This window comes from Cupriavidus sp. HMR-1 (assembly GCF_000319775.1).
Classification (GTDB): Bacteria; Pseudomonadota; Gammaproteobacteria; order Burkholderiales; family Burkholderiaceae; genus Cupriavidus; species Cupriavidus metallidurans.
This window is the reverse complement of sequence record NZ_ANKP01000042.1, coordinates 1-105633: the sequence shown is the minus strand read 5'-3', so window position 1 is coordinate 105633 and position 105633 is coordinate 1. Positions and strand designations below refer to the sequence as shown.

The 105633-nt window shown below is 63.2% G+C and carries 116 protein-coding genes and 1 tRNA gene; 19 read left to right on the top strand and 98 right to left on the bottom strand.

What is annotated here, in order from left to right:
- Positions 1–162: 162 nt before the first annotated feature.
- A complete protein-coding gene (locus D769_RS06185; RefSeq protein WP_008643129.1) occupies positions 163–1356 on the bottom strand; it encodes a saccharopine dehydrogenase C-terminal domain-containing protein in 1194 nt (397 codons plus the stop codon).
- 148 nt (positions 1357–1504) lie between these two features.
- Here D769_RS06185 and D769_RS06180 point away from each other — a divergent pair, with 148 nt between their 5' ends.
- Together D769_RS06180 and dapB are read left to right on the top strand one after the other, a co-directional pair.
- Complete coding sequence (locus tag D769_RS06180; RefSeq protein WP_008643127.1) at positions 1505–1954, top strand: Lrp/AsnC family transcriptional regulator; 450 nt, start codon at positions 1505–1507, stop codon at positions 1952–1954.
- A gap of 80 nt (positions 1955–2034) precedes the next feature.
- A complete protein-coding gene (gene dapB / locus D769_RS06175) occupies positions 2035–2844 on the top strand; it encodes a 4-hydroxy-tetrahydrodipicolinate reductase (protein WP_008643126.1) in 810 nt (269 codons plus the stop codon).
- A 23-nt stretch (positions 2845–2867) separates the two neighbouring features.
- Here the strand turns inward: dapB and D769_RS06170 are convergent, their stop codons facing one another.
- The 5 genes from D769_RS06170 to D769_RS06150 form a co-directional block, all read right to left on the bottom strand.
- A complete protein-coding gene (locus tag D769_RS06170) occupies positions 2868–3620 on the bottom strand; it encodes a hypothetical protein (protein ID WP_040010904.1) in 753 nt (250 codons plus the stop codon).
- Positions 3621–3721: 101 nt separating this feature from the next.
- Complete coding sequence (locus tag D769_RS06165) at positions 3722–4051, bottom strand: hypothetical protein (RefSeq protein ID WP_008643121.1); 330 nt, start codon at positions 4049–4051, stop codon at positions 3722–3724.
- 170 nt (positions 4052–4221) lie between these two features.
- Positions 4222–5790, bottom strand: a complete 1569-nt coding sequence (locus D769_RS06160) for a chloride channel protein (RefSeq protein WP_008643113.1) — start codon at positions 5788–5790, stop codon at positions 4222–4224.
- 70 nt (positions 5791–5860) lie between these two features.
- Positions 5861–6832: a tripartite tricarboxylate transporter substrate binding protein gene (locus D769_RS06155; RefSeq protein ID WP_008643111.1), complete on the bottom strand. Its 972-nt coding sequence runs from the start codon at positions 6830–6832 to the stop codon at positions 5861–5863.
- Positions 6833–6941: 109 nt separating this feature from the next.
- A complete protein-coding gene (locus D769_RS06150) occupies positions 6942–8450 on the bottom strand; it encodes an acyl-CoA synthetase (RefSeq protein ID WP_008643109.1) in 1509 nt (502 codons plus the stop codon).
- A gap of 124 nt (positions 8451–8574) precedes the next feature.
- On the opposite strand from D769_RS06150, the gene D769_RS06145 reads away from it, so the two are divergent.
- From D769_RS06145 to D769_RS06135, 3 genes are all read left to right on the top strand, one after another.
- A complete protein-coding gene (locus tag D769_RS06145) occupies positions 8575–9495 on the top strand; it encodes a LysR family transcriptional regulator (protein ID WP_008643108.1) in 921 nt (306 codons plus the stop codon).
- 113 nt (positions 9496–9608) lie between these two features.
- A complete protein-coding gene (locus D769_RS06140) occupies positions 9609–10121 on the top strand; it encodes a helix-turn-helix domain-containing protein (protein ID WP_008643106.1) in 513 nt (170 codons plus the stop codon).
- Positions 10108–11475: an MATE family efflux transporter gene (locus D769_RS06135; RefSeq protein WP_008643105.1), complete on the top strand. Its 1368-nt coding sequence runs from the start codon at positions 10108–10110 to the stop codon at positions 11473–11475. Before D769_RS06140 ends, D769_RS06135 begins: the two co-directional genes overlap by 14 nt.
- 53 nt (positions 11476–11528) lie before the next feature.
- Here the strand turns inward: D769_RS06135 and D769_RS06130 are convergent, their stop codons facing one another.
- Positions 11529–13967, bottom strand: a complete 2439-nt coding sequence (locus tag D769_RS06130; protein WP_008643103.1) for a carbohydrate-binding protein — start codon at positions 13965–13967, stop codon at positions 11529–11531.
- 268 nt (positions 13968–14235) lie between these two features.
- On the opposite strand from D769_RS06130, the gene D769_RS06125 reads away from it, so the two are divergent.
- Positions 14236–15378 carry a metallophosphoesterase gene (locus D769_RS06125; protein ID WP_035881112.1) on the top strand — a complete coding sequence of 381 codons (1143 nt, stop codon included), beginning with the start codon at positions 14236–14238 and terminating at the stop codon, positions 15376–15378.
- A gap of 83 nt (positions 15379–15461) precedes the next feature.
- Here the strand turns inward: D769_RS06125 and ettA are convergent, their stop codons facing one another.
- Positions 15462–17129 (bottom strand): energy-dependent translational throttle protein EttA, encoded by a 1668-nt coding sequence (gene ettA / locus D769_RS06120; protein WP_008643099.1) that lies wholly within the window; start codon positions 17127–17129, stop codon positions 15462–15464.
- Positions 17130–17269: 140 nt separating this feature from the next.
- Here ettA and D769_RS06115 point away from each other — a divergent pair, with 140 nt between their 5' ends.
- Together D769_RS06115 and D769_RS06110 are read left to right on the top strand one after the other, a co-directional pair.
- Positions 17270–17494, top strand: a complete 225-nt coding sequence (locus D769_RS06115) for a hypothetical protein (protein ID WP_008643097.1) — start codon at positions 17270–17272, stop codon at positions 17492–17494.
- A 41-nt stretch (positions 17495–17535) separates the two neighbouring features.
- Positions 17536–18033, top strand: coding sequence for a M48 family metallopeptidase (locus tag D769_RS06110; RefSeq protein ID WP_008643095.1), 498 nt, complete (start codon positions 17536–17538; stop codon positions 18031–18033).
- A gap of 13 nt (positions 18034–18046) precedes the next feature.
- Here the strand turns inward: D769_RS06110 and D769_RS06105 are convergent, their stop codons facing one another.
- Complete coding sequence (locus D769_RS06105; RefSeq protein WP_008643093.1) at positions 18047–18946, bottom strand: endo alpha-1,4 polygalactosaminidase; 900 nt, start codon at positions 18944–18946, stop codon at positions 18047–18049.
- Positions 18947–19414: 468 nt separating this feature from the next.
- Between D769_RS06105 and D769_RS06100 the strand changes: the two genes are divergently transcribed.
- On the top strand, positions 19415–21106 hold the full coding sequence (locus D769_RS06100) for a GGDEF domain-containing protein (protein WP_008643091.1): 1692 nt from the start codon (positions 19415–19417) through the stop codon (positions 21104–21106).
- Positions 21107–21279: 173 nt separating this feature from the next.
- On the opposite strand, the gene D769_RS06095 is transcribed toward D769_RS06100, so the two are convergent.
- From D769_RS06095 to petA, 6 genes are all read right to left on the bottom strand, one after another.
- Positions 21280–21355, bottom strand: a tRNA-Thr gene (locus D769_RS06095).
- Positions 21356–21407: 52 nt separating this feature from the next.
- Positions 21408–21905 (bottom strand): ClpXP protease specificity-enhancing factor, encoded by a 498-nt coding sequence (locus D769_RS06090; RefSeq protein WP_008643088.1) that lies wholly within the window; start codon positions 21903–21905, stop codon positions 21408–21410.
- Between the two features lie 31 nt (positions 21906–21936).
- Positions 21937–22548, bottom strand: a complete 612-nt coding sequence (locus tag D769_RS06085) for a glutathione S-transferase N-terminal domain-containing protein (protein ID WP_008643086.1) — start codon at positions 22546–22548, stop codon at positions 21937–21939.
- A 278-nt stretch (positions 22549–22826) separates the two neighbouring features.
- Positions 22827–23570 carry a cytochrome c1 gene (locus D769_RS06080; RefSeq protein ID WP_008643082.1) on the bottom strand — a complete coding sequence of 248 codons (744 nt, stop codon included), beginning with the start codon at positions 23568–23570 and terminating at the stop codon, positions 22827–22829.
- A 37-nt stretch (positions 23571–23607) separates the two neighbouring features.
- Entirely contained in the window at positions 23608–25011 is a 1404-nt protein-coding gene (locus tag D769_RS06075) for a cytochrome bc complex cytochrome b subunit (protein ID WP_008643080.1), read from the bottom strand.
- Between the two features lie 2 nt (positions 25012–25013).
- Positions 25014–25631, bottom strand: a complete 618-nt coding sequence (gene petA, locus D769_RS06070) for a ubiquinol-cytochrome c reductase iron-sulfur subunit (protein WP_008643078.1) — start codon at positions 25629–25631, stop codon at positions 25014–25016.
- Positions 25632–25850: 219 nt separating this feature from the next.
- Here petA and mscL point away from each other — a divergent pair, with 219 nt between their 5' ends.
- A complete protein-coding gene (mscL, locus tag D769_RS06065) occupies positions 25851–26285 on the top strand; it encodes a large conductance mechanosensitive channel protein MscL (RefSeq protein WP_008643077.1) in 435 nt (144 codons plus the stop codon).
- A 15-nt stretch (positions 26286–26300) separates the two neighbouring features.
- Here mscL and D769_RS06060 read toward each other — a convergent pair whose 3' ends face one another.
- Positions 26301–27047 carry a Nif3-like dinuclear metal center hexameric protein gene (locus D769_RS06060; RefSeq protein ID WP_008643075.1) on the bottom strand — a complete coding sequence of 249 codons (747 nt, stop codon included), beginning with the start codon at positions 27045–27047 and terminating at the stop codon, positions 26301–26303.
- Positions 27048–27067: 20 nt separating this feature from the next.
- Between D769_RS06060 and D769_RS06055 the strand changes: the two genes are divergently transcribed.
- Entirely contained in the window at positions 27068–28264 is a 1197-nt protein-coding gene (locus D769_RS06055) for a Do family serine endopeptidase (RefSeq protein ID WP_008643073.1), read from the top strand.
- A 478-nt stretch (positions 28265–28742) separates the two neighbouring features.
- Here the strand turns inward: D769_RS06055 and D769_RS06050 are convergent, their stop codons facing one another.
- The 27 genes from D769_RS06050 to D769_RS05920 form a co-directional block, all read right to left on the bottom strand.
- Complete coding sequence (locus D769_RS06050) at positions 28743–29885, bottom strand: porin (RefSeq protein ID WP_008643071.1); 1143 nt, start codon at positions 29883–29885, stop codon at positions 28743–28745.
- 254 nt (positions 29886–30139) lie between these two features.
- Positions 30140–30922 carry a twin-arginine translocase subunit TatC gene (gene tatC / locus D769_RS06045; protein WP_008643069.1) on the bottom strand — a complete coding sequence of 261 codons (783 nt, stop codon included), beginning with the start codon at positions 30920–30922 and terminating at the stop codon, positions 30140–30142.
- Positions 30923–30924: 2 nt separating this feature from the next.
- Positions 30925–31431 carry a Sec-independent protein translocase protein TatB gene (tatB, locus tag D769_RS06040; RefSeq protein WP_008643067.1) on the bottom strand — a complete coding sequence of 169 codons (507 nt, stop codon included), beginning with the start codon at positions 31429–31431 and terminating at the stop codon, positions 30925–30927.
- Positions 31432–31532: 101 nt separating this feature from the next.
- Positions 31533–31760: a Sec-independent protein translocase subunit TatA gene (gene tatA, locus D769_RS06035; protein WP_008643065.1), complete on the bottom strand. Its 228-nt coding sequence runs from the start codon at positions 31758–31760 to the stop codon at positions 31533–31535.
- 152 nt (positions 31761–31912) lie between these two features.
- Positions 31913–32269, bottom strand: coding sequence for a histidine triad nucleotide-binding protein (locus D769_RS06030; RefSeq protein ID WP_008643063.1), 357 nt, complete (start codon positions 32267–32269; stop codon positions 31913–31915).
- 72 nt (positions 32270–32341) lie between these two features.
- Positions 32342–32737: a hypothetical protein gene (locus D769_RS06025; protein ID WP_008643061.1), complete on the bottom strand. Its 396-nt coding sequence runs from the start codon at positions 32735–32737 to the stop codon at positions 32342–32344.
- A gap of 53 nt (positions 32738–32790) precedes the next feature.
- Entirely contained in the window at positions 32791–33159 is a 369-nt protein-coding gene (locus D769_RS06020) for a phosphoribosyl-ATP diphosphatase (RefSeq protein WP_008643059.1), read from the bottom strand.
- Entirely contained in the window at positions 33156–33563 is a 408-nt protein-coding gene (gene hisI / locus D769_RS06015) for a phosphoribosyl-AMP cyclohydrolase (protein ID WP_008643058.1), read from the bottom strand. Before hisI ends, D769_RS06020 begins: the two co-directional genes overlap by 4 nt.
- 2 nt (positions 33564–33565) lie before the next feature.
- A complete protein-coding gene (gene hisF / locus D769_RS06010; protein ID WP_008643056.1) occupies positions 33566–34336 on the bottom strand; it encodes an imidazole glycerol phosphate synthase subunit HisF in 771 nt (256 codons plus the stop codon).
- A gap of 61 nt (positions 34337–34397) precedes the next feature.
- Positions 34398–35141: a 1-(5-phosphoribosyl)-5-[(5-phosphoribosylamino)methylideneamino]imidazole-4-carboxamide isomerase gene (hisA, locus tag D769_RS06005; protein WP_008643054.1), complete on the bottom strand. Its 744-nt coding sequence runs from the start codon at positions 35139–35141 to the stop codon at positions 34398–34400.
- A gap of 179 nt (positions 35142–35320) precedes the next feature.
- On the bottom strand, positions 35321–35977 hold the full coding sequence (gene hisH, locus D769_RS06000; protein WP_085959056.1) for an imidazole glycerol phosphate synthase subunit HisH: 657 nt from the start codon (positions 35975–35977) through the stop codon (positions 35321–35323).
- A complete protein-coding gene (locus tag D769_RS05995; RefSeq protein WP_008643049.1) occupies positions 35971–36594 on the bottom strand; it encodes a YchE family NAAT transporter in 624 nt (207 codons plus the stop codon). The genes hisH and D769_RS05995 overlap by 7 nt, the downstream gene beginning before the upstream one ends.
- Before the next feature lie 81 nt (positions 36595–36675).
- The gene (gene hisB, locus D769_RS05990; RefSeq protein WP_008643048.1) at positions 36676–37263 is read right to left on the bottom strand and encodes an imidazoleglycerol-phosphate dehydratase HisB; all 588 of its coding nucleotides are present in this window, start codon (positions 37261–37263) and stop codon (positions 36676–36678) included.
- Positions 37264–37270: 7 nt separating this feature from the next.
- A complete protein-coding gene (hisC, locus tag D769_RS05985; protein WP_008643047.1) occupies positions 37271–38371 on the bottom strand; it encodes a histidinol-phosphate transaminase in 1101 nt (366 codons plus the stop codon).
- A 36-nt stretch (positions 38372–38407) separates the two neighbouring features.
- Positions 38408–39742 carry a histidinol dehydrogenase gene (hisD, locus tag D769_RS05980; protein ID WP_008643046.1) on the bottom strand — a complete coding sequence of 445 codons (1335 nt, stop codon included), beginning with the start codon at positions 39740–39742 and terminating at the stop codon, positions 38408–38410.
- Between the two features lie 37 nt (positions 39743–39779).
- Positions 39780–40454, bottom strand: coding sequence for an ATP phosphoribosyltransferase (hisG, locus tag D769_RS05975; RefSeq protein ID WP_008643045.1), 675 nt, complete (start codon positions 40452–40454; stop codon positions 39780–39782).
- 68 nt (positions 40455–40522) lie between these two features.
- Positions 40523–41773 (bottom strand): UDP-N-acetylglucosamine 1-carboxyvinyltransferase, encoded by a 1251-nt coding sequence (gene murA / locus D769_RS05970; RefSeq protein ID WP_008643044.1) that lies wholly within the window; start codon positions 41771–41773, stop codon positions 40523–40525.
- 68 nt (positions 41774–41841) lie between these two features.
- On the bottom strand, positions 41842–42087 hold the full coding sequence (locus D769_RS05965) for a BolA family protein (protein ID WP_008643043.1): 246 nt from the start codon (positions 42085–42087) through the stop codon (positions 41842–41844).
- Positions 42088–42121: 34 nt separating this feature from the next.
- Entirely contained in the window at positions 42122–42943 is an 822-nt protein-coding gene (locus tag D769_RS05960; protein ID WP_008643042.1) for an ABC transporter permease, read from the bottom strand.
- The gene (locus D769_RS05955; RefSeq protein ID WP_008643041.1) at positions 42940–43890 is read right to left on the bottom strand and encodes an ABC transporter ATP-binding protein; all 951 of its coding nucleotides are present in this window, start codon (positions 43888–43890) and stop codon (positions 42940–42942) included. Before D769_RS05955 ends, D769_RS05960 begins: the two co-directional genes overlap by 4 nt.
- A gap of 255 nt (positions 43891–44145) precedes the next feature.
- Positions 44146–44442: an STAS domain-containing protein gene (locus D769_RS05950; RefSeq protein WP_008643040.1), complete on the bottom strand. Its 297-nt coding sequence runs from the start codon at positions 44440–44442 to the stop codon at positions 44146–44148.
- A gap of 120 nt (positions 44443–44562) precedes the next feature.
- Complete coding sequence (locus D769_RS05945) at positions 44563–45189, bottom strand: ABC transporter substrate-binding protein (protein ID WP_008643038.1); 627 nt, start codon at positions 45187–45189, stop codon at positions 44563–44565.
- A 186-nt stretch (positions 45190–45375) separates the two neighbouring features.
- A complete protein-coding gene (locus D769_RS05940) occupies positions 45376–46176 on the bottom strand; it encodes a VacJ family lipoprotein (RefSeq protein WP_008643036.1) in 801 nt (266 codons plus the stop codon).
- Entirely contained in the window at positions 46173–46712 is a 540-nt protein-coding gene (gene mlaD, locus D769_RS05935) for an outer membrane lipid asymmetry maintenance protein MlaD (RefSeq protein WP_008643034.1), read from the bottom strand. The genes D769_RS05940 and mlaD overlap by 4 nt, the downstream gene beginning before the upstream one ends.
- Before the next feature lie 35 nt (positions 46713–46747).
- Positions 46748–47524, bottom strand: coding sequence for a lipid asymmetry maintenance ABC transporter permease subunit MlaE (mlaE, locus tag D769_RS05930; protein ID WP_008643032.1), 777 nt, complete (start codon positions 47522–47524; stop codon positions 46748–46750).
- Positions 47521–48372: an ABC transporter ATP-binding protein gene (locus D769_RS05925; RefSeq protein WP_040010903.1), complete on the bottom strand. Its 852-nt coding sequence runs from the start codon at positions 48370–48372 to the stop codon at positions 47521–47523. Before D769_RS05925 ends, mlaE begins: the two co-directional genes overlap by 4 nt.
- A 134-nt stretch (positions 48373–48506) precedes the next feature.
- Positions 48507–49625 carry a tripartite tricarboxylate transporter substrate binding protein gene (locus D769_RS05920; protein WP_035881105.1) on the bottom strand — a complete coding sequence of 373 codons (1119 nt, stop codon included), beginning with the start codon at positions 49623–49625 and terminating at the stop codon, positions 48507–48509.
- A gap of 172 nt (positions 49626–49797) precedes the next feature.
- On the opposite strand from D769_RS05920, the gene D769_RS05915 reads away from it, so the two are divergent.
- On the top strand, positions 49798–50307 hold the full coding sequence (locus D769_RS05915) for a GNAT family N-acetyltransferase (protein WP_008643026.1): 510 nt from the start codon (positions 49798–49800) through the stop codon (positions 50305–50307).
- 101 nt (positions 50308–50408) lie between these two features.
- Here the strand turns inward: D769_RS05915 and D769_RS05910 are convergent, their stop codons facing one another.
- The 11 genes from D769_RS05910 to pilM all read right to left on the bottom strand — a co-directional run bounded on the left by D769_RS05910 (position 50409) and on the right by pilM (position 66043).
- Positions 50409–51872: a glutamate synthase subunit beta gene (locus D769_RS05910; protein WP_008643022.1), complete on the bottom strand. Its 1464-nt coding sequence runs from the start codon at positions 51870–51872 to the stop codon at positions 50409–50411.
- 111 nt (positions 51873–51983) lie between these two features.
- Positions 51984–56651: a glutamate synthase-related protein gene (locus tag D769_RS05905; protein ID WP_224446166.1), complete on the bottom strand. Its 4668-nt coding sequence runs from the start codon at positions 56649–56651 to the stop codon at positions 51984–51986.
- A gap of 366 nt (positions 56652–57017) precedes the next feature.
- The gene (locus D769_RS05900; RefSeq protein ID WP_008643018.1) at positions 57018–57761 is read right to left on the bottom strand and encodes a transposase; all 744 of its coding nucleotides are present in this window, start codon (positions 57759–57761) and stop codon (positions 57018–57020) included.
- A gap of 86 nt (positions 57762–57847) precedes the next feature.
- Positions 57848–58996: a deoxyguanosinetriphosphate triphosphohydrolase gene (locus D769_RS05895; RefSeq protein ID WP_008643017.1), complete on the bottom strand. Its 1149-nt coding sequence runs from the start codon at positions 58994–58996 to the stop codon at positions 57848–57850.
- A gap of 53 nt (positions 58997–59049) precedes the next feature.
- On the bottom strand, positions 59050–60156 hold the full coding sequence (gene aroB, locus D769_RS05890) for a 3-dehydroquinate synthase (RefSeq protein ID WP_008643015.1): 1107 nt from the start codon (positions 60154–60156) through the stop codon (positions 59050–59052).
- Positions 60153–60713 carry a shikimate kinase gene (locus D769_RS05885; RefSeq protein ID WP_051068992.1) on the bottom strand — a complete coding sequence of 187 codons (561 nt, stop codon included), beginning with the start codon at positions 60711–60713 and terminating at the stop codon, positions 60153–60155. The genes aroB and D769_RS05885 overlap by 4 nt, the downstream gene beginning before the upstream one ends.
- Positions 60714–60971: 258 nt before the next feature.
- Positions 60972–63104: a type IV pilus secretin PilQ gene (locus D769_RS05880; RefSeq protein WP_008643013.1), complete on the bottom strand. Its 2133-nt coding sequence runs from the start codon at positions 63102–63104 to the stop codon at positions 60972–60974.
- On the bottom strand, positions 63101–63613 hold the full coding sequence (locus tag D769_RS05875; RefSeq protein WP_008643012.1) for a pilus assembly protein PilP: 513 nt from the start codon (positions 63611–63613) through the stop codon (positions 63101–63103). The genes D769_RS05880 and D769_RS05875 overlap by 4 nt, the downstream gene beginning before the upstream one ends.
- 23 nt (positions 63614–63636) lie before the next feature.
- Positions 63637–64308 (bottom strand): type 4a pilus biogenesis protein PilO, encoded by a 672-nt coding sequence (gene pilO, locus D769_RS05870; protein ID WP_008643011.1) that lies wholly within the window; start codon positions 64306–64308, stop codon positions 63637–63639.
- A gap of 2 nt (positions 64309–64310) precedes the next feature.
- Positions 64311–64955: a PilN domain-containing protein gene (locus tag D769_RS05865; RefSeq protein WP_008643010.1), complete on the bottom strand. Its 645-nt coding sequence runs from the start codon at positions 64953–64955 to the stop codon at positions 64311–64313.
- A gap of 17 nt (positions 64956–64972) precedes the next feature.
- Positions 64973–66043, bottom strand: a complete 1071-nt coding sequence (gene pilM, locus D769_RS05860; RefSeq protein WP_029308627.1) for a type IV pilus assembly protein PilM — start codon at positions 66041–66043, stop codon at positions 64973–64975.
- Between the two features lie 469 nt (positions 66044–66512).
- Here pilM and D769_RS05855 point away from each other — a divergent pair, with 469 nt between their 5' ends.
- Complete coding sequence (locus D769_RS05855; RefSeq protein ID WP_040010902.1) at positions 66513–68891, top strand: penicillin-binding protein 1A; 2379 nt, start codon at positions 66513–66515, stop codon at positions 68889–68891.
- Between the two features lie 71 nt (positions 68892–68962).
- Here the strand turns inward: D769_RS05855 and cyaY are convergent, their stop codons facing one another.
- Positions 68963–69298 (bottom strand): iron donor protein CyaY, encoded by a 336-nt coding sequence (gene cyaY, locus D769_RS05850; RefSeq protein WP_008643007.1) that lies wholly within the window; start codon positions 69296–69298, stop codon positions 68963–68965.
- A 194-nt stretch (positions 69299–69492) separates the two neighbouring features.
- On the opposite strand from cyaY, the gene D769_RS32615 reads away from it, so the two are divergent.
- The gene (locus tag D769_RS32615; protein WP_241227841.1) at positions 69493–69582 is read left to right on the top strand and encodes a hypothetical protein; all 90 of its coding nucleotides are present in this window, start codon (positions 69493–69495) and stop codon (positions 69580–69582) included.
- A 119-nt stretch (positions 69583–69701) separates the two neighbouring features.
- Positions 69702–70961, top strand: coding sequence for a diaminopimelate decarboxylase (lysA, locus tag D769_RS05840; RefSeq protein WP_008643005.1), 1260 nt, complete (start codon positions 69702–69704; stop codon positions 70959–70961).
- Between the two features lie 74 nt (positions 70962–71035).
- Here lysA and msrQ read toward each other — a convergent pair whose 3' ends face one another.
- The 8 genes from msrQ to D769_RS05800 form a co-directional block, all read right to left on the bottom strand.
- A complete protein-coding gene (gene msrQ / locus D769_RS05835) occupies positions 71036–71710 on the bottom strand; it encodes a protein-methionine-sulfoxide reductase heme-binding subunit MsrQ (RefSeq protein ID WP_008643003.1) in 675 nt (224 codons plus the stop codon).
- A complete protein-coding gene (msrP, locus tag D769_RS05830; protein WP_008643001.1) occupies positions 71710–72723 on the bottom strand; it encodes a protein-methionine-sulfoxide reductase catalytic subunit MsrP in 1014 nt (337 codons plus the stop codon). Before msrP ends, msrQ begins: the two co-directional genes overlap by 1 nt.
- Positions 72724–72797: 74 nt before the next feature.
- The gene (locus tag D769_RS05825; RefSeq protein WP_035881139.1) at positions 72798–73631 is read right to left on the bottom strand and encodes an anti-sigma factor; all 834 of its coding nucleotides are present in this window, start codon (positions 73629–73631) and stop codon (positions 72798–72800) included.
- The gene (locus D769_RS05820) at positions 73631–74164 is read right to left on the bottom strand and encodes an RNA polymerase sigma factor (RefSeq protein WP_008642998.1); all 534 of its coding nucleotides are present in this window, start codon (positions 74162–74164) and stop codon (positions 73631–73633) included. Before D769_RS05820 ends, D769_RS05825 begins: the two co-directional genes overlap by 1 nt.
- Positions 74165–74193: 29 nt before the next feature.
- Entirely contained in the window at positions 74194–74619 is a 426-nt protein-coding gene (locus D769_RS05815) for a lipoprotein (RefSeq protein WP_008642997.1), read from the bottom strand.
- Positions 74620–74915: 296 nt separating this feature from the next.
- The gene (gene ccsB, locus D769_RS05810; protein ID WP_008642995.1) at positions 74916–76139 is read right to left on the bottom strand and encodes a c-type cytochrome biogenesis protein CcsB; all 1224 of its coding nucleotides are present in this window, start codon (positions 76137–76139) and stop codon (positions 74916–74918) included.
- Positions 76140–76241: 102 nt separating this feature from the next.
- Positions 76242–78494: a cytochrome c biogenesis protein ResB gene (locus tag D769_RS05805; protein ID WP_008642994.1), complete on the bottom strand. Its 2253-nt coding sequence runs from the start codon at positions 78492–78494 to the stop codon at positions 76242–76244.
- Positions 78495–78663: 169 nt separating this feature from the next.
- Positions 78664–79323: a c-type cytochrome gene (locus tag D769_RS05800; protein ID WP_008642993.1), complete on the bottom strand. Its 660-nt coding sequence runs from the start codon at positions 79321–79323 to the stop codon at positions 78664–78666.
- 331 nt (positions 79324–79654) lie between these two features.
- Between D769_RS05800 and yihA the strand changes: the two genes are divergently transcribed.
- The 3 genes from yihA (at position 79655) to D769_RS05785 (ending at position 82790) form a co-directional block, all read left to right on the top strand.
- A complete protein-coding gene (gene yihA, locus D769_RS05795) occupies positions 79655–80338 on the top strand; it encodes a ribosome biogenesis GTP-binding protein YihA/YsxC (RefSeq protein WP_008642992.1) in 684 nt (227 codons plus the stop codon).
- 270 nt (positions 80339–80608) lie between these two features.
- A complete protein-coding gene (gene hemB, locus D769_RS05790) occupies positions 80609–81601 on the top strand; it encodes a porphobilinogen synthase (protein ID WP_008642991.1) in 993 nt (330 codons plus the stop codon).
- 7 nt (positions 81602–81608) lie between these two features.
- Positions 81609–82790, top strand: coding sequence for a magnesium transporter CorA family protein (locus D769_RS05785; protein WP_008642990.1), 1182 nt, complete (start codon positions 81609–81611; stop codon positions 82788–82790).
- A 33-nt stretch (positions 82791–82823) separates the two neighbouring features.
- Here the strand turns inward: D769_RS05785 and dsbD are convergent, their stop codons facing one another.
- From dsbD to D769_RS05615, 34 genes are all read right to left on the bottom strand, one after another.
- A complete protein-coding gene (gene dsbD, locus D769_RS05780) occupies positions 82824–84761 on the bottom strand; it encodes a protein-disulfide reductase DsbD (protein ID WP_008642989.1) in 1938 nt (645 codons plus the stop codon).
- A gap of 37 nt (positions 84762–84798) precedes the next feature.
- Entirely contained in the window at positions 84799–85179 is a 381-nt protein-coding gene (gene cutA, locus D769_RS05775) for a divalent-cation tolerance protein CutA (protein WP_008642988.1), read from the bottom strand.
- 113 nt (positions 85180–85292) lie between these two features.
- The gene (rplQ, locus tag D769_RS05770) at positions 85293–85688 is read right to left on the bottom strand and encodes a 50S ribosomal protein L17 (protein ID WP_008642987.1); all 396 of its coding nucleotides are present in this window, start codon (positions 85686–85688) and stop codon (positions 85293–85295) included.
- Positions 85689–85839: 151 nt separating this feature from the next.
- A complete protein-coding gene (gene rpoA / locus D769_RS05765) occupies positions 85840–86820 on the bottom strand; it encodes a DNA-directed RNA polymerase subunit alpha (protein ID WP_008642968.1) in 981 nt (326 codons plus the stop codon).
- A 175-nt stretch (positions 86821–86995) separates the two neighbouring features.
- Positions 86996–87619, bottom strand: a complete 624-nt coding sequence (gene rpsD, locus D769_RS05760) for a 30S ribosomal protein S4 (protein ID WP_008642965.1) — start codon at positions 87617–87619, stop codon at positions 86996–86998.
- Between the two features lie 291 nt (positions 87620–87910).
- A complete protein-coding gene (rpsK, locus tag D769_RS05755; protein ID WP_008642963.1) occupies positions 87911–88312 on the bottom strand; it encodes a 30S ribosomal protein S11 in 402 nt (133 codons plus the stop codon).
- 24 nt (positions 88313–88336) lie between these two features.
- Positions 88337–88702 (bottom strand): 30S ribosomal protein S13, encoded by a 366-nt coding sequence (gene rpsM / locus D769_RS05750; protein ID WP_008642961.1) that lies wholly within the window; start codon positions 88700–88702, stop codon positions 88337–88339.
- 19 nt (positions 88703–88721) lie between these two features.
- Positions 88722–88838, bottom strand: coding sequence for a 50S ribosomal protein L36 (gene rpmJ / locus D769_RS05745; RefSeq protein ID WP_008642959.1), 117 nt, complete (start codon positions 88836–88838; stop codon positions 88722–88724).
- Between the two features lie 31 nt (positions 88839–88869).
- On the bottom strand, positions 88870–89088 hold the full coding sequence (gene infA, locus D769_RS05740) for a translation initiation factor IF-1 (protein WP_008642956.1): 219 nt from the start codon (positions 89086–89088) through the stop codon (positions 88870–88872).
- Positions 89089–89112: 24 nt separating this feature from the next.
- On the bottom strand, positions 89113–90456 hold the full coding sequence (gene secY, locus D769_RS05735; RefSeq protein ID WP_008642955.1) for a preprotein translocase subunit SecY: 1344 nt from the start codon (positions 90454–90456) through the stop codon (positions 89113–89115).
- A gap of 49 nt (positions 90457–90505) precedes the next feature.
- Entirely contained in the window at positions 90506–90940 is a 435-nt protein-coding gene (rplO, locus tag D769_RS05730) for a 50S ribosomal protein L15 (protein ID WP_008642954.1), read from the bottom strand.
- A gap of 19 nt (positions 90941–90959) precedes the next feature.
- On the bottom strand, positions 90960–91142 hold the full coding sequence (rpmD, locus tag D769_RS05725) for a 50S ribosomal protein L30 (RefSeq protein WP_008642953.1): 183 nt from the start codon (positions 91140–91142) through the stop codon (positions 90960–90962).
- Positions 91143–91152: 10 nt separating this feature from the next.
- Entirely contained in the window at positions 91153–91671 is a 519-nt protein-coding gene (gene rpsE, locus D769_RS05720) for a 30S ribosomal protein S5 (RefSeq protein ID WP_008642951.1), read from the bottom strand.
- 21 nt (positions 91672–91692) lie between these two features.
- The gene (rplR, locus tag D769_RS05715; RefSeq protein WP_008642949.1) at positions 91693–92049 is read right to left on the bottom strand and encodes a 50S ribosomal protein L18; all 357 of its coding nucleotides are present in this window, start codon (positions 92047–92049) and stop codon (positions 91693–91695) included.
- An 11-nt stretch (positions 92050–92060) separates the two neighbouring features.
- Positions 92061–92594: a 50S ribosomal protein L6 gene (gene rplF, locus D769_RS05710; RefSeq protein ID WP_008642946.1), complete on the bottom strand. Its 534-nt coding sequence runs from the start codon at positions 92592–92594 to the stop codon at positions 92061–92063.
- A 9-nt stretch (positions 92595–92603) separates the two neighbouring features.
- A complete protein-coding gene (gene rpsH / locus D769_RS05705) occupies positions 92604–92999 on the bottom strand; it encodes a 30S ribosomal protein S8 (protein ID WP_008642944.1) in 396 nt (131 codons plus the stop codon).
- Positions 93000–93026: 27 nt separating this feature from the next.
- Positions 93027–93332, bottom strand: coding sequence for a 30S ribosomal protein S14 (gene rpsN / locus D769_RS05700; protein WP_008642942.1), 306 nt, complete (start codon positions 93330–93332; stop codon positions 93027–93029).
- 9 nt (positions 93333–93341) lie between these two features.
- Positions 93342–93884: a 50S ribosomal protein L5 gene (gene rplE / locus D769_RS05695; RefSeq protein ID WP_008642941.1), complete on the bottom strand. Its 543-nt coding sequence runs from the start codon at positions 93882–93884 to the stop codon at positions 93342–93344.
- Positions 93885–93909: 25 nt separating this feature from the next.
- A complete protein-coding gene (gene rplX / locus D769_RS05690) occupies positions 93910–94218 on the bottom strand; it encodes a 50S ribosomal protein L24 (RefSeq protein WP_008642940.1) in 309 nt (102 codons plus the stop codon).
- Positions 94219–94227: 9 nt separating this feature from the next.
- Complete coding sequence (gene rplN / locus D769_RS05685) at positions 94228–94596, bottom strand: 50S ribosomal protein L14 (RefSeq protein ID WP_006576237.1); 369 nt, start codon at positions 94594–94596, stop codon at positions 94228–94230.
- 277 nt (positions 94597–94873) lie between these two features.
- Positions 94874–95152, bottom strand: coding sequence for a 30S ribosomal protein S17 (gene rpsQ / locus D769_RS05680; protein ID WP_008642939.1), 279 nt, complete (start codon positions 95150–95152; stop codon positions 94874–94876).
- Positions 95149–95343: a 50S ribosomal protein L29 gene (gene rpmC, locus D769_RS05675; protein ID WP_008642937.1), complete on the bottom strand. Its 195-nt coding sequence runs from the start codon at positions 95341–95343 to the stop codon at positions 95149–95151. Before rpmC ends, rpsQ begins: the two co-directional genes overlap by 4 nt.
- A 12-nt stretch (positions 95344–95355) precedes the next feature.
- Positions 95356–95772, bottom strand: coding sequence for a 50S ribosomal protein L16 (rplP, locus tag D769_RS05670; protein ID WP_006576240.1), 417 nt, complete (start codon positions 95770–95772; stop codon positions 95356–95358).
- Between the two features lie 2 nt (positions 95773–95774).
- On the bottom strand, positions 95775–96572 hold the full coding sequence (gene rpsC / locus D769_RS05665; protein ID WP_008642932.1) for a 30S ribosomal protein S3: 798 nt from the start codon (positions 96570–96572) through the stop codon (positions 95775–95777).
- 9 nt (positions 96573–96581) lie between these two features.
- A complete protein-coding gene (rplV, locus tag D769_RS05660; protein WP_008642930.1) occupies positions 96582–96911 on the bottom strand; it encodes a 50S ribosomal protein L22 in 330 nt (109 codons plus the stop codon).
- A gap of 9 nt (positions 96912–96920) precedes the next feature.
- Positions 96921–97196: a 30S ribosomal protein S19 gene (gene rpsS / locus D769_RS05655; protein WP_008642928.1), complete on the bottom strand. Its 276-nt coding sequence runs from the start codon at positions 97194–97196 to the stop codon at positions 96921–96923.
- A gap of 22 nt (positions 97197–97218) precedes the next feature.
- A complete protein-coding gene (gene rplB, locus D769_RS05650; RefSeq protein WP_008642926.1) occupies positions 97219–98049 on the bottom strand; it encodes a 50S ribosomal protein L2 in 831 nt (276 codons plus the stop codon).
- 2 nt (positions 98050–98051) lie between these two features.
- On the bottom strand, positions 98052–98366 hold the full coding sequence (gene rplW / locus D769_RS05645) for a 50S ribosomal protein L23 (protein ID WP_006576245.1): 315 nt from the start codon (positions 98364–98366) through the stop codon (positions 98052–98054).
- The gene (gene rplD, locus D769_RS05640) at positions 98363–98983 is read right to left on the bottom strand and encodes a 50S ribosomal protein L4 (RefSeq protein ID WP_008642923.1); all 621 of its coding nucleotides are present in this window, start codon (positions 98981–98983) and stop codon (positions 98363–98365) included. The genes rplW and rplD overlap by 4 nt, the downstream gene beginning before the upstream one ends.
- A 12-nt stretch (positions 98984–98995) precedes the next feature.
- Positions 98996–99640 (bottom strand): 50S ribosomal protein L3, encoded by a 645-nt coding sequence (rplC, locus tag D769_RS05635; RefSeq protein ID WP_008642922.1) that lies wholly within the window; start codon positions 99638–99640, stop codon positions 98996–98998.
- A gap of 269 nt (positions 99641–99909) precedes the next feature.
- Positions 99910–100422, bottom strand: coding sequence for a flavin reductase family protein (locus tag D769_RS05630; RefSeq protein ID WP_035881091.1), 513 nt, complete (start codon positions 100420–100422; stop codon positions 99910–99912).
- 1 nt (position 100423) lies between these two features.
- A complete protein-coding gene (locus D769_RS05625) occupies positions 100424–101665 on the bottom strand; it encodes a styrene monooxygenase/indole monooxygenase family protein (protein WP_008642920.1) in 1242 nt (413 codons plus the stop codon).
- Positions 101666–101698: 33 nt separating this feature from the next.
- Positions 101699–102487: an SDR family oxidoreductase gene (locus D769_RS05620; protein WP_008642904.1), complete on the bottom strand. Its 789-nt coding sequence runs from the start codon at positions 102485–102487 to the stop codon at positions 101699–101701.
- Positions 102488–102573: 86 nt separating this feature from the next.
- Positions 102574–103803 carry a dienelactone hydrolase family protein gene (locus tag D769_RS05615; RefSeq protein ID WP_008642903.1) on the bottom strand — a complete coding sequence of 410 codons (1230 nt, stop codon included), beginning with the start codon at positions 103801–103803 and terminating at the stop codon, positions 102574–102576.
- Between the two features lie 319 nt (positions 103804–104122).
- Between D769_RS05615 and D769_RS05610 the strand changes: the two genes are divergently transcribed.
- Positions 104123–105136: an AraC family transcriptional regulator gene (locus D769_RS05610; RefSeq protein WP_008642902.1), complete on the top strand. Its 1014-nt coding sequence runs from the start codon at positions 104123–104125 to the stop codon at positions 105134–105136.
- 94 nt (positions 105137–105230) lie between these two features.
- Here the strand turns inward: D769_RS05610 and rpsJ are convergent, their stop codons facing one another.
- Positions 105231–105539 carry a 30S ribosomal protein S10 gene (rpsJ, locus tag D769_RS05605; protein ID WP_006160488.1) on the bottom strand — a complete coding sequence of 103 codons (309 nt, stop codon included), beginning with the start codon at positions 105537–105539 and terminating at the stop codon, positions 105231–105233.
- Positions 105540–105633 lie beyond the last annotated feature (94 nt).

The following is a 105633-nucleotide window of genomic DNA, read 5'->3' as shown; positions in this document are numbered from 1 at the left end:
TCCGCGCGTTGGCCTGCGCGGCATCACACATCGCAAGCTGGCCGAACACCTCGCCGTCGATCGGCGAACGCACGGCCAGCACGCCTGGCGCGGCGCCTTCGGCTGGCGTCCACGGTGGCGGCAGGTCCATGGCCTGCCAGCAGGCTGCGATCTCTTGCGCTTTCATGCGAGCGTCTCCTGTAGCGGATGATGCGAGTAGTGCTGGCCGAAGCGGTTGGCCAGGAACCGGTCGAGCGGCATGGCTTCCTGCGGCACGAACCCGGCCTGCGGCAGCACGCCCGTGGCCACAAGGTCGAGCGCCGTGCAGATGCCCGCCGCCGTGGTCAGCTGGATCGCGTTGACGTGGCCAATCCCGGCAAAGTCCGCCATGCCGCCGATGCGCGCGGAGAACGATGCCTGCGTGAGCGGTCCACGCTTGCCCTCGCCCCTCACGCCGGGCGGATGCCCGGTGGCGCTGGCGAAGACGATCACCACGTCCTGCTCGGTGACCGGAATCGCGTGCTCGAAGATCTCGCGCAGCCACTCGCGCCGTTCGCGCAGCCGCAGGTCGTTCAGCAGCAGTTTCATCTGCGCGCAGTGCCCGGGGTAGCGGATCGACTTGTAGTCGACTTGCCGCGCATGGCCTGCCAGGGTGTCTGGCAAGGTGCCCAGCCCTCCAGATGTATTAAAGGCCTCGTATTCGACGCCGTCCAGTGCGAAGGTCTCATGCCCTTCCAGCGCGGGCAGCTCCACGCGCCGACCGTCGACGATGGCTTCGCACGGGTTGCAGTACTCGTTGATCAGCCCTTCGGTGCTCCACGTCAGGTTGTACTTGAGCGCGTTGCTCGGATAGCGCGGCAGCGCGCCCACGCGCATCCGCAGATCCAGAAGTTCGCCGCCGCCGCGCAGGAAGCGCTGCGCAAGGTCGTGGCCAACCACGCCGATGAAACCCGGCGCGAGCCCACACTGGGGCATCAGCACGGCACGCGCGCTCCGCCCCAGTTCGCGAATCACCCGGGTGGCGGCCACATCCTCGGTCAGGTCGAAGTAGTGCACGCCAAGCCGCGCCGCCACTTTTGCCACGTTGATGGCGGCATGGAACGGCAACGCATTGAGCACCGCATCGGCGCCGGCCAGCAGCGCCGCGCAGGTGCCGGGTTCGGTTGGATCGCCCGCGCGCACGGCGATCTGGCGCGGCATGCCGTCGAGCCGGTGCGCGTCGTGATCGACCAGGCAGACACGGTAGTCGCCAGAGGCGGCCAGCATCGCGGCAATCACACGGCCGATCTTGCCGGCGCCGAGCACCACCACGGATAGCGGCCGTGGTGCCAGGGTCAGGTCGCGCACGGCGGCGGGACCAAGCGTTGAGGGTTGCATGGCGGGCTCCGTCAGAAGGTCATGAAAAGCATTCGTTGTGACTGAAGTATGGGCAGCAACGCGCACGTTTTGTAGCCACAAGATTGACGAAAGCCCGGCATAATCCGACGTATCGACGTCCAATACTGACGAATCGTCAGAGCGAGCCATGGCAGAACTCGACCAGACCGATCGGCACCTGCTGGCGCTGCTGCAGGCCAACGCACGCGAGAGCGCTGCAAACCTGGCGCGCGCGCTTGGCATCGCCCGTACCACCGTGGTGGCGCGTATCGCGCGCCTGGAGAAGATCGGCGTGATCGCCGGTTACGGCGTGCGGCTGGGTCGCCAGATGGAAGACAACGCGATCCTGGCGTTCTGCGGGCTCTCCGTGCAGCCCAAGGCGTCCCCTGCCGTGGTGCGCGCATTGCAACGCTTCCCGGAAATCGAGGAACTCAATTCGGTCAGCGGCCCGGTGGACTACATGGCGGTGATCCGCTGCGACTCGCATGCGCGGCTCGACAAACTGCTCGATGAAATCGGGATGCTCGATGGCGTCAATCACACGCAGACGTCGATCGTGCTGGCGCGGAAGATCGACCGGCGACGGGCAGCTGGCTAGGCGAAGCAGGTCAACCGGCCCTGCCAAGCGCCCACCGCGCGGCTGCACTATCCTCTACGTACTCAGGAGCGGAGACCAATATGAACAATGACATTCGCGTTGCCGTCGGTGGTGTCACTGGCTGGGCCGGTGGCGAGCTGGCACGCGGCGTGGCACATGCCGCCGACATGACACTGGTGGCAGGCCTGTCGCGCGGCGCGGCGGGACAGGCACTGGCGAAACTGACGGGGCACGCCGACACGCCGGGCATTGCCGTGGCCAGCATCGAGGAACTGAACCAGACGCCTTACGACGTCTATGTCGAATACACCGAGCCGGTCATCGGCAAGCACAACATCCTGCAGGCGCTGGCGCGCGGCGCGCACGTCGTGGTGGGCACCTCGGGGCTGACGGACGACGACTACGTGGAAATCGACGCCGCCGCGCGCAAGGCTGATCGTGGCGTGCTGGCTTGCGGCAATTTCGCGATCACGGTGGTGCTGCTGCAGAAGTTTGCCGAAATGGCCGCGCGCCATCTGGAGCACTGGGAAATCATCGACTACGCCAAGGCTGGCAAGGTCGACGTGCCGTCTGGCACGGTCCGCGAACTCGCATTCCGGCTCGGTCAGGTCAAGGCCGCCGCGCAGGTGGTGCCGATCGACGAGCTCAACGGCCCGAAGGAAACGCGCGGCGCGACGATGTCAGGCACGCAGGTGCACGCGGTGCGGCTGCCCGGCTACCAGCTCGGTGTAGAGGTGATCTTCGGCGCCGATGGCCAGCGCCTGCACCTGAAGCACGAAGCCGGCGACGGCTCGAAGCCGTACGTGTCCGGTGCGCTGCTCGCGATCCGCAAGGTCCACACCGTGCGCGGCGTGGTCCGCGGACTCGACAAGGTGATGGAAGGGCTCTGACGAGCCCGACGACTCCGGGCGCCTTACCAGCTGCCGGGGTTCACCGGTTTGACGGGCGCCTTCTTCTCCGCCTTCTCCTTCTCGGCTTTCTCGGTCCCCTTGCCGGACTTCGCCGCCGCGTCTGACGCCGGCGGCGCGAGCGACTTGGCCACCGCGGCATCGCGATTGGCCATCAGCGCGCGCGCCTGCGGCAGCAGCAGTTCGATCGTGCCTTCGGACGGGTCCTCTGGAATCGCGTACAGCTCGACCGTCAGCGGGCGATGCATCCAGCCCGCGTGAATGGTCTTCACCGCATTGCCGGCCTTGTCCTTCATGTCGACCATTTCCTTGCGGAACGGCTTGCCGTAGCGCGCGGAGAGCGACTGCTCGGCGGCATCCTGCGACTTGATGCCATCCGTCGGCACCATCACGCCCACCAGCGCATTGCCGTCGACGAACGCCAGCAGGTGCGGGCCATCCATGAAAACCGGACGCTTGTCGCGCGGCACGCCAATCTGGCGCATCGTGCCGTCGCCGCGCAGCTCGACGCATAGCGCTGTCACGTCCTTGCCATCCGGCGTGCGGTGGTCGGCACAATCGGCCAGCGCGGGCAGCGGGTTGCCGATCTCGAGCGTGCCGAGGATCTGGGCCAGCGCGTCAGTCCCGGTGGGGGCCGGCGCGGCAGCTACGGCAGCTACGGCAGGTGCGGCGGGTTTCGCGGGTGTTGCGGGTGCGGCATGGGCGACGGACGTCGCCAGCAGGCTGGCGAGCGCCAGCCCGGCAAGAGGCAATCTCAAAACTCACTCCTGAAAACGGCTCCGCGTTGGAGTCGGCCCCGCGCCGAGGGTTCAAACCCGTCCACCGGAGTGACGTCTGGTCGACAGATTGGCCGAGGCGGCTAGCGGAGCATGTGCTTCACGGCGTTGAAGCATACCAGCGCGAGGCCGATCAGCACCGCCCACAGGATCAGGCGCGGTATCGGGCTCGGTGGAAGCTGGCGCGACGGGGTACGCTGCATGACGGGCATGCGCATACGGGAGTTGGTCTGCAATCCGCGCGTGTGCCAGATGGTGGTGTCCGCGCCAAGGTCCGCCGCCTGGGGCGTTTCGCGCCGAGGCTGGCTGCCCGGCGCCCTGGCTTGCGTGCTGGTATTGGTGCTGGTACTGGTCGAAGCCTTGCTGGTGGAACTACTGGTCGAACGCGTGCCGACCGGTCGTTGCGTGGCCATCCCCTGCTCCCCGATTGCATCGATTGCCGACGTATCAGTGTGCCGCCGGTACACACGCGTGGCCGCCGGTCTGCAGCCCCCGGTCCACGCGCGGCACATGTTAAGACAAAGTCGCCGCGTCCGCCACCGTGCCTTTCCTCTGGCAGCGGTGGCACCGACGCGTCACGCCTTCACGCGGACGCGGACGCTGACTTCCGGCCGATCGACATTGCCTCGCGGCGGAAGGCGTGGCCCATGTGGTGATAGAACGGATGCGGGTTGAACTGGCGCGACAGGAACGACGCCAGCAGCGACGCCGCGAGCAGGTAGATCGTCAGATCCTGCGTGCGGGTCATCTCCATCACGATCACGCTGGCCGTGATCGGCGCCTGCGTGGCGGCGGCCAGGAATGCGGCCATCGACACCAGCGCCAGCACGCGCGGCTCGGTCGCGCCCGAGAGGAAATGGGACACGGTATCGCCGATGCCCGCACCGATGGCCAGCGAGGGGGTGAAGATGCCGCCCGGGATGCCCGCGAAATACGACACCACCGTGGCAACGAACTTCGCCAGCCCGAACCAGATCGTGCTGTGCGGCGTGCCGTTGATCAGGCCGGATGCCTGCTCATAGCCCGTGCCGAACGTCGCGCCCGCGGTTGCCCAGCCGAGCGCGGCCACGACGAGGCCGCAGAAGAACGCCACCATGACCGGATGCGCGTTCAGCCAGCCGCGCCACGATGTCGGTGTCAGGCCCGGCACCCCTGCGATCAGCAGCTTGGCGAACAGCCCGCCCATCACGCCGTTGACCACGGCGCAGAGCAGCACTGGCCCCCAGGCGTCGTGCAGCACCAGCATCGGCACCTTGACGCTGAAGTACGGATTGTTGCCGAGCACTGCCAGTGACAGGAAGCCTGCCGTCAGCACGCCGGATAGCACCAGCCTGTCCCAACGCACCGACGTGCCACGGCCCAGTTCCTCGATCGCGAACACCACCCCGGCGAGCGGCGTGTTGAAGGCCGCGGCAAGACCGCCGGCCGCACCGGCAGCGATCAGCGCGTTCGGATGAAAGCCGATGCGAAACTGGAGCTTCTCATGACACAAGCGGCCCCACGCCAGCATGGCTGCGGCGCCGACCTGGACCGATGGCCCTTCACGGCCCACCGAGGCACCGGCCAGCAATGCGCCGGTCGTCAGCAACACCTTCCACATGGATTGCCGGAACGAGACCAGCACGGTCTGCGCAACGCCCGCCGGCGGCAGCGTCACGGCGGCGATCACCTGCGGAATGCCACTGCCGCGCGCCTGCGGCGCCAGTCGAATGGTCAGCCAGCGCAATGCGGCCAGCCCGAACGGCAGGATCACGAACGCCAGCCATGGGGTGGCCGTCGTCAGCTTCGCGTTCCAGTTCAGCGCCACTTCGGCGATATATGCAAAGACGATCGAGAACAACGCCACGAAGCCCGCGCCGCACATGAACGCACCATAGCGAATGGTGGTGCGCGAGATTCGGCCAAACTGGCGCGTCTTGCGGAATGCGGTGCTGCGCGCGTGGAAGCGCAGCTTGCTCAGTCGATCGGGGCGGTCCGGGTGTGGCGTGGATTGGGAATCTGGGGGCTTGCCGGCACCAGAAGGTGGTGTGCCTTTGGCGGGATCGGAGGGACCGGAAGAGTTGGACGAATCAGGCGGCTCGGCGGAATCGGTCATGGCGTCGATGCGTGAGCGTTGGCAGCGGGGGATGATGACAGAGGCTGCCGGAGGCATCCAGCGCCTCCGGCAGCCCTCAACTATACGCCCGTCGCTCCCGCTGTCGCGCCAGCCTTCGGCCTAAATCTCAATCCAGCGTGATGTGGTTGGCACGAATCACCTTGCCCCAGTTGTCGCGATCGGCGGTCACATAGCGGTCGATCTCGGCCTGCGTGCGCGGCGGCTGCACCACGAACCCGAGCGCGTTGAACGTGTTGCGGAACTGCGTCTCCGTCAGCACGTGCGATGCTGCGGCTTGCAGCTTTGCGACGGCATCGGGCGGTGTATGCGCCGGCACCGCCAGACCGAACCATGTGGCGGCGCGGAAGTTCGGGTAGCCGCTCTCGGCGACGGTCGGCACGTTGGGCAGCACGTCGAGCCTCGAGCTTCCGGTCACGGCCAGCGCCTTGAGCTTGCCAGCCTTGATATGCGGCAGCGACGTGCTGACCACGTCGACCATAAGCTGGACGTTGTTACCCAGCAGCGCGGACAGCGCCGGCGCCGAGCCGTTGTACGGCACGTGCGTCATCTCGATGCCGAGTTCGGTCTTCAACATCTCGGTGGCGAGCTGCAGCGAATTGCCGAGCCCCACCGACGAATAATTGAGCTTGCCATTGGCAGCCTTGGCGTAAGCCGCGAACTCCTTAATGTTGTTGGACGGTACCTGGTTATTGACGACCACCACGAGTGGCGCTTCCACACCGACCGTGATGATCTTGAATTCCTGCGGCTCGTAGCCGGGCTTCTTGTAGAGCATCGGATTCAGCACCATGCTCGCGCTGGTGACCAGCAGCACCGTGTAGCCGTCCGGCTGCGCACGCGCCACGCTCTGCGTTCCGATCATCGTGTTCGCGCCGGGGCGGTTCTCCACGAGCACGGGCTGCTTCAGTTCCCGCGATACGCCTTCGGCAATCCCGCGGCCGAACTGGTCGGTCGAGCCGCCGGGCGCGTAGGGCACCACGAGCTTGATGGGCCGATCCGGCCATGCGGCGGACGCGGATGACAGGGTCGTGGCAAGGCCGAGCGCTGCCGCGGCCAGGATGGCGGTTCTGCGATGCATGTTGTCTCCTGCTGCTTTTTGTTTTATGTGTGTTGTCTCCCCGCCCCCGCAAAGCGGGAAAGCGGAGTCTGTCAGTGGCCGACGCCGACGCCGGCGCGGCCGGCTTCCGTCAAACCCTCCGCTGCCGCCCTGCCCAGTGCTGGTCGCGCAGCCGACGCTTTGCCAGCTTGCCCGTCTCGTCGCGCGGCAACTGCGCGACGATTTCGATCGTGCGCGGCACCTTGAAGCCGGACAGCCGGCCTCGCATCCAGTCGATCACGGCCGCCGGATCGAGCGTCGCGCCGGCCGTCGGCTGAATCACGCCGTGGAGCCGCTCGCCATACTCGTCGTCCGGCACGCCAAACACCACGCAATCGGCCACGCCGGGATAGCGCACGAGTTCATGCTCGATCTCGGCCGGATAGATGTTCACGCCACCCGAGATGACCATGTCCGACGCGCGGTCGCAGATGAACAGGTAGCCATCCGCATCGAGGTACCCCATGTCGCCAAGCGTGACGCGTCCGTCCACATCGATCGTCCGTCGTGCGGCATCGTTGTTCAGGTAGGTGAAATCGGGATAGGCGGGCTGGCGGACGTACACGAGCCCGACTTCGCCAGGCGCGCAGGGTCGTCCGGATTCGTCGATGATGCGCACGCTGGCCGCATCGACCGGACGCCCCGCCGTGCCCGGACGCGCGGCCGCGTCCTCGGGCGTGGCCACGGTGACCATGCCTGCCTCGCTCGACGCATAGGTTTCGTGGATTACCGGGCCGAACCAGTCGAGCATGGCGCGCTTGACCTCCGGCGCGCACGGCGAGCCCGTGGACGCGACAAAGCGGATCGACGACAGGTCGTAACGCGCGCGCACCTCGGGCGGCAGCTTGAGCAGGCGCACGTACATGATCGGCACGAGGTAGAGCACGTCGATGCGATGCTTCTCGACCAGCGCCAGCACCTGCTCCGCGTCGAAGCGCGGCGTCAGTACCAGGCGCTCGGCCATCTGCAACGCGTTCTGGATAAAGACACCGGGCGCGCTGTGATAGAGCGGCGCGGACATCAGCGCACGGCACCCGGGCACGATCCCGATGGCCTTGGCCACCACCGATCGCATGCGCGCGGTCTGGTCCTCGAGTTCGCCCAGCGGCACCGCGCTGCGCAGCACGCCCTTGGGACGGCCGGTGGTGCCCGACGTATAGGCCAGATGTCCACGCGGCGCAACGCGTGGGCCGTCGTACGGCGATTGCGTGGCGAGCCAGGGTTCGTAGGCGATGGTGCCGGTAGCGGTGGCATCGGCGTCGCTGCCGTTCACGGTCAGCACGGTCATGCCTGCGGGAATCACTTCGCGCATCGACGGGAACAGATCGGCCTCGATGATCAGCACGCGGGCGCTGCTGTCCTCCAGCAGGAAGCGGGCTTCCTCCGGCGTGAAATGCCAGTTGATCGGGCAGTAGTAGACGCCGGCCGTCCGGCACGCGAAGACGACGTCGGCAAACACCGGGTCATTGCGCAGCATCACGGCCACCACCGCGCCCTCCTCGAGCCCCAGCCGCCGCAGGCCACCCGCCAGCCGGTTACCGCGGTCGAGCACTTCGGTGCCGGTGCGGTGCAACGATTCGAACCAGAGGTCTGCGGCCATGCGGGGTCTCCTGTCTGCGCATTTTGTTGACCGAACACTGTAGCGGTGCCTACTGGCATCGACAATGCCTCCGACTGGAATCACAATGTTGCGTCAAACTTGACAATGCTCAATCAGGCGCTTTATGGATCTCCATCTCGTCCAGGCTTTCGTCGACATCGTGGAAGCCGGCAATCTGGCCGAAGCCGGCCGGCGGCGCGGTGTCACGCGCTCGCAGATCAGCCGCCAGCTTGGTCAATTGGAAGAACAGGCCGGCGCGATGCTGCTGCGGCGGACCACGCGCCGGCTAGAGATGACCGACGCAGGACAATCGCTCTACGAGCACGGCTTGCGCATCCTGCAGGAAGTGGCGGCCGCGCAGGCCGAGATCGACAGCCTGGGCAAGACGCTGCGCGGTCACGTGCGCGTGAGCGTGCCCACCGGCCTGGGCGATGCGTTCATCGCCCCGCTGCTGCTGCAGTTCGCCGAGAAGCACCCGGGCATCTCGCTGCGCGTGTTCTTTGCCAACCGTGTGACCGACCTGATCGCGGCGGAAATCGACGTGGCGCTCAAGGTAACGTCCGAGCCGCCGCTCGATACCGTGGCGCGCGACGTGTGTCCGATCCACTGGCAACTCTGCGCCTCGCCCGCCTATCTGGCCGGCATTGCGCCGATCCAGCAGCCCGCCGATCTGGCCGCCTGCCGCTTCCTCTGCCCGCCCTACACGTCCAGACGCTTCCTGCTGACTTTGGGCCGCGATACCTGCGACGGCCCGGAACGCGAGGATGTCGACATCACGCCGTACCTGCAGTCCGAACACTTTCCCTTCCTGATGAATGCCGTGCGCCAGGGGCACGGCATCAGCCTTCTGCCGCTCTACATGACCTGGGAAGATGTGCGGCGCGGCACGCTGGTACCCGTGCTGCCCGACTGGAAGCCCAAGGGACTGGGCAACCGGCTCTACATCTTCACCACCGCGAATCCGCATCTGTCGATGGCCACGCGGGCGCTGATCGGCTTCCTGCGCGAGACGGTGGCGGAGCTGGAGGTGTTCAAGGAGCGCTGAAGGCTCCACATCGCGCGCCATCGTCGATTTGCACTCGCTCTGCAAACTTTCAATTCGCAAGCTATGATTCATGCCAAAGCTTGCAAGCTGAAAGTAAAAGAGCGAGGAGACACATGGTACCGACCGATTTTTCCACCATGCCCTGCCCGATCGCGCGGTCGATGGCGATGCTGGGCGAGCGGTGGGCGATTCTGCTGATGCGCGAGGCCTACTACGGCAGTTCGCGTTTCGATGAGTTCGAGAAGAACCTGGGCATTGCCCCGAACATACTTAGCGCCCGACTCAAGACGATGGTCGAGCACGGGCTGCTCGACAAGGTGCCGGCCCCGGGCGGCGGCGCGCGCCACGTCTACGTGCTCACCGAGATGGGCCGCGACTTCTTTCCCGTATTCGTTACGCTGAAGGACTGGGCGGACCGGTGGCTGGCCGATCCGAAGGGTCCGCTCACCGTGCTCGAAGACAAGCGCGAGGGCAAGGAGATCCTCGCCGGCAAGCTGACGCGCGACGATGGCAGCGCGATCACCGTGGACGACCTGCGCGTGAAACCCGGCCCAGGCGCCGGACGGTATCTGCGCGCGCGTTTTGGCGAACCATCCTCGGAGGCGGCCGATCATGCAAAAGTCTGATGCGCTTGCGCTCGATGGTTCGGCGGCCCTTGCCGAGCCGGTGCCCGCCACCGAGATCGCGCGCGGCATTGCCGTGCTGGCCGCGCCGACCAGTCTGGTGGCATTCCTGCAGGCCGGCGCGCAACTGATCGAAACCTGGCTGGCCGCGCGCCAAGGTACGGCATCGCTGGCCGGATGGGCGGTGGTGTTGCCATTCGCGCTGCTGCTGCAACAGATGTCGACGGGGGCGATGGGCGGTGGCGTGGTATCGGCCATCGCGCGCGCGCTCGGTGGTGGCAAGCGCGAGGAGGCATCGTCGCTGGTGCTCCACGCGCTGATCATCGCGGTGACGGCCGGGCTGATTTTCGCAATCGTGCTGGCAGGCTTTCCGCGCAGTGTGTTCGGCGCAGTGGCCGGCGCGACAGCGGCCGAAGCCGCGGCGAGCTACGCGATCTGGTTGTTCGGCGCCGGTGCCGTGCCCGCGTGGCTGGCCAATACGCTGGCATCGGTGCTGCGCGGTGGCGGACGCCACGCGCTGGCGGCACGTGTGCTGGGCGGCATGTGGGTGGTGTTTCCGGTGCTGTCCTGGTGGTTGGCGGAGCGCGTCGGCATGGGGCTGGCAGGCATCGGGGCGGCGCTGGCGGCCGTGTCATGGGGGGCGGCGTTGGTGATGGCCTATGTGGTGTTCCGTGGCGGCGCGGGCTTCGTGCCTTCGCTGCGCATCCGCCCGTCGAAGGCGCTGTTCTACCGGATTCTCTCCATCGGCCTGGTGGCCTGCGCTCTCGCATCGGTCGCCAACCTGACCACGATTCTCGTCACGGCCCAGTTGCGGCACTACGGCACCACGACCGTAGCCGCGTATGGCATCTCCGCCCGGCTCGAATTCCTGATGATCCCGCTTGCGTTCGGCGTGGGCTCCGCGTTGACAGCCCTGGTGGGCCGCGCCGTGGGCGCCGGTGACTGGCATACCGCGCGCCGCACCGCCTGGGTCGGCGCGTTGCTCGCCTTGCTGATTGCCGGGACGGTAGGCGCGGCGGTCGGGCTGGCGCCAAACCAGTTTGCCGGACTGTTCACCCAGGACCCCGATGTCGGCGCGATTGCCGCGCGCGCGCTGTCGTGGGTCGGCCCGGCGTTCGGCGGCTTCGGCCTGGGGATGGCGCTCTACTTCGCGTCGATGGGTGCGGGCCGTATGCGCTGGCCGATCGCCGCGGGCCTGTGCCGTATCGCCCTGGCGGCGGGCGGTGGCTGGCTGCTGGCCAACGTCGCCGGGATGGGGCTTGACGGACACTTCCTCGGCGTGGCGCTCGGCATCACGTCATACGGGCTCGTCACGGCCATCGGCGTGCGCAAGGGGGAATGGTCGCCGCGCCACTGACGGCCAGCGGTCAGCGGTCAGCGGTCAGCGGCTAGCCGCTGACCGCGGCCTCCTTACCTGCGGAATCCCCCGCGGAAGTGGCCGCCACCACCGCCACCGAAACGTCCACCCCCGCCCTGGAATCCGCCGCCGCCGATACGGCCCTGCCATTGCTGCGCCGCTGAGCTGTTGAAGCGCTGCTGACCGGCCTCGCGCGCCTGGCGCTGCTGCTCGAGCTGGCCCTGCACATTACTGTTCGGCTGCACCGGTTGCCAGCCGCTTGGCGTGTGCTGCTGCCAGCCGTTGTCGGTGTGCTGGTAGACGTTGCCGTCGTGCCCGGCGTAGACATTGCCGTTGTTCCAGGCCACGGCATTGCCCTTGTCCGGGTTGGCGACGAATCCGCGGCTGCCCGCCGTGTGCTGCCCGGTCTGGGTATTGCCCGCGACGCCCGCTTCCGCCGCGCCGACGCGTCCGGTCTGCGCGTTGTAGCCCGCGGCCTGCCGCCCGGCCGCATAGTTGCCGTTGTACTCGTTGCCGACCACACCGCCACGCGCGGCGCCTTCGCGGCCGGTGGAAGGATTGGCGAACGAGCCCTGGCGCCCCGCCGCATAGTTGCCCGAGTACGGATTGAACGCGGCGCCCCGGCTGCCCTGGTAGCGCGCCCCGGTAGCAGCGTTGTAGCCGTAGCCGGCCGTGCCGCGCCATTGCGTGCCCGTCCAGGCATTCCAGCCCTCGGCGTGCGTGACCGTGCCCTGCCCCCAGCGGCCGTAGAAGTTGGCTTGGTTCACGTTCACGTAGTTCCAGTTGTACTGGCCGCCCCACCAGTACGGGCCCCAGTACGGAGCCGCCGCGCCCCAGATCGCGCCAGCCGCGAATCCGAAAGCGAAGCCTTCGGCCACGCCGATGCCAAACCCGGCGCCATAGCCATAGGTCACCGGATAACCGTAGTAGTAGGTGCCGACATACGGCGGATAGACGTAGCCGGTGCCGTAGACCACGGTGCCGTCCGGGCTGACCACGACGCCCATGTAGCCGGGTGTGTAACCCACCACTACCGCTTCCGGCGTCACCGAATAGATGCGCACATAGGTCACGTAGTACACCGGCGAGCTCGGCGGAATCGTGTAGATCGCGGAAGGCACCTCGGTCGCGACCACCCACGGGCCGACCGGCGCACCGGAGGTGAACCAGATGCCGTTCGACACCGCGTAGTAGCGACCGCTATCGACCTCGATCACGGGCGTGCCGGTGTTCACCGCGTAGCGCAGCGACGTACCGGTGATCGGCTCGAATTTCGGCGCGCCATCATAGGTCGCGGTCATCGTGGCCTTGGTGCGCGACACCGACGCCGTCTGCGGAATCGTCGCCGCGATCTCGGCTTCCCGGGCCTGCGGCGTGCCGGGGACGGACACCAGCACGTTCGCCTTCGGGTCCTGCGGCGAGATCTTGGTGAAATTGGCGGGCAGCTTGTCGCCGGGGACGAACTCCCACGGCCCGCTCAGTACCGGCGCCCGGAACCAGCGTCCCGAGATCAGCACGTAGTACTGGTTGGTCGACGGGTCCAGCAGCACGGCGTGATCGGCGTTGCCCACCGTCAGCAGCTCGACGCCACCGACCGGCTTCATCTGCGGCTCGCCGTCGGTGATCACCAGTTCCGCAGGGCCGGTTGCCAGCAATATGGTGGGCGGCCTGGCGGGCTTCTTGCCGTCGGCAGGCATCATCGGATCGGGCCTGGTCTGGTCCTTGGCCGCCTGCAACTTGCTGGCGGCGCCCAGCACGGCCGCGGGTGGATTGGCCACGCTATCCCAATGGCCACCGGCCGATTCCGACCGATACCAGTAACCCGCCGCCTGCAGCCACAATTCGCCGCCCTGCTCACGCAGCATCAGCGCGCGGCTGTCGATCGCGCGCTCGATCTGCGTGCCTGGCACTGCGCGCCAGACCGGCTCGCCATCGACATGCACGAGCAGCGTGGGTGTGGTCGCGAAGAAAATCTGCGGCACGTCGTTCTTGACCGGCACCCTTGTTGCGCGAGCCAGTTCCTGCGACACCGCGTAGCTGGCCTGCAGTTCATCGAGCGGGACGGTCAGCCCCTTGGGCGGCAGCCGTCCGATCAGCGCGGTGCGCACCTTGTCGGCCGCATCGGGGCGTGTGGGCACGTCAACGCTGTCGATCTGGATCTGCGTGAGCTGGACCAGCCCGGACGGCTTGTCGATATCGGCCTGCGCCGAGAACCGGGCCACGCCATAGGTGGGCGTGCCGTCCTTCTCGCCAACGGCCACCGCAGCCCGACCCGACAGCCGGTTGCCTTCCCATTTCTCGATCTCAGGCTGATAGAGCTCGATGTGCTCCCCTGCGGCGTCGAAATTGCGTGGCCAGTTCAGCGACGGCAGCTTCTGGGCCGCGCTGGCCGAGGTTCCGGGGTTGGCGGCCAGGACGGCCGGCGTGGCCGCCGTCAGCAGGGCGGCTGCCATCAGCGCCTGGCTCAGGAAGGTGCGCTTCGGGAATGACATGAGATCTCCGGCATGAGTGAGCAGTATGCGACACCGCGCGTATCGTCGGTCGAATCTAAAGTAGTGCGAAGACTGGAACAATCCGCCTCGAAAACATTCAGGATGACCACGGAAACCTGACAGATCACCTTCCCTGGGCCGGGCGAGGATTTCGCGATGATGGCGTGCTTCCTCCTGCTCCCCGGTTGATGTTACGCCTCTCGAAACCCCTTGAAGCGCCCCGTCTGCGCCCTCACGTTCTAACGATCTCATCTTCGCGCCCCCCGCCATGAGTGCCATACGCTCCCGACGTTCGCTACTGATCCCCGTGCTGATCATGGCGCTGCTCCATGTCTATATCGGCGTGCGGCTGCTGCCCGGTCTGCCGGTGCCAATGATCGTCCACAGCCTTGCCGTGCTGTGGCTCATCGCCTCGACCCTGCTGATGCCAGCCGCGTTGATGGCGCGCCGACTATCGACGCCATGGGCCGACCAGCTTTCGTGGGTCGGCATGATGGCGATGGGGTTCTTCTCGTCGCTGCTGGTGCTGACCATTGCGCGCGACCTCTTCCTGTTGGTGACGCTAGCCATCGGCTGGCGCCCGCCCGGCCTGACGGGCTATAGCGCCCTGGGCGCGATTGCGCTGGCCCTCGCCGTGACGGTGATCGGCTTCTTCCAGGCGCGCGGGCTGGCGAAGGTCAAGGAAGTGGACGTGCCGATCGCCAACCTGCCCGACGCGCTGCACGGTTTCACGATCGCGCAGATCAGCGATATCCACGTGGGACCCACCATCAAACGCCCGTATATCGATCGCATCGTCGATCGCGTGAACAGCCTGGCGCCCGATGCGATCGCCATCACAGGCGACCTGGTCGATGGCTCGGTGCGCGAGCTTTCCGCGCACACCGCGCCATTCGCGCGGCTATCGGCGCGGCACGGCGCGTACGTGGTCACCGGCAACCATGAGTACTACTCTGGCGCGGAAGCCTGGATCGCGGAGCTGCGCCGCCTGGGGCTGCGCGTGCTGATGAACGAACACGTGGTGGTCGAGCGGGGCGACGCCTCGCTAGTGCTCGGCGGCGTGACCGACTTCACGGCCGGGGGCTTCATCGAAAGCCATCGCAGCGATCCGGTGCAGGCCCTGGATGGCGCGCCCCGGGACGCGGCTGCGCGCGTATTGCTGGCGCACCAGCCACGCACTGCGCCGGCTGCGGCTGCGGCGGGCTTCGATCTGCAACTGTCGGGTCATACCCACGGGGGACAGTTCTGGCCGTGGAACCTGTTCGTGCCGATGCAGCAGCCCTACGTGCATGGGCTGAACCGGCATGACAACCTGTGGGTGTATGTGAGCCGTGGAACCGGCTACTGGGGACCCCCGAAGCGGTTCGGGGCGCCTTCGGAGATTACGCTCGTGAGGCTGGTGAGGGCGTAAGGCTGGTGAGGGCGTAAGGCTGGATGGTTTTCTCCCCTCTCCCACAAGTGGGAAAGGGGAGCCAATCAAAACTACCTTACCTATCAGCGCGTGATCGGCTTATACCGAATGCGCTTCGGCTTCGCGGCCTCTTCGCCGAGACGCTTCTTCTTGTCGGCTTCGTATTCCTGGTAGTTGCCGGGGAAGAACTCCACATGCGAATCGCCTTCGAAGGCGAGGATGTGGGTTGCGATACGGTCCAGGAACCAGCGATCGTGCGAGATCACCATCACGCAGCCGGCGAACTCGAGAAGCGCGTCTTCCAGCGCGCGCAGCGTTTCCACGTCCAGGTCGTTCGACGGTTCATCCAGCAGCAGCACGTTGCCGCCGGCAATCAGCGTCTTGGCCATGTGCAGACGGCCACGTTCACCGCCTGACAGCGTGCCCACCTGCTTCTGCTGATCGCCACCCTTGAAGTTGAAGCGGCCGATGTACGCACGCGACGGCGTTTCGTACCTGCCCACGGTCAGGATATCCGACCCGCCCGAGATCTCCTCGAACACGGTCTTGTTGCCGTCCAGCGCATCGCGGCTCTGGTCGACGAACGCCATCTTCACCGTCGGCCCGATCTTGATCTCGCCGCTGTCCGGCTGTTCCTTGCCAGTCAGCATCTTGAAGAAGGTGGACTTACCGGCGCCGTTCGGGCCGATGATGCCGACGATCGCGCCCGGCGGCACCTTGAAGCTCAGGTTCTCGATCAGCATGCGATCGCCGAACCCCTTGCTGACGTTGTCGAACTCGATGACCTCGTTACCCAGGCGCTCACCCACGGGGATGAAGATTTCCTGGGTTTCGTTGCGCTTCTGGTATTCCTGGCTGTTCAGTTCGTCGAAACGGGCCAGACGCGCCTTCGACTTGGCCTGACGACCCTTCGGGTTCTGGCGCACCCACTCCAGTTCCTTGTTCAGCGCCTTCTGGCGGGCCGATTCGCTGGCCTCTTCCTGCTTCAGGCGGTTTTCCTTCTGCTCCAGCCACGAGCTGTAGTTGCCCTTCCAGGGAATGCCGTGCCCGCGGTCCAGTTCCAGAATCCACTCGGCGGCGTTGTCCAGGAAGTAGCGGTCGTGGGTGACGGCCACCACGGTGCCCGGGAAACGCGTCAGGAACTGTTCAAGCCAGTCGACCGATTCGGCGTCGAGGTGGTTGGTCGGCTCGTCGAGCAGCAGCATGTCGGGGCGCGACAGCAGCAGGCGGCACAGCGCCACGCGACGCTTTTCACCACCGGACAGATTGCCAATCTTGGCGTCCCACGGCGGCAGGCGCAGCGCGTCGGCGGCGATTTCGAGCTGCAGCTCGGCGTTATTGCCGTCGCTGGCGGACAGGATCGCCTCGTACTTGGCCTGCTCGGCGGCCAGCGCGTCGAAGTCGGCGTCCGGCTCGGCGTAAGCGGCGTAGATCTCGTCGAGCTTCTTGCGGGCTTCGAACACCCCGCCGAGCGCCTCTTCGACCGATTCGCGCACGGTCTGCTCGGGATCGAGCTGCGGCTCCTGCGACAGATAGCCGATGTTCAGATTCGGCATCGGCGTGGCTTCGCCTTCAATCTCCTTGTCGAGACCGGCCATGATCTTCAGCAGCGTGGACTTGCCGGAGCCGTTCAGGCCCAGCACGCCGATCTTGGCGCCGGGGAAGAAGGACAGCGAGATGTCCTTGAGGATGTGACGCTTGGGCGGAACGATCTTGCCCACGCGGTTCATGGTGAAAACGTACTGTGCCATTGGGGTGCGCGTTCGAATGGTGTCGGGGAATGGCGGGAGTGTAGCAAACGGGCGGGCGCTGCCCCGGCCACACCGGATGAAATCGGGCGCGGCAAGTACAATATCTGGTTTCCCAATCGAACCCGATTGCCGTCGATTCCATGAGCAAAGCCGCCCTGACCCTCCGTTTCAAGTGCAAGAAGTGCACAAAACCCGTCACCCTGTACCTGCAGAAGACGTCCGCGTGCTCGCACATCCTCCCGTACCAGGGCTTCTGCAAGTGCGGCGAAATGATGCGCCATGCCATCGGTGACAAGGACGCCGTCGAGTCGTTCGTGAATTCGATGGACAACAGCTGGATGCATCACCACCACCATCATCACTGAGCATCGTGAATGAAGCGTGGCGCCCGGGCGCGAAAGACCCGATGCGTTTTCTTGGCGGCTATCCGCCCAATGTGCTCGCGCAGGTGCGCGCACTGATCGATGCCGACCGTCTGGGCGAGCACATCGCCCGGCGCTACCCGGACCGCCACACGATCCAGACCGACCGCGCGCTCTACGACTACGCCGGCGAGATCAAACAGGAATACCTGCGCAGCGCGCCGCCGCTACACAAGGTGGGATATGACGCGCGGCTGGACACCGCCCAGCACGCGCTAGGACTGCATACCGCGATTTCTCGCGTGCAGGGCGGCAAGCTGAAAGCCAAGAAGGAAATCCGGGTGGCGTCGCTGTTCAAGGAAGCACCACCGGAATTCCTGCGCATGATCGTCGTGCACGAGCTCGCGCATCTGAAAGAGACCGACCACGACAAGGCGTTCTACCGGCTCTGCGAATATATGGAGCCGTGCTACCACCAACTGGAATTCGACACGCGATTGTTCCTGGCGTGGCGAGAGATGGAAAAGCGCGGCGGCGCCTGAGAATCTCCCCGATTCAGTCGCAGCTATACCGGTACTTGTCGTTCAGCGCCAGCGGCAACACCAGCGTCCGGATATTCAGCGCGGCGGCCTTGGCGCATAACGCCGGCCGCTTTGTGGGATCCTTCCACTTCGTCGCATATTCCACGTTGAACACCGGCTTGCCTTGCGCCGTGAAGGCCGAGTATCCGCCGCACTCGTTGTACTGGAAGCATTGCTCGTTAATCGCGAAATCAAATGACGATGCCAGATCGGTGAGTTGATCGACGTCGTTCTTCAATCCGATCGCCAGACCGCGCGCATGTGCCGCGTTAGCCAGAAAACGGTTGTAGTCGAGTTGGGTATCCGCCGTGAGCGGCAGGCCGGTGTTATTGGTATATCCATCGACATTGTCGGGATCGATGCCGTCACACCCCTTCGAGACCGCCAGATCCATACGCGCGGCCATGATGCCGCGCACATTGCTGGATCGCGTATCCAGCCAGCGCTCGCCCGCCCAGCCGCTGAGTACGTTGCCCATATCCGAGGGCTGGAAACTCTGGAAATCGGGGCGCCAGTCCTCGCTGCTTCCCGCGGAGAAATAGCACACGACTCGCCTGCCCTGCTCCTTGAGCGATGCAATGGTCGACGGTGGCGTGTCGAACAGGTCAAGCACGTAGAGCGCGACGTTGTAGCTCGTATCGAGTTTTCCCTGGAGTTGAAGCTGCCACGTGTCGGTCACCGAGGGCATCCAGCGGACTGGATTGGCGACCATACTGTTGTTCACCTGCTTCGGCGAAAGCGTGGCGGCTTCCGTCACCCGGACCACCGTGCCGCCCGAATTATCGTCCCCGCCACCACCACAGGCCGCGACCGCGATAGCGGCCGTCACCGCTGCAAGGCACGCCTTCACCGAGCTTGCCAGTTTTCCATCCATTTCAATTGCCCTTCCAGTTGAACCCCAACAAAACCTTCAATTGGCCGCTATATTCTTCCGCCCGCGCAGTCGGCCACCACACGGGAGCTGCCTTTCGTGAAGAAGGCATATGTGATGCATGGCGCATTATCACGGAGCCGGTTCTGGTGGTAATGACAACTTGCGTCGATGGGTGGAAATGCGACACCGGTGCCACGAACACATCTCACCGATCATCAAGAAGCTTGCCTCCGTAACCGATATCGGATTCGATTATGAGTTCGCAAAAATGTCACATTCAGTTTCGCCCGTGGACGGACAAATAATGTCCGTTTCGCAATTTTGAGGTCCCAATCGCTATAGATCCGGTTTTCAAGTCTTATGTGTGCAACATCCGGGCGACCAGAAAAGCCCGAGGCAGCAACTCCGCAATACTCTGTCAGTCAGCGCTTCCTAAGAGTCTCCGCCGGTGCCTGCCTTGTCGTACTGATGCTGTTGGCCTGGCTGGTTTTGCATCAGTGGCAAGCATTCTCGCGCAGCGACCAGGCACTCTCGGATTTCGAGATCTTCCGCGCGGCGCTGCTGGCGATGGAAAAGGTATCAGCAGAACGCGGGCCCATGAATGCCGCGCTTGGCGAGGATGTACCGGTGCCGGCGCAGCGCATCGCGGCACTACGCAAGGCCCGCGAGGAAAGCGATGCCAGTCTGCGTGACCTCGACGCAGCGATCGAGGCTAGCCACTGCCAAGAGTGTGCCGCGCTTTACGTGACAGCCACCCACACCATCACCACGCTGGCCGAGGCACGCAAACATGCCGACGACGTACTGCTGGTACCGCGCCAGACCCGGTCCCCAGAGTTGCTGAACAACGCCGTCAACCACATGGCGAACGTCATCCCGATCATTGCAGGCATCGCCGATGGCACCATCGAGGACATCGTCAGCGGCGACGCCGCAATCCTGGACGACCTGCAGATGGCCCGGCTCGCAGCCGCACTGCGCGAACACGCCGGGCTGCTCGGTTCGCGCTTTACGGGCGCGCTTGCATCGGACCGGCAACTGACCGAGCAGGAACAACAGCGCATCTTCAACAGCGAGGGCCGCGTGGAGCAGCTTCGCACGCTCCTGGCATCGCACGCCGGCAACCACCCTGCCCTCGCGCCGGAAGCAGTAAGGCGTGTGGGCATGGTGTATGGCGAAGCCGGACTGGCCTATGTCACCAAGGTCTACCGCCGCGCGAAACGTCCGACGGGCGCCGGCATCACCACCGGTGATTTCGCCGCACAGTACGTGCCGACGATGCTGCCGATCGTCCAACTGCGCGACGAGATTCTCGACCAGGCCCGCGCGCGGCTGCACCGCAACCGCGACGTCACCCTGACGCTGCTACTCGGCGCATTCGCCATCGCCTTCGCGCTGCTGGGAACGATGATCTGGCTGCATTCGCTGTTTCACCGGCAGATTCTGAAACCATTCTTCGCGGCCACACGTTCCATCCTGGCCATTGCGAACGGCAATCTCTCCGTACGCGTGCCATCGCCCGATAACTACCGTGGCGAAATCCGCGCGCTGCTCGAGGCCGTTCACACACTCAAGCGCTACAGCCTCGACAAGCAGCAACTGGAACAAGACCGCCAGAGACTGATCGCCCAGCTGACCACCATGGCGGAAACGGACGCGCTCACACAGTTGCTGAACCGCCGCGCACTCGAAGCACGGGCTTGCGACCTGTGCACGAACCCGGAGGCCGACAAACCCTACGTCGCGCTAGTGATGTTCGACATCGACCATTTCAAGCGGATCAACGACACGTATGGGCATATCGCGGGGGACCGGGCGCTCGAGATCGTTGGCGCCGTGTGCCGGGACGTGCTGGGTACCGGAGACCTGGCCGCGCGCTTTGGCGGGGAAGAATTCGCGGTGGTTTCGCTGGTGAGCACACCCGGCGAAGCATTGACGCTCGCCGAGCAGCTAAAGGAAAAGCTGCGCGAGATCCGGGTGACGCTGGAGAGCTGCAGGCCGTTTGGCATGACCGTCAGCCTCGGCGTCGCCATCGGACGCCGGGAGGATGTGGGCCAGGACCTCTCGGCGCTGATCAGGCAGGCAGATCTGATGCTTTATCGGGCGAAGCGCGGGGGGAGAAATCGGATTGAGGGGGATTGGGAACTGATAGTTGGTTGAGCGGCGGATGCCAAGCAACTGTTATCACGTCGCAACTGGCCGCCAGATACTCTTTAGATGCTGCAATCGACATCCCCATCCGGCATGACATCGCCCCGTTACGCAGACCATCGACGTAAGGTATTCAAAAAGCAAAAAGGCCACGCTCTCGCGTGGCCTTTTCACATGATTCTTGGTGCCGGCTGCAGGACTCGAACCCGCCACCTGATGATTACAAATCAACTGCTCTACCTGATGAGCTAAGCCGGCATTTTTGGTGCAGTCCGCGATTCTACTTCAAGCGGACCACTTTGACGATGGCTTATTTGACCACCTTCAAGGAGGGCTTTTTCCCGCCGATGCGTGGCACGGGCGGCGGCGTCGGGTCGTCGTCAGGAGAGGCGCCCTCTTCCGCCGTTACCGGCGCCGGCGTATCGCTGTCGACCGAGGCGAGCTTCGGCGGCGGGTTGTTCTCCCGCTCCGTCGCAGCCTGGGTTTCGGGGATACTGCGTTCCACCGGGAACGCCATGCCCTGGCCGTTCTCACGCGCGTAGATCGCCAGCACGTTATCCACGGGCACTTCGATCTTGCGCGACACGCCACCGAAGCGCGCGCTGAACGTAATCCACTCGTTCCCCATATCGAGACCGCTGGTCGCGTCGAAGCTCACGTTCAGCACGATTTCGTTATTCTTCACGAATTCGCGCGGCACGCTGGTATTGCCGTCGACGAAGACTGCGATGTACGGCGTGAAGCCGTTATCCGTGCACCATTCGTAAATGGCCCGGATCAGATAGGGCTTGGTGGATGTTTCAGACATTACGCTTTGCGGTGGCGACGTCGGATGTGTCTTAGCGACGCATCACCTTTTCAGACGGGGTCAGAGCTTCGATGTAGGCCGGGCGGCTGAAGATACGTTCGGCGTACTTCAGCAGCGGCGCGGCGTTCTTCGACAATTCGATGCCATAGTGATCCAGGCGCCACAACAGCGGCGCGATGGCGACGTCGAGCATCGAGAACTCTTCGCCGAGCATGTACTTGTTCTTGACGAAGATCGGGGCCAGTTGCGTCAGGCGGTCACGAATCGCGGCGCGGGCGCGCTCGTGATTCTTTTCCGCGGCCTTGCCCTTTTCGTTTTCCAGCACGTAGACGTGCGTGAACAGTTCCTTTTCGAAGTTGAACAGGAACAGACGGGCACGGGCGCGCTGCACCGGGTCGGCCGGCATCAGCTGCGGGTGCGGGAAGCGCTCGTCGATATACTCGTTGATGATGTTCGATTCGTACAGGATCAGGTCACGTTCGACGAGGATCGGTACCTGGCCGTACGGGTTCATCACCGAGATATCTTCCGGCTTGTTGAACAGGTCAACGTCGCGGATCTCGAAGTCCATGCCCTTTTCGAACAGGACAAGGCGGCAACGTTGGGAAAACGGGCAAGTGGTACCCGAATACAACACCATCATGGTTGAATTCCTTGGGTGTGGAGTGCGCCAGATCGATATAACTTCAGCGAACTTGGCAGAGCTAGGTCGGACAGGGCAAACATTCTGTCAGAACGCCCTATCGAAAAGCAAATAAGTTACAAATACAAGGTGTGCCCCCAAGCCGACTTGACCGAGCGGCTGCCCGGTGTCGCGCAAAACAAAAGGGCCGACGCGGTGCTGCACTGCTGCAACCTCCGCGCCGGCCCTTCGGCGGGCACCGCCAGGCTGTTACAACCAGCCTGACAAGCCACACAGGCTTACTTCACATCTTTCCAGTAAGCGGCATTCAGGCGCCAGGCAAACACGGTGAACATGCCCAGGAACAGGAGCACCCACACGCCCAGACGCTTGCGATGGCTTTGCTCCGGCTCGGCCATCCAGTTCAGGTAGTTCACCAGATCGGCCGCGGCTTGGTCATATTCCTGCGTGCTCAGCTTGCCCGGGGTGATCTGCTCGAAACCTGTGAACTTGTGCACCTTCTCGCCGTGTTCCTCGGCCTCCGCGAACTTGGCGGCGCGCTGGCCCTGCAGTTCCCACAGGACGTGCGGCATGCCGACGCTAGGGAAGACCAGGTTGTTCCAGCCCGTGGCGCGGGTGTCATCACGGTAGAACGTGCGCAGGTACGTGTAGAGCCAGTCGTTGCCGCGGGCGCGGGCGATGACCGACAGGTCCGGGGGAATCGCGCCGAAGAATGCCTTGGCGTCCTTCGGGTGCATCGCGATCGTCATCGTTTCGCCCACCTTGTCCGCCGAGAACAGCAGGTTCTGCTGGATCTGTTCTTCGGTAAGGTCCAGGCCCTTGAGCCGGTTGTAGCGCATCATCGACGCGCCGTGGCAGTTCAGGCAGTAGTTGACGAACAGCTTGGCACCGCGCTGCAGCGATGACACATCGCTCGTGTCCAGCGGCGCCGGCTCCAGCGGGTAGCCCCCTTCTGAAGCCATCGCGGGCATCGCCGCGAAACATGCGCCGACCAGTGCGAAGATCGAAAGCAACTTTTTCATCTTGTGTCCTTGTCCTCTTGTAGGGTCGCGCAGCGTCTTAGTGCGGATGGAACGTGACGCGCTCCGGCACCGGCTTGAACGTGCCGGCACGGCTCCACAGCGGCATGGTCAGGAAAAAGGCGAAGTACAGCAGCGTACCGAGCTGCGACACCTTCTCACCCACCGGCGACGGCGGTTGCACGCCGAGGTAGCCGAGGATCAGGAACACCACCACGAAGACAACCAGGATCGTCTTGTGGAATGCGGGGCGGTAGCGGATGGACTTGACCGGCGAGCAGTCGAGCCACGGCATGAAGAACAGCACGATCACCGATCCGCCCATCACCAGCACGCCCCAGAACTTGGCGTCGATGAAATAGAAGCCCACGGCCAGGATCACCAGGATCGCCACCGAACCCATCTTGATGCGTGCATCCTTGCTGCGCAGGAACACCATGCCCAGCACGATGGCGAAGAACGCCCACAGGATCGGCAGGAAGTTCGCCGTGGTTGCGCGCAGCATCGAGTAGAACGGCGTGAAGTACCACACCGGCGCGATGTGCGGCGGCGTCTTCAGCGGATCCGCCGGGAAGAAGTTGTTGGCTTCCAGGAAATAGCCGCCCACTTCCGGGAAGAAGAAGATCACGGCCGAGAAGATGATCAGGAAGCCGGCCACGCCCAGCAGGTCATGCACCGAGTAGTACGGGTGGAACGGGATGCCATCGAGCGGAATGCCGTTCTCATCCTTCTTCGCCTTGATTTCCACGCCGTCCGGGTTGTTCGAGCCCACTTCGTGCAGCGCGATGATGTGCGCCACCACCAGGCCCAGCAGCACCAGCGGCACCGCGATCACGTGGAAGGAGAAGAAGCGGTTCAGCGTGGCATCGCTCACCACGTAGTCACCGCGGATGAACAGCGACAGGTCTTGGCCGATCACCGGAATCGCCGAGAACAGGTTCACGATCACCTGCGCGCCCCAATAGGACATCTGGCCCCAGGGCAGCAGGTAGCCCATGAACGCTTCGGCCATCAGGCACAGGAAGATCAGGCAACCGAAGATCCAGACCAGTTCGCGCGGCTTGCGGTACGAACCGTACAGCAGCCCGCGGAACATGTGCAGGTACACCACGACGAAGAACGCCGAAGCGCCGGTGGAGTGCATGTAGCGGATCAGCCAGCCCCATGGCACTTCGCGCATGATGAATTCCACGCTGGCGAATGCCACTGGAATGCCAGCCGCGTTCAGCGTGCCGTCCGGCTTGTAGTTCATCACCAGGAAGATGCCGGTGACGATCTGGATCACCAGCACCAGCAGTGCCAGCGAACCAAAGAAGTACCAGAAGTTGAAGTTCTTCGGCGCGTAGTACTTGGAGAGGTGGTCTTCCCAGAGTTGGGTGGCGGGGAAGCGGGCGTCGACCCAACCCAGCAGCCCGGTAGTCTTGACTTCTTTTTCGGCCGCCATGATCAGGCTTCTCCTTTCTCGTCCTTGCCGATCACGAGCTTGGTGTCGGTCAGGAACTGGTACGGGGGTACGTCAAGGTTCTGCGGGGCCGGTTTGTTCTTGAACACGCGGCCAGCCAGGTCGAAGGTCGAGCCATGGCACGGGCAGAGGAAGCCGGGATCAGCGCCGAGTTGAGGGTTGGCGCCTGCGGGAAATGGGCCGGATGGCGAGCAGCCGAGGTGGGAACAGATTCCAACCACGACCAGCAGGTCCTTGTGGTCGGCACGGGAACGGCTTTCGTTCTTGCAGTACTCCGGCGTCGGCATGGTGAAGGGGACGTCGGAATTCGGGTCCGCGACTTCGGCGTCGGTCTTCTTCAAGGAAGCCATCATCTCCGGCGTGCGCCGCAGAATCCAGACTGGCTTGCCACGCCACTCCACCGTCATCATCTCACCAGACTTCAGGGCGCCAATGTCCGCCTCGACTGGTGCGCCCGCAGCCTTCGCCTTCTCGGAAGGTGCAAAGGTACTCACGAACGGTACTGCTACTGCTACGCCTCCTACGCCGCCTGCGACAGAAGTCGCGATCAACCAATTGCGGCGACCTTTGTCCACGTTCTTCACGTCTTGCTGGTCACTCATTCCAAACCCCAGGGGATGTCATCAATTGAATCTTGCGTCAACAAAAAATTATACCTGAGGCACATCTGGCGACGATAGGCGAACTACGGATAGCCGACCGCGCTTTTATCGGTCATGGAGACGCAATTTCCGCATCCAGACTTGCACTCGAGGGTGCGATGATGCAGTCTCTGTCAAACTCAGACGTTAATCTGGAACAACAAAACGGAGAATAGCGCTATGGGAATGATGAGCGAATTCAAGACCTTCGCCATGCGTGGCAATGTCATCGACCTGGCGGTCGGTGTCATCATCGGGGCGGCATTCGGCAAGATCGTCGATTCAGTCGTTAATGACCTGATCATGCCTGTCATCGGCAGAATCGTGGGAAAACTCGACTTTTCCAGCATGTTTGTCATGCTGGCGGATCCCCCCCCAGGCACCCCGCAAACGCTGGATGCACTGAAGAAAGCGGGCGTGCCGGTATTCGCTTACGGAAATTTCCTGACCATCGTGGTGAATTTCGTCATTCTCGCGTTCATCATTTTCATGATGGTGCGCGGCTTCAACAAGATGCGCGAAAAGGAGGCTGAGCCTGCCGCGCCGGCCGTCACGCCGGAAGATATTGTTCTGCTGCGCGAAATTCGCGACAGCCTGAAAGCCCCGCGCGGCTGATGATTGCGACCCGGCTCAGACCGGGTTCGGAATGTCGATAAATGTGTGGCGCAGCCCGAAGCGCTGCGCCAGATGTTCGCCCACTGCACGGATGCCGTAGCGTTCCGTCGCATGGTGGCCGGCAGCCAGATAGGCCACGCCGCTCTCTCGCGCCAGGTGCGTGGTGGGCTCGGACACCTCCCCACTCATATAAAGATCCACACCCGCGCCCACCGCTGCCGCGAAGTACCCCTGTGCGCCACCGGTACACCAGCCCACGGTGCGGATCATCTGGTCGGCGTCGCCGATGACCAGCGGCTCCCGCTCCAGCACGCCACCCACATGGGCCGCAAAGGCGCTGAGCGGCATGGGCTGCGGCAGCGTGCCGGTCCAGCCCAGTTGATCATCGCTGAAGCGGCCCGTCGGAGTGATCCCGAGCTGCAGACCCAGTTGGGCGTTGTTGCCGAGTTCCGGATGGTTGTCGAGCGGCAGATGGTAGGCCAGCAGATTGATATCGGCGCCCAGCAGGCGCTTCAGGCGGGCATGTTTCTGGCCGACGATACAGGCGTCCTCATTTTTCCAGAAGTAGCCGTGGTGCACGAGGATCGCGTCAGCGCCGGCTTCGATCGCCGCATCGATCAGTGCCAGGCTTGCCGTCACACCGGTGACAATATGGGCAACCTCCGGCCGACCCTGCACCTGGAGTCCATTCGGGCAATAGTCCTTGAAACGGGAAACCTCTAGCAGGTCGTTCAAGTACAATTCAAGCTCTTTTGTTTTCATTTTCTGCTCAAAAATCCAATATGTTGCGCCGCTTCTGGCTGTTCTTCGCTCAGGCTGTCACGGTTGTTCTGGCCGTGTGGTTCGTCGTGGCCACACTCAAACCCGAGTGGCTGCAGCGCGGGCGGGTGGCCGTGCAATCGGGTTCGCCTATTGTGGCGCTAAAAGAGGTCGTCCCCAGTGTGGAAGGTTCGGCCGCTCCGGGGTCCTATAGCGAGGCGGCCCGCCTTGCCATGCCCGCAGTCGTCAATATTTTCACCAGCAAGAACGGCTCGAAGCGATCGCCCAATAACCCGCAGACTGAAGACCCGTGGTTCCGGTTCTTCTTTGGCGACCGCTTGCCGGAGCGCCAGGAACCGGTGTCGAGCCTGGGCTCGGGCGTGATCGTCAGTGCCGAAGGTTACATTCTAACCAACCACCACGTTGTGGACGGCGCCGACGAAATCGAGGTGGCGCTGACCGACGGACGCAAGGCAAACGCCAAAGTGGTCGGCTCCGATCCCGAAACCGACCTTGCCGTGCTGAAGGTCACGCTCAAGGACCTGCCCGCGATCACGCTGGGGCGGATCGAGAACGTGAAGGTGGGCGATGTGGTGCTGGCTATCGGCAACCCGTTTGGTGTCGGCCAGACCGTGACAATGGGTATTGTCTCGGCGCTCGGCCGCAGCCATCTCGGCATCAACACGTTCGAGAACTTCATTCAGACCGATGCAGCGATCAACCCCGGTAACTCCGGTGGTGCACTGGTCGACGCGCAGGGCAATCTGCTTGGCATCAACACGGCGATCTATTCGCGCTCGGGCGGCTCGCTCGGTATTGGCTTTGCGATTCCGGTGTCGACCGCCAAGCAAGTCATGGAATCGATCATCTCTACGGGTAGCGTGACACGTGGCTGGATCGGCGTGGAGCCGCAGGATCTGACCCCTGAGATTGCCGAGTCTTTTGGGCTCGAAGCCAAGGAAGGCGCCCTGATTGCGGCGGTGGTCCAGGGTGGGCCAGCGGACAAGGCCGGCGTCAAACCTGGGGATGTGCTGGTCTCGGTCGACAATCAATCGATCTCGGACACCACCGCCCTGCTCAACGCGATTGCACAGCTGAAACCGGGCGCCGAGGCGAAGATGAAGGTGATTCGACGCGGCAAGCCGACGGAACTCACTGTCACGATCGGCAAGCGCCCGCCTCCTCCGCGCAGGCCGATGCCGCTGGATGAGGAAGAGTAGGCAGGCTCGCTGCTCGCTGGTAATTCATCCGGCATAGATATCAATACAAAACCCCCCGTCAGTAGTGACGGGGGGTTTTTGTTTGTGCCGGCTGGGAGAGCAATTCGTTTGGGTACATCGGGCACAAACCGGGACAACACGGCGCTCTTCGGCACACATGGATTCTGAAGGTACTGCCGAGGAGAACGAGAAGCCAAGCGCCCCATGCCGCGGACTCGCGGCATTCGCCAACCCCTTCCGGCCCGGCCGGCAAGAGGGCGACTCACCTTCCGTGTCCGCGTACCCGGCATCGCCCTGGTCATCGATCAGCTAAGCGGTTGCCATCAAGTATCGAACCGGATGTAGCCCCCAATTCGAGCCCGAAGCCTAGCGCCGGTACGCCCGCACAATCAAGGCCCCGGACAAAACAAAACGCCGACATCCTTTCGGATGCCGGCGTTCTGAATCCAATCTGAAGCGGGCTTACACCCGCATCAAATTAGAACTTGTGGCGCAGGCCAACCATGGCGCCGAACTGGTTGTACGAACCCAGAGTCGTGCCAAAGCCGGAGCCACCAACGCTGCCCGGGCTAGCCGACGACGTGCCCAGAGTCGAGCCGTCCTTGTTCTTCGTGTAGGCCAGGTTGAAGTAGGCGTCCGTACGCTTCGAGAAAGCGTAGTCCGTCGACACAACGAAGCTCCACGGATCAGCACCGGTGTTGCGGAAGTCTTGGTAGTACGCGGCGCCGGTCAGCGACAGAGCCGGGGTCAGCTGGTAACCCATGCCCAGCCAGTACAGGTTCGAGACGTTCGCAATCTTCGTAGCGCCGTCAACGGTGTTCACACCGCCGGGCAGAACTGCGCCGCCCAGACCGTGAGCGTAACGGTAGCCAGCGAACACCTTGGCCGGGCCGAAGGCGTACGTACCAGCAACCGAAGCGCGGCGGATCTTGGCGCCGTCAGCAGCAGCGATACCAACGTTGGTTTCGTCATAGATCGCGCCAACGGAGAACGGGCCACCGTTGTACATCACGCTTGCGCTCATCTCGCGGCCCAGGTGGTAGTTACCCGGAACTTCGCCGCTGGTGCCTTGGTAGATGCTAGCCGTGCCAGCCGTGTTCGAGCCGGTGCTGTACAGCAGCGAGCCGGTCAGGCCACCGAACGTACCGATGTACTTGATCGAGTTGTCAGCACGTTGCTGGAACTCCGGAGCTTGAGCCGTGATCGAGTAGTTCGACGAGATGGCCATCGGGTCGAAGGCCAGACCGAAGTCATAGAACGGCGTCTGATGGCGACCCAGGGTCAGCGTGCCGAACTGGCTTTGCATACCGACGAAGGCTTGACGACCGAACAGACGGTTGTTTTGGCCCGACGTACCGGTGTCAACGTTGAAACCGCTTTCCAGCACGAAGACGCCCTTCAGGCCACCGCCCAGGTCTTCAACGCCACGCAGGCCCCAACGGCTGCCCGACATGCCGCCCGAGTTCAGGCGCACGACGTCGTGGCTACCGGACACGCCCGGCTGGTGGTTAGCGTACTCGACGCCAGCGTCAACCACACCGTACAGGGTCACGCTCGACTGGGCATAGGCGCCACCAGCGGCCAGAGCGGCGACGGCAGCAGCAAACAGTTTCATCTTCATATCGACACTTTCCTTGTCAACTGATTGGGAAATCTTGGTTGCCCAAGTGTTTGGGCGACGCATTCACCTTCACGTCTGCGTCGTATTATGTGTCACCCCCCTTGCTCGCCAGAAGTCTTTTTCGCCGTAAACGCGGTTTACCGACGCTTCTTGTTGTGATGAAGCAACAGCAATTGGGGAGGATTTCACCAAATTGGTGCAATGCGCAGTATTCAGTCTCGGGGATTACCAACCGTTAACTGAAGTCCTGGAACTCAATCTGCCTGGGTTTCACCCTCGGCAGGTGCACCAAGCGGCTGTTTCGAGACGAATCGCGCCATCAGCAGCCCGAGTTCGTACAGCGCGATCAGGGGTACGGCCAGTAAGAGCTGCGACATGACATCCGGCGGCGTGACGACGGCGGCGATGATAAATGCGCCGACAATCACATACGGCCGGATTTGCTTGAGCTTCTCGAGCTCGACCACGCCGAATTTCACCAGCACGATCACCACTACCGGCACTTCGAACGTAATGCCGAAGGCCAGGAATGTCGTCATGGCGAAACTCAGGTATTTGTCGATGTCCGTCGACATGTCCGCGCCAAGCGGCGCGTTGTAGTGCGCCATGAAGTGGAACACGGTCGGGAACACCAGGAAGTACGCGAACGCGACGCCGCACAGGAACAGCACGTAAGTGCTGGACACCAGCGGCACGACCAGCTTCTTTTCATGCTGATAGAGTCCCGGCGCCACGAACTGCCAGATCTGGTACAGCACCCATGGCAAGGCGATAAGGAATGCGACCAGCATGGTCACCTTCATCGGCACGAAGAACGAGCCGGTAACATCAGTAACGATCATGCGTCCGCCCTTGGGCAGCGAATGCAGTAGCGGGGCCGCGAACAGATTGAAGATCTGCGGCGCCCAGTAAACCATGGCCAGGAAAACGATAATCACCCCCGCCACCGCCTTGACCAATCGCTCGCGCAATTCGATCAGGTGGGAGATGAAGGTTTCCTGCTGGGATTCGTCGTTGGGGTCTGCGGAGCCCGCCATGCTTATTCGAAGAAGGAACGGTTGCGGCCACTGGCGGGCCGGTGGCGCTTCACGCGTGCGGCGCCGGACTGCACCCACATGCGCGTGCTCTGCTGACGCTTGAACCAGATCGGACGCGCGCCCTGCTTGACGCGCCAGCTCTTGCGGCCGTTGTGCGACTTGTGCGCGCTGTCCCAGCTGGGCACATAGCCCGAGCCCGTATCGCTGGACGATGACGACGAGGCCGAGCCATCAAACGCTTCGTTAAGCGCCTGGGTGTGCTCGCTGACTTCCTTGTGGATGGTCTGCTCGACGTCGCGCGCGGCGTTCTCGAATTCCGTGCGCATCTTGCGCAGTTCCTCGAGCTCCACCTCGCGACTGACTTCGGCCTTGACGTCATTGATATAGCGCTGGGCGCGACCGACCAGCGCGCCGACCGTCCGCGCGACCTTCGGCAAACGCTCGGGGCCGATCACAATCAGCGCGACGGCGCCGATCAGTGCCAGCTTGGAAATGCCGAGATCGATCATGCAGACATCAGAACAGGGACACAGGAATGGCAGGCCGTCGCAACGTACGTGGCGGCGGCCGCCGCAAGGGTGACTGGCAAGGAGAAAATTCCGTCAGACAATTATTGCTGACGCGACTTTTCCTTGGCTTCGACGTCGATGGTGGTGGAATCGCGCAGTTCCTTGGCCGGAGCGGCCGGCTCGTCGGTATTGCCTTCCTTCATGCCGTCCTTGAAGCCCTTTACCGCACCACCCAGATCCTGGCCGATATTGCGCAGCTTCTTGGTACCGAAAACGAGCATGACGATCACCAGCACGATCAGCCAGTGCCAAATGCTAAACGAACCCATTTCTTGCTCCTGATAAAGCCGCGGGCGTCGGAAGATTGCCGCCCGGCCCCGTAGTTCCGTCCCTCAAAGGCCGCGCCGGGCGACGGTTGCCGGCGCGACACCGGACCGCGACATCCGTCCCGGTCCACTCATACCCTGGTTGCCCCGAACAGTCAGGGCGCCGGCGCCTTCCACTGGCTGCGCGGTCCGCCCATCACGTGGATGTGGAGGTGGAACACTTCCTGCCCTCCGTCGGTGCCGGTGTTGATCACCGTCCGGAATCCATTGTTGCAGCCGGCCTGGCGTGCCAGTTCGGGCACCTTAAGCATCATTCTAGCAAGCACATCCGATTCGCCGGGACCGCAATCGGCTAACGAATCGACATGCGATTTAGGAATCAGCAGAAAGTGTACCGGCGCTTTGGGGTGGATATCGTGAAACGCCAGCAAGTCTTCGTCCTCATACACCTTGTTCGAGGGAATCTGGCCGGCCACGATCTTGCAGAAAATGCAATTGTCCTGGGTTTTCATGGAGATCTTGTTGCAGCTTGTCCGAACTATGCCTAGTCACTTCCGGACTTGCCGCCATCGTCTTGGGACGCCTCAGAACTGCTCGTCCGGATACATCGGCTTGCGATCATTCAGATACAGCCAGCCTTTGACGATACGATACAGCATCCACAATGACAGAACACTCCACAAGCCGATCGCCACCGGAAACAGCAATACCGTGACGAACATGCAGCCACCCACAACGAACCACACAATAGACCACCAGAACGTGCGGATCTGCCAGGCGAAATGCGAAGCGTAGAGCGTGCCCCGAGTGTCGTCGCGCTTCACATAATTGACGATGATCGCGATCAACGCCGTGATCCCACCGGTGAACCAGTGGACTGCATAGAGCGCATAAAGAATGTGCGTGAGCTTGCGCAGGCCATCGAGCCTGTCAGCATCCGCGGTCGTCGTGACTTGCGAGGTATAGTCCGTCGCCATCATGCCCTCCAGGATCAAGCCGCGCCCGAACCGGTTCGGGCCGCGTGACTCGTATCCTACTCCTTGCGGCTGGCCTTCTCGACCAGTCCGGACAACCCTTCGCGGCGCGCCAGTTCATTGACGACGTCTTCTGGGGTCCGGCCGATGCGAGCCAGCAGCACCATGGTGTGGAACCACAGGTCGGCTACCTCGTAGACCACCTTGCTCACGGCTTCGTCGGCAAGGTCGGCAGCCCGCGCATCCTTGGCGGCCATGACCGTTTCGGTAGCTTCCTCGCCGATCTTCTTGAGAATCGCGTCGTCGCCCTTCTTGAACAGCTTGGCGACATAGGATTTCTCCGGGTCACCACCGTTTTCGGGCTTGCGCGATTCCAGCGTGGCCGCCACGCGGGCCAGGATATCGGCCTGGGACAGGTTATCGCTCATGGCTTGGCCGCGTAGATCGAGGACGGGTCCTTGAGCACCGGCTCGACGGTCTGCCAGTCGCCGGACTCGACATCGCCTTCGAACTTCTGGAAAAAGCACGAGTGACGACCGGTGTGGCAGGCAATGCTGTCGATCTGCGTCACCTTGAGCAACACCACGTCTTCGTCACAATCCAGACGAATCTCATGCACCTTCTGGACGTGGCCTGATTCCTCGCCCTTGTGCCACAGGCGCTTGCGCGAGCGCGACCAGAACACGGCCTCGCCCAGTTCCACCGTGCGTTGCAACGCGTCGCGATTCATGAACGCGAACATCAGGACGTCGTTGGAACCCACTTCCTGGACGATCACCGGCACCAGACCGTTGTCGTCCCACTTCACCTTGTTCAACCACTTCTTCGCCATGATCACATCCGGACGGGAATGCCCTCGCGGGCCATGAAAGCCTTTGCCTCACCAACGGTGTGCTCGCCATAGTGGAAGATGCTGGCGGCCAGTACGGCGTCGGCGTGTCCCAGACGGATGCCATCGGCCAGATCCTGCAGGCCACCGACCCCGCCAGATGCAATAACGGGCACGGGCACCGCGTCGCTGACAGCGCGTGTCAGTTCGAGGTCGAACCCGCTCTTCGTGCCATCGCGATCCATGCTGGTCAGCAGAATCTCGCCCGCGCCGCGGCGCGCCATCTCGCGGGCCCACTCCACTGCATCGAGCCCGGTGGCCTTGCGGCCGCCGTGAGTGAACACTTCCCAGCGCGGCGGTTCGCCGGGGGCGGAGCTGCGCTTGGCGTCGATGGCCACCACGATGCACTGCGAACCGTACTTGCCCGTTGCGTCGGACACGAGCTGCGGATTGGCGATGGCAGACGAGTTCACGCTGATCTTGTCTGCGCCTGCATTCAGCAGCCGCCGCACGTCTTCCACGGTGCGCACGCCACCCCCGACGGTCAGCGGGATGAACACCTGCGACGCCACCGCCTCGATGATGTGCAGGATCAGGTCGCGGCCGTCGCTGGTTGCCGTGATGTCGAGAAATGTGATTTCATCAGCACCTTGCTCGTCGTAGCGCCGCGCGATCTCGACGGGATCGCCCGCGTCGCGCAGCTCGACGAAATTGACACCCTTGACCACCCGCCCATTGGTCACGTCCAGGCAGGGGATGATACGTTTGGCTAACATGAGGTTCCTTGCCCGCCGTCGCCCGCATCGGCGACGGCTGGTTGTGGCGCGCGAGCTTGGATTACTCCGCGCCCAGCTTGTCCGCGTGGGCCTGGGCCGCCGCGAAATTCAGGTCGCCCGAGTAGATCGCGCGGCCGCAGATCACGCCTTCCACGCCTTCGCCTTCCACGGCGCAAAGCTGGTCGATGTCGGCCATGTTCGACAGGCCGCCGCTGGCGATCACCGGGATCGACATCGACCGGGCCAGCTTGACCGTGGCGTCGATATTGATGCCCTGCAGCATGCCGTCGCGACCGATGTCGGTGTAGATGATCGACTCCACGCCGTAGTCTTCGTACTTGCGTGCCAGGTCCGCGACCTCATGGCCGGTCAGCTTGCTCCAGCCATCGGTGGCCACCTTGCCGTCCTTGGCATCGAGGCCGACGATGATGTGGCCGCCGAATGCGGCGCAGGCGTCCTTGAGGAAGCCGGGGTTCTTCACCGCAGCCGTGCCGATGATCACGTACGACAGGCCGTCATCGAGCCAGCGCTCGATGGTATTCAGATCGCGGATGCCGCCGCCAAGCTGGACGGGGATCTCGTCGCCAACCTCGGCAATGATGGCCTTGATGGCGGCTTCGTTGCGTGGCTTGCCAACGAATGCGCCATTCAAGTCGACCAGATGCAGGCGACGCGCGCCCTGGTTGACCCAGTGACGTGCCATGGCGGCGGGATCTTCGGAAAAGACGGTGGCCTGGTCCATGTCGCCTTGTTTGAGGCGTACACACTGACCGTCCTTCAGGTCGATGGCCGGAATGAGCAACATATGCGTGACGAGCGTGGTGGTTGTGTAAAGGGAAAAAGGTAGCGATTCCGACGCCGGGCGTCGGCGCTCAGGTCATGTCAGTTTGGCAAAAGATGCGCAGTCTGGTTGGTGGCTCTGAACGAAAAGGTGATCGCTGTACGGTATTTCTGGCGCTTCAGGTAACAGGTGCTTCTGACGCTTTACGGATTCCAGTGCACGAAATTCCGGTATAGCTGCAAACCCATCGCGGCGCTCTTCTCCGGGTGAAACTGCGTGGCGAAAATATTATCGCGTGCCACCGCACTGGTAAACACGACGCCATATTCAGTCTCGCCGGCGATATGGGCCGGATCCTGCGCGTGCACATAGTAGCTGTGCACGAAGTAAAACCAGCTGTTGTCCGGAATGCCGTTCCACAGCGGATGCGGCTTCGACTGGCGTACCCGGTTCCATCCCATCTGCGGCACCTTGTAGCGCGAGCCGTCGGGCTGCATCATGCCTTCCAGTTCAAAGCGAATCACCTCGCCGGGCATCAGCCCCAGCGCCGGCGTGCTGCCTTCGCCCGCACGAGCTTCGCTGCTACGTTCGAACAGCATCTGTTCGCCAACGCACACGCCCAGCATCGGCTTGGTCGCGGCGGCTTCCAGCACCGCCTCCTGCAGGCCGGAATTGCCGAGCGCGCCCATGCAGTCAGGCATCGCGCCCTGCCCCGGCAGCACCACGCGGTCTGCCGCGCGGATCGCTTCCGGGCGATCCACAACCTGGACATCCGCCTCCGGCGCCGCCGTGCGCAGGGCCTGCGCTACCGAGCGCAGGTTGCCCATGCCGTAATCCACAATTGCTATGGTAGTCATGATTTCAAAACAGGCAACAATGTCTTCAGCCCGTCCACAATGAATTCAACGGCAAGCGCCGAGAGTATTAGACCCATCAGGCGCGTGCCAATATTGATCCCGGTCTGTCCGATCACCCGCGCGATGGGGTCAGCCGCGCGGAACGTCACATACACCACAGCGCCAAGCAGCACGCCAATGCCAACCAGGATCAGCAACTGGTACCAGTGCTGCGTCTTGCCCGCATAGACGATCACGGTACTGATCGACCCCGGCCCGGTCAGCAGCGGCAGCGCCAGCGGCACCACCGCGATACTGGCCTTGGCTTCGGCCTCATTCTCTTCCTCCGGCGTGGCCTTGGTACGACTGGTCTGCGCGTTCAGCATGTTCATGGCCATCATGACCATGAGCAAGCCGCCACCCACTTCCAGCGAGGCCACCGAGATATTGAAGAACTCGATGATCTGCTGGCCGAGCAACGCCGAGACCCCCACCACGATCGCCACCGATACCGATGCCGTCTTGATGGTCCGCAGCTTTTCCGCCTCGGTCTGCTGGCTGGTCAGGCTGATGAAGAACGGGATCGCCCCGATCGGATTGATCAGCGCCAGCAGCGAGATGAAGGACTTGAGCGTATCCATCGGGTGCGGGTGTCGGTGGTAGTCAGCGGGCGCCGCAACCAGCCGGCACGCCTACAGGGTGGCGCGTGAGATCAGCCTGGCTTAGAGCGTGCCCTTGGTCGACGGAATCATGTTGGCCGCGCGCGGATCCAGCTCCACCGCCATGCGCAGCGCACGCCCGAAGGCCTTGAACACCGTTTCGCATTGATGGTGGGCGTTGATGCCGCGAATATTGTCGATATGGAGTGTCACGCCGGCGTGATTGACGAAACCGCGGAAGAACTCGATCGTCAGGTCAACGTCGAAGCTACCCACACGGGCGCGCGTGAACGGCACGTGGAATTCCAGGCCCGGACGGCCCGAGAAGTCGATCACCACCCGCGACAGGCACTCGTCGAGCGGCACGTAGCTGTGCCCATAGCGCGTGATGCCCTTCTTGTCGCCAATGGCGCGCGCCACGGCCTGGCCCAGCGTGATGCCGACGTCTTCCACCGTATGGTGATCGTCGATATGGGTATCGCCCGTGGCCTCGACCTCGAGGTCGAACATGCCATGGCGGGCAATCTGATCCAGCATGTGGTCGAGGAACGGCACGCCGGACGCCAGTTTCTGGCGGCCAGTGCCATCGAGATTCAGCGAAACGCGGATCTGCGTTTCCGAAGTATTGCGGGTGACCTCTGCGACACGCATGGTGGGGTTAATCCTGCAACGAGGCCTTGAATGCCTCAAGAAACTGCGCGTTTTCTTCCGGAGTGCTGACCGTCACGCGCAGACAGTTGGCCAGCAACGTGTGCATTTTACTCACGTTCTTGATCAATACCTTCCGGGCGAGCAGGCGATCGAAGATCTGTGCAGCATTCGGCACGCGCACCAGCACGAAGTTGGCCGCGCTCGGGAACACCGTCACGCCCGGCATGCCGGCCATGACCTCGACCAGTTTCGACCGTTCGGCACGCAACCTGGCGGCCTGGTCATCCAGTACGGCCACGTGTTCGAGAGCGAACAGCGCGGTGGCTTCGGTCAGCACGTTGACGTTGTACGGCGGGCGCACCTTGTCGAGCTGCGACAGCCATTCGGGCGCGCCGGCTACATAGCCCAGGCGAATACCGGCCAGACCAAGCTTTGACACGGTCCGCATGACCAGCAGGTTGCCGAATTCCGTCAGGCGCGGCATCCAGCTTTCCTGCGCGAACGGCTGGTACGCCTCGTCGACCACGACCAGGCTCTGGCATACCTCGCCCTGGGCGGCGCGCACGATCGCCGCCATATCGTCGGCGTCGAACAGGTTGCCCGTCGGGTTGTTCGGGTAGGCCAGATAGATGATGGCGGGCTTGTGCTCGGCCATCGCCGCCAGCATTGCCGCGCGGTCCAGCGTGAAGTCCGGGCGCAGCGGCACGCCAACGAATTCGAGCCCGGCGAACTGCGCCGACATCGCGTACATGACGAAGCCCGGCACCGGCGCCATCACCTTGGCGCCCGGCCTGGCCGCGGCCAGCGACAACATGCTGATGATTTCGTCGGAGCCATTGCCCAGCAGCACATCCATGCCGGCCGGCACGTTCATCACCGTCTTGAGCCTGGCGCGCAGCGCCTCGCTGCTCGGCACCGGATAGCGATTCAGCGCGACCTCGCCGAGCCGCGCGGCCAGTTGCGCGCGCAGCTCGGGCGGCAGCCGGTACGGATTCTCCATCGCGTCGAGCTTCACCAGTCCGTGCGAATCGGCCACGTGGTAGGCGCCCATGGCGCGCACGTCGTCACGGATGATGCGTTCGATCAGGGATGGGTCTACGGCTGACATGATGGTCCTCGTTGGTCCTGCTTTGATGAATCCGGCTTAACGTTTGAAGCGGTACTCGGCACTGCGCGCGTGGGCCTGCAGGCCTTCGCCATAGGCAAGCTCGGCAGCGATCTGGCCAAGCATCTGCGCACCGTTCTCGCTCACCTCGATCAGGCTCGAACGCTTCTGGAAGTCATAGACACCCAGCGGCGACGAGAAACGGGCGGTGCGCGAGGTGGGGAGCACGTGGTTCGGGCCGGCACAGTAGTCGCCGAGCGACTCGCTCGTGTAACGGCCCAGGAAGATGGCGCCGGCATGGCGAATCTTCTCGCTCCACTGACGCGGATTCTCGGCGGAGATCTCGAGGTGCTCCGGCGCGATCGCGTTGGCAATCTCGCAGGCTTCCTCCATGTCGCGCACCTTGACCAGTGCGCCACGGCCCGACAGCGACGCGGCGATGACCTCGCGGCGGGGCATCGTCGGCAACTGGCGCTGGATACTTTCCAGCACGCGGTTCAGGTACTCGGCATCCGGGCACAGCAGGATCGATTGCGCGAGCTCGTCGTGCTCGGCCTGCGAGAACAGGTCCATCGCCACCCAGTCGGGGTCGGTGGTGCCATCGCAGATCACGAGGATTTCCGACGGGCCGGCGATCATGTCGATACCGACCGTGCCGAACACGCGGCGCTTGGCGGCGGCCACGTAGGCATTGCCCGGGCCGACGATCTTGTCGACCTGCGGCAGCGTGGCAGTGCCGTACGCGAGCGCGCCCACGGCCTGCGCGCCACCGATCGTGTACACGCGATCGACACCGGCGATCTGCGCGGCGGCCAGCACCAGTTCGTTACGCACGCCGCCCGGCGTCGGCACGACCATGATGACTTCCTTGACGCCAGCCACGCGCGCCGGAATCGCATTCATCAGCACCGACGACGGGTAGGCAGCCTTGCCACCCGGCACGTAGAGGCCCACGCGGTCGAGCGGGGTCACCTTCTGGCCCAGCATCGTGCCATCGGCCTCGGTGTATTCCCAGCTATGGCTGCCGCATTCGATTTTCTGCTTCTCGTGGTACGCACGCACGCGGGCAGCGGCAGCTTCCAGCGCGGCGCGGCGCTTCGGCTCGAGGTCCTCCAGCGCGGCTTCGAGTTCAGATTGCGACAATGCCAGCGCCGACATCGACGCGGCTTCCATGCGATCGAAGCGGCGCGTGTACTCGAGCACGGCCTCGTCGCCACGGCGGCGCACATCGGCCAGGATATCGGCAGCAGCGCGGTCGATCGCCTCGTCTTCGGATGCTTCGAACGCCAGCACCTGACGCAGCGCGCCGGCGAAACCGGGCTCGCGCGAATCAAGCCGGCGGATCGACAGGTTTTCCATTTCGGTATCGTTCATGACTTCTTTCCTCGCGGGTCTCCGGTCACTGCCCGCCTCAGGCGAGCGCGGCCGAGGCCCGTTCAAATGCATCGAGAATCGGCGCCAGCCGTTCGCGCTTGAGCTTGAGCGCTGCCTGGTTGACCACCAGACGCGACGAGATCTGGACGATCTCCTCCACCTCGACGAGGTTATTGGCGCGCAAGGTGCTGCCGGTACTGACCAGATCGACGATCGCGTCGGACAGCCCCACCAGCGGCCCCAGTTCCATCGAACCGTAGAGCTTGATCAGATCGACGTGCACGCCCTTCTTCGCGAAGTGCTCGCGCGCGGTCTGCACGTACTTGGTGGCCACGGCCAGGCGCGCACCCTGGCGCACCGCATTGACGTAGTCGAAGCCGGCCGGCACTGCCACAGACATGCGGCAGCGCGCGATGTTCAGGTCGATCGGCGCGTAGAGGCCGGCCATGCCATGTTCCATCAGCACGTCCTTGCCGGCCACGCCGAAATCGGCCGCGCCGTACTGCACGTAGGTCGGCACGTCCGAAGCACGCACGATGATCACGCGCACAGCCGGATCGGACGTGGGCAGGATCAGCTTGCGCGAAGTCTCGGGATCCTCTGTCACCTGAATGCCGGCGGCAGCCAGCAGTGGCAGCGTTTCCTTGAAGATGCGGCCCTTTGACAGTGCCAGCGTAAGCTGGTCGGGCGAAGCATTGAAAGCGGGGCTCATCGTAGATTCTTCAGCAGTGTTCGGGGGCGGCTTGCCGTTTCGGCATCGTTCGTGGTGGGCGTCGTGCCTCAACTGATGCGGAGGATCTTCGCGCCGACCGCGGACAGCTTGTTTTCCATGCGGTCGTAGCCACGATCCAGGTGGTAGATGCGGTCGATCACCGTCTCGCCATCCGCCACCAGACCCGCGATCACGAGACTGGCCGACGCGCGCAGGTCGGTGGCCATCACGCTGGCGCCGGACAGTCGCGGCACACCGGTCACCACGGCCGTATTGCCTTCGGCGGTGATGTTGGCGCCCAGGCGGTTCAGTTCCTGCACGTGCATGAAGCGGTTCTCGAAGATCGTCTCCGTGATACGCGCGGTACCCTCGGCCACGGCATTGAGCGCCATGAATTGCGCCTGCATGTCGGTCGGGAACGCCGGGTATTCGGAGGTGCGGAAGCTCACGGCCTGCGCGCGCTGAGACATGGCCAGACGAATCCAGTCATCACCGGTTTCCACGGTAGCGCCGGCTTCGCGCAGCTTGATCAGCACGGCGTCGAGAATCATCGGCGGGATGCCGCGCAGCACGATGTCGCCAAGCGTGGCCGCTGCGGCGCACAGGAACGTGCCCGCCTCGATGCGGTCGGCCACTACCTTGTGCTCGGCGCCGTGCAGGCGATCCACGCCCTGCACCACCAGGCGGTCGGTACCGATGCCCTCGATCTTGGCGCCCATCTTCACCAGCAGTTCGGCCAGATCGGTGACCTCGGGCTCGCGCGCGGCGTTTTCAAGCACGGTCTCGCCTTCGGCCAGCGTGGCCGCCATCAGCAGGTTCTCGGTGCCGGTCACGGTGATCATGTCCGTGACCACGCGAGCGCCCTTCAGACGATTGGCGCGGGCATGGATGAAACCGTGCTCGATGGTGATCTCGGCGCCCATCGCTTGCAGGCCCTTGATGTGCTGGTCCACCGGACGCGCGCCAATGCCGCAACCACCGGGCAGCGATACACGTGCCTCGCCAAAGCGCGCCACCAGCGGCCCGAGCACGAGAATCGACGCGCGCATCGTCTTCACGAGGTCGTACGACGCTTCGGGCGAGTTGATGTCGGCACCCTGCAACGTGGCGACGCCGTCGACCATTTCGGCCTTCATGCCCATTTGGCGCAGCAGCTTGAGCATGGTGCGCGTGTCCTGCAGGTCGGGAACGTTGCCGATGGTCACCGTATCGGCGGTCAGCAGGCCGGCGCACAGGATCGGCAGCGCAGCGTTCTTGGCGCCCGAGATGCGGATTTCGCCCTTGAGCGGCCCATTGCCCTGGATCTGGAATTTGTCCATGTTCTGTCAGTAGTCCCAGCCGGGCACACGCCCAGCCGGCAAAGTTGTTCTGTGGTGCGGAACGCCGCTTACTTGCTGCCGGCCTGCCATTCGGCGGGGGTCAGCGTCTTCATCGACAGCGCGTGGATCTCCGCGCGCATCCGCTCTCCCAGCGCCGCGTACACACGCTGGTGCCGCTGGATCAGGCGTTTGCCATCGAACTCCGCGCTCACGATCGTCGCGAAGAAGTGCTGGCCGTCGCCGTCCACTTCCAGATGTTCGCAGGGCAATCCTTGGGCAATGTAATCCCTGACTTGTTCCGGTGTTGGCAGCATGTCTATCTCTGGTTGAATCCGTTAGGGCGGCACATCAGTACCGTAGCTTGTATCCGTTGCGCAGCAGCCGCAGCGCCAGCGCCGCCAGCACCACGAAGGCCACGACCACGACGGCCAGGCTCTGCAGCGGCGGCACGTCCGACACGCCGAAGAAGCCATAGCGGAAGCCGTCGATCATGTAGAAGAACGGGTTCGCGTGGGACACAGCCTGCCAGAACGCCGGCAGCGAATGTATGGAATAGAAGACGCCGGACAGGAACGTCGCCGGCATGATCAGGAAGTTCTGGAACGCGGCCAGCTGGTCGAATTTTTCGGCCCAGATGCCGGCGATCAGGCCCAGCGTGCCGAGAATGCCCGCGCCCATCAGGCCGAACACCAGGATCCAGCCGATATGGGCGAAATGCAGGTTGGCGAACCAGGCGGTCACCAGCAGCACGCCCAGGCCGACGCAGAGCCCACGGATGATCGATGCCACCACGTAGGCGCCAAACATTTCCCAGTGCGACAGCGGCGGCAGCAGGATGAACACCAGGTTGCCCGTGATCTTTGACTGGATCAGCGACGACGAGCTATTCGCGAACGCATTCTGCAGCACGCTCATCATTACCAGGCCCGGCACCAGGAACGCGGTATAGCTGATCTGGTCGTAGACGCGCACGCGGTCTTCCAGCACGTGACCGAAGATCAACAGGTACAGCACGGCGGTCAGGACCGGCGCGGCCACGGTCTGGAAGGACACCTTCCAGAAGCGCAGCACCTCCTTGTAGAGCAACGTGCGGAAGCCGATCAGGCCACCCACGGCCATCGACTCCAGGCGCTGCTGCTCGGCAACGTCGATTTCAGCTGGGTTCTTCATGCCGCAGCCTCCATCGCGGTATTGGGCAGGGCGCCCGGCATCTGGCCTTCGCGGCGCATGATCTGGACGAACACGTCCTCGAGGTCGGCCTTGCTGATTTCCATGTCTTCGATCTCGCAACCGGCTTCCCGCAGCGCAGCCAGAATCGGCTCCACGGCTTCGTATCCGGACAGGCGCAGGCGATGCGCGCGCTCCCCCGGGTTGGACGGCGTGCGCAGCGCTTCCAGCGCCGGCGGCAGCGTGCCCCGTGACAGCGTGAGCACCAGTTGCAGCCCGGCAAACTGGGTCAGCAGGTTGCTGGTGCGGTCCAGCGCCACCACTTCCCCGAACTTGAGCATGGCGATGCGATCGCACAGCGCCTCGGCTTCTTCCAGGTAGTGGGTGGTCAGGATGATCGTGTGGCCCTCGCGGTTCAGGCGCGAGATGAATTTCCAGAGCGTCTGGCGCAGTTCCACGTCCACGCCGGCGGTCGGCTCGTCCAGCACGATCACGGGCGGCCGGTGCACCAGCGCCTGCGCCACCAGCACGCGGCGCTTCATGCCGCCCGAGAGCTGGCGCATGTTGCTGTCCGCCTTGTTCGTGAGATCGAGGTTGGCCATGATCTCGTCGATCCAGTCGTCGTTGCGCGTCAGCCCGAAGTAGCCCGATTGCAGGCGCAGGGTCTCGCGCACCGTGAAGAACGGGTCGAAGACCAGTTCCTGCGGCACCACGCCCAGCATGCGGCGCGCCATGCGGTAGTCGTCCACGACGTCGTGGCCAAGCACGCTGACGCGTCCCGAATTGGCGCGGTTCAGGCCCGCGAGGATCGAGATCAGCGTGGTCTTGCCCGCGCCGTTGGGCCCGAGCAGGCCGAAAAACTCGCCGCGCTCGACGCTGAAACTGACCCCCTTGAGCGCCTGCAGATTGCGGTAGCGCTTGCGGACATCGGTAATTTCGATGGCTTTCATGGCCGAATGTCTTGTGACTGGGCCGCTTTGCGGCCGGCCTATCTTGAGTTGGGGAACGCCCTTGAGGTTAGCCGCGCAGCACCTGGGGGAATCGTGTCAGGACACTTGGGGACGACTTGGGGACGAACAACCCGGAATTATAGGGGATGCAGGGGAAACCCCGCTTTGCTCGACGCGACGCCGACCCTCGGCCGGACGCCGTGGCATCGCATGGCTACGCGCGAAAGCTGCTGGCGCGCGGCAACGGATGCCGGTTCAATGTCGGTGGTGATGGTCCGCGTGATCGGCGGCCGAGGCGAGACCCAGCAGGCCATCGACGCCATAGAGACTGGCCAGCGACCGCAACTGGGCGGGCACGCCGCTCAACGCCAGGGTCTGCCCGCGACGCGACGCGACACGTTGCCAGGCCAGCAGCACGGCAACGGCAGCCGAATCGACCTGCTGCAGCGCGCTGCAGTCGACCGTCACTTCGCCCTGCGTCACGCGCGACAGCCCGTCACGCAGCACAGTGGCGGCGTTGCGGTTGGTCAGCGAATTGCCAAGGGCGGGCATGAAAGGTCGTGGAATCAGGGAGATGGAAATGAAACGCTCCCGCTCAGCGGTTGCAGGCGGGAGCGAACGGTCATTGTAGACCAGATCGTTGCGACGTGGTGCGCCGCAACGAAATCCGGATCAGCCCTTGGCGCTGGCCAACTGGCGGTTGCGGTCCTGCAGCGTCTTGATGATGCCGTCGACGCCCTGCTGGTTGGCGATCGTGTTGAAGCTGCCCTTGTAGGCCTCGGTCAGCCAGGCGCCCAGCACGTTGATGTCGTAGACCTTCCAGCCTTGCGCGGTCTTCTCGAGACGGTAGTCGAGCTGGATCGGCTCGCCCTTGTTGATCACCTGGGTGCGGATCGTGGCATCGGTGTCCTCAGGCGCGCCGCGGTACGGACGGAACTGGACCTGCTGGTCGCGAATCTGCGCGATGGCGCCCGCGTACGTGCGGATCAGCAGCGTCTTGAACTCGTCGGTGATGACCTTCTGCTGCTCGGGCGACGCCTTCGACCAGTTACGGCCCATCGCGATCTGCGTGGTCTTGGTGAAATTGGCGTTCGGCAGGATCTTCTGCTCCACCAGCGCCGAGATCTTGCCAATGTTGCCGGCCTGCATGTCCTTGTCCGCGCGCACGCTGGTCATCACGTCGTTGACCACGGACTTGACCAGGCCGTCAGGGGTAGACGTGTCCGCCGCCTGCTGGGCGTGCGCGGCACCGGCGAAGGCGAAAACGGTGAGGAAGGGAAGCAGCAGTCGCTTGATCATCGTGAATATCCTTTCGATTCTGGTCCGGCCTGGACGCTGCCGGGTACCGGAACCATTGAAACACAGGCGTTGGGCAAGCGCGGGGCGCGAAATGTTCCAAACACCACATTCAAACACTTTGTTGCAGGGCTCACAGCGTGCTCACAGGCGACACAGGTCGTTGTCAGCACTGGCCTGGCGGGGCAATCAACCCGCCTTCGGACTTGCTGGGGTTGTGGGCGTGGCAGGCGCCGGTGCGGATGGCTGCGCGGGCGCGCTGTTGTCGTCCTGCTTTTCGTCCGGCGCGCCCCCATCCTTGTCCGGCACCTCACCGTCGTGAATCAGGTAGTTGCGCCGCTGCAGGTATGAATCGCGCAGGAACGAATAACGGTCCAGCGCCGCCGCCTCGATCAGGCTCGACGCGCCAAGCAATTGCGCGCGCGTGTCGATCACGCGGACGGTTTGCAGGCCCAGGCCGGCGTACCAGGGCGAGATATAGGTGGTCGGGTCCGAGAAGCGGTCCACGATCATGCCTGCGGTATCCCGCACGCTGCTCGGCCCGAAAAGCGGCAGCACCAGGTACGGCCCCGCAGGCACACCCCACACGCCCATGGTCTGGCCGAAGTCTTCCTTGTACTTCGGCAGGCCGGCCGGCGTGGCGATATCGATCAGGCCCCCGATGCCGAGCACACTGTTGATCGCCACGCGCATCGTGTCCTCTGCCGCGCGCGACGGCTTGCCCTGCAGCAGATTGTTCGCCGCGGAGTAGACGTCACTGACGTTCGAGAAGAAATTGCCGACCGCAATCTGCACCGGCGTCGGTGTGTAGTCCGAATAAACCGTGGCCACCGGTTTCAGCGCATAGGTGTCGAGCTTGTCGTTGAACGTGCTGACGCCGCGGTTGAACGGCTCGAGCGGATCCGCGGGATTCGCGTTCGGGCCCGTTGCGCAACCCGCCAGGGCAAGCGCCGCCAGCGATGCAACGGCCAGGCGCTGCAAGACCATCATTTGCCGCTCCCGCCAGTACCGGGCGCTGCAGGCAGCGCCGCGGCGCCCGAGCCTGACGACGTCGATCCGCCACCGGCGCCGGCATCGGCCGCCTTGTTGTAGAGGAACTGGCCGATCAGGTTTTCAAGCACCACCGCCGACTGGGTCATCGTGATCTTGCCACCCTGCGCCAGCATCGCCGTGTCGCCACCGGCCTCGAGGCCGATGTACTGCTCGCCAAGCAGGCCCGACGTCAGGATCTTGGCCGACGTGTCCTTCGGAAACTGGTAGCGCTTGTCGAGGTTCAGCTCCACCGTGGCCATGTAGTTCTTGTCGTCGAGGCGGATGGATGCGACGCGGCCAACCACCACCCCCGCGCTCTTGATCGGCGCGCGCGGCTTCAGTCCGCCGATGTTGTCGAACTGCGCGGTAACCGTGTAGGTCTCCTGGAACGAGAAGCTGCTCATGTTGCCGGCCTTGAGCGCCAGGAACAGCAGCGCGGCAAAGCCCAGTACCACGAACACCCCTACCCAGTAATCGAGCGTAGTCTTCTTCATGCGATTCTCTTTCTCATGCGATCGGTGCGGCTGGCCTAGCTGAACATCAGCGCGGTCAGCAGGAAATCCAGTCCCAGCACGGCCAGCGAGGCCAGTACTACGGTACGCGTGGTGGCGCGCGATACGCCCTCCGGGGTCGGCTTGGCTTCGAAACCTTGATACAGCGCGATGAACGTCACGGTGATACCGAAAATAAAGCTCTTGATCACGCCGTTGAGCACGTCCGCGCGCACATCGACGCCGTTCTGCATCTGCGACCAGAATGCGCCGGCGTCCACACCAATCAGTTGCACGCCGACCAGGTAGCCACCCAGGACACCCAGGGCGCTGAAGATCGTGGCCAGCACTGGCATGGCGATCACGCCGGCCCAGAAACGCGGGGCGATCACGCGCTGCAGCGGGTTCACGGCCATCATCTCCATGGCGCTGAGTTGCTCGCCGGCCTTCATCAGGCCGATTTCGGCCGTCAGCGACGTGCCAGCGCGGCCAGCGAACAGCAGCGCCGCCACCACCGGGCCCAGCTCGCGCACCAGCGACAGGGCTACCAGAAGGCCCAGCGCCTGCTCCGAACCGAAGCGGTTCAGCGTGTAGTAGCCCTGCAGACCCAGCACAAACCCGACGAACAAGCCCGACACCGCGATGATCACGAGCGAAAGGTTGCCGACGAAGAACACCTGGTCGGTCACCAGCCGGAAGCGGCGCAACAGCGCGGGCGAAAGCGCCAGCATCGTCAGGAACATGCGCGAGGCATGACCCAGGCCGCCGACGAACTGGCGTACCGTCGAGCCAATCGAGGTAAAGAAGCCGTTCACTTCGCGCCTCCTACGCCGAAATCATCGGCCAGTGCCGGACCGGCATAGTGGAACGGCACTGGACCGTCCACCTCGGCGTGAACGAACTGGCGCACGAATGGATCATCCGAGCCGCGCATCGCCTCGGGCGTGCCTTCCGCCGCGATACGGCCGTTGGCGATGAAATAAACGTAATCGGCGATCAGGAATGTCTCGTTCACGTCATGCGAGACGATGATCGTGGTCGCGCCGAGCGCGTCGTTGAGATTCCGGATCAGGCTTGCGGTCAGGCCGAGCGAGATCGGGTCGAGGCCGGCGAACGGCTCGTCGTACATCAGTAGCGCGGGGTCCAGCGCTATGGCGCGGGCTAGCGCCACGCGTCGCGCCATGCCGCCCGAAATCTGCGCGGGCATGAGGTCGCGTGCGCCGCGCAGCCCCACTGCGTTGAGCTTCATCAGCACCAGATCCCGGATCATCGACTCCGGCAGATCGGTGTGTTCGCGCAGCGGAAATGCAACGTTGTCGAATACCGACAAGTCAGTGAACAGCGCGCCAAACTGGAACAGCATTCCCATCTGTCGCCGGACCGCATACAGGCCCTTCTGGTCCATGGCGTCGATGTCGGCACCGTTGAAAGTGACGCTGCCGCGCTGCGGGCGCACCATGCCGCCGATGAGGCGCATGACCGTGGTCTTGCCACAGCCGGAGCCACCCATGACGGCCACCACCTTCCCGCGCGGAAAGCGCATGGAAAGGCCGGAAAGGATGGGCTTGTCGCCAACCGCGTATGCAAAATCGACATCCGCGAGTTCGACAACATTCGGGCCAGCAAATACTTGGCCAGAAGGGTTCGGCACAGTAGCGGTCACATTGTCACCGTTTTTGGACAGTCCGCCATTATAAGGGCTAGTACCTACCCAGCGCCGGTTCCAAATGGTGACCGCACTGTTCCGGAAACGATAACAATCGTTAAGAGAAGTATCTTCGCTTGGCAGAAGACATTTCAGGGATCGCCGTGTTGCCCTGTCTGACGCAGGATGGCCTGCCACTGGGTCGATTCGGAGCGGATGGCCGTGGCGAATGCCTCAGGCGAGTCCTGCATCGGCGTGAGGCCCGCGGCAAGCATCCGGGCGCGCACTTCGCGTTCCTCGGTGACGTTGTCGAGTTCATTCGCCAGCCTGGCCACAATCGCCCGCGGCGTCTTCGCCGGCACCATCACGCCATACCACGCGGCGGCGGCATAGCCTTCGATGCCCGACTCCTGCAGCGTTGGCACCTGCGGCGCAAGCGGCGAACGCGCCACACCGGTCACGGCGATCATGCGCAGCGCACCCGAGCGGATGTGTTGCTGGATCGATACGTACGAGCAAAAGCAAGCGCTGATGCGGCCGGCCAGCATTTCCTGCACCACGGCACTCTCGCCCTTGGCCGTTACCAGCGGGACCGCATTCGGGAGCCCCCGCACGGCGTACTCGGCATACAGGTGAGATGGACTGCCGGGCTGGCCGTAGCCATAGCTGTAGGAGCCCGGATTCGAACGTACCGCGGTGGCCCACTGCTGGGGCGTCTGCATGGGCAGGCGACCGTCGATGACCAGGAACAGCGGCATTGTCGCCACACGGCCCACCGGCACGAAGTCTCGAATGACATCGTATGGCACAGGCTCCAGACCAGGCTGGATCAGCATGTTGGCCTGATGGAACAGCAACGTGTGGCCATCGGAGCTTGCCTTCGCCACCACATCGCCAGCCATGGTGCCCGAGGCTCCGGGACGATTGTCGACCTCGATCGGCACGCCGAGCCGAGCCGACAGCCGCTCGGCCAGCAGCCGCGCGACGGCGTCGGACACACCGCCCGCAGGAAACGGAACGATCATCCTGATGGGACGTGCCGGAAATGACACCGGACGACTCATCTCCGAACGACCGGCGCTGGGAATGCTTGCCAGCTGCGCGATGGCGGGCGGTTGCGCGAGAGCCGTCGCCGTGCTCGCGGCACAGGCAACCAGGCCCCACGATATGGCGCTCCGCGGCCCGCACCGCAGAACTGCCAGGATGGCAGCAAGTTTTGGCAACTTCGCTATACCTCGCCAAAGTCGCTTCGATTTGCGCACTTCGGACATCAATTTCCTCCGGTCCGCCACACAAGGCGACGGCTCCAAATCGGCTGAAAGGGATTCGAGGCAGTTTCTTCGTTATCGTTTCGGGCCATTGTAGAGACATGCTCCCGGCCAGCACAGACCACGTAAACGCTGTCCGGGAGGACCCCAATGTGAGCCCATTTATAATCGACGGATGCCTGAAATCGTCCTGCGTCCCTTAGCGGTCGCCGACATGCCCGCCGTGCTTGCCGTCCAGGCGCAGTGCTACGGCGACATGCTGCTCGAATCCTCCGATGCCCTCGCCAGCCGGCTGGCGCTATCCCCCGACACTTGCTGGGCAGCCGCCCTGCCGGATGGCGCACTGGCGGCGTACCTGTTCACGCACCCCTGGCCCGAAGACGCGCTACCGCCCCTTGATGGCGTGCTGGCGCGCGACTGGATGCCGGGGGCGGCGCTCACCTGGTTCGTGCATGACATGGCGGTGGCGCCGGTCGGCCGGGGAATGGGTCTGGCGCAACGGCTTTACGCGGCGGCGCGCGATGCCGCGCTGGCGGATGGCTTGCGGTCGTCGCGCCTGATCGCCGTGCAGTCGGCGGCCGTGTGGTGGCGCAGGCTTGGGTACGCGACGATCACCGCTGACGAGTATGCGGAGAAGCTGGCTGACTACGGGGATGACGCCGTGTTGATGGGGTGTCGGCTTTAGAACGACCACCCCACTACTCTCGACCCAGCCACAAACAAAACCCCCCGCAAGTTCGCACTTGCGGGGGGTTTTGCTTTTGCTTTTGAACCCGACGCTACGGATCAGCGCGGCAGGGTCGAATGGCCCATCAGGAACGCGTCCACCGAACGGGCAGCCTGGCGGCCTTCGCGGATGGCCCACACCACGAGCGACTGACCACGGCGCACGTCACCAGCGGCGAACACCTTCGGCACGTTGGTGTAGTAAGCGCGATCGCCTTCGGTCGATGCCTTGGCGTTCTTGCGCGCATCCGTGTCGACACCGAACGCTTCGAGCATCGAGCCAACCGGGTTCGTGAAGCCCATGGCCAGCAGCACCAGGTCGGCCTGCAGCACGAACTCGCTGCCCGGCACTTCCTGCATCCTGCCGTCCTTCCATTCGACGCGGCAGGCCTTCAGTGCCTTGACCTTGCCGTTCTCGCCGACCAGTTCCTTGGTGGCCACCGACCAGTCACGCGAGCAGCCTTCGTCGTGCGACGACGACGTGCGCATCTTGATCGGCCAGTACGGCCACACCAGCGGCTTGTTCTCTTCTTCCGGCGGCTGCGGCAGCAGTTCGAATTGCGTCACCGAGGTGGCGCCGTGGCGGTTCGACGTGCCCACGCAGTCCGAACCCGTATCGCCACCACCGATCACGATAACGTGCTTGCCTTCGGCACGAATCTCGTTGACGCCATCGCCCGCCACTTCCTTGTTCTGCGGGATCAGGAACTCCAGCGCGTAGTGCACGCCGGCCAGATCGCGGCCCGGCACGGGCAGGTCGCGCGGCACTTCGGCGCCACCGGCCAGTACCACGGCGTCGAACTGCTCCATCAGCGCCTGGGCCGAGATCGTCTCGCGAGCGTAGTTCTTGATGCCAGCCGGCAGCGCGCCGTCGGTCACCATCACGCCAGCGCGGAAGGTCACGCCTTCGGCCTGCATCTGCTCGATGCGGCGGTCGATCAGGCTCTTCTCCATCTTGAAGTCGGGAATGCCGTAGCGGAGCAGGCCGCCGATGCGGTCATTCTTCTCGAACACGGTCACAGCGTGGCCGGCGCGCGCCAGTTGCTGGGCGGCCGCCATGCCGGCAGGGCCCGAACCCACGACAGCGACGGTCTTGCCGGTCTTGTGCGCAGGCACCTGCGGCTGAACCCAGCCCTCTTCCCAGGCCTTGTCGATGATCGCGTGCTCGATCGACTTGATGCCAACCGGCAACTCGTTGATGCCCAGCGTGCAGGCAGCTTCGCACGGTGCCGGGCAGATGCGGCCCGTGAACTCGGGGAAGTTGTTGGTCTGGTGCAGGACTTCGATCGCCGACTTCCAGTCCTGGCGATACACGAGGTCGTTGAAGTCCGGAATGATGTTGTTGACCGGGCAGCCGTTGTTGCAGAACGGGATACCGCAGTCCATGCAGCGCGCACCCTGAATCTTCGCCTCGCTGTCCGACAGCGCGAACACGAATTCCTTGTAGTGCTTCACGCGCTTGACTACGGGTTCGTAGCCTTCGTTCTGGCGCGCAAATTCGAGAAAGCCAGTCGCCTTACCCATGTTGCATCCTTGGTCTTGCTTGGCGCGAGGCGGCCGGGCCGGCCTCGCGTGGGGTCAGTATCTTGTCGGCGCCGCGAACCTGGCCGCGGCGCCATCTCGTGGGGCTACCGATCAGGCGGCCACTGCCTCGCGATCGTTGTCGCGCGCGGCCTGTTCCTTCGCGTACATCTCGCCCAGCGCGCGCTTGTACTCGGTCGGGAAGACCTTGACGAACTTGCGGCGTGCGGTGGTCCAGTCCGCCAGCAGCGCCTTGGCGCGCTCCGAACCGGTGTAGCGGAAGTGCTGCTCGATCAGGTTGCGCAGGATGACTTCATCGGCCGTGCGCTCGCCACCGAACTTGTGCCACTGCGCCTTGGGCTGGCCCTTCTCCTGGTCGGCCGAAGCCAGCACCGCCTCGAGCGCCACCATCGACGTGTTGCAGCGCTTGTCGAACAGGCCATCCTCGTCGTAGACGTAGGCCACGCCACCGGACATGCCGGCCGCGAAGTTACGGCCCGTGCCACCCAGCACCACGACGGTACCGCCGGTCATGTACTCGCAACCGTGGTCGCCCGTGCCTTCCACGACAGCCGTGGCACCCGAGTTACGCACCGCGAAGCGCTCGCCGCCCACGCCATTGAAGAAGGCTTCGCCAGCGATGGCGCCGTACAGCACCGTGTTGCCGACGATGATGTTGCGGGTCGGATCGCCACGGAACTCGTGCGGAGCGCGCACGATCACGCGGCCGCCCGACAGGCCCTTGCCCACGTAGTCGTTGGCGTCACCCACCAGATCCATCGTGATGCCATGTGCCAGGAACGCGGCAAACGACTGGCCGGCGGTACCCTGGAACTGGATGTGGATCGTGTCGTCGGCCAGGCCTTCGTGGCCGTGCTGCTTGGCGATCACGCCGGACAGCATCGCGCCAACCGTACGGTTCACGTTCTTCACCGGCTGGATGAACGACACGCGTTCGCCCTTGTCGATGGCCGGACGCGCCTTGGCGATCAGCACGTGGTCGAGCGCCTTGCCGGCTTCCGCCGACAGGCCGTGATCCTGCACGTCGGTGTGGTAGCGCGGCACGTCGGCCGGGAACGGCGGCTGGTAGAAGATGCGGCCGAAGTCCAGGCCACGCGCCTTCCAGTGTTCGATACCGGCGCGCATGTCGAGCAGGTCGGCGCGGCCGATCAGTTCGTCGAACGTGCGGATACCCAGTTGCGCCATGATCTCGCGTGCCTCTTCCGCAACGAAGAAGAAGAAGTTCACAACGTGCTCGGGCTTGCCCTGGAATTTCTTGCGCAGCGCCGGATCTTGCGTGGCCACGCCCACCGGGCAGGTGTTCAGATGGCACTTGCGCATCATGATGCAGCCTTCGGCAACCAGCGGCGCGGTAGCAAAACCGAACTCGTCAGCGCCCAGCAGCGCGCCGATCACGACGTCGCGGCCGGTCTTCATCTGACCGTCGGCTTGCACGCGGATACGGTTGCGCAGGCCGTTCAGCATCAGCGTTTGCTGCGTCTCGGCCAGACCCAGTTCCCACGGCGTGCCAGCGTGCTTGATCGACGACAGCGGCGATGCGCCGGTGCCGCCGTCATGGCCGGCGATCACCACGTGATCGGCCTTGGCCTTGGCCACGCCAGCAGCCACGGTACCCACGCCCACTTCGGACACGAGCTTGACCGAGATGTCCGACACCGGGTTCACATTCTTCAGGTCGTGGATCAGCTGTGCCAGATCCTCGATCGAGTAGATGTCGTGGTGCGGCGGCGGCGAGATCAGACCCACGCCCGGCACCGAGTAACGCAGCTTGCCGATGTAGTCCGAGACCTTGTGGCCGGGCAACTGACCGCCTTCGCCGGGCTTGGCGCCCTGGGCCATCTTGATCTGGATCTGGTCGGCCGATGCCAGGTATTCGGCGGTCACGCCGAAACGGCCCGAGGCCACCTGCTTGATCTTCGAGCGCAGCGAATCGCCCGCCTTCAGTTCCAGGTCGCGCTCGATCACGCCATCGCCCAGCAGGCCCTTGAGCGTGTCGCCCTGCTTGATGGGGATGCCGCGCAGTTCGTTGCGATAGCGCTTCTCGTCCTCGCCGCCTTCGCCGGTGTTCGACTTGCCGCCGATGCGGTTCATCGCCACGGCCAGCGTCGTGTGGGCTTCAGTCGAGATCGAACCCAGCGACATGGCGCCGCTGGCGAAACGCTTGACGATGTCCTTGGCCGATTCCACTTCTTCCAGCGGAATGGCGCGGGCCGGATCGACCTTGAACTCGAACAGGCCACGCAGCGTCATGTGACGGCGGCTCTGGTCGTTGATGATGTTCGCGTATTCCTTGTACGTCTGGTACTGGCCCTTGCCATCGTCGGCGCGCACCGAGTGCTGGAGCTTGGCGATCGAGTCCGGAGTCCACATGTGTTCTTCACCGCGGATACGGAATGCGTATTCGCCGCCGGCTTCGAGCATGTTTTCCAGCACGGGGTTGCTGCCAAACGCGTCGCGATGCAGGCGCAGCGCTTCCTCAGCCACCTCGAAGATGCCGATGCCTTCGACGTTCGACGGCGTACCGTGGAAGTACTTCTGCACCAGTTCGCGCGACAGGCCGATGGCTTCGAAGATCTGGGCGCCCGTGTACGACATGTACGTGGAGATGCCCATCTTCGACATCACCTTGTGCAGGCCCTTGCCGATCGCCTTGACGAAGTTCTTGACAGCCTTTTCCGGCGACAGGTCACCCGACAGGCCCGAGGCCATGTCGGCCAGCGTTTCCATCGCCAGGTACGGGTGCACGGCTTCGGCGCCATAGCCGGCCAGCAGCGCGAAGTGGTGCACTTCGCGGGCCGAACCCGTTTCCACGACCAGGCCGGCCGACGTGCGCAGGCCCTTCTCGACCAGGTGATGGTGGATGGCCGACGTGGCCAGCAGCGCGGGAATGGCCACCTGCCCATCGTCCACGCGACGGTCCGTCACGATCAGGATGTTGTAGCCCGAACGCACCGCGTCCACGGCTTCCGCGCACAGCGACGCCAGGCGGGCCTCGATGCCTTCCTTGCCCCACGCCACCGGGTAGCAGATGTTCAGTTCGTACGAACGGAACTTGCCACCGGTGTAGTGCTCGATGTTGCGGATCTTGGCGATGTCCTTGAAGTCCAGCACGGGCTGGGACACTTCGAGGCGCATCGGCGGGTTGATGTTGTTCAGTTCCAGCAGGTTCGGCTTCGGACCGATGAACGACACCAGCGACATCACCATGTTCTCGCGGATCGGGTCGATCGGCGGGTTGGTCACCTGGGCGAACAGCTGCTTGAAGTAGTTGTAGAGCGTCTTGTTCTTCGACGACAGCACAGCCAGCGGCGAGTCATTGCCCATCGAGCCCGTGGCTTCCTCACCGGCCAGGGCCATCGGGGCCATCAGGAACTTGACGTCTTCCTGCGTGTAGCCGAACGCCTGCTGGCGGTCGAGCAGACGCGCCACCGGCTTCTTCTCGGCAGCTACATCCTCGGCCTTGGCCTCGAGCTCGTCGAGCTTGATGCGCACGGCGTCGATCCAGCTCTTGTACGGCTTGGCGTTGGCCAGGTTGTCCTTGAGTTCCTTGTCGTCGATGATGCGACCCTGCTCCATGTCGATCAGGAACATCTTGCCCGGCTGCAGACGCCACTTCTGGACGATGCGCGACTCGGGGAACGGCAGCACGCCGGCTTCCGACGCCAGCACGACGAAATCGTCTTCGGTCACGTAGAAGCGGGCCGGACGCAGACCGTTACGGTCCAGCGTCGCGCCGATCTGCCGACCGTCGGTGAAGCAGATCGCCGCCGGGCCGTCCCACGGCTCCATCATCGCGGCGTGGTACTCGTAGAAGGCACGACGGTTGTCGTCCATCAGCGTGTGCTGTTCCCAAGCTTCCGGGATCATCATCATCATCGCGTGGACGAGCGGGTAACCGGCCATTGTCAGCAGTTCGAGGCAGTTGTCGAACGATGCCGTATCCGATTGACCCGGGTAGATCAGCGGCCAGAGCTTGGGCAGGTCGTCGCCGAGCACCGGCGACGAGATCGCGCCGGTACGGGCGTTCACCCAGTTCACGTTGCCCTTCACCGTGTTGATTTCGCCGTTGTGGGCGACCATGCGGTACGGGTGGGCCAGTTCCCAGGCCGGGAACGTATTGGTCGAGAAGCGCTGGTGGACCAGGGCCAGGGCCGACACGGCGCGGGCGTCCAGCAGATCCAGGTAGTACTCGCCCACCTGGTTGGCCAGCAGCAGACCCTTGTACACGACGGTACGGGCCGACATCGACGGCACGAAGTATTCCTTGCCGTGCTTGAGCTTGAGGGCCTGGATGGCGTGGCTGGCGGTCTTGCGGATGACGTAGAGCTTACGTTCCAGCGCGTCCGTGGTCATGATGTCGCGGCCACGACCGATGAAGATCTGGCGGATCACCGGCTCGGTCTTGCGCACGGTCGGGGACATCGGCATGTTCGCGTCCACCGGCACATCACGCCAACCCAGCACGACCTGGCCTTCCAGGCGCACGGTGCGTTCGAGTTCCTGCTCGCAGGCCAGGCGCGAAGCGTGTTCCTTAGGCAGGAAGATCATGCCCACGCCGTATTCGCCGGCGGGCGGCAGGGTCACGCCCTGCTTGGCCATTTCCTCGCGGTAGAACTGATCCGGGATCTGGATCAGGATACCGGCGCCATCGCCCATCAGCGCGTCGGCGCCCACGGCACCGCGGTGGTCCAGGTTCTCGAGGATCTTCAGACCCTGCGAGATGATTTCGTGGGATTTCTTGCCCTTGATGTGAGCCACCATGCCGACGCCGCAGGCATCGTGCTCGTTGGACGGGTCATACAGGCCCTGAGCCTGCGGGCGGGCGGCGATTTCGGAGGATTGTTGCGAGTGGTCCACGGGCTGAATTCCGGTGAAGGCTGCGCAGCCAGCAAGGCAGACCGAACGGGATGGCTGTGTACGTGCTTCTTCGAGCAACGATGTCAGACAGCGGGACCGCAGCGGCGTACACGAGCGTGACGCGCCGCACAATGACTGTGGGTGGAGCAACTATAAAAGAATCGTCCGAGCCCTTGCAAAAAAATTAAATGGGGTCAGAACACATTAAATTTCTCACCATCTCGGCGCACAATTTAATTGGGGACACATTATTTATGGCGCACAAATGCATCATGTTGGTGCGCTGTCAAAATCCTCTGTATCGCCTGTGCGCTCGCTCTCGGATTCGGTGGATTTTCGGGGACGTCCTTTCGGCAGCGGATGAATGCGTCGCGTGGCATGGCGTTCGAGCTGCGCCAGGAAGGCATCGTCGCCTAACGGCCAGCCGCTGTGCGCATGTTTCTGCAACGTCGCCAGCGTCTTGCCGGACAACCCTTCCAGCGCCAGCGCGCGGTAATTGGACTGCCGCTCGAATGGCGTATTGCCAAGCTCCCAGTAAATAGAGTGATCACTCACAAGCGGGCTCGCCTCAATACCGATGTGATGGCGATAGCTACTCCAGCGATCCGCCTCCAATGTCGCTGCATCGCCCGCGCGCGTGGCGTTGGACTCCACGTAGATCATGGCCGGCAGCAGCCAGGCGCCTGGCTCGATCACGGCCGAGCGGAAGCGCCCTTCCCAAAGGGTGCCGGTACGGCTGGCCGCACGGTTGAAATGGCGCGCGTAGCGACGTCCGACAGCCTGCATCGTCAGGCTCAGCGAGTCAGCGCCCTTGGGCGTGGCAACCAGGTGAATATGGTTCGGACGCAGAACGTAGGCGTGGACTGCGACGTCATGCTCGCGCGCGGCCATGCGCAGGCAGTCGAGGTAATGCAGATAGTCGTCCGGACCCAGAAACACAGGCTGACGATTGTTGCCGCGTTGCAACACGAGGGCCGGCAGGCCGGCGGGAGAGAAGCGGGGAAGACGAGCCATCGAACATCCTGCTGAAACGATGGCGCAATGATACGCGGATCTGTCCCCGTTTATTGGTGGGCGCTAATTGCCCACCCGCTGCCTGCCTAGTTGCTCTCGCTGACGGCGAAAATCCGCCGGTGCTCGCGGATGGCGTACCGGTCAGTCATGCCCGCGATGTAATGCGCGATCAGGCGCGGCTGGTCCGCCCCGTGGCCTGCCTGATATTGCGGCGGCAACAGGCGGGAATCCTGCATAAAGGCCGTGAACAGGTCCGAGATGATCCGCTGGGCCTTGGCCGACATCCGCATCACCAGATAGTGGCGATACAGGTGGCGGAACAGGAAGCGCTTGAGGGCTGCGGCTTCCTCATGCACCTTGGGACTAAAGGACACCAGCGGGCCAGCGGCGCGCACCGCATCGATCGACTTTGGATTGGCGGTGGCAATGTTGCGACTGGTGGTCTCGATCAGGTCGACGATCAGCGTATTGATCATGCGCCGAACGGTCTCGTTGATTGCCCGGCGCCCATTGATCTCCGGGAACGCCTCGGCCACTTCGGCACGGTGGCGACCCCACATGGGCACCTCGTCGAGCTGCTCCAGGGTCAGCAACCCCGATCGCAGGCCATCGTCGATATCGTGATTGTTGTAGGCGATCTCATCGGCCAGGTTGGCCAGTTGGGCCTCGAGCGACGGCTGCGTGCCCTGCAGGAAGCGGCGTCCCAGCTCGCCGAGCCCCGCCGCGTTGACACGCGAGCAGTGCTTGAGAATCCCTTCGCGCGTCTCGAAGGTCAGGTTCAGGCCATTGAAGCCGCCGTAGCGCTCTTCCAGTTCGTCCACCACCAGCAGGCTTTGCAGGTTGTGCTCGAATCCGCCGTGGTTCTTCATGCAGCCATTCAGCGCGTCCTGCCCGGCATGGCCGAACGGTGTGTGGCCGAGATCGTGGGCCAGCGAGATCGCCTCGACCAGATCCTCGTTGAGGCGCAGGTTGCGCGCGATCGACCGCGCGATCTGCGCGACTTCCAGGCTATGGGTCAGCCGCGTCCGGAACAGATCGCCCTCATGATTCACGAAGACCTGGGTCTTGTACTCGAGCCGCCGGAACGCGGTACTGTGGATCACACGGTCGCGGTCGCGCTGGAACTCGCTGCGGGAGGACGAGGCCGGCTCCGCGTGTACCCGTCCGCGCGTCTGCGCGGAGTGGGCGGCGTACGGAGCAAGGTGGGCTTCAAGATCGGTCGACAGGGCGGTCATGCGGCAATCCGTTATCCGTTACAGGGTCAGGGCTGCGAGGCATAACCGTTCGCTCAGGCGACCGGGGCCTCGGTGGGAGGTTTCAATACCGCGTGACGCAGCGTCTCGCGCAGGTCCGCGTCCGGCACGGTGGTAATGAAGGCGGAACCCAGCTTGCGCAGCAGGATGAACTTGATGCTGCCCGCTTCGGCCTTCTTGTCCACCTTCATCAACTCGATATAGCGATCAATACCCAGATCCGGCGCCACCACCGGCAACATCGCCGCCTGCGTCAGCGTGCGAATGCGGGCGCGCGTCTCGACGTCGATGAAGCCGAGCCGGTGCGAGAGGTCCGCGGCCATCACCATGCCACAGCCCACCGCCTCGCCATGCAGCCATTCGCCATAGCCCATGCCGGCTTCGATCGCGTGACCAAACGTATGGCCGAAATTGAGAATCGCGCGCAAGCCGCCTTCACGTTCGTCCTGCGCCACCACGGCAGCCTTGATCTCGCAGGAGCGGCGCACCGCTTCGGTCATCAGGCCGGTGTCGCAGGCGTTCAGCCCGGCGATATGGTCCTCGATCCAGGCGAAGTAGTCGGCGTCAGCGATTGCCCCATGCTTGATGACCTCGGCCATGCCTGCCGCCAGTTCGCGCGGGGGCAACGTGCGCAGCGTGTCGATGTCGGCGATCACCGCGTTGGGCTGGTGGAACGCGCCGATCATGTTCTTGCCGAGCGGATGATTGATGCCGGTCTTGCCGCCCACCGACGAGTCGACTTGCGACAGCAACGTGGTCGGCATCTGCACGAACGGCACGCCGCGCATGTAGCAGGCGGCGGCAAACCCGGTCATGTCTCCCACCACCCCGCCGCCCAGCGCGATCAGCGTGGTCTTGCGGTCGGCCCCTGCCTGGAGCAGCGCATCGAAAATCAGGTTCAGCGTTTCCCAGTGCTTGAAGCGCTCGCCGTCCGGCAGCACCACGGTGCGCACGGTCTTGCCAAGGCCGGCAAGCACGGCTTCGACGCGCGCCGCGTACAGCGGGCCCACGGTCTCGTTGGTGACAATGACGGCATGCTGGCCGCGCACATGCGGGGCCAGCAGGTCGGCGCGGTCCAGCAGGCCGCTGCCAATGTGGATCGGGTAACTACGCGTCCCGAGATCGACTTCAAGCGTGATCATGAGTGGGTGTCCTGCGCCGGCGGCCCGTCATCCTCGGCGGATTCGGGCACGATTTCCGCGGGCGGAAACACAAAACCGGCCATTTCAAGTTGCATAAGAACCATATTAGCAAGCTGCGCCACGGTCGGCTTGCCGGTTTCGATAATGAAGTCCGCCACCTCGCGATAGAGCGGATCGCGCTCGGCATAGAGTGCCTCGAGGCGGCCCTTCGGATCCTCCGTCTGCAGGAGCGGTCGGTTGCGGTCATGCCGCGTGCGCAGCCACAGATCGTGCGGGCTGGCGCGCAGATAGACCACGGTGCCATTGGCCTTCAGCGCTGCGCGGTTGACCTCGCGGAGCACCGCGCCGCCGCCCGTGGCCAGCACGATGCCACTGCGCCCGGTCAGCTCGGCAATCACCTGGGCCTCGCGATCACGGAACCCCGCTTCGCCCTCATGCTCGAAAATTATCGGGATTCGCACCCCGCAGCGCGCCTCAAGTTCATGATCGGAATCGAAGAACGGATAGTTGAGACGACGGGCCACGGTGCGGCCGACGGTGGTCTTGCCGGCGCCCATCAGGCCAACAAAGAAGATATTCGGGCGATTGGCTGTCACTGGACTGAGGTCTTGCACAATAAGGCGGCGGGCACCCGCGTCAGGCCGGGAACCCGCAAGGGGCGTGATGCATACGCCATTGTGCATCATCCCGCCGCGCTGGTCCTGGCCGACCCTCAGAGCCGCCAACGTTGCCGCCAAATAGAAAAAGGCCGCGTCGCTTTGCGACGCGGCCTGCCAGTCTACTGCATCCGGCCCCCCTGCTGCACCCGGCCGGCGTTATTTGAGCGACACGTTATCGTTCAGGACACGCGGCGTCAGGAACACCAGCAGTTCGGTCCGGTTATTGACCTTGGCGTTGTTCTTGAAGAAGTTGCCAAGCACCGGGAGGTCGCCCAGCCAAGGTACCTTGTTCACGGTATTGGACTCTTCTTGGCTATAGATACCGCCGATTACGACCGTGCCGCCATTCTCCACCAGCACCTGCGTCTGCACGTGCTTGGTGTCGATGGCGAAGCCGTTGTCCGTCCGGATACCGACGCTGTCCTTGTTCACATCGACGTCCAGCAGCACATTGCCTTCCGGCGTGATCTGCGGCGTGACTTCAAGCTTCAGGTTGGCCTTGCGGAACTGCACCGAGGTCGCGCCGCTGGAGGTGGCCGACTGGTACGGCAGTTCGGTACCCTGCTCGATCAGTGCCTTGATGTTGTTGGCCGTCACGACGCGCGGGCTCGAGATGATCTTGCCCTTGCCGTCGGCTTCCAGTGCGGACAGTTCCAGATCCAGGAATCGGCCTGCAGCAGCGTTGAAGATACTGAATGCCGCCGTAGCCGGGTTCACGCTGTTGATGGCTGCGGCAGGCAGGCTCAGTGCCGGGGTACCGTCGTTCGTGGCATTCGGCAGCGAGTTGCCGTAGTTGGTGCTCAGCGAGCTGCCGGACTTCGGCAACGCAAAGCCGAGCTTCACACCGAGGTTCCGGCTAAAGGTATCGCTAGCCTCTACGATGCGTGCCTCGATGATCACCTGCCGCACCGGGATATCGATCTTCTGCAGGAAGATCTGCACTTCCTCCAGCTTGCTCGATACATCGGACACAAACAGCTGGTTCGTGCGGGGATCCGCTGTCAGCGAACCGCGCTTGGACAGCATCCGCGTCGCGCCCATCATGCCTGCCGCGCCACCAACCGGCATCGGCATCGCACCTGCCGCCCCGGCAGTGCCTGTAACCATGCCCAGCAACATCTTGCGAACGTCATCGGCACGCTGGTAGTTGAGCTGGAACACCTGGCTGCGGATCGGTTCGAGTTCGTTGATCTGCTGCATCGCCTCGAGTTCGAGCTTCTCCTTGGTCGCCAGTTCCGCCTTGGGCGCCACCCACAGCACATTGCCGTTGCGGCGCGAGGCCAGGCCCTTCGAATCCATCACGATCTGCAGCGCCTGGTCCCACGGCACATCCTTCAGGCGCAGCGTCAGGTTGCCCTGGACCGTGTCGCTCGTGATGATGTTCAGGTTCGTGAAGTCCGCGAACACCTGCAGCAGCGAGCGGATGTCAATGTTCTGGAAGTTCAGGGACAGCCGCTCGCCGCGGAAGCCTTGGCCCGCGATCAGCTTGTTCGGGTCATCCTTGACCTGCCGTACCTCCACCACGAACTGGTTGTCCGTCTGGTACGAGCTGTACTCCCAGTTGCCACGCGGCTCGATCGTCAGTTTCGCGCTGCCATTGGCATCGCTCGCACGCATACTCTGGATCGGCGTGCCGAAATCCGTCACATCGAAGCGGCGGCGCAGATCGGCCGGCACTGACGTGCCCATGAAGTCGACCACGAGGTTCTGGCCCTGCTGCGCGATGTTGATGCCCGAATCACGCGACGAGAGATCCACCACCACACGCCCGGCGCCATCGCCCCCGCGACGGAAATCGATGTTCCGAATCGACGGACGATTCGCTGCCATCGCCGATGTCGGCATCGTCGTCGCCGGCGCGAACGTCGGCACCGCGCCAGTTGCGGCCTGCTGGACGTTGTCCAGCATCACCACGAACTGGTTACCACGCACCTCGGTGCGGTATGTCGTCGACCGGCTCAGGTTCAGCACCACACGTGTGCGGTCCCCGATCTGCATCACGTTGGCGCTCTTGAGCACCTTGCCGCCGTACTCGTACTGGGCGCGCCCCGCCGCGAAGCCCGTGTCGAAGAAGTCGATCGCGATCTTCGCCGGATTCTGCGTGGTGAAGTCCGCCGGTTTCTGCGCCAATGGTCCCTGCAGATCGATCGTGAATACGGTCTGCTCGCCAAGCACGTTGGCTTCCATCTGCTTGACCTGGTTGTTCTGCGCCAGCGCCGCCGGAGAGGCGAGCACCAGCACCATCGTTGCCGCGCCCGCGAGCGCCTTGACCCATCGTGCCGTGATCATGCCGATGCCTCCAGCTTCAGGCTGGTCATTTTCTCTTTCCACTCTGAGACCCCTTCCCGGACCAATTCGCGCAGCACGATCTCCTGATCGGTGATGCGGACCACCCGGCCATAGTTCTGGCCGAGATACTGACCCACCTTTACGTGATGGATCTTGTTATCTACGCGTACGACACCGTAGGTCTCGCCGTTTTTCTTCAGCATCCCGAGCATCTTGAAGTTCTCCAGCGGATAGTCTTCAAGGGGCTCGTGCCGCCGTCCGGCCTCCGGCGACTCCGACATCGCCTTGTTCAACTCGCCGATCTTCGTCTGCGCGAAGGGCTCGGGAGATTTGGTGCCCGCATACTGGCGCGGCTCATAGGGCTTGACCTCGGGCAACGGCTCAGGCGGCGGCACCTTTGCCGCGCGCGTCTGCGCCATCCATTGCTGGAGGTGTTCATCCTCGCCTGCACCGCAACCGGCCAGGGCGACAACGGCCAATGCCGCAACCGCCACTGCGCGCAGGGCCATGGGGGGGCGTCGGGTCAGGCGGCTCACTTGGCACCTCCCTTGGCCTTCTTCGCGGCGTCCGCGGCTGCCTTGCGCTGCGCGGCCTGCTCGTCGGGATCCAATGCGCGGTAGGCCATGGCGACAGCTTCCATTGATAGCGTGCCGTCCTTGCTCACCGACATGTTCAGGTTCCCCATCGAAACAATCCGCGAGAGTGCCGCCACGTCGGCGTTAAAGAGCGCGACATCGTGGTAGCGGCCCGTCACTTTCAGGTTGACCGGAATTTCGGCGTAGTACGCCTTGATCGTGGCTGGCTGAGGCTTGAACAGTTCGAACTGCAGTCCGCGCGCCACGCCGGCGTGGTTCACATCGGCCAGCAGCGCATCCATCTCGGTGCTGTTCGGCAGTTGGTGCTCGGCAAGCGCTACGCGCTTTTCGACCTCGGCCTTCTGCGCGACCAGCGCGTCGAGGTTCGCAACCTGCGCCACCTTGGTCTGGAACTGCTGCTTCAGCGTTTCCTGCTCGGCGCGCTTGCGGTCCAGATCGTCGCTCTTGTCGCTCCAGTAGAACTGCCAGCCGAGCGCCAGCACGATGGCGGCGGCAAGCGCGGAGAAGGCCACGCGCGGCGCCGTCGGCCAGGTCTCCGGCTCGTTCAGGTTCAGGCCACGGAACTGCGCGGTCAGGTCCTGCAGGGAGATTTCGGTATTGAGCGCCATGATCAGACCTTTCGACCAGCGGGCATGCCCGCGGCGTCGGAGGCGCCCTTTTTCTTGTCGCCCGGGACTTCCGGCGCGCGATAGGAAAAGCGCATCGAGAATTCGAACAACCGGCGCTGTTCGCGCAGGTTGTTGGTCATGGTGATGGCCTTGGACTCCACCAGATCCGCCTGGTCGAGCCAGGTCACCTGGCTGATGTTGCGCAACAGCTCGGACACTCGTTCGTTGGACTGCGCAACGCCGGTCATCACGAACTTGTCACCGGTCTGCTTGAGGCTGGACAGGTAGACGCCTTCCGGCACCTGACGCACGAGCTCCTCGAGCAGTTGCACGGGCAGGTTTCGCTGCGCCTGAAGGCTCTCGATCGCGCGTTGGCGATCCAGCAGTGCCTCGATGTCCTTCTTCAGCGAGTTGACCCTGCTGATCGTCGCATCCATGCTGGCGTTTTCCGTCTTCAGCACCTGATTGCGTGCCGCGACGGCATCGATCTGCGAGTCGATATAGAAACCGCCGATCAGAACCACGAGCGCCCCCGCGCCCGCTGCTCCGCCCAGCATCGTGTAGACCTTCTTCCGCCGGGCCGCCTTGCGCGCCTCGTGATACGGCAGCAGGTTGACCGACGGAATGGAATTCGTCGTCGTGGACATGCTTGCCCCCCGGTGGGTTATTGCAAACCGCGCAGCGCCAGTCCCGCACTGACGATGTACGCAGGCAGGTCACGCTGGAGATAGCGCTCGTTGACCTTGCCTGCGGTCATCATGTTTGCGAAAGGATTGGCCAGCGTCGTCGTGATCTGTGTCTGTTGCTGGATAGCCGCCTGCACGCCGAGCAGGGACGCATGTCCGCCCGAAAGCAGGATCTCGTCCACACGGCCAAGGCTGGAACTGGCGATGAAGTTGCCGATGGCGCCCTGCACTTCCATGGCCAGCGCCTCGAGCGACGGCTTGAGCAGTTGCGCGCGCCACGACTCCGGCAGCGTGTTCTTGCGCTTCTTGATTTCGGCCTTGAGCGCATCGAGCGTGAACATGCGCGCGGCGCTCTGGGTGAGCTGATCGCCGTAGCTGTTCAGTGGCTGCTCGTACAGTTCCTTCCAGCCCTGGTAGAAGATCGCCTTGGAGCGGCTACCGCCAAGATGGACGACCGCCACAACCGGGAGGTCCTTGGCATCGGCTTCCGAGAGACCTTCTGGCACGCCGAGCATCTGCACGATCGAGCGCTGCACGGCGTACTCTTCGACGTCCATCACCTGAGGCTTCAGGCCAGCCATCTCGGCGGCCGTCACGCGCTCCTGAACGCGATCGCTATTGGCGGCCGTGACACGCACGCCGATGCCGCCTTCGGTTTCGCTGGGACCAATCACCGCAAAGTCGAAGTTGACCGCCTGCGAAGGCGGATAGAGGCGGTGCGCCTCGGATTCGACCTGGGAATAGAGTTCGTCTTCCGAGAGATTGTCCGGAAGACTGACCGTCTGGGACTCCGTCAGCATAGACGGCACGCCGAGCACGACTTCCTTCGTGCGGATGCCAGCCTTGCCGAGCGCGCGCTTCAGCGCGATACCCACGGCCTCGATGTTGACCACGTTGCCATCGGCAACGGCGTTGCGATCCAGCAATTCGCTGGCGCATTTTTCCAGCCTGAAGTCGTTTCTGCCTGCCCCGACGGACAGCTCCACGACCTTGACGCTAGACGACCCAATATCTACGCCGACCGTAGTCCGGCGTAGAAGACCCGACAAGATGCCCCGTCGCAAGGTGACCCCCTGACATTTGAACTCGCCCACGGCATGTCTGCTCTAACGGTGCGAGCCAGTTTCTTTGGATGAAACGTTTTGCTCTTTTATGGTCGACGATTCTTACAAAATCCAAGGGCGCTGGCAATGTGCCGGTTTAACCACGCTTTCTTTTTCAGATCGCCCCTGCCAAAGCGTTGCCAAAATCCGACGCTCAACAACAACTTCGTTGCATAGCGTTGCCCCGCGCCAATTCTGCGATCCTTGCCCGTATTCCTGGCGACACACTCGACACCACCGCTCCCGTTTCCGGCCCGCCGCGCGCGTTCCATGGCAATCGCCTGCACGGCAGGACACGCAAGCTCTCAGGCCATTACATCTTGTAACAGCGCGATAGCGCCTTTCGCGCCACAGGAACGCCGGGCCGCCGGAGGGGCGGCGATATAATCCGGGCACTCTGATTAGGTAAACCCTTATGGCCACAGCACAACAGAAGCCGTCCCTTCCCGTCCGCCGCCCATTGTGGGCACGGATCATGATCTGGGTGATCGGACTGCTTGTCGCCGGCATGGCAGCGGTAGCGCTGCTGGTTGGCTATGCGTTGGTTGTGGCGGCGCCGAACCTGCCGTCGCTGGACACGATCACCGACTACCGCCCCAAGATCCCCCTTCGGATCTATACGGCCGACAACGTGCTGATCGGCGAATTCGGCGAGGAACGCCGCAACTTCGTGCCGATCACCGAAATCCCCGACGTCATGAAGAAGGCCGTGCTCGCGATCGAGGACGACCGGTTCTACGAACACGGCGGCGTGGACTTCGTCGGCGTGATGCGCGCCGGCCTGGCCAACCTGCGCGGCGGCCTGTCGCAAGGCGCCTCGACGATCACGATGCAGGTAGCGCGCAACTTCTTCCTTTCGAGCGAGAAGACCTACACGCGCAAGATCTATGAAATGCTGCTCGCGTACAAGATCGAGGCAAATCTGAGCAAGGATCAGATCCTCGAGCTCTACATGAACCAGATCTATCTGGGGCAGCGCGCCTACGGCTTCGCCAGCGCGGCGCGCGTGTACTTCGGCAAGTCGATCAAGGACGTGACGCCGGCCGAGGCCGCCATGCTGGCCGGCCTGCCCAAGGCGCCGTCGGCCTACAACCCGGTGGTCAACCCACGCCGCGCGAAGGTGCGCCAGGAGTACATCCTGCAACGCATGCGCGACCTGCACTACATCACGCCGGAACAGTACGACCAGGCAGTGCGCGAGCCGCTGAATGTGCGTAGCGAAGGCAACGAATTCTCGACCCACGCCGAGTACGTGGCGGAAATCGTGCGCCAGCTGATGTACGCGCAGTACCGCGAGGAGACCTATACCCGCGGCCTGACGGTCTACACCACGCTGACCAAGCCCGACCAGGACGCCGCCTACGAGTCCGTGCGCAGCGGCATCATGAACTACGAGCGCAAGCACGGCTATCGCGGCCCCGAAGCGTTCATCGACCTGCCGTCCGATCCGGCCGAGCGTGAACAGGCCATCGACGATGCGCTGGTCGAGCATCCGGGCAGCGACGACCTGCGCTCCGCCGTGGTCACGAGCGTCTCGCCGAAACAGGTCCGCGCGACTCTGCTCTCGGGCGAGGTGGCGACGATCGAGGGCACGGCGCTGCGCTTCATCGCGCCGTCGCTGGCGGCCAGCGCGCAGCCCAAGGTGAAGATCCGCCCGGGCGCCATCATCCGCGTGACGCAGGACCCGAAGGACAACTCGTGGACGGTGACGCAATTGCCGGAAGTCGCCGCCGCGTTCATCTCGATCAACCCCGAGGACGGTGCGATACGCTCGATGGTGGGCGGCTTCGACTACAACCGGAACAAGTTCAATCATGTGACGCAAGCCTGGCGTCAGCCCGGGTCGAGCTTCAAGCCGTTCATCTACACGGCTGCGCTCGAAAAGGGCTTCTCGCCGGCCACGGTGATCAATGACGCACCGCTGACGATCGGTCCGGATACGGGTGGCCAGGTCTGGGAACCCAAGAACTACGACGGCAAGTTCGAAGGGCCGATGACGATGCGCCGCGCGCTGGCCAAGTCGAAGAACCTGGTGTCGGTCCGTATCCTGCGCGCGATCGGCACGCAGTACGCCCAGGACTACATCACGCGCTTCGGCTTCGAGGCCGACAAGCATCCGGCCTACCTGCCGATGGCGCTTGGCGCGGGTAGCGTGACGCCGCTGCAGATGGCGGGCGCCTACTCGGTGTTCGCCAATGGCGGCTATCGCATTAACCCGTTCCTGATCCAGCGGGTCGAGGATTCGCGCGGCAAGATCGTCTCGGAGACTCATCCTCAGAAGGCTGGTGGCGATGCCGTGCGGGTGCTCGACGCGCGCACCGCGTTTATCGCCGACAGCATGCTGCGCGAGGTGGTGCGTAGCGGCACGGCAAACCCGGCCAAGCAGCGCCTGGGCCGTAACGACTTGGCCGGCAAGACCGGCACCACCAACGATGCGGTCGATGCGTGGTTCGCCGGCTACACACCAAAACTGGTGGCGATTGCCTGGATGGGCTACGACCAGCCCAAGAGCCTGGGCGTGCGCGAGACCGGTGGCGGACTGGCACTGCCGATCTGGGTCGGCTACATGAGCAAGGCGCTCAAGGGGGTGCCGGAAAGCCCGGAGCGCCAGCCGCCTGAAGGTGTGGTCATGGTCGCGGGAGACTGGACGCTCGAGGAAAACGCCGGCGGCGCAGGAGTGGCGTCGGTTGGCCTGGGCGACCCATGGCCTGGCAAGCCGGACGAAAGCTCGCGCCCGCCACAGGACACCGAGGCGGAAAAGAAGAAGATCCTGGAGATGTTCGGCGGAGCCTGACCGGCGCCGCCTCCAACGAAAAACCGGCCCTTGCGGCCGGTTTTTTGTTTCGGCGTGGCGTGCCGGAACGCTTACTTCAGTGTCAAGGTGACCCCTGCCTGCTGGCTCAGGTACCCGGACAGCGCGGCATACAGTTCACCACCGCCCCGCGTATCGACCCATTTGCTGCCATCGTTGCGGAAATGGAAGCCACCGGCCTTGGCTGCCACCCACAGTTCCTGCATGGGCGCCTGGCTGTTGACGATGATCTTGGAGCCGTCCTCGAACTCGAGTTCCATCACGTTGCCGGTCCGATTGATTTCCACGTCGGCGTCGGCCGCATCGGCGGCGGCTTCGATCGCCGCTTCCAGCTGGTCCAGTGCCTTGCTGGCCAGCGCCAGGAACTCGCTTTCACTGAGGGGGGGCATGCTACACTCCAAGGCCGCCGGCGCCCCGTTCGGATTGGGCACTCGGGCCGGCATCAATTGATGGAAAAGTCGGGAAACCTTGCGCTTCCCGCAGCCATCCGAGAACCCACCCAGACAATGAAGGATTTCCCGATGCTGCGTCGTGCTGCGATTGTATCGGCGTTTGCCGCCACGCTCGCGATGCCCCTGGCCGGATGTGGCATTCGCGGCCCGCTGTACATGCCGATCGTGCCACCCGCTCCGACGGCGCCAACCGTGGCCGATCCCGGACTGGGCAAGCCTGATGCGCCCGGAGCCGTCGAGCCCGCGCGCCCCATGTCCGAGCCGTCGACCGCCTCGCCCGTGCCCGTGGAACCGGCTCGTGGCAGTTCCGCCCCCTCAGCACGTTGAGTGCCGTTTGAATATGACCGATTTCTTTTCGCGCCGCGATGGCATTCTCGCCGTCGAGCAAGTCCCGCTGACCCGCATTGCCGACCAGTTCGGCTCGCCGACCTTCGTCTATTCGCGGGCCGCGCTGACGACCGCGTACAACGCCTACGCGGCTGCGTGCAAGGGCCACAACGCCCACGTGCAGTATGCGGTGAAGGCCAATTCGAACCTGGCCGTGCTGCAGGTATTTGCGCAACTCGGCGCGGGATTCGACATCGTCTCCGGTGGTGAGCTGCTGCGTGTGATCGCCGCTGGCGGCGACCCGCGCAAGGTGGTGTTCTCCGGTGTCGCGAAGAACATCGCGGACATGGAGCTGGCGCTGAGCCACGACGTGCGCGGCTTCAACGTCGAGTCGATTCCCGAACTGGACCGCCTGAACGCTGTTGCCGGCCGCCTCGGCAAGCGCGCGCGCGTGTCGCTGCGCATCAACCCGGATGTGGATGCCAAGACGCATCCGTACATCTCGACGGGCCTCAAGGCCAACAAGTTCGGCGTCGCCTTCGAGGACGTGCTGCCGACCTATCGTGCTGCCGCAGCGCTGCCGAATATCGAGGTCACGGGCATCGACTGCCATATCGGCTCGCAGATCACCGAGGTGGCGCCTTATCTGGAGGCGCTCGACAAGGTGCTCGACGTGGTTGAAGCACTCGAGGCCGAAGGCATCAAGCTGGAACATATCGATGTGGGCGGTGGCCTTGGCATCACCTACAACGATGAAACCCCGCCGGACATCACCAAGTTCGCCACCACGCTGATCGACCGCGTGGCCGCGCGCGGCCACGGACACCGCGAGGTCCTGTTCGAACCGGGCCGTTCGCTGGTCGGCAACGCCGGCGTGTTGTTGACCCGTGTGGAATTCCTGAAGCCCGGCGCGGCCAAGAACTTCTGCATCGTCGATGCGGCAATGAACGATCTGGCGCGTCCCGCGATGTATGAGGCATTCCACCGCATCGAGCCGGTCGCCCCTCGCAACGACGCGGGGGTGATGTACGACGTAGTGGGTCCGGTCTGCGAGTCCGGCGACTGGCTCGGCCGCGACCGCACGCTGGCCGTTCAGGCCGGCGACCTGCTGGCGGTGATGTCGGCTGGCGCCTATGGTTTCGTGATGAGCTCGAACTACAACACGCGCGGCCGCGCTGCCGAGGTGATGGTCGATGGCGATACCGTGCATCTGGTGCGCGAGCGCGAGTTGCCCGCGGACCTGTTCCGCAACGAGCGACTGCTGAAGGCCTGACCTGAGGCTTGAGGCCTGAGGCCTGACAGGGCCTCGGCCAAAACAAAAAGGGCGACGTTCTACGTCGCCCTTTTTTATGGCATTGCCCGCCGCCTCTGCAGCCACCACCACACGCGTAGCGCCAGCAGCACGAACACCACTACGGCATAGATCGACACCTCCTGGAAATCGTTCTTGCCCGCTTTGTGCCACCAGTAGTGCAGGATCGCCAGTACGGCAATCGCATAGATCGCACGGTGCAGCAATTGCCAGCGTCTACCGCCAAGCCAGCGCACCATCGCATTGGCCGATGTGGCGGCCAACGGGGCCATCAGCACGAATGCCGCAAAACCCACCGTGATAAATGGCCGCTTGCCGATGTCCTTGATCATGTAGGCCACGTCGAAGCCGCGATCCACCGCGAGCCACAGCATGAAGTGCAGCACGCCGTAGAAAAACGTGAACAGGCCAAACATGCGGCGCAACCGGATCAGCCAGTGCCAGCCGGTAATCCGGCGCAGCGGCGTTACCGCGAGCGTGACGCACAGCATGACTAGCGTCCAGGTGCCCGTCGATCGTGTGACGAACTCGAGTGGATTCGCGCCGAACTGCGACGTGGCACCGAGGTACATCAATCGCGCGAACGGCAGGAGCGCCAGAAGCCAGGCACAGACCTTCACCGCGCGCACGCGTGACGGCGCTAGCAACGCCAACCCACCGTGGCGCGGCGAAGCCTGCGCGGCCGACGCCGGCAGATCGCGCTCGGCCATCAGAAATTCTTCCTCAGGTCCATGCCCTGATAGAGCGACGCCACCTGCGCTCCGTAGCCATTGAACATCAAGGTCTTGCGCTTCGGCGCGAACAGGGCCGAGAAACCGCCTCCCCCCTTGTCTTCCCCGATACGCCGTTCCGTGGCCTGGCTCCAGCGCGGATGGTCCACGTCAGGGTTCACGTTCGAGTAGAAGCCGTACTCGTTCGCCGCGGCGATGTTCCAGCTCGTCGGTGGCTGCTTGTCGACAAAGCGGATCTTCACGATCGACTTGGCACTCTTGAAGCCATACTTCCAGGGCACCACCATGCGCACCGGTGCGCCGTTCTGGTTCGGTAACACCTCACCGTAGAGTCCAAATGTGAGCAGCGCCAACGGATGCATGGCCTCGTCCATGCGTAAGCCTTCGCTGTAGGGCCATTCCAGCACCCCGCTGCTGATACCGGGCATCTGCTTCTTGTCGGCCAGCGTGATGAACTGGACGAACTTCGCGCCCGGCTGCGGCTCGACACGCCGGATCAACTCCGCAAGCGGATAGCCGATCCACGGGATCACCATCGACCAACCTTCGACACAGCGGAGCCGATAGACCCGCTCCTCAAGCGGCGCAAGCTTGAGGAGTTCGTCGAGGTCGTACACCTTGGGCTGCTTGACCAGCCCCTCCACCGCGACTTGCCAAGGACGCGGCCGCAGCGTAGCGGCGTATCGCGCCGGGTCGGACTTATCGGTGCCGAACTCGTAGAAGTTGTTGTAGGTCGTGACGTCCTCATACGAGGTGCGTTTTTCCGTCACCGCGTAGGCATTGTTCAGCGTGGCCGCCAACTTGGGGAGCCTGCCTGGCGAGCCCTGCTGCGCGAACGCCTCCCGCGCAAACCAAGGTGTTGCCAGGCCCCCGGCCGTACCCGCTGCCGCCATGGCCAGCAGGCGCCGTCGCGCCGTGAATACGTGCTTCGGGGTGATCTCGGAGGCAGCGATGTCATCGCCGCGCAGCCATTTCGGAGAGGGAATCAGCATGGTTCGAACGAAGCCTGATGGAGCCTGGGGAGTTTGACAGGGAAGACTGCTGAAAGGTGCGGCGGGCGGTGCGATTATCCCCGTTGGTATTGCTGATAGACGGCGGTCGCCAACGCCAGCAGTCGCTCACGATCGATCGGCCCCGCCAGTGCGAAACCGAGACTGTGATCGACCCAGTAAAACGCCATGGCAGCGGGCCCGGTGGATTGAGCACCTTGGGCAGGCGCCAGCCGTTCGAGCCGGAATGCGGTATCCGGTGTCCCTTGCGCCATCCGCCGCAATTGCAGCGACAGGCGTGTCCCGGCGTCATTCTCATACATCAGGATAGCCATCGGACCGCCCTCGGCCACACCGAGCCGCCCGCCGATCAGGCGAAAGCCCTGTGCGCGGAGATCAGGGACCTGCAACGGCGCACCGAGCCGCTTGGACAGCCAAGCGACCATGTGCGCCTCATCGCTGGCGGGAACCTCGACCACATGGCGAACCTCGGGTGCATAAACCACATGGCTGGCCAATGCGTCGCGTGCAAATCGTTCGAGTGGAGGCACGCCGCCGAGGTCGGCGTCAAATCGACCACGCGCCATCCAGCCGCTCGTGCCACCGATGATGAATGTCGCGACGCTGGCGGCCAGCGCTAGCGCCACGGGCCAGAGCGGGCGGTGAGCCTTTGCGCGCCCGCTGCCGGCGCGCAATCCGCGTGGAAGCGCGTCCAGCGGTACCGCCTCCTTGAGGACGGCGTTCAATGATGCGTGCAGCCCCGCCGTTTGGCGACGCCAGGCCTCGACCTTGCGCGCGGCTTCCGGATCGGCTGCCAGGAAGGCTTCGACTTCGGCCCGGCGCGGGCCGCTTAACTGGCCGTCCGCGTATGCATGGAGGTCGGCTTCGCCGACTGGAGTCGGGGTCACCATCATTTCACCCGCTGCAACGAGGTTGTTGCCGCAGCACTATCGGCGCCGCCATCCAGCAGGCGACGCATATGTTCGCGCGCGCGCGCCAGGCGCGACATCACGGTGCCGATCGGCACGTCGAGCACCCTGGCGGCCTCGGCGTACGAGAACTGCTCCAGGCTGACGAGCAGCAGCACCGCGCGCTGTGGCTCCGGTAACTGGCCGAGTGCCTGTAACAGATCGCGACGCAGGCCCGGGTCGGCGGTATGGGCAACCACCTCCGGTAGCGTATCCATTGCGGTCACGACATCACTCTTGCGCAGATGATTCAGGCGCAGCCGATGCATCAGTGTCAGCAACCATGGCAGCAGCCCATCCGCGCCATCGCCCCATAACGCGCCGGGGCGAAGGCGAAATCTCCAGCGATAGCGCAGGGCACGCTCGAGCGTGTCCTGCACGAGATCGTCGGCCAGCATGGCATCGCCGGTCAGACCGCGGGCATGGCGCCGCAAACGCGGCGCCAGTACCACCAACTGACGTTCAAACGGTTCCATGCCGGGATTGCCTAGCGACGATCAGGGCTTCACGGCAGCGCGACGTGCCAGACGGCGTTGAAGTTGTCGCCTGACTTGTCGCCCGCCTTGGCGTCCTTGGCAAAGCGATAAAGCGGCTTGCCCTTGTACGCCCACTGCCGGGTACCGTCATCGCGCGTGATGATCGAGTAGTCACCCGATGCGCTCTTGCCTGGCTCAGCCAGCAGCGGCGGCCAGTTGGTCGAGCACATGCCGTTGCAGACGCTCTTGCCGCCGTTCGCCGGGTCACGATCGAACGTGTACAGCGTCAGGCCCTGCGGATCGGTCAGCGCGCCGTTGGTGACTTTCACGGTAGGCGGCATGTCGCCACCACCCATCCCCAGGCTGGAACAACCGGCCAGCAGGACAGTGGCAGCACCCAGCGCGAGTGCGATCGGGCGGAGCTTCGATACAGCAGTGTGACGAGAAGCCATCATGAGGGTCTCCTTCTTCAGGGCGGTGCCGACAACCGGCGCCGTTCTCTTTCAGTAAACACCCGATGTGATGTGTTTATTCCTCCCACCTCAAAAAAATGTGGCGTTCAGCGGCGGAAAGTGGCTTCTTAGATGGTGATAAATGCCTAATGACGCATATTTAGAAAACCGAAGCGCATTCTCTGCGAAACATGATGCGACGGTTCGAGCCTGTCCGATGTTCAGGGTCCGCTCAGGAAACAAAAAAGCCTGCCGGAATCGGCAGGCTTCGTCACATCGGGACAGGTTGATCTGGCGGATCAGAGTTCGCCGTAGCTGTGCAGCCCCGACAGGAACATGTTCACACCGAGAAAGGCGAAGGTCGTCACCAACAGGCCAACCAGCGCCCACCATGCTGCAACCGTACCGCGCAGCCCCTTCATCAGGCGCATGTGCAGCCAAGCGGCATAGTTGAGCCAGACGATCAGCGCCCAGGTCTCTTTCGGATCCCAGCTCCAGTAGCCACCCCAAGCCTCGGCAGCCCACAGTGCGCCGAGGATCGTTGCGATCGTGAAGAAGGCGAAACCGACCGCGATCGCCTTGTACATGACGTCGTCGAGCAGCTCGAGCGAAGGCAGACGCTCGGCCAGAATGCCACGTTGCTTGAGCAGGTAGGCCACCGACACCATGGCCGCCAGCGCGAACGTGCCGTATCCGATGAAGTTCGCCGGCACGTGGATCTTCATCCACCAGCTCTGCAGGGCGGGCACCAACGGCTGGATCTCCTGGGCATTGCGGCTGACCGTGTACCACAGCAAGAAACCGACTGCCGCCGACACCACGAGCATCACGAACGGTCCAAGCGCGCGGGTTGCATAGCGGCGCTCGTAGTACAGATAAAACAGGGACGTGATCAGCGAGAAGAGAACGAAAACCTCATAGAGGTTCGAGATTGGAATATGGCCGATGTCCGCGCCGATCAGGTACGACTCGTACCACCGCACCATCAGACCCGTGAAGCCCAGCACGACCGCCGCCCAGCAGAGCTTGCTGCCAATGCTGTAGCCGGTTTCCGACCGCGAAATCAGTCCAACCCAGTAGAACAGGGTCGAGAGGAACACCAGCGCACTCATCCAGAGGATGGCCGACTGGCTCGACAGGAAGTACTTCAGGAAGAAAGCCTGCTCGGCGCGCGCGAGGTCACCCTGATAGAGCTGGATCGCGAACAGCGAAAACGCCGCGATGCCGATCATCAGCAGACGGACGGGCTTCCAGTGCCAGCCCAGCAGCGCGAACGTCGGCACTGCGGCAATCAGCACGCCCTTGTCATAGACGTTCATCCACTGGCCGTAGCGCGAGAGCGCAAACCCGGCGCCGACCACGAGCAGCAGCGCGAAGACCCAATCGGTCCAGCCCAGGCGGCTCAGAAACGAAGGTTCGAGATAGGCGGTGTCCTGGCCGGCTGCGTCACGGGACACATCGTCGGTTGCCGCGGCACGCCGCGGCGACAGGCCAGGATTGACGTGATTCACATTCGAGGACATGGCATTCCTGCTCTTTGGCGCTACGCGCCTGTTTTATCTGCTGCGCCCCCGCCCGCGGGTCTCCGCACAGGCTGACGCCGGTTCATGCTCTTGTACTTTGTACTATAGCGATGACGCGTGCTTATCATCTGACGCTGATGGCCCCGATTGCGGTGCGCCTTGCGTCATCGCGGCATCATGACCACCCGCCGCTTCCGTCACCTCGGCGCCAACGGCGCGGCCGATATCGGCGCGCAACGCCACGAATTCCTTCTCGAAATCCATCGTGCGACGTTGTGTGGACATCGCCATCAGGACGTGACTACCGCTGGAGTGTCCGGCAGCATCGACGCCCTTGTCCTTGATCCAGATCCAGACGCGCCGTTCGCGAATGTAGAACATTGCGAACACGCCCAGGACAAGCAGCAAGCACCCAAGATACACGATGTTCTTGCCCGGCGCACGAGTCATCTGGAACACGCTGGCCTGGACCTGCTGGAAGTCTTCTAGCTGCAGAAACACCGGCGCGGCGTAGAAGAAACTGTCCGAAAGCGCATTGATTGCCTGCTGGAGGAATACGCCGCTTTTCGTGTCATTTGGGATGGCCGGCAGCTTGTCCTGCTCGCGCGCCAGTTGCCAGAGCTCCCACATCGAGCCGTTGAGAATCTTCAAAAGCACGTCCGCGGCCTTTTGCTGATCAGCCTGCGGGACCGATTTTTCCAGGAAGGCAGCGATCGCCGTGAAACCGCCCGGAGGCGCGTCGGGCGACGTGCGAGTGGCCCCGGCAAACAGGTCCAACGCACGCATGGCGCTTTCAGCCAGTTGCTTGCGCAGGTCCGCCTTGTCGGCGCCCGGCATCGATATCTCGGCGAAACGGCGGGCAGCTTCGCCGCGCATCCCCTTGTCCTGCAGCGCCGCGCGCAGACGCATCCAGTCCGCCACACTACTCTGGTCATCGGCCGGAATTCTCAGGTAGCGGAATGGCTCATTCGGCGATTCGCGCATACCGGCCAGGAACACGGTCTGCCCATCCAGTTGCACCGGCAGCATGTAGTTGTTGAACTCGCGCGCCTGACCATTGGCGTCGCGCAGCTTGTACTGCACCGACGGACCGACATTGCGCAGGTCCTTTTCCTTGTTCGGATTGGCGGCGGCGCCGAGGTGCTGCTCCAGCGTGCCCAGCGAGGACTTGCGCGCCACGCCACGCGCGTCGGCCTTGCCCGACGCATCGGTGACCGTCTCGACGTTCATCAGCCGGAAATCGCTGAACTCGACGGTCAATCCATCCTTGTCGGCACCGGTGCCGGTACTCGCGAGGGGCGCGTTGCCACCGATCGTGCCAGCAAACGGGAACGTCGCATGGGTGCTGCCCGTCATGGGATACCCGACGAACTTCAGGCGCGAGCCGCCGTCTTCGAAGCTCGACTGATAGATGGCCACGCCGTCGATAACCAACGGCTCGTTGACCTTGATCGTCGCCTCCGTCTTCTTGCCGGTGGCCCGGTCGGTCACCACCACATCGGAGGCGAACAGCTTGGGCATCCCGGTGGAATAGAAGTCCACGGTGAACTTCTTGAGCATGATCGTGAACGGCAGGTCCTGCACCAGCGCGCCGTCGGCGATGTTGAGGATCGCAGTCGACACGGTCGCGCCTTCGGGCACGAACGCATTGCCACGGAAGCCCGGGTTGCTCGGCGAGAGCCTGTGCTTGGCCGGAATCTCGCTGATGATGGCATTGCCGTCGATCGGGCTCTTGCCGCCAAACCACATTTGCGCCCGGATCAGCATGTCGCCATCAAGCAAACCGCCCAGGCAGATCACGACAATGGCCGTGTGCGCGAGGATGTAGCCGAGCTTGTTCGCCGAACCGGCCTTGGCAGCCAGCAACGTGGCGCCCTCGTGCTCGACGGGCTTGATGCGATAACCCCGGTTGCGCAGCAGCGCATACACCCGGCCGGCGGCATCGGTGCGGACGCGCGACGCATCGTACTCACCCCGATGATGGAACGCGCGCAGGCTGCGCTCGCGCACGTGATCCTTCCACGAGCGCATGTCGACGATCATCTTCGGCCCATTGCGCGCGATACAGAGCGACGTCGAGACAACGAGAAAGCCCAGGATCAGCAGGAACCACCAGGAGCTGTACACCTTCTGCAGGGACAGCGCGTGGAACAGGTCCGCCCAGAACGGCCCGAACTGATTGACGTAATTCGGGTACGGTTCGTTCTGCTTGAGCACCGTGCCGATGATGCTGGCGATGGCAATCACCGTCAGCAGCGTGATGGCGAAGCGCATCGAGGACAGCAACTCGACGGCGTCGCGCAGCACGCGGTGATGAGTCTTCAGGTGCAGGCCTGAAGTGGAAGGGGTCGACATGTGCGGTAATACCCGATATCCGGTTTGGTGCTTGATGTGACGCCGGTTGGGCGCCGGAAAACAAAAGAGGGTGGACGTGCTTTGGCAAGCAGGCCACCCTCTTCGATTGCTGCTGGCACGGCTGGTTCATCCCCCAAGGGGATACCCTGCCATGCCGGCCGGATACGACTTAACGGACGCCGGCGACGTAGTCCGCGACCGCCTTGATCTCGGTATCCGACATCTGGGCGGCGATCGTGCTCATGACCGAATTGTTGGTACGGGTGCCCTGGCGGAACGCCACCAGTTGCGCTTCGGTGTACTCGGAATACTGGCCGCCGATTCGCGGATATTGCGCCGGGATGCCGGCACCGGTCGGACCGTGGCAGCCAGCGCAGGCCGGCACGCCCTTGGCCGCGATACCACCGCGGTAGATCTTCTGGCCAATCTCGATCGTGTCCTTGTTCTTCGCTGTGGCAGGCTTGACCTGCTGCTTGGCGAGATAGGCACCGATGTCCTTCATTTCCTGGTCGTTCAGCGCCGACGCATACGGCGTCATGATGGCGTTGTTACGGCTCTTGGCCTTGAAGTCTGCCAGTTGCTTGTGCACGTACTCCGCTTGCTGGCCGGCCAGCTTAGGATTGGTGGCCGCGGCACTGTTGCCGGCTGCGCCGTGGCAGGAAAGACATGCTGGCACATTGCGATCGGGTGCGCCTTGCGAATATAGCGTCTCGCCCTTGGCGGGATCTGCCTTCGCGGCGGCCTGCTCTGCGGCAGATGCCAGCCCACTCATGGCGGCCATCGGAACAGCCAGCGCCATGACACCCAGAAGTTTCGCAATGCGGTTCATTCGTATACCTTGTCAGATTTGTTATGAACACCGTAATGCATGCCGATCTTCCCTTGCCAGGCGGTGAGGAAGCGCCTTTTCGAGCAAGGGGTGAGACCGGTATACGCAACGCCCACCAACCCGCCCAGGACATTGCTTCCCGGGCGATTTAAGGCATCGCCGATGACATCGCGCAAGGATGCCACACGTCACCTGCTCAGGAGACCGTAAACCGGGTTATTGTACAATAAATCGCTTTCCGGATTGACTTAGATCAGTCTCTGTGGCGACGTCCCTTCAAGGGGTCGTATACCACCCCGCCGACTCGTCACCCGCCTCACCACTCCAGCGCATGTCCCTCCTACATCAGGCTCGCTTTTTCACGACCGTCAACCACCTCCGCGACCTGCCTGCCACGGCCGTTCCCGAGGTGGCGTTCGCCGGCCGCTCCAACGCCGGCAAGTCCACGGCCATCAACATCCTGTGCAACCAGAAGCGGCTGGCGTTCTCGTCACGCACGCCCGGGCGCACGCAACATATCAACTTCTTCACCGTGGCGCCGGTCAAGGCCCCCGATCCTGTCGGCTTCCTGGTCGACCTGCCCGGCTACGGCTATGCGGAAGTATCTGGCAGCGCCAAGTTTCACTGGCAAGGCCTGCTTTCCGACTACGTGCAGGCCCGGACGCAGTTGTCCGGCCTGATCCTGATGATGGATGCGCGCCGCCCATTCACGGACCTCGATTGCCAGATGGTCGAGTGGTTTCTGCCGACCGGCAAGCCGATCCACGTGTTGTTGACCAAGGCGGACAAGCTGACCACCAGCGATAATGCCAAGGCGCTGCGCGAAACGCGCAAGGTGCTCGCCGATTACGCGGCGCAGATGGAAAACCCGCCGGCGCTCACCGCCCAGTTGTTCTCCAGCCTGAAGCGTCGTGGCATCGAAGAAGCACAGCGGGTAGTGGCGGGTTGGCTGGCGTTGCCTGAAGCGCAGCCTGCCGTTGCGAAGACGGATACGCCCGACACGCCGCAGGGCTGAGGCCACGCATCGACTTCGAACCGGCAAAAAAAAGCCCCGTTGCGAACAACGGGGACGAACTTTCCCGCCGGTTCAGGGCGGGTACCCGCTCAGGGAGGAGTAGCGGGGGACATCCGCGCTGCGCGGAGCAACACAGGGTGTCCGCGAGTATGATAGCGGGCACGCACAAAAGTTCTTTTTTCTTTCGGCGTACTTCTGCTGTTGTCTGCCGCGGGCCTTTCGCGGTGACGTGCGCCGCGCATTCGTCCACGACTTTCCCAAGATTCAGCCATGTCCACGTTCCCCGAGTTCCGTCCCCGCCGCATGCGTCGCGACGACTTCTCGCGCCGCATGATGCGCGAGAATCGCCTGTCGCCTGACAACCTGATCTATCCGGTCTTTATCCTGGAAGGCCAGAACCAGCGACAGACCGTGGCGTCGATGCCCGGCGTGGAACGTGTGTCCGTGGACCTGCTGATGCCAGTCGCGGAAGACTGCGTGAAGCTCGGCATTCCGGTCATCGCGCTGTTCCCGGTGATCGATCCGTCGCTGAAAACGCCTGACGGCATCGAGGCCACGAACCCCGAAGGCCTGGTGCCTCGCGCCGTGCGCGCACTGAAGGATCGCTTTCCCGAGCTTGGCGTGCTGACCGACGTCGCGCTCGATCCGTACACGAGCCATGGCCAGGATGGCGTGCTCGACGAGAACGGCTACGTGATCAACGACATCACCGTCGAGATCCTCGTCAAGCAGGCGCTTGTCCAGGCGGAAGCAGGTGTCGACATCGTCGCGCCGTCCGACATGATGGACGGCCGTATCGGCGCCGTGCGCAACGCACTGGAAGAAGCTGGCCACATCCACACGCGCATCATGGCCTACTCGGCCAAGTACGCGTCAGCGTTCTACGGCCCGTTCCGCGATGCGGTGGGCTCGGCCAGCAATCTGGGCAAGGGCAACAAGATGACTTACCAGATGGACCCGGCCAATACCGATGAGGCTCTGCGTGAAGTCGCACAGGACATCATGGAAGGCGCCGACATGGTCATGGTGAAGCCGGGTATGCCGTACCTCGACATCGTGCGCCGCGTGAAGGACGAGTTTCGCTTCCCGACGTACGTGTATCAGGTCAGCGGCGAGTACGCGATGCTCAAGGCCGCCGCGCAGAATGGCTGGCTCGACCACGACAAGGTCATGATGGAATCGCTGCTGGCATTCCGCCGTGCTGGCGCGGATGGCATCCTGACCTACTTCGCGCGCGACGCCGCGCGCCTGCTGCAGGCCTGAGCGGCGGATGCAGCTGCTAGGCTTCTCGGCCAACCAGGTACATCCGCTGGACACACTCGACGCGGCGCGCGACTTCCTCTCCGGAAATGCGGCCGCGCGGTTTGTCTGGGCGGACTTCGGCACCGAGGAAGTTACGCCGGCGCCCGGCGCCTGGCGCGACAGCCTGATGGCGCTGACGGGCGCACCCATCCTCGACCTGCATCTGGCCGACGCCACCAATCCTGCGCATCCGTCGTTCTTCGATACGACCCACGCGTACGACATGGTGATCTTCCGCAAGCTCACCTTCGAAACCAGCCGGCAGTTCGCAGAGGCCGAGGCCACACAGTCCGTCACGCAGCGCAAGGCGTCGCGCAAATACGCGCCGGGCTTCCTGCCGGCGCTCGCCCGCATTGATACACAGCCAGTTGCATTCTTTGTCTTCGACAACGTACTGGTAACCGTGCGGTCCTCGCCGTCACGCACGATCGAACAGGTACGCCAAAGGCTACTCGAGAGCTGTGGCGCGCCTCGCCCCGCGTCCGCGCGCGCCGGTGGCACGGCAGCGCTGGTGCATGGCGTCAGGCCGCCAACCCGGCCCGAAGACCTGATGCTGCGACTGCTGAACGCGATGGTCGACCGCTACTTGGATCTGCGTGCCCCGCTGACCCGGCAGCTCGATCGTTGGCAGCGGGCGCTGCTGAGCAGTCGCCATAGTTTCTCAAGCTGGGAAGGCCTGCTGGATGCGCGCATCCAGCTCAGGCGGCTCGAGCATCTCAGTGAAGAGCAGCGAGATGCGCTGCAGGAGTTTGGCGACAGTCTGCTCGACAACCGCTATAGCGCCGAGGATGCCGAAGGTGCGCAGGAAGCGAGCCGCGACGAAGTCCTGCTCGTACGCATCAACGACCTGATGGAGCACATCCTGCGCGTGCTGGCGCACGCCCGGCGACTCGAGGATTCGATCGAATCCGCGGTGCAGATCCATTTTTCCGCAGTGGCTCACCGAACCAACCGGACCATGCGTGCGCTGACCGTCATCACGGCGGTCTTCATGCCGCTGACGCTCATCACGGGCATCTTCGGCATGAACTTCGCGCGAATGCCGTGGCTGCAAGAGCCAGACGGCTTCTGGTGGTCGATCGGGCTGATGGGAGCCGTGGTCACCGTGATCGGTGGCGTCTGGGGCCTGGGCCGCTGGCTGGATCGCTAGGACGCGGACCGGGTCAGGTCAGGTCAGGTCAGGTCAGGTCTGCGACCGTGGCCCCAGCGCGCGCTCAAGGCTTTCGAGGAAGCGCGATGCCGATTGATAGCCGATCACCCGCACCGGGCGCTCCTGGCCATCCTTGCCGAAAAGGATGATGCCCGGCGGGCCGAACAGACCGAAACGCTTCAGTAGCGCGCGATCGTCGGCATTGTTGGCTGTCACGTCAGCCTGCAACAGGACGACGTCCGCGAGTTGCGCCCTGACTTTCGCGTCCGGGAACGTCAGCTTCTCCATCTCCTTGCAACTGACGCACCAGTCGGCATAGAAATCCAGCAGCACCGGACGCCCGGCAGCGGAGGCCTGCGCGATCCGCGCATCCAGTTCGGCGATGCTCCGCACGCGCTCGAAGCGAGTCTCGGCCGCATGCGGTGGCAGCGTAGCCGCCGACAGACTCAGATGGGAAAGTGGCTGCAAAGGGTTGCGTCCGCCCGACGCCACACCAACGATCTGAATCGCTCCTACCAGTGCCGCCAGCAGGCCAAGCCCCTTGCCCAGTCGCATCAGGCCCCGAGGGTCCGGACCCAGCGCGTCGAACGCACCGAGATAGACGGCCGCCACAAGCAGCAGCGCCGCCCAAGCCAGCATCACGACCCAGGCCGGCAGTACGGGCGTCACCATCCAGATCGCCACGCCCAGAAGCAGGAAGCCGAAGAAGCGCTTGGTAGCCTCCATCCACTTGCCCGCACGTGGCAGCAGATTGCCGGCGCCCATCCCAACCAGCATCAGCGGCACGCCCATGCCGAGAGCCATTGCCATCAAGGCACCGCCGCCGGTGATGGCATCACCGGTTTGCGCGATATACGCCAGCGCGCCCGCGAGCGGTGCCGTGACACAGGGCCCCACGATCAGCGCGGAAATCGCCCCCATCAGGGCCGCACCGACAAACTGGCCGCTCTGCCGGCGATTCGAGGATTCGGTCAGTCGGGCTTGCCAGCGCTGCGGCATCTGCAGTTCGTACATGCCGAACATGGACATCGCGAGCGCGACCATCAAGGCGGCGAAAGCGCCAAGCACCCAGGGCGTCTGGAGCGCCGCGGCCAGGCCTTCGCCAGCCAGGCCAGCCGCTACGCCCACCGTGGTGTAGACCACGGCCATGCCAAGCACATAGGAGAGCGACACCAGGAACGCACGCCCGCGCGTGACATGCTCGCCGACGACGATCGACGAAAGGATCGGCACCATCGGCAGCACGCACGGCGTGAATGTCAGAAGAATGCCGAGGCCGAAGAACAGGGCCCCGATCAGCGCGAGATTGCGACTGGCGAGTGCATTGGCGATCCGATCAGTGTCGTCGACCAGTTTGCTTTGACGCGTCGGCGTCGCGCTATCTGGCGCAGATTGCACGGCGGCTGGAGCCTGCGCCTCCGGCGTCGACTGGGCAGCCGCGCCACGATCGCCGAACAAGTTGCCAAGTACGGAGCCACCGACCTTGTAGATGCTTTCCATCGGCGGATAGCAAAGCCCCTTGTCCGCACAACCCTGCGACGTCACAACGAGCGACCAGCGGCCATCTGCGGGCGCCTGCTCCACCGGCACCTTGATCACGACGGCACCGCGATACGTCTCCATGTCCTTGCCGAAGGTCTCATCGAAATGGACCTTTCCGGCAGGCATCTCAGGCTTGCCGAGCTTTACGTCAGCCGGCTGGGCAGCAAAGGAAAATCGCTCCCGGTAGAGGTAGTAGCCATCGGCCACGTCGAAGCGGACCTCGACGGTCTTCTGGTCGATCTGTCTGGCGACAAATCGGAAGGCCTGCTCCGGCGGCAGGAAATCGTCTTCGGTCGCCGCATGTGCAACGGTCCAGAAGAAGAGGCAGGCGAATACTGTCAGCCATAGTGCGGCAAAATGTCGCACCAGATTCCCGCGCGTCGCACCGGTTTTCCACATTGTTCCGATGCTGCTACCCGTCATTGCCATGTGTTGATATTCCGATACTTGAGAAGCTTCAGTAGCTTCAGACCATGTCATCAGCACCCGTCGCTTCGCTCCGGACCCAATCCAGATAAGCCGGCAAACCGGCCGCCAGCGGCCATGCGACAAGCTCCGGCACATCGTAAGGATGCGCGGCGCGGATCAACGCCTCCAGGGCCGCGTACTGACGCTGCGTCGTCTTGATCAGCAGTGGCCACTCCTGCGCTTGCTCCAGCCGGCCCTGCCACCAGTACTCCGACTGGCATGGTGCCATCCGGTTCACACACGCCGCTACGCGCGCTTCGAGAATGGCCGCGCTCAGACCGATCGCCGACGCCTCGTCGGGCAGATTCGTCATCGCAATCAGCACCGACTCCGTCGGCTCTGCCGACTGAGCGGAAAGGGAAGCGTTCGAAGCGGTCATATCCAGATTCCGACGTAAAACAAGGCACAAAACAAAAGAGCCAGGCAAAAGCCTGGCTCGATTGTAGTGCCGTGTCCAGAATCCCGTCAGCGAAAGACGGGATCAGGCATCACTTATTCCGCCGCTTCTTCAGCCGGGGCTTCGGTGATTTCCGGACGATCCACCAGCTCGACCAGCGCCATCGGCGCGTTGTCGCCCTGACGGAAGCCGAACTTCAGGATACGAGTGTAGCCGCCCGGACGGGTGGCATAGCGCGGGCCCAGTTCGGTGAACAGCTTGGTAACCATGTCGCGGTCGCGCAGACGGGCGAAAGCCAGACGGCGGTTAGCAACGGTGTCCTTCTTGGCCAGCGTGATGAGCGGCTCGACAACCTTGCGCAGTTCCTTCGCCTTGGGCAGCGTGGTCTTGATCAGCTCGTGCTGGAACAGCGAGTTGGACATGTTGCGCAGCATCGCGAGACGGTGCGACGAGGTGCGGTTCAGTTTCCGCAAACCATGACGGTGACGCATGATGATTCCTTTCGATTTCAGTGTTTAACCAGCTCTTCTATCGCCTTTGCTTGCGCAACGGCGCGGGCCGGTGGGGCTTCCATGCCACGGGCGGAATGCCTGTGGCGCGTACGAAGCGTGGGGCGGCGTTACCGCTACCCCACGACTTCAATTACTTCTCCAGACCTGCGGGCGGCCAGTTCTCGAGCTTCATGCCGAGCGTCAGACCACGCGAAGCCAGGACTTCCTTGATCTCGTTGAGCGACTTGCGACCCAGGTTGGGAGTCTTGAGCAGTTCGTTCTCGGTACGCTGGATCAGGTCGCCGATGTAGTAGATGTTCTCGGCCTTCAGGCAGTTGGCCGAACGCACCGTCAGTTCGAGGTCGTCGACCGGGCGCAGCAGGATCGGATCGATCTGCGGCGCGCGGCTCGAAGCGGCCTCGGCAGCCGATTCGGTGCCTTCCAGGGCGGCGAACACCGACAGCTGGTCAACCAGGATACGGGCCGACTGACGAATCGCTTCCTCGGGCGAGATCACGCCGTCGGTTTCGATGTTCATCACCAGCTTGTCCAGATCGGTACGCTGTTCCACACGCGCCGATTCGACGGCGTACGAAACCCGGCGGACCGGCGAGAACGAGGCGTCCAGCACGATACGGCCGATCACCTTGCTGGCTTCGTCGCCGAACTTGCGAACGTTACCCGGCACATAGCCGCGGCCTTGTTCAACCTTGATCTGCATGTCGAGCTTGCCACCGGCGGACAGGTGAGCAATGACGTGACCCGGGTTGATGATCTCGACGTCGTGCGGCAGTTCGATATCGGCTGCCGTCACCACGCCTTCACCGTCCTTGCGCAGAGAAACCGTGACTTCGTCGCGGTTGTGCAGCTTGAACACCACGCCCTTCAGATTGAGGAGCAGGTTGACGACGTCTTCTTGCACGCCATCGATGGTGGAGTACTCGTGGACCACCCCAGCGATCGTGACCTCAGTCGGCGCATAACCGACCATCGACGACAGCAGCACGCGACGCAGGGCGTTACCGAGCGTATGACCGTAACCGCGCTCGAACGGCTCCATCACGACCTTGGCGTGATGGTCGCCCAGCGGTTCAACGGCGATGATTTTTGGCTTGAGGAGTGCTGTTTGCATTAGGTTGTCCTTTTCAATACCCTCGGCTCGTTACACCGATAAGGCTGACGTTTGGAACCTGAGAATCCCATCGTACGATGGGCAATAAGCCCGGCGCGCCACAGAGCGCGTCGGGCTGAAAGCGAAGCCTTGCTTGAAAGGCAAGCGCTGAACCGTTCGATGATCGATTCGGCGATTAACGCGAATACAATTCGACGATCAGGCTTTCGTTGATGTCACCGGAGATGTCGGCGCGATCCGGGGCTTGCTTGAACGTGCCTTCGAACTTCTTGGCATCCACAGCAACCCAAGTCGGGAAGCCCGACTGCTCAGCCAGCGACAGTGCTTCGGCGATACGCACTTGCTTCTTCGACTGCTCGCGCACCGACACGATATCGCCCGCCTTGATCTGTGCCGACGGAACGTTCAGCGTCTGACCGTTCACCAGGATCGCCTTGTGCGACACCAACTGACGCGCTTCAGCGCGGGTCGAGCCGAAGCCCATGCGGTACACGACGTTGTCCAGACGGGATTCCAGCAGTTGCAGCAGCTTTTCACCGGTATTGCCCTTGCGGCGATCGGCTTCGGCGAAGTAACGGCGGAACTGACGCTCGAGCACGCCGTAGATACGCTTGACCTTCTGCTTTTCGCGGAGCTGGTTGCCGTAGTCGGACGTACGGGCGCCCGAAGTGCGACCGTGTTGGCCAGGCTTGCTGTCCAGCTTGCACTTGTCGGCCAGCGAGCGGCGTGCGCTCTTCAGGAACAGATCTGTGCCTTCGCGGCGGGAGAGTTTGGCCTTCGGGCCGGTATAACGTGCCACTTTATCTTCCTTTGATCGATCACGGCGCCATCATGACGCGCCATGAGTCCGTCACCGGTTGTAACGGACGGTGGGCTTATGGTTCTTCATCCGCCAACGACAGGCAGCCTGCCGCACGGACGCAACGCAAAAGCATGACAACACGCCAGACTGCGGAGGCAATGACCCCTTCGTCCAGACGCAAAACGAAAGCCTGCTGCAATCAGATTGCAGCAGGCGAACGCGCGATACTACCACAGTCCGGAGGCAAGGGATAAAAACCCCCTTGCGATTCTCCGGCAAACCAAGCGCTTAGATACGGCGGCGCTTCGGCGGGCGGCAGCCGTTGTGCGGCACCGGCGTCACATCTTCGATCACCGCGATCTTGATGCCCAGCGCGTTCAGCGCACGGACAGCCGACTCACGGCCGGGACCGGGGCCCTTGATGCGCACTTCCAGGTTCTTGATACCCTGGTCTTGCGCAACACGGCCGGCGTTCTCGGCAGCAACCTGGGCAGCGAACGGGGTCGACTTACGCGAACCCTTGAAGCCCTGGCCACCTGCGGTCGCCCACGACAGAGCGTTGCCCTGGCGGTCGGTGATGGTGATGATGGTGTTGTTGAACGAAGCGTGGACGTGCGCAATGCCGTCGGCAACGTTCTTCTTGACCTTCTTACGCGCGCGCTGGGCGGCGTTATTCGGACCTTTTGCCATTCGATTCTTCCTATGCCTTCGGCTTTACTTCTTCAGTGCCACGCCGGCCTTGCGCGGACCCTTACGGGTACGAGCATTGGTGCGGGTACGCTGACCGCGCATCGGCAGACCCTTGCGGTGACGCATGCCACGATAGCAACCAAGGTCCATCAGACGCTTGATGTTCATCGTGGTTTCACGACGCAGGTCACCCTCGACCGTGACCTTACCCACTTCATCACGAAGCTTTTCCAGGTCGGCGTCGGTCAGGTCCTTGACCTTCTTGTCAAACGGTACACCGGTGGCCTCGCAAATCTTGCGGGCGCGCGAGCGGCCGATACCGTAAATGGCCGTCAGGCCGATTTCGGTATGCTTGTGGTTCGGGATGTTAACCCCTGCGATACGTGCCATTCGTCAATCCTCTTTCCGATTAGCCTTGGCGTTGCTTGTGGCGGGGATCCGACGAGCAGATCACGCGCACGACACCGTTGCGCTTGATGATTTTGCAGTTGCGGCAAATGCGCTTAACAGAAGCCAGCACTTTCATGATTTTCCTCTTCCTTCAATTCCTGTTCGCTTCACTTCGTCCGGAAGACGATGCGTGCGCGTGACAGATCATATGGGGTCAGCTCGACAGTCACCTTGTCACCCGGAAGAATCCGGATGTAGTTCATTCGCATCTTGCCGGAGATATGGCCCAGTACTATGTGGCCGTTTTCAAGCTTGACGCGGAACGTCGCGTTGGGGAGATTTTCCAGGACCTCCCCTTGCATCTGGATGACGTCGTCTTTTGCCATACCTGAGCCTGTCCCAACCTGTTTTTAACGCAAGGTCAGGTTACCCTTGAAATTCGCCTTCTTCAGCAGCGACTCATACTGCTGCGACATGACGTAGGACTGTACCTGTGCCATGAAGTCCATCGTGACGACCACGATGATCAGCAGCGAGGTTCCGCCGAAATAAAACGGAACGTTCCAGCGCAGCACCAGGAATTCCGGCAACAGGCAGACTAGTGTGATGTAAATCGCACCAGCCAGCGTCAGGCGCACCAAGATCTTGTCGATATAGCGCGTCGTTTGCTCGCCCGGACGGATGCCCGGAATGAAGGCACCACTCTTTTTCAGGTTATCCGCTACTTCCCGGCTGTTGTACACCAGAGCCGTATAGAAGAAGCAGAAGAAAACAATCGCAGTTGCATACAGCAGGATGTACACCGGCTGACCCGGCGACAGCGTGGCAGCCAGGTCCTTGATGAACCGACCGACCGCACTCGTCGAGTCCGACGTGAACCAGCCCGCAATCGTTGCCGGGAACAGGATGATCGACGATGCAAAGATCGGCGGGATCACCCCTGCCATGTTCAGCTTCAGCGGCAGGTGCGACGACTGACCGCCGTACACCTTGTTGCCGACCTGACGCTTGGCATAGTTCACCAGAATCTTGCGCTGGCCACGCTCGATAAACACCACGGCGAAGGTCACACCCGCAATGATCGCCACGATGAAGATCGCCGCGATGATGCTCATGGAACCCGTACGGACCAGTTCGAACAGTCCGCCAATCGCATTGGGCAAGCCCGCCGCGATACCGCCAAAGATGATGATCGAGATACCGTTGCCCAGACCACGCTCGGTGATCTGTTCACCCAGCCACATCAGGAACATCGTGCCAGTCACCAGCGTGATCACCGCCGTGGCCCGGAACATCAGACCCGGTTCCAACACGAGACCAGGCTGCGATTCCAGCGCAACCGCAATCGACAGCGCCTGGAACGTGGCCAGAACCACGGTGCCGTAACGCGTGTACTGCGTAATCTTGCGTTGCCCTGCCTGCCCTTCCTTCTTCAACGACTCCAACTGCGGCAGTACGATCGTCAACAACTGCATGATGATCGACGCCGAGATGTACGGCATGATGCCGAGCGCGAAGACGGTAAAGCGCGACAGCGCACCGCCCGAGAACAGGTTGAACATCCCGAGGATGCCACCTGACTGAGACTGGAAAAGCTTCGCAAGCTGGTCCGGATCAATCCCCGGCACCGGAATATGCGCACCGATGCGGTAAACGATCAGAGCCAGCACCAGGAACATCAACCGGCGCTTGAGATCGCCGTACTTCGCCGTGTTCCTGGCCTGCGCGCTTGCATTGGGTTTCGCCGTGGCCAAACGATGCTCCGACTGTGACTTCGCCTATGCTGCGAATGCTACTGCGTAATTACGCTTCGATCTGGCCGCCAGCGGCTTCGATCGCAGCCTTGGCACCAGCGGTGGCGCCCAGACCCTTGATCGTCACCTTGCGGGACAGTTCACCGGCCTTGATGACCTTTGCGCTCTTGACCAGCTCGCCCACCAGGCCAGCTTGCTTCAGGACCAGCAGGTCCACTTCAGCAGCTTCCAGGCGTTCGATGTCGCGCAGGGTCACTTCGGCGGTGAAGGCCTTGGTCAGCGAGGTGAAACCACGCTTCGGCAGGCGGCGATACAGCGGCATTTGACCGCCTTCGAAGCCCACCTTGTGGAAGCCGCCCGAACGCGACTTCTGACCCTTGTGACCGCGACCAGCCGTCTTGCCCAGGCCGGAGCCGATACCGCGGCCGACGCGACGCTTAGCGTGCTTCGAACCGTCAGCCGGTTTCAGGTTGTTCAGTTGCATGTTGCTCTCCAAGTCCCGATCAGGCCAGAACCTTGACCAGGTACGAGACCTTGTTGATCATGCCGCGCACGGCGGGCGTGTCCTGCAGCTCCGAAACGGAGTTCAGACGGCGCAGGCCCAGGCCACGAACGGTGGCGCGATGATCCTCGCGCGTGCCGATCAGGCTGCGCACGAGTTGCACTTTTACGGTTTTCTGCGACATTTCGTTCACCTTAGCCGAGGATGTCTTCAACCGACTTGCCACGCTTGGCGGCGATTTCTGCCGGCGTGCTCATCTTGGTCAGACCATCGAGGGTGGCACGAACCATGTTGTAAGGGTTCGTCGAACCGTGCGACTTGGTCACAACGTTCGTCACACCCATCACTTCGAAGATCGCGCGCATCGGGCCGCCGGCGATCACGCCGGTACCTTCCTTGGCGGGCATCATCAGAACCTTGGCTGCGCCGTGACGACCAACAACTTCGTGCTGCAGCGTGCCGTTCTTCAGTGCGACCTTGACCATCTTGCGACGGGCTTCGTCCATTGCCTTCTGCACGGCCACCGGAACTTCCTTGGCCTTGCCCTTGCCCATGCCGATGCGGCCATCGCCGTCACCCACCACGGTCAGCGCAGCGAAACCGAGGATACGACCACCCTTCACCACTTTGGTGACACGGTTGACCGAGATCATCTTCTCGCGGAGGCCGTCGTCGCGTTCGTCCTGTTGGACTTTTGCTTGCATCTTTGCCATGACGTATCTCTCTGTGAGCGCTTAGAACTTGAGGCCGGCTTCGCGCGCAGCGTCAGCCAGAGCCTTCACGCGGCCGTGGAAGCGGAAGCCAGCGCGATCGAACGCGACGGTTTCCACGCCGGCAGCCTTTGCCTTCTCGGCAACACGCTTGCCCACCACGGTGGCGGCAGCGACGGTAGCGCCGTTGCCATTCAGTTCCTTGCGCACTTCTGCCTCGGCGGTCGAAGCCGAAGCCAGCACTTGCGTGCCGCACGGCGAGTACACCTGAGCGTAAATATGCGAATTCGTACGGAACACGGTCAGACGATTCACCTTCAGTTCCGCGATCTTGGCGCGGGTCTGACGTGCACGGCGCAAACGAGCGTCTTTCTTGTTCATCATTGCACCCCTTACTTCTTCTTGGTTTCCTTCAGGATGACGCGCTCGTCAGCGTAGCGAACACCCTTGCCCTTGTAGGGCTCAGGCGGACGGTACGCGCGAACTTCCGCGGCAACCTGACCGACTTTCTGCTTGTCCGCACCCTTGATGATGATCTCGGTCTGCGTCGGCGTTTCCGCCTTCACGCCTTCCGGCATCTCATGGATCACGTCGTGCGAGAAACCAAGCTGGAGCTTCAGAGCGGCGCCCTGCAGTTGAGCGCGGTAACCCACGCCAACCAGCTGCAGCTTGCGCTCGAAACCGGTGGTCACGCCCTTGACCATGTTCGCGACGAGCGCGCGCATGGTGCCTTGCAGGGCGTTAGCTTCGCGCGATTCGTCGGCCGGTTCGAACGTCAGCGTGCCTTCGGCAACGTTGACCTTCACCAGGCTATGAATCGGCTGGGACAGCGTACCGAGCGGGCCCTTCACGGAGAGCACGCCAGCCGCCACATTAACTTCCGCGCCTTTCGGCAGCGCGATGGGAGCCTTACCTACACGGGACATGTTTGCTCCTTACGCGACGTAGCAGAGAACTTCGCCGCCCACGCCAGTGGCACGTGCCTTGCGGTCGGTCATCAGACCCTGGGGGGTCGAGATGATCGCTACGCCCAGGCCGTTCATCACTTGGGGAATGTCGCTGCGGCCCTTGTACACGCGCAGACCGGGCTTCGAAACGCGCTCAATGCGCTCGATAACCGGACGGCCGGCGTAATACTTCAGACCAATGGTCAGTTGCGCCTTGCCGCCTTCTTCCTGCACCGAGAAGTCTTCGACGTAGCCTTCGTCCTTCAGGACTTTGGCGATCGCAGCCTTCAGTTTGGACGAGGGCATGACCACCGACGCCTTCTGCACGCCCTGGGCGTTGCGAATGCGCGTCAGCATATCGGCGATAGGATCGCTCATGCTCATACTGTTTCTCCTGTAGCCTGTGCGTAATTACCAGCTGGCTTTCGTCAGACCCGGAATTTCGCCCTTGAAGGCGATTTCACGAATCTTGTTACGCGCCAGGCCAAACTTGCGGAAGGTACCGCGGGGACGACCGGTGATCGCGCAGCGATTACGCTGGCGAGTCGGGTTCGCGTTGCGCGGGAGCTTTTGCAGCTCGAGGCGCGCCAGATAACGCTCTTCTTCCGACTTTTCTTGGTCGTCAATAATGGCCTTGAGGTTTGCGCGCTTGTCGGCGTACTTCGCCACGAGCTTTGCGCGCTTCTTCTCACGTTCAATCAGAGCCAGTTTAGCCACGGTTACCCCTTAATTACGGAACGGGAACTTGAACGCATTCAGGAGAGCCTTGGCTTCCTCGTCGTTCTTAGCCGTCGTCGTGATGCTGATGTTCAGACCACGCAGTGCGTCGATCTTGTCGTACTCAATTTCGGGGAAAATGATCTGCTCTTTCACACCGATGTTGTAGTTACCACGACCGTCGAACGATTTGCCCGACACACCACGGAAGTCACGCACGCGCGGCAGGGCCACGGTCACGAAACGATCCAGGAATTCGAACATACGCTCACCGCGCAGGGTCACCATCGCACCGATGGGGTAGCCCTGACGGATCTTGAAGCCGGCGATGGCCTTCTTGGCCTTCGTCACCACAGGCTTCTGACCGGCGATCTTGGTCAGGTCGCCAACGGCCAGTTCAATGACCTTCTTGTCATTGATGGCTTCGCCAAGGCCCATGTTCAGGGTGATCTTGGTGAAACGCGGCACTTCCATGACCGACTTGTAGCCGAACTGCTTCATCAGCGCCGGCACAACCTGTTCTTTGTAAAACTCTTGCAGACGTGCTGTCATGCTCAACTCCTATCTGTGCCCAGAATCAAGCGGCCAGGACGGCACCGGTCGTCTTCAGCACGCGCACGCGCTTGCCGTCTTCGACCTTGATACCGACGCGCGACGGCTTGCCATTGGCATCTACGAGCGCAACGTTGGAAATATGCAGCGGCATGAGCTTGTCGACCACACCACCGGTGGTGCCCAGCATCGGGTTCGGGCGAGCGTGCTTCTTGGCAACGTTCACACCTTCAACCACGACCTTGTCACCCTGCACTGCTTGCACCGTGCCGCGCTTGCCCTTGTCCTTACCGGTCAGCACGATGACTTCGTCGCCTTTGCGAATCTTGTTCATGGCGGCTCCTTACAGCACTTCCGGAGCGAGCGACACGATCTTCATGAAGCGCTCGGTACGGAGTTCACGAGTCACCGGCCCGAAGATACGGGTGCCGATCGGCTCGAGCTTGTTGTTCAGCAGGACAGCAGCATTGCCGTCGAACTTGACGAGCGAACCATCAGCGCGGCGCACGCCCTTGGCGGTACGCACGACGACTGCGTTGTAGATGTCGCCCTTCTTCACGCGACCGCGCGGCGCTGCGTCCTTCACGGTCACCTTGATGATGTCGCCCACGCTCGCATAGCGGCGCTTGGACCCACCCAGTACCTTGATGCACAGCACTTCGCGCGCACCGGTGTTATCGGCCACTTCGAGCCGGCTTTCTGTCTGAATCATGGTGTTATCTTCCCAACTTAATCCGCCAGACTTTCTATATACGAAGCCCGCCGGTCAGTCTTGGTCCCGTCGGTACCTGGCATTGCGCCCCGCACCGCTTGGGTTGATCAACTTGGAAGTCGGTAGTGCCTGTTGCCCCGTAAAACATGGAGCGCCAGACCCTGGCTCGCTTCGCAGGCCCGCCCGGGTGATACTGCAAGGGCAAGCGCAACAAAGCGGAAGTCCAGGATTATAGCATATAACCCTGGACTTGCAAGTCATCGCGACACTGTTGTGTTTAGATGACGCGCGCAGCTTCTACCAGCCGGGAAACCACCCAGGACTTGGTCCGCGACAGCGGACGGGTTTCCTGGATCTCGACCTTGTCGCCTTCCTTGTACTGGTTGGCTTCGTCGTGTGCGTGGTACTTCTTCGAACGCAGCACGTACTTGCCGTACAGGGGGTGCTTGACGCGGTTTTCGATCAGGACCGTCACGGTCTTGTCCATCTTGTCGCTCACGACACGACCCACGAGGGTACGGCGAAGCGACGTTTCAGTCTTCGCAGCTTCAGTCATTTCGCGTTCGCCTTTTCGGTCAGCACGGTTTGCACACGCGCGATGTCCTTGCGCACCTTCTTCAGCTGGCTGGTGTTCTGCAGCTGTTGGGTGGCCTTTTGCATGCGCAGGCTAAATTGGGCCTTCAGCAGCTCGGAGAGCTCCTGGTTCAGGCCTGCGGCGTCCTTGCCGCGCAGTTCGGATGCTTTCATCCCTAACTCTCCTTACGTACCGACCTGACGCACCACGAAATTCGTGGCGATCGGCAGCTTGGCGGCCGCGAGGCGGAACGCCTCACGCGCCAGCTCTTCGCTCACGCCATCCATTTCGTACAGCATCTTGCCCGGCTGAATTTCAGCCACGTAGTATTCCGGGTTGCCCTTACCGTTACCCATACGAACTTCGGCAGGCTTCTTCGAGATCGGCTTGTCCGGGAAAATCCGGATCCAGATGCGGCCGCCACGCTTGATGTGACGGGTCATCGCACGACGTGCCGACTCGATTTGACGAGCGGTCAGGCGACCACGGCCCATTGCCTTCAGGCCGAATTCGCCGAAAGACACGGCGTTACCACGGGTAGCCTTACCCGTGTTGCGGCCCTTCTGCTCCTTGCGATACTTCCTACGCTTCGGTTGCAGCATTGTTATTCTCCACTCTTCGCATCTGCGCCAGGCGCAGCACGACGACCAGCACCGGCACCACCGCGGCGGTTACCAGCCGGACGGCCTTCACCTTCGCGGCGACGGCCTTCCGGACGACCCGGGCGACGACGACGGTCTTCTTGCGGCTCTTCAACCACAGGCGCATCGTTGCGGCCCAGGTGATCACCCTTGTAGACCCACACCTTGACACCGATGATGCCGTAAGTGGTTTCGGCTTCGGAGAAGCCGTAGTCGATGTCGGCGCGCAGGGTGTGCAGGGGCACACGGCCTTCGCGGTACCACTCGGTACGTGCGATTTCGATACCGTTCAGACGACCCGAGCTCATGATCTTGATGCCTTGGGCACCCAGACGCATCGCGTTCTGCATCGCGCGCTTCATCGCACGACGGAACATGATGCGGCGCTCGAGCTGCTGCGTGATCGAATCGGCGATCAGCTGCGCATCGGTTTCCGGCTTGCGGATTTCCTCGATGTTCACGTGCACGGGCACACCCATGCGACGTTGCAGCTCGGCCTTCAGCAGTTCGATGTCCTCACCCTTCTTGCCGATCACCACGCCCGGACGCGAGCTGTAAATGGTGATACGTGCATTACGGGCAGGACGCTCGATCACGACGCGGCCAACCGATGCGTTCTTGAGCTTCTTTTTCAGGAACTCGCGAACTTCGATGTCTTCTTTCAGCATGCCGGCGAACTTCGTGTTGTTGGCGTACCAACGCGAAGCCCAGTTACGGCTGACGGCCAGACGGAAGCCAGTCGGATGAATCTTCTGTCCCATCGTGACTCCTTAGTTGCCGAGCGTCACAGTGATGTGACAGGTTTGTTTCTCGATGCGGTTGCCGCGGCCCTTCGCCCGTGCGGTGAAGCGCTTGAGCGAGGTTGCCTTGTCGACGAAGATCGATTTGACCTTCAGCTCGTCGATGTCAGCGCCTTCGTTGTGCTCAGCGTTGGCGATGGCCGATTCGACCACCTTCTTCACGATCCCGGCGGCCTTCTTCGGGCTGAAAGCCAGGATGTTGAGCGCACGCTCGATCGGCAGACCACGGATCTGGTCAGCAACCAGACGCGTCTTCTGGGCGGAGATGCGGGCACCGCGATGAATCGCTTTCACTTCCATGATGGCACCTTACCTCTTCGCTTTCTTGTCAGCCGCGTGGCCCTTGAACGTGCGAGTGATCGCAAATTCGCCGAGCTTGTGGCCAACCATGTTTTCCGTCACGTACACCGGCACGTGTTGACGGCCGTTGTGCACGGCGATCGTCAGGCCGATGAAGTCCGGCAGAATGGTCGAACGACGCGACCATGTCTTGATGGGCTTCTTGTCCTTGCCGCCAACGGCTGCTTCCACCTTCTTCAGCAGGTGGCCGTCGCAGAACGGACCCTTTTTTGCGGAACGAGTCATATCTTTAGCTCCTACCTACCGATTAGCGCTTGTGGCGGCGCTGGACGATCATGCTGTCCGTGCGCTTGTTGCTGCGGGTACGGTAACCCTTAGCAGGGGTACCCCACGGCGACACAGGATCGCGACCAGCAGCAGTCTTGCCTTCACCACCACCATGCGGGTGGTCGACCGGGTTCATCACCACGCCGCGAACGGTCGGGCGAATACCGCGCCAGCGAGTTGCACCGGCCTTGCCGATGACGCGCAGGCTGTGCTCTTCGTTGCCCACTTCACCGATGGTGGCGCGGCATTCGATATGCACGCGACGCACTTCACCGGAGCGCAGACGAACCTGAGCGTACAGGCCTTCGCGGGCCAGCAGCACGGCGGAACCACCAGCAGCACGCGCAACTTGCGCGCCCTTGCCAGGCAGGATTTCCACGTTGTTGATCGTGGTACCAACCGGGATGTTGCGGATCGGCAGGTTGTTACCAGCCTTGATCGGCGCTTCCGAGCCGTTCATCAGGGCTTGGCCGGCCACCATGCCCTTCGTGGCGATGATGTAGCGGCGCTCGCCGTCGGCGAACAGCACCAGCGCGATGTTCGCGCTGCGGTTCGGATCGTATTCCAGGCGCTCGACCTTGGCGGCGATGCCGTCCTTGTCGTTGCGCTTGAAGTCGACCACGCGATAGTGGTGCTTATGACCACCGCCCTTGTGGCGGGTGGTGATATGACCATTGTTGTTACGGCCCGACTTCTGGAATTGCTTTTCCAGCAGCGGAGCGTGCGGGGCGCCCTTGTGAAGGTCCTTGTTGACCACCTTCACCATCGAGCGACGACCCGGGGAAGTCGGCTTGGTCTTGACGAGTGCCATGATTACTTGGCCTCCGCTTCAAAATTGATTTCCTGACCCGGCTTCAGCGACACGTAAGCTTTCTTCACGTGGTTGCGACGGCCCATGAAGCGGCCAAAGCGCTTTTGCTTGCCCTTCTGGTTCAGGATCTGAACGGACTGCACCTCGACCTTGAACAGCAGTTCGACTGCGGCCTTCACTTCTGCCTTGTTGGCATCGCGAGCCACTTCGAACACGACTTGTTCATTCTTGTCGGCTACCAGGGTTGCCTTTTCGGAAACCACCGGCGCGAGCAGCACCTGCATCAAACGATGATCGTTCTTGGCTACTTGCGTCATTTCAGCAACTCCTCGATCTGCGCGACAGCCGCCTTCGTCACCAGCACCTTCTTGTAGTGCACGAGCGACAGCGGATCAGCATGACGCGGCTCCACGACTGCCACGTTCGGCAGGTTGCGCGAAGCCAGGTAGAGGTTCTCGTCGAGGTTGTCGGTGATGATCAGCACCGAGTCCAGGCCCATGGCCTTGAACTTGTCGGCCAAGAGCTTGGTCTTGGGCGCGTCGACAGCGAAACCGTCCACCACGTTGATACGACCTTCACGTGCGAGCTGCGAGTAAATCGAGCGCATACCGGCACGGAACATCTTCTTGTTGACCTTCTGGCTGAAGTTCTCTTCCGGCGAATTCGGGAAGATACGGCCACCGCCACGCCACAGGGGCGAGGACGACATACCGGCACGAGCACGGCCCGTACCCTTCTGGCGCCACGGCTTCTTGGTCGTGTGCTTGACCTCTTCACGATCCTTCTGCTTACGGTTACCGCTACGCGCGTTGGCCTGGTAAGCGACGACGATCTGGTGAACGAGGGCTTCGTTGTAGTCACGGCCGAACACTTCGGCAGACGCGGCAACGCCGGCGCCGATTTGACCGTTGTCCTGGAGGAGCTTGAGTTCCATTACATGCGCTCCTTAAGCTTTGGCCTTGACGGCCGGGGTCACGATGACCTTGCCGCCCTTGGAACCGGGGATGGCGCCCTTGACCAGCAGCAGCTTGCGCTCTGCGTCGATCTTGGCGATCTCGAGGTTTTGCACGGTGCGGGTAACGTCACCCAGGTGACCCGTCATGCGCTTGCCCGGGAACACGCGGCCCGGATCCTGCGCCATACCGATGGAACCCGGAACGTTGTGCGAACGCGAGTTACCGTGGGTGGCACGACCCGATGCGAAGTGGTAGCGCTTGATGGTACCGGCGTAGCCCTTACCGATGCTCACGCCCTGCACGTCGATCTTCTGGCCAACCTGGAACAGGTCGACGGAGAGCGAGCTGCCAGCTTGCAGCTCGGCAGCCTTGGCTGCATCGATGCGGAATTCTTTGATGACTTCGCCAGCTTCCACACCGGCTTTGGCGAGGTGACCCGCCAGCGGCTTGGTAACGCGGCTTGCGCGTCGGCTGCCAAAGGTGACTTGAACGGCGGTGTAACCGTCGGTCTCGTCCGTCTTGATTTGCGTCACGCGGTTGTCGCCGACCTCGACCACGGTAACGGGAATCGAATCACCGTCGTCCGTGAAAATACGGGTCATGCCAACCTTGCGACCTACAAGGCCAAGGCTCATGGTTTGCTCCATTCCCAGCTGCGATTGGCCGGGGCTGATTGATACACGAAAACTGTGTGAGTGCGGGTTGCGCGAAAGAAATTGCGCACGACCAAAACGGCCCCCGCTACCCGGAGAAACGGGTAGCCTTACACTATATCGCAGGAGCTTGGAAAGGGCAAGTTCAATTGCCGAATCCCGCGCAGAACTACATCTGTAGTGGCAGAATTCGGCGAAATTGCGGCGTAAAGCCAACTCGTGGCGGCGCGATGGCTGCCGAAGTGTGCATTTCAGGCGGCCACGCGGACGAAATCACCCCCATAGAACACCAGCGGATCACCATCGGAGGCGGCAAAATCCTCTACTGCACCGACGATCAGCAGGTGATCGCCGAGCGGGTCGGCACGCTCGACACGGCACGAGAGCGTCGCGAGCGCCTCGTCAAGATACGGCACGCCACGCGGACAGCGCCAGTGCGGCACGCCGGCGAACTTGTCAGGCTGGGGTCTGGCGAATCGACGCGCCAGTTCGTCGTGCCCTGCCCGGAGGATGCTCACGCCGAAGGCCTCTCCTGACTGGAACAGGGCCACATTGGGCGAATGGCGCGCCAGGCTCCACACGATCAGCGGCGGATCCAGCGACAGCGAGGCGAACGAGTTCACGGTCAGCCCCACCGGCCGGCCTTGCGGGGCGCACGCGCCAATGATCGCCACGCCCGTCGCGAACCGTCCGCAGACCCTTCGCAAGGCCCGGGGATCGGGCGCGCCCGCCGGCGCGCTTGCGACTATCTTGGTCGAGTCCATGTCACGCTGCCTTGGCCAGTTGCTGGTCAATCAACTGCTGACATGCCACCGGATCGGACCACCACGGGAAGAAGTCCGGTGGATTGTCGAATCCGTTGGCAATGCGCGCGGCCAATGCCGGCGACTGGCCCGCGGCGCCCAGGAGGCCGAGGATATGAGGCGGCGGCGGGGTCAGCAGCGAGTTGGTCCAGTTGACCACATCGCCCGCATAGGCCCAGTACCGCTCGAACGTCTGGTTCATCCAGTCCGCGTCATAGGGAAGCCCATCCCGCGCGAGGATGGCGTCCAGATACACCTTGCAGCACTTGGCGGCGTTGTTCGAGCCCTGGCCAGTGATGGGATCGTTGACGACCACGGCGTCGGCCATTCCGAATACCAGTCGACCGGAAGGCAGGGTCAACACCGGCTTGCGCACCGTCGGCGCGAAGCGGCCCGACAGGATGCCATTGGCATCGGTCAGCGCCACGTGATCGCAACGCTCGGCCTCCCAGGGCAGATAGGTACGCAGAATGCGCAGGCTCTCCTCAAGGTGCGCTTCCGGCGTACGCGCTTCGGACCAGCGGTCCATGTCGCCGCCCGGAACCCCTTCGAACACCATGATCTCGCATGGCCCGGATAGCGTGAGCGCTGGGAACACGAAGTACTCCCCTACCCCCGGGATCAGGTTGAAGCAAACCCGCGAGAAAGGTGTGCGCGGCACCATGCCCGTGACGTACGTCAGCGCCAGCGCGCGCTGGGGCGCACTGAAAGGGCTGCGTGCGGCGTCGCGCTCGAAGCGGCTCACGATCTCCCCCTTGCCGGCGGCCAGCAGCACCAGGTCGTGCTCGAGCGTGAGGGCTTCCAGTTCATCCAGCCCGACATCGACAATGCGCAGATCGCCGCCGCGTTCGACGAAGGCATCCATCCACGCCGGCATCTTCAGGCGCTGGTCCACTGCCTGCGCCACGCGCTCTAGCGGGGCCGCCCAGTCGATCAGCTTCTCGCCATGCCGTTCCGGATGGGGAATGGCCAGGCCGATACCTTCCACGGGCGGGCACGCTTCCTCCCACCAATTGAGATCGAGATCGCGCTCGGTCTGCAGCGCGCGATCGAACATGCATTGGCTGGACATCACCTTTCCCGCGCGAATCTGGTCCGCGGTGCGATTAGACAGCAAAGTCACCCGATAGCCTCTGGCCTGCAGCCCCAGGGCCATCTGCAATCCGGACTGGCCGGCACCGACGATGGCAATACGTTGGCTCATGGTTGTCTCCGTGATCTGTTTTCGGAAGGCGATTCAGCCAGCCAGCTTGCCGATGGCCGGCACGTTCTGTTCAGGGCCCATGGCGGCGTATCCGCCATCCACCGCGTAGTCCGCTCCGGTGACGAAGCTGGCGTGATCCGAGCAGAGAAACAGGACCACCTGTGCGACCTCGTCCGGCTCACCAACGCGTCCGAGCATGTGGAAGGGCGCGGCCACAGCATCGGTGCGCGCGCGGTTGCCACCGCTGACTTCGTCCATCAGCCGGCACCAGGTCCATCCCGGCGAGACGGCATTGACGCGGATGCGGTCCGGCGCGAGGTCCATCGCCATGCTGCGCGTCAGTTGCGCCATGGCGGCCTTGGAGACCGGATAGAGCCAGCGTCCGGTCTGCGCGACCCGTGCCGAGATGCTGGTGAAATTGACGATGGCACCGCCGCCACGCGTGCGCATGTGCGGGTGCACGGCCTGCGCCAGCATGACGCCGGACACCACGTTCACATCGAGAGCCGCCAGCCAGTCAGCACGGGAAGAGCGAAAACCATCATCCAGGTAGGTGCAGGCCAGGTTGACCAGAAAATCCACGCCGCCAAAGCGGCTGACCACCTGCGCGACCGCGCTGCGGACCTGATCGTCCTGGGTGATGTCGGTGGGCACGAACATGGCCATCGGCCCCAACGATGCCGCCACACGCTCGCCGCCGGCAGCGTCGATATCGAGAATCGCCACGCGGGTACCCGCTTCGGCAAATGCGCGGGCAACCCCCGCGCCGATCAGTGTGGCGCCGCCTGTGACGATGGCTACCTTGTCCTGCAAGCCTTGCATGATGGTGTCTCCTCGGTTGATGTGCGGGGCGGCCTCTGACGTGCCGTCCCCGCGTTCCGCCCGTTCCGCGACGTGGGCCGGGGGCGTTACTTGCCTTCGCTCTCGCTCCAGCGCGCCATCAGCGTGTTGGATGGCAGCGTTTCGTCCAGCAGCTTGCGTGCCGTCTCGATTCCGGCCACGGGCAGCCCCTTGGGATCGAGCAGGCCCACCTGTACCAGCACGCTGGCCTGGTCCCAGTAGATATGCTCGTGATAGAGCTTGTCGCCACGGAACTTGATGATGGCGATCAGCGGGATCTCGACGCGCTTGCCGGTTGGAGGCACGCCGGGGAGCATCCAGTCGATCTCGCAGGTGTGGGTAAAGCAGAAGAGGATCTCGTCCACTACCTGGCTGGCGCCGATCGTGCGGGACAGCGGAATCAGCGTGGTGTCGGGCGGATTGCTGTGGACGAAGTGGTGCTGGTAGAAGCGCTTGAGCTGCCGGTAGCCCACGCCACCGGTCATCGTCGGGATGTGGTTGACGTATGGCTCGGCCACCATCGTCGCCATCGTGGCATCGACATCGCGCGTGGCGAATTCGTACTCGCAATGCTTGTCCCACAGCGCGGAGAAATCGTAGTGCGGCCCCATCTCGGCGCGGAACGCCGCGATCGAACGCTGGTGCGCCATCAGGGCCGAGGCCTTGTCGAAGTGCTCGCCGCCGGCGCGCGCAAAGGCGTGATCCATCCCCGGATAGACGTACAACTCGACACCTGGCTGGCCGGACAGCGCTTCACGGATGCTCGCCTGCGCCTCGGGCGGGCAGAAGCCATCGCGCTCGGCGACATGCAGTACCAGCCGGCCACGGATGTTTCTGGCCTCGCCAAGCGCGCGCTCGATACCAACCCCGTAGTAACCGACGGCACAGGCTACGTCCGGCAGTCGGCACGCCGCCAGATAGGCCAGCTTACCGCCGAGGCAGAAGCCGAGCACACCGGTCTGGCCAGCGCATTCGGGGCGTTGGCGCAGCGTGGCGAGAGCGGCGCCGACGTCCTGCACGCCCTTATCTTCGTCAAATTGCTGGTACAAGCCGAGTGCACGCTGGAAGTCCGCCCCGCGGTCGGTTAGCTCGATCCCGGGCTTGATGCGCCAGAACAGATCCGGCACCAGCACGGTATAGCCTTCCTCGGCGTAGTAGTCGGCCACCTGCCGCATGGTGGCGTTGACGCCGAAGATCTCCTGGCACAGCACGATGCCCGGGCCCTTACCTACTGCCGGAGTGGCGAGATAGCCACTTAAGTTGCCGTCCTGGGTCTGGATCTGGATGGTCTGGCCCATGCCTTTTGCTCCTGTATGTTTTGTGGGTATGGCCGCCGTGCGTGCCCCGCCGTTGCCTACATGATCGGAGACCCGCACCGCAGCAAACTAGCCGCCTAGTGCAGCGGCTATCCGATTAGTGCAGGAAAGTGCGTCCCCGTTCAAGGGGGACGTAGGGGCCGGGGACGAATCCGCTATAGTGGTGCGCAGCGAATCAGCCGCTGCGCACTGTGCCAGCCGGCTGACAACAGCCGGAATCACGCGGCGCGCACGTTCGGTCAAGGTGGCGATCCACCGGCAGAAGCGGCAGCGCCCGGGCCGGCCCCGCCAGGAGCGAGACATGCCGCAGATGCCCCCCACTGCCCCGGCCATGGTGCCGCTGGCAGGTGCCCTGCTTCACGACACCGGCCGTCTGGTGTTCGATTCGGACGACCTCGACACCACGCGTGCACGGGTTGCGTCGGTCTTCAAGCCCCATCGACTCACCCTGCATGGCAATGCGCTGCGTGCGCGAATGCATCACGTGCCCGTGGGCGCAGTGTCCTTCAACCGGCTCAGTTACGGCGGAGACGTGACCATCGACCCAGGCCCGCTAGGCGATTTCTTGCTGATACAGATGCCGATGGCTGGCCAGGCGGATATTCACTGCGGCGGGCAGCACGTTGTCTCGGATTCGGAATGCGCCTCGGTGCTGACACCGAGCGAACCCCTGCGGATGCGGTGGAGCGCCGACAACGACCAACTCATCGTACGCATCGAGCGCAGCGCGCTGGAACGCGTTTGCGCGGCATATCTGGGCCGGCGACCGAACCAGCCGCTGCGCTTCCAGCTCGGCATGGCCTGGCGCAACACGGGGTGGCAGTCGCTCGTCCAGTATCTGGCCGACACCTTGAACCACGCGCCGCAAACCGCGAGCCACCCGCTAACTGCCTGCCAGCTCGAGCAATTGGCAATCGGCACATTGCTGACGTTCCAGCCGCACAGCCTGTCCGACGTGTTACGCGAACACGGCAAGCCGCTAGCGCCAAGGCACGTGAAGGTTGTCGAGGAATACATCCATGCCCACGCCGATGCAGCGGTGACGCCCGCGCTGCTCGCCGAGATGGCGGGGGTCAGTCTGCGCAGCCTGTATGCGGGATTCCGCGAGCATCGGGGCCTGAGCCCGATGACCTATCTGCGCACGGTCCGCCTGGAACGGGTGAGGCAGGATCTGCTCAATGACGCAACGCTGTCTTCGGTAACGGCCGCCGCGTTGCGCTGGGGCTTTGCTCACCTGGGGCGATTCAGCGTCGAATACCGGCGTGCGTTTGGGGAGTGCCCGGGAGAAACTTTGCGACGACGCGGTCGGGGCTGAGCCAGGCAAGAAACCGGGTCACCACAAAACAAAAACGGCGAACCGAAGTTCGCCGTTTTGCTGCAACAGGCCGCCGATGCGGCCCGAAACATATTTACACCTTGATCTCGACGTCCACGCCTGCCGGCAGGTCGAGCTTCATCAGCGCGTCGACGGTCTTATCGGTCGGGTCGACGATGTCCATCAGGCGCTGGTGAGTGCGGATCTCGAACTGATCGCGGCTGGTCTTGTTGACGTGCGGCGAACGCAGGATGTCGAAGCGCTGGATACGGGTCGGCAGGGGCACGGGACCCTTGACGATAGCACCGGTACGCTTGGCGGTATCCACGATTTCGGCTGCCGACTGGTCGATCAGGCGATAGTCGAAAGCCTTCAGGCGGATACGGATCTTCTGGTTCTGCATGATTGTTCCTTAAAAGAGCGATGGGCCAGTGGCCCGGATAAAAGGGGACATGCCCGCGGGCATGTCCCAGGAAGATTGCTTAGTCGAGGATCTT

Coding starts and splice junctions, on each gene's coding strand:
- D769_RS06185 (WP_008643129.1), bottom strand. CDS start 1,356: ATGCAACCCTCAACGCTTGGTCCCGCCGCCGTGCGCGACCTGACCCTG.
- D769_RS06180 (WP_008643127.1), top strand. CDS start 1,505: ATGGCAGAACTCGACCAGACCGATCGGCACCTGCTGGCGCTGCTGCAG.
- dapB (WP_008643126.1), top strand. CDS start 2,035: ATGAACAATGACATTCGCGTTGCCGTCGGTGGTGTCACTGGCTGGGCC.
- D769_RS06165 (WP_008643121.1), bottom strand. CDS start 4,051: ATGGCCACGCAACGACCGGTCGGCACGCGTTCGACCAGTAGTTCCACC.
- D769_RS06160 (WP_008643113.1), bottom strand. CDS start 5,790: ATGCCTCCGGCAGCCTCTGTCATCATCCCCCGCTGCCAACGCTCACGC.
- D769_RS06155 (WP_008643111.1), bottom strand. CDS start 6,832: ATGCATCGCAGAACCGCCATCCTGGCCGCGGCAGCGCTCGGCCTTGCC.
- D769_RS06150 (WP_008643109.1), bottom strand. CDS start 8,450: ATGGCCGCAGACCTCTGGTTCGAATCGTTGCACCGCACCGGCACCGAA.
- D769_RS06145 (WP_008643108.1), top strand. CDS start 8,575: ATGGATCTCCATCTCGTCCAGGCTTTCGTCGACATCGTGGAAGCCGGC.
- D769_RS06140 (WP_008643106.1), top strand. CDS start 9,609: ATGGTACCGACCGATTTTTCCACCATGCCCTGCCCGATCGCGCGGTCG.
- D769_RS06135 (WP_008643105.1), top strand. CDS start 10,108: ATGCAAAAGTCTGATGCGCTTGCGCTCGATGGTTCGGCGGCCCTTGCC.
- D769_RS06130 (WP_008643103.1), bottom strand. CDS start 13,967: ATGTCATTCCCGAAGCGCACCTTCCTGAGCCAGGCGCTGATGGCAGCC.
- D769_RS06125 (WP_035881112.1), top strand. CDS start 14,236: ATGAGTGCCATACGCTCCCGACGTTCGCTACTGATCCCCGTGCTGATC.
- ettA (WP_008643099.1), bottom strand. CDS start 17,129: ATGGCACAGTACGTTTTCACCATGAACCGCGTGGGCAAGATCGTTCCG.
- D769_RS06115 (WP_008643097.1), top strand. CDS start 17,270: ATGAGCAAAGCCGCCCTGACCCTCCGTTTCAAGTGCAAGAAGTGCACA.
- D769_RS06110 (WP_008643095.1), top strand. CDS start 17,536: ATGCGTTTTCTTGGCGGCTATCCGCCCAATGTGCTCGCGCAGGTGCGC.
- D769_RS06105 (WP_008643093.1), bottom strand. CDS start 18,946: ATGGATGGAAAACTGGCAAGCTCGGTGAAGGCGTGCCTTGCAGCGGTG.
- D769_RS06100 (WP_008643091.1), top strand. CDS start 19,415: ATGCTGTTGGCCTGGCTGGTTTTGCATCAGTGGCAAGCATTCTCGCGC.
- D769_RS06090 (WP_008643088.1), bottom strand. CDS start 21,905: ATGTCTGAAACATCCACCAAGCCCTATCTGATCCGGGCCATTTACGAA.
- D769_RS06085 (WP_008643086.1), bottom strand. CDS start 22,548: ATGATGGTGTTGTATTCGGGTACCACTTGCCCGTTTTCCCAACGTTGC.
- D769_RS06080 (WP_008643082.1), bottom strand. CDS start 23,570: ATGAAAAAGTTGCTTTCGATCTTCGCACTGGTCGGCGCATGTTTCGCG.
- D769_RS06075 (WP_008643080.1), bottom strand. CDS start 25,011: ATGGCGGCCGAAAAAGAAGTCAAGACTACCGGGCTGCTGGGTTGGGTC.
- petA (WP_008643078.1), bottom strand. CDS start 25,631: ATGAGTGACCAGCAAGACGTGAAGAACGTGGACAAAGGTCGCCGCAAT.
- mscL (WP_008643077.1), top strand. CDS start 25,851: ATGGGAATGATGAGCGAATTCAAGACCTTCGCCATGCGTGGCAATGTC.
- D769_RS06060 (WP_008643075.1), bottom strand. CDS start 27,047: ATGAAAACAAAAGAGCTTGAATTGTACTTGAACGACCTGCTAGAGGTT.
- D769_RS06055 (WP_008643073.1), top strand. CDS start 27,068: ATGTTGCGCCGCTTCTGGCTGTTCTTCGCTCAGGCTGTCACGGTTGTT.
- D769_RS06050 (WP_008643071.1), bottom strand. CDS start 29,885: ATGAAGATGAAACTGTTTGCTGCTGCCGTCGCCGCTCTGGCCGCTGGT.
- tatC (WP_008643069.1), bottom strand. CDS start 30,922: ATGGCGGGCTCCGCAGACCCCAACGACGAATCCCAGCAGGAAACCTTC.
- tatB (WP_008643067.1), bottom strand. CDS start 31,431: ATGATCGATCTCGGCATTTCCAAGCTGGCACTGATCGGCGCCGTCGCG.
- tatA (WP_008643065.1), bottom strand. CDS start 31,760: ATGGGTTCGTTTAGCATTTGGCACTGGCTGATCGTGCTGGTGATCGTC.
- D769_RS06030 (WP_008643063.1), bottom strand. CDS start 32,269: ATGAAAACCCAGGACAATTGCATTTTCTGCAAGATCGTGGCCGGCCAG.
- D769_RS06025 (WP_008643061.1), bottom strand. CDS start 32,737: ATGATGGCGACGGACTATACCTCGCAAGTCACGACGACCGCGGATGCT.
- D769_RS06020 (WP_008643059.1), bottom strand. CDS start 33,159: ATGAGCGATAACCTGTCCCAGGCCGATATCCTGGCCCGCGTGGCGGCC.
- hisI (WP_008643058.1), bottom strand. CDS start 33,563: ATGGCGAAGAAGTGGTTGAACAAGGTGAAGTGGGACGACAACGGTCTG.
- hisF (WP_008643056.1), bottom strand. CDS start 34,336: ATGTTAGCCAAACGTATCATCCCCTGCCTGGACGTGACCAATGGGCGG.
- hisA (WP_008643054.1), bottom strand. CDS start 35,141: ATGTTGCTCATTCCGGCCATCGACCTGAAGGACGGTCAGTGTGTACGC.
- D769_RS05995 (WP_008643049.1), bottom strand. CDS start 36,594: ATGGATACGCTCAAGTCCTTCATCTCGCTGCTGGCGCTGATCAATCCG.
- hisB (WP_008643048.1), bottom strand. CDS start 37,263: ATGCGTGTCGCAGAGGTCACCCGCAATACTTCGGAAACGCAGATCCGC.
- hisC (WP_008643047.1), bottom strand. CDS start 38,371: ATGTCAGCCGTAGACCCATCCCTGATCGAACGCATCATCCGTGACGAC.
- hisD (WP_008643046.1), bottom strand. CDS start 39,742: ATGAACGATACCGAAATGGAAAACCTGTCGATCCGCCGGCTTGATTCG.
- hisG (WP_008643045.1), bottom strand. CDS start 40,454: ATGAGCCCCGCTTTCAATGCTTCGCCCGACCAGCTTACGCTGGCACTG.
- murA (WP_008643044.1), bottom strand. CDS start 41,773: ATGGACAAATTCCAGATCCAGGGCAATGGGCCGCTCAAGGGCGAAATC.
- D769_RS05965 (WP_008643043.1), bottom strand. CDS start 42,087: ATGCTGCCAACACCGGAACAAGTCAGGGATTACATTGCCCAAGGATTG.
- D769_RS05960 (WP_008643042.1), bottom strand. CDS start 42,943: ATGAAGAACCCAGCTGAAATCGACGTTGCCGAGCAGCAGCGCCTGGAG.
- D769_RS05955 (WP_008643041.1), bottom strand. CDS start 43,890: ATGAAAGCCATCGAAATTACCGATGTCCGCAAGCGCTACCGCAATCTG.
- D769_RS05950 (WP_008643040.1), bottom strand. CDS start 44,442: ATGCCCGCCCTTGGCAATTCGCTGACCAACCGCAACGCCGCCACTGTG.
- D769_RS05945 (WP_008643038.1), bottom strand. CDS start 45,189: ATGATCAAGCGACTGCTGCTTCCCTTCCTCACCGTTTTCGCCTTCGCC.
- D769_RS05940 (WP_008643036.1), bottom strand. CDS start 46,176: ATGATGGTCTTGCAGCGCCTGGCCGTTGCATCGCTGGCGGCGCTTGCC.
- mlaD (WP_008643034.1), bottom strand. CDS start 46,712: ATGAAGAAGACTACGCTCGATTACTGGGTAGGGGTGTTCGTGGTACTG.
- D769_RS05920 (WP_035881105.1), bottom strand. CDS start 49,625: ATGTCCGAAGTGCGCAAATCGAAGCGACTTTGGCGAGGTATAGCGAAG.
- D769_RS05915 (WP_008643026.1), top strand. CDS start 49,798: ATGCCTGAAATCGTCCTGCGTCCCTTAGCGGTCGCCGACATGCCCGCC.
- D769_RS05910 (WP_008643022.1), bottom strand. CDS start 51,872: ATGGGTAAGGCGACTGGCTTTCTCGAATTTGCGCGCCAGAACGAAGGC.
- D769_RS05905 (WP_224446166.1), bottom strand. CDS start 56,651: ATGGTGGCTCACATCAAGGGCAAGAAATCCCACGAAATCATCTCGCAG.
- D769_RS05900 (WP_008643018.1), bottom strand. CDS start 57,761: ATGGCTCGTCTTCCCCGCTTCTCTCCCGCCGGCCTGCCGGCCCTCGTG.
- D769_RS05895 (WP_008643017.1), bottom strand. CDS start 58,996: ATGACCGCCCTGTCGACCGATCTTGAAGCCCACCTTGCTCCGTACGCC.
- aroB (WP_008643015.1), bottom strand. CDS start 60,156: ATGATCACGCTTGAAGTCGATCTCGGGACGCGTAGTTACCCGATCCAC.
- D769_RS05885 (WP_051068992.1), bottom strand. CDS start 60,713: ATGGGCGCCGGCAAGACCACCGTCGGCCGCACCGTGGCCCGTCGTCTC.
- D769_RS05880 (WP_008643013.1), bottom strand. CDS start 63,104: ATGATCACGGCACGATGGGTCAAGGCGCTCGCGGGCGCGGCAACGATG.
- D769_RS05875 (WP_008643012.1), bottom strand. CDS start 63,613: ATGGCCCTGCGCGCAGTGGCGGTTGCGGCATTGGCCGTTGTCGCCCTG.
- pilO (WP_008643011.1), bottom strand. CDS start 64,308: ATGGCGCTCAATACCGAAATCTCCCTGCAGGACCTGACCGCGCAGTTC.
- D769_RS05865 (WP_008643010.1), bottom strand. CDS start 64,955: ATGTCCACGACGACGAATTCCATTCCGTCGGTCAACCTGCTGCCGTAT.
- D769_RS05855 (WP_040010902.1), top strand. CDS start 66,513: ATGGCCACAGCACAACAGAAGCCGTCCCTTCCCGTCCGCCGCCCATTG.
- cyaY (WP_008643007.1), bottom strand. CDS start 69,298: ATGCCCCCCCTCAGTGAAAGCGAGTTCCTGGCGCTGGCCAGCAAGGCA.
- D769_RS32615 (WP_241227841.1), top strand. CDS start 69,493: ATGTGGCATTCGCGGCCCGCTGTACATGCCGATCGTGCCACCCGCTCC.
- lysA (WP_008643005.1), top strand. CDS start 69,702: ATGACCGATTTCTTTTCGCGCCGCGATGGCATTCTCGCCGTCGAGCAA.
- msrQ (WP_008643003.1), bottom strand. CDS start 71,710: ATGGCCGAGCGCGATCTGCCGGCGTCGGCCGCGCAGGCTTCGCCGCGC.
- msrP (WP_008643001.1), bottom strand. CDS start 72,723: ATGCTGATTCCCTCTCCGAAATGGCTGCGCGGCGATGACATCGCTGCC.
- D769_RS05825 (WP_035881139.1), bottom strand. CDS start 73,631: ATGGTGACCCCGACTCCAGTCGGCGAAGCCGACCTCCATGCATACGCG.
- D769_RS05820 (WP_008642998.1), bottom strand. CDS start 74,164: ATGGAACCGTTTGAACGTCAGTTGGTGGTACTGGCGCCGCGTTTGCGG.
- D769_RS05815 (WP_008642997.1), bottom strand. CDS start 74,619: ATGATGGCTTCTCGTCACACTGCTGTATCGAAGCTCCGCCCGATCGCA.
- ccsB (WP_008642995.1), bottom strand. CDS start 76,139: ATGTCCTCGAATGTGAATCACGTCAATCCTGGCCTGTCGCCGCGGCGT.
- D769_RS05805 (WP_008642994.1), bottom strand. CDS start 78,494: ATGTCGACCCCTTCCACTTCAGGCCTGCACCTGAAGACTCATCACCGC.
- D769_RS05800 (WP_008642993.1), bottom strand. CDS start 79,323: ATGAACCGCATTGCGAAACTTCTGGGTGTCATGGCGCTGGCTGTTCCG.
- yihA (WP_008642992.1), top strand. CDS start 79,655: ATGTCCCTCCTACATCAGGCTCGCTTTTTCACGACCGTCAACCACCTC.
- hemB (WP_008642991.1), top strand. CDS start 80,609: ATGTCCACGTTCCCCGAGTTCCGTCCCCGCCGCATGCGTCGCGACGAC.
- D769_RS05785 (WP_008642990.1), top strand. CDS start 81,609: ATGCAGCTGCTAGGCTTCTCGGCCAACCAGGTACATCCGCTGGACACA.
- dsbD (WP_008642989.1), bottom strand. CDS start 84,761: ATGGCAATGACGGGTAGCAGCATCGGAACAATGTGGAAAACCGGTGCG.
- cutA (WP_008642988.1), bottom strand. CDS start 85,179: ATGACCGCTTCGAACGCTTCCCTTTCCGCTCAGTCGGCAGAGCCGACG.
- rplQ (WP_008642987.1), bottom strand. CDS start 85,688: ATGCGTCACCGTCATGGTTTGCGGAAACTGAACCGCACCTCGTCGCAC.
- rpoA (WP_008642968.1), bottom strand. CDS start 86,820: ATGCAAACAGCACTCCTCAAGCCAAAAATCATCGCCGTTGAACCGCTG.
- rpsK (WP_008642963.1), bottom strand. CDS start 88,312: ATGGCAAAAGGTCCGAATAACGCCGCCCAGCGCGCGCGTAAGAAGGTC.
- rpsM (WP_008642961.1), bottom strand. CDS start 88,702: ATGGCACGTATCGCAGGGGTTAACATCCCGAACCACAAGCATACCGAA.
- rpmJ (WP_008642959.1), bottom strand. CDS start 88,838: ATGAAAGTGCTGGCTTCTGTTAAGCGCATTTGCCGCAACTGCAAAATC.
- infA (WP_008642956.1), bottom strand. CDS start 89,088: ATGGCAAAAGACGACGTCATCCAGATGCAAGGGGAGGTCCTGGAAAAT.
- rplO (WP_008642954.1), bottom strand. CDS start 90,940: ATGCAACTGAACAACCTGAAACCGGCTGACGGTTCGAAGCACGCTAAG.
- rpmD (WP_008642953.1), bottom strand. CDS start 91,142: ATGTCGCAGAAAACCGTAAAAGTGCAACTCGTGCGCAGCCTGATCGGC.
- rpsE (WP_008642951.1), bottom strand. CDS start 91,671: ATGGCAAAGATGCAAGCAAAAGTCCAACAGGACGAACGCGACGACGGC.
- rplR (WP_008642949.1), bottom strand. CDS start 92,049: ATGAACAAGAAAGACGCTCGTTTGCGCCGTGCACGTCAGACCCGCGCC.
- rplF (WP_008642946.1), bottom strand. CDS start 92,594: ATGTCCCGTGTAGGTAAGGCTCCCATCGCGCTGCCGAAAGGCGCGGAA.
- rpsH (WP_008642944.1), bottom strand. CDS start 92,999: ATGAGCATGAGCGATCCTATCGCCGATATGCTGACGCGCATTCGCAAC.
- rplE (WP_008642941.1), bottom strand. CDS start 93,884: ATGACAGCACGTCTGCAAGAGTTTTACAAAGAACAGGTTGTGCCGGCG.
- rplX (WP_008642940.1), bottom strand. CDS start 94,218: ATGAACAAGATTCGCAAAGGCGACGAAGTCATCGTGCTGACCGGTAAG.
- rplN (WP_006576237.1), bottom strand. CDS start 94,596: ATGATTCAGACAGAAAGCCGGCTCGAAGTGGCCGATAACACCGGTGCG.
- rpsQ (WP_008642939.1), bottom strand. CDS start 95,152: ATGACTGAAGCTGCGAAGACTGAAACGTCGCTTCGCCGTACCCTCGTG.
- rpmC (WP_008642937.1), bottom strand. CDS start 95,343: ATGAAAGCATCCGAACTGCGCGGCAAGGACGCCGCAGGCCTGAACCAG.
- rplP (WP_006576240.1), bottom strand. CDS start 95,772: ATGCTGCAACCGAAGCGTAGGAAGTATCGCAAGGAGCAGAAGGGCCGC.
- rpsC (WP_008642932.1), bottom strand. CDS start 96,572: ATGGGACAGAAGATTCATCCGACTGGCTTCCGTCTGGCCGTCAGCCGT.
- rplV (WP_008642930.1), bottom strand. CDS start 96,911: ATGGAAGTGAAAGCGATTCATCGCGGTGCCCGCATCTCCGCCCAGAAG.
- rpsS (WP_008642928.1), bottom strand. CDS start 97,196: ATGACTCGTTCCGCAAAAAAGGGTCCGTTCTGCGACGGCCACCTGCTG.
- rplB (WP_008642926.1), bottom strand. CDS start 98,049: ATGGCACTCGTCAAGACCAAGCCGACTTCCCCGGGTCGTCGCTCGATG.
- rplW (WP_006576245.1), bottom strand. CDS start 98,366: ATGACGCAAGTAGCCAAGAACGATCATCGTTTGATGCAGGTGCTGCTC.
- rplD (WP_008642923.1), bottom strand. CDS start 98,983: ATGGAACTCAAGCTCCTCCAGGACAACGGTCAAATCGGCGCCGGCGTT.
- rplC (WP_008642922.1), bottom strand. CDS start 99,640: ATGAGCCTTGGCCTTGTAGGTCGCAAGGTTGGCATGACCCGTATTTTC.
- D769_RS05630 (WP_035881091.1), bottom strand. CDS start 100,422: ATGGACTCGACCAAGATAGTCGCAAGCGCGCCGGCGGGCGCGCCCGAT.
- D769_RS05625 (WP_008642920.1), bottom strand. CDS start 101,665: ATGAGCCAACGTATTGCCATCGTCGGTGCCGGCCAGTCCGGATTGCAG.
- D769_RS05620 (WP_008642904.1), bottom strand. CDS start 102,487: ATGCAAGGCTTGCAGGACAAGGTAGCCATCGTCACAGGCGGCGCCACA.
- D769_RS05615 (WP_008642903.1), bottom strand. CDS start 103,803: ATGGGCCAGACCATCCAGATCCAGACCCAGGACGGCAACTTAAGTGGC.
- D769_RS05610 (WP_008642902.1), top strand. CDS start 104,123: ATGCCGCAGATGCCCCCCACTGCCCCGGCCATGGTGCCGCTGGCAGGT.
- rpsJ (WP_006160488.1), bottom strand. CDS start 105,539: ATGCAGAACCAGAAGATCCGTATCCGCCTGAAGGCTTTCGACTATCGC.